Origin of the sequence: Bordetella genomosp. 9 (assembly GCF_002261425.1) — a bacterium.
Taxonomy (GTDB): domain Bacteria; phylum Pseudomonadota; class Gammaproteobacteria; order Burkholderiales; family Burkholderiaceae_B; genus Bordetella_C.
Window position 1 is genome coordinate 111,382 of the sequence record NZ_NEVJ01000002.1, and the last position, 112,221, is coordinate 223,602.

Sequence of the window (112,221 nt, forward strand, 5' to 3'; positions counted from 1 at the left end):
GCAACCATGCTTACAGCGGATCTCCCGTGTCAGGCGTGAGGCCGGCGGACTGCACCGCGGGGATCAGGCAGAGTTCGTCATTGTCGGAGGTATCCCCCGAAATGCCGATGGAGCCGACCACATGGCCCGCCGCGTCGCGGATCAGCGCGCCGCCCGCCACGGGCGCCAGGCGGCCTTCGGAAATCGCGTTCAGCGCGGCGAAGAACACCGGCGCGCCCTGGGACCGCCGGGCCAGTTCGCGGCCGCCCAGGCCCATGCCCAGCACGCCCCAGGCCTTGGCCATGGCCAGCTGGGGCCGCATGATTCCCGAATGGTCGGCGCGTTTCAGCACCACCAGGTGCCCGCCGGCATCCATGATGGCCACCGTCAAGGGCGCGAAGCCCCGTTCGCGGCCTTGCCTGAGCGCTTCGTCCGCGATGCGGTCGGCCTGTTCCAGCAGCACATTGCTCATTCTGCGATCTCCGATTGCCGGCATGCGTCAATCCACGCGTATGCCCTTGTCCTTGATGATTTTCGCGTACTTGTCGGTCTCGGCGCGGTTGAAGCGTACCAGTTCCGCGGGGCTGGTATGCATGGCATCCACGCCCAGGTCATAGTAGAGCTTGACCAGCTTGGGATCCGTCATGGCCTTGCCGAGGGCGCGCTGGTATTCCGCGACGACCGCGGGCGGCGTGTTCGCCGGCAGGTAGACGCCCCAGGAATTCAGCGCCACCATGCCGGGCAGGCCGCTTTCGGCCACCGTCGGTACGTCGGGCAGCTGCGCCGAACGCTGCGCGCTGGTGATCGCCAGCGGCCGCAGCTTGCCGGCCTTGATGTACTGCATGACCGCCTGCGTGTCGGCGAAGATCATGTCGATCTGGCCGCCCATCAGGTCGTTGACCGCCGCCACGCCGCCCTTGTAGGGCACGTGCTGCATCTTGATGCCGGCCGCTTCGTCCAGCATTTCGCCGCTCAGGTGCGCCAGGGTGCCGGAGCCGCCCGAGCCGAAATTCAGTCCGCCCGGCTTTGCCTTGGCGGCCTGGATGACGTCGTGCAGCGTCTTGAACGGCGACTTCGGATTGACCACCAGCACCACCGGGCCGGTGGCCACCAGCGATACGGGGATGAAGTCGCGCCCCATGTCGTAGGGCAGCTTGCTCAATAAGGGATTGACCAGCGTGGGTCCCATGTTTCCCATCATGAAGGTATAGCCGTCGGCGGGTTGGCGGGCCGCGTACTCCGTGCCCAGCGACCCGGCGGCGCCCGGCTTGTTGTCGACGATCACCGGCTGTTTCCAGACATCCGCCAGCTGCTGGCCCAGGATGCGCGCCATCAGGTCGGATGCGCCTCCTGGCGGGAAAGTGACAACGAGATGCACGGGACGATCGGGGAAGGCTGCCGCGGCGGCGCTCGCCCAAAGGGCGAACAGCACTGCCGCGACCACGCGGGTCGAGATTCGGCGGTACATTCGTTGTCTCCTGGTGGTATGTATGCGGCGCCGTTCTGTGCGGGGCCTTTGCGGCTATACTATCGATCGATAAATTAGAAAGCAATCGCTAAATCTCGCAGCGGGAATATTCATGGCAAATTTCAGCAGTCCCAGCCAGGCCGGCCGTGCCGACCAGACCCTGGCCCACAACATGAAACTGTTGGCTCAGCACGAGCTGGAAGGCTTTGGCGGACTGGGCGAAGGGATCGCCATGCAGCAGACCGACGACGGTCGCCGCATCCTGTGGATGGCGCACGAGTCGGCGCCCAAGAATTTCACCGCGGTGGACGTGACCGATCCCCGGCAGCCGAAGATGGTGGTGCAGACCGACCTGCCGCACATGAAGGTGCGCTCCAATTCGCTGGATGTGTGCGGCAACCTGATGGCGGTGGCCTATCAGGTCCAATCGCCCGGCATGAAACCCGCGGGCTTCGACCTGTTCGACATCAGCGTCCCCGAACAGCCCAGGCTGATCTCGCATTTCGATTGCTCGGGTCCGTACTCGCGCGGCGTGCACGCGCTGTGGTTCGTCGACGGCAAGACCGTGCACATGGCCTCGGGCGCGCCGGACTTCCAGCCGCACGATCCCAAGGACGACCAGATCTACCGCATCGTCGACGTCAGCGATCCCGCCAAGCCGGTCGAAGCCGGCCGCTGGTGGTACCCGGGCACGCGCGTGGGCGACACCGAACCGCGTCCGCAGCGCCTGCCGGAAAAATTCGATACGGGTTTCCGCGCGCACAACACCAATGTGTTCCCCCAACGTCCCGACCGTGCCTATGTCGGGTACATCGATGGCGGCGCCTTCGTGCTGGATATTTCCGACAAGTCCAATATCAAGGTCGTGTCGAGCTGGAACCACTCGCCGCCCAACAACGGTTTCACGCATACCGTGCTGCCCTTGTTCGAGCGCGACCTCTGGATCGTCAGCGACGAGTGCGTGCAGGACGACGGCGCCGACTGGCCCAAGCTGGTGTGGGTGGTGAACGCCAAATCGGAACGCCACCCGCTGCCCATCGGCACCTTCCCGATGCCGCCCGTGGAAGCCTTCGCCAAGCGCGGCGGCCGCTTCGGCGCGCACAACCTGCATGAAAACCTGCCGCTGCCCGTTTCCTTCCAGTCGGACACCCTGATCGTCGGCACCTTCTTCAATGGCGGCGTGCGGGTCTACGACACCACGGATCCCTACCATGTGGAAGAGGTCGCCTACTTCGTGCCGGGCGCGCCCAAGCTGTCGCCGGCCGGCGCGATCCAGCTCAACGACGTCTACGTGGACGACCGGCGCATCGTGTACACCATCGACCGTTTCGCCGGTGGTTTGTACATCCTGGAGCTGACGATCTGACGGGCGGTTGCGCATGGCTTATCAACGCGATCCGCTGGCGGGCAAGCTGCCCGTCACGCTCATCACCGGGTTTCTCGGCAGCGGCAAGACCACGCTGATCCGCCGCCTGCTGACGCACCCGGACATGAACCGCGTGGCGGTCGTGATCAACGAGGTCGGCGAGATCGGCATCGACAACGACCTGGTCGTGATGTCCTCGGAAAACGTCAGCCTGCTGGCGAACGGCTGCCTGTGCTGCACCGTGCGTACCGACCTGCAGGAAACGCTGCGCGAATTGTTCGGGCAGCGCCGCGCCGGGCAGATCGCCGATTTCGATCGCGTGGTGATCGAAACGACGGGGCTGGCCGATCCGGCGCCCGTCATCCAGACATTGGCCAGCGATACGATGCTGGGCGCGCAGTATCGCCTGGACGGCGTGGTGACGCTGGTCGACGCGGTCAACGGCCCGGATCAGCTGCGCACGCAGCCGGAAGCCGTCAAGCAGGCGGCGGTGGCCGACCTGCTGGTGATCACCAAGGAAGACCTGGCGCAGCCCGCCGGCGTGCAGGCCCTGACCGCGGCCCTGCGCGACATCAACGGCAATGCGGCCATCCGCCACACGAGCATGGGCCAGATCGAGCCAGCCGAATTGACCGGGCTGGGCCTGACCAGCGCGCGGTCGCGCGAAGGCGCCTTGCGCTTCCTGGGCACCGCCTTCGACGAAGCGGGCGCCACGGGCGAGCAGGGCGGTTATCTGGGCGAGCGCGTGCCGTCCCGGCATGCCGGCATCGAGACCCTGGCCCTGCGTTTCGACGCGCCTTTCACCTGGGACGTGTTCGCCGCGGCGATGGACATGCTGATCGGCATGCGCGGCGTGGACCTGTTGCGGGTCAAGGGCATCGTCAACGTGGAAGGCAAGCCGGTGGTGGTGCAGGCGGTGCAGCACATCATGCATCCGCCCGTGACGCTGGACGCCTGGCCGACGGACGACCAGGGCTCCCGGCTGGTCTTCATCACGCGGAACATCCAGGCCGCGGCGATACGCGGGCTGTTCGAGGCGGTCGGGGCGATACGGTCCTGAGGGCCTGGAGGGCGACCGGGCGCCGCGTCGATGCCGCGCCGAGCGGCGCGCGGCACCGGGCGGTGTCACGCATCGCTACCGTTTGAGCGCGGACATCTTTTCCAGCACGTCGTACACCGCCGCCGTATCCGACTCGCCATGCCCCATGCCCATGGCGGCGTTGTACACGGGGATGCAGGCGCTGAAGAGCGGGGCGGGCACATTGGCGTCCGCCAGCGCCGCCGCGATCAGCTTCATGTCCTTCTGCCAGATCGAGACTTTCATGGTGGCTTCGTCCCACGTGCCGGCCGCCATCGCCGGTCCGCGCACCTGCAGCATGCGCGAGCCGCCCGCGCCATCGGCCAGCACCTGGACCGCCAGGTCCATGTCGATGCCCATGCGCTGCCCCATCAGCAGGGCCTCGGCCGCGGAAATATTGTGGATGGCGACCAGCAGGTTCGCCATCAGCTTCATGCGCATGCCGTTGCCGAAGGCGCCGATGGGGTAGGTGACGCGCGCAAAGCCGTCGAACACGTCCTTCATCGCCTCGATCGCCGCCACGTCGCCGCTGGCATACACGGCCAGGTCGCGCGTGACCGCCTGCGCCCCGGTGCCCGAGAGCGGACAATCCAGCAAGGTAATGCCGCGGGCGGACAGCAGATCCGCCGCCTGCTGCTTGGCGGGTATGGGCAGGGTGCTGGTCTCCGCGACGATCAGTCCGTCCTGACCGGCCGCGGCGATCTGCCGCGAGACCCCGCACAGCGCGGCTTCGCTGGGCAGGCAGAGTATCAGGCGCCGGGCGCCGCGGATGGCATCTTCGGGCGTCGACACGGCCTGGCCGCCGGCGGATTCGAGCGCGGCGCGGGCCGCGGGCAGCGGGTCGTAGCCGACGACCGTGAACCCCGCCTTGACCAGGTTCGCGGCGATCGCCGACCCCATGATGCCGATGCCCAGCACCCCCACGGTGGCGGGGCGGCCGGACGATGCTGAGAGGGATGCGGAAGATGCGTTCACGGCGTGTCCTTGTGCGTGGCGGGCTGCCTGACCGACGACCTGCCAGTTGATCTATCGATAACTTGCCAAGTATAGCGCCGGCGGGGATGCCCACGGCGGCGGATCAACCGCCCGGAACGCCTTGCGTATTCACGTACAGCGAATAGATGGAGGTGCAGGACGCCATGAACAGGCGATTCCGGTGTTTGCCGCCGAAGCACAGGTTGGCGCAGCGCTCCGGCAGGTCGATGTGGCCGATGGGCTCGCCTTCCGGCGTGAACACGCGCACGCCGTCCAGTTCGGGCGTGCCCATGCCCCAGCCGCACCACAGGTTGCCGTGGATATCGACCCGGAAGCCGTCCGGCGTGCCGGGCCCGGCGTCCACCAGGACGCGGCTGTTCGACAGCCATGCCTGGCCGGCCCCGCCGGCGCCGGACGCGACGTCGAATACGCGGATGGTGCGGGGCCGGGCGCGGGATTCGATCACGTACAGCTTGGTCTCGTCGGGAGAAAACGCCAGGCCGTTGGGACCGTTGACGTCATCCGCCACGACGTCCAGCCGCCCGCTGTCCGGATCCAGCCGGTAGACGTTGGCCGGCAGCTCCTGCTCCGCCTTTTCGCCCTGGTAATAGCCGACGATGCCGAAGGGCGGGTCGGTGAACCAGATGGAGCCATCCGACTTGACCACGACGTCGTTGGGCGAATTCAGGCGCTTGCCGGCGTACGAGTCGGCCAGGACGGTGATCCTGCCGTCGTATTCCGTGCGGGTGACGCGCCGGCCGCCGTGTTCGCAGGTAATCAGCCGGCCCTGGCGATCGCGGGTGTTGCCGTTCGCGTTGTTGGACGGGCCGCGAAACACGCCGACCTGGCCGGTGGCTTCGTCCCAGCGCATGATGCGGTCGTTCGGAATATCGCTCCAGAGCAGGTAGCGGCCGTCGCCGAACCACACCGGGCCTTCGGCCCAGCGGCTGCCGGTGGCGATACGCTCCACCGCCGCCAGCGGCAGGTGCAGCGCGTGGAATGCCGGCGTCAGGCTGCGCACGGCGGGGTCGGGATAGCGTTGCGTGGGTTCCCACATGGCGATGATGCTCCAGCTGGAGGTGTCAGGCGTACAGGCGTGCCGGGTTGTCGGTCAGCAGCGCGCGCGCGGTGGCGGCGTCGCCGCAGGCGCGACGCGCCAGGTCCAGCAGCGCGGCATCGTCCGGCTGCGCGTACTTGATGTTCACATGGGGAAAGTCGGTGCCCCACAGCACGCGGTCCGGCGCGGCCGCGATCAGCGCGCGCATCTGTTCGATGGCCAGTTCCGGCTGGCCTTGAGTGACGCGGTCCGCGCCGGAAACCTTCACCCACACCTGCGGCGATTCCAGCCAGCGCAGCAGCGCCTGCCCGGCCTCGCTACGCAGGCCGCCGTCCGCGGGCAGCCGCGCCATATGGTCGACGACCACGGGCACGCCGCAACCGTCCAGCGCTTCCAGTACGGCGATGGTGTCTTCCGGGCCGGCGTGGACCAGCACATGCCAGCCATAACCGGCCACGCGTGCGATGGCGGCGCGCATGCGCCCGGCGTCGATGTTCGCCGCGCCGCCGCCCAGATGCGCCAGCACGTTGAAGCGGATGCCGCGCACGCCCGCACCATGCATGTCGCGCAGCGTGGTCTCCGGCACATCGGGGTCGATGATGACGATGCCCCGGTAGGCGCCCTGGCTGGCCGCCAGCGCGCCCAGCAGCGCCGAGTGGTCGCCGCCGTAGTTCGCCCCGTGGACGATGACGCCGCGCGTCACGCCCATCCGGGCATGCAGGGCGCGCGTCGCGTCGAAGGGCGCTTCCTCCGGGCGGTAGGAAGGATTCGGCGGCAGGGGATACCGGTCCCACGGGCCGAAGACATGGAAGTGCGTGTCCCAGATATCGTCGCCGCTGGCGGCGCCCTTTGCGCGGGCCGCCGCGCCCGCCTGGGTATCCGGTGTGCTGATTGGTTCTGCCATGGCCAGTCGCTTTTCGTCCGTCAGGGTCAATCGCAGCGCACGCTCATGCCACCGTCGACCACGATTTCGGTGCCGGTGACGAAGCGGGCTTCGTCGGAAGCCAGGAACAGCGCCGCATTGGCGGTGTCGCGTCCATCGCCCATGAAGTTCAGGGGAATGCGCGACTGGCGCTGCTGAAGCAGGGCATCGACGTTGCCGCCGGCGCGCTGCCCCGCCAGGCGCACTTCCACCATGGGCGTATGCATCTGCCCCGGAATGACGGTGTTCACGCGGATGTTCTTCTTGGCGTACTCCACCGCGACGACTTTGGAAAACTGGATCACCCCGGCCTTGGCGGACGCGTAGCCGACCTGGGCGGAGCCCGTCCAGCGTATGCCCGACGTGGACGCCGTGTTGACGATGGCGCCGCCGCCCTGCGCTTCCATGACGGGCAGCACGTGCTTGCAGGTCAGGAACACGCTCTTCAGGTTGAAGGCGATCTGCGCGTCCCAGGTCTCTTCCGACAGCGTGACGGGGCCGCCCTTGGCCGAGCCGCCGACATTGTTCACCAGGATGTCGACCCGGCCGTATTGTTTGCGGCAGGCGTCCACCATCGCCGCGACTTCGTCGTCCCTGGTGACGTCGCAGGTCCACGCGGTGACGTCGCCGCCGTCGGCGCGGATCAGGTCCAGCGTTTCGGTCATGGCGTCCGCGTTCTTGTCCACCGCGAAGATGCGCGCGCCTTCCTGCGCGAAGCGCACCGCGACCGCGCGGCCGTTACCCCAGCCCGGACCGACGCATCCCGCGCCGACCACGATCGCCACCTTGTCTTGCAGTCTTCCCGTCATGCCGAGTCTCCCGATGGTCAGCTTATTTGTCAGCAGGGTTCTTGTGCGAGCCCATTTCGATGGGCTCGCCTTCCGGCGGCATGATCTCGAACACGTTCAAGGTCATGGACACCAGCGAGTAATAGCCCGCGATGCCGACCAGGTCGATGATGCCGGCTTCGCCCAGCACCATGGTGGCCTTTTCATAGAGGGCGTCGGGAATATGGCGCTTTTCATGCAGCGCGGTCAGGAATTCGTGCACCAGTCTTTCGTCGTCATGGACGTAGGGAATGGGCTGGTCGTCGCGCAGCGCGTCGATCATGGTCTCTGCCAGGCCGGCCTTCAGGCCCATCTGCTTGTGGGCCCACCATTCGAATTCGGAGCGCCAGTGCCGGGCCAGGATCAGGATGGCCCATTCGGAAAGGCGGGGCGTCAGGCTGGTCTCGTAGCGGCAGTAGCGGCCCAGCGCCTGCGCGGGCTCGGCCAGCGCGGGGCGGTGCAGCCAGACGGCCAGCGGGCCGCGCACGCGGCCGCGCGGGCCGCTGGCGATCAGATCGTGGATGCGCTGTTGCTCGGCATTCATCTGGCCGGGTTGCAGCGGTTGTATGCGTGCCATGCGGGTCTCCGTTCGTTGTCTTGCCGTCGCCGGGCGACGTTATCGGGCTGGAATTCTGGGCGGCGGGGCCCGTGCGGTCCAATATATTTTTCGGAAGGCATTGATTCCCAAATGGAATCACCCGCCATCCGTGCCGTGTCCGCCTGCCAGCATACATCGCCGTGGATCAGCATGAAGCGGCCGCGCGGAGCGGTCGGGCGAAACGGTCGTACAAAGCTGTCGCGCGAAGCAGCCCGGTTTGAAACCGGCGCCGCCTGCTCTGCAGGGCGCCACCTTACGACGGCATGACGCTTGCGACGTCCGCGAAGTGCCCATCGCTGCGGGATGGCGCGTGGCTAACTATCACAGGTATCCAGGGAGACTGTCATGGCACTTATCGTGGCCGCACGGTTCACCACCTTCGAACAGGCCCAGGGCGCCGCAAGAGCATTGTTCGCCCAGGGCTTCGCCGAAGACGACGTGCATATTTTTTACGTGAATATGGCGGGTTCGCATGCCCGTTATCCGATAGGCGGGGATCGGGACGTCGATCCCGATATGGAAGGCACATCCTATGGCCTGCTCCTGGGCGGCGCCGGACTGGCGCTGGTCGGCGCGGTCGTTGGGGGCCTGATCGGCGGCGCGTTCCAACTTGCGCCGCTGGGTGTGCTGGCGGTGGCGGCGGTGGGCGCGTACATCGGCTCCCTGATGGGCGCGATGTGGGTGTCCGGGCGCCGCAAGCCCGGTGTTTCACGCAACCGCGGCGCGCCCGCCGATCACCCGGAAAACCGGCATGCGGGCGTGCTGCTGGCATTGCACACCGATATCTCGCGCGAAGCCGAGGCCTGCAAGCTCTTGCGGGATGCCGGCGGCGTGGACGTGGAGCGCGCGCAGGGCCGCTGGCAGGAAGGCCGATGGGTGGACTTCGATCCGCTGAAACCGCCGGAGCGCGAACCCGAACATATGCTGCGCGGGGCGGCCCCTGCCGTGCCTCCTGGCGGACAGGTCAATCCGCGTTAATGCCCGGCAGGGCGCCGGCTGAACATGGGAGAGGACAGGCCATGGCGAAATACCAGAACTTCGAGATCGAGATGACGGTCGTGCCGGATGCGGCTGGCCAGTACGAGGCCGCGTTCGAACTGCGGCGGGCGGGCGACGGCGATCGCGCCGGCAAGGCCGGCGACGCGGATCGCGGCCGCTACCAGTTTCCGCCGGTGGGTAGCTACATGACGCCCGATGATGCGCGCGAGCAGACGGAGGCCTGGGCGCATAAGTGGATAGACGCCAATTTCGGCAAGTAGCGCCGGTGCCCGGCCGGCGCTGATGCCGCACTCACTTACTCAGGCGGGCTCGACCGGTTCGGGCGGCTTCGCGTAGCCGTGCTGATAGTGGTGGCTGAAGGTCTTCAGCGCGTGCAGCGCCTTGACGGGATCATGCCCCGGCTTGACCACGAAGCTGTCGAAGCCGCAGCGCGCCTGGTAGTGGATCGTATCGATCAGCACGTCGCCCACGGCGCGGAGTTCGCCTTGCCAGCCGTGATGGGTGCGCAGGATCTGGGCGATGGAATAACCGCGGCCGTCCGTGTACAGCGGGAAGTTCACCGCGATATAGGCGATGCCGGTCGGGTCCAGGGTGCGTGCGCCGTCTTCCAGCAGATCCGCCGGTTCGGCGTCCGGTTCCAGCAGGATGGCGACCGGGTGGCGGCGCGCGCGCAGCGTGTCCCGTGCCTTCACCCAGGTGGAAAGCGGCACGATCCAATCCGGTTCGTCCGGCGGGGTGGAGGTGGCGTCGTCCGTCTCGCCGGGCTCGTACCGTTGCGAGGTATCCGCCTGCAGGCGGCCACTGCGGATCAGGTTGTCGGGGGAGGTCTGGTCAGGCATGGGTGGCCTCTCCGGTCGTCTGGCTCTTGGCGGCGCCGTAGACATCGGCCTTGAAGGGATCGATGCCCACGCGGCCGACCACGTCGACGAAGCGTTCTTCTTCGCTGTCGCGCAGGCGCAGGTAGGTGTGGATCAGGGTTTCGACCACGCCGGGTACTTCATCGCGGGCGAACGAGGGGCCGATGATGCGGCCGATGGCGGCGCCGCCGGCGCGCAGCGGATCGACGTCATTCAGGTTGTCGCCGGCGCCGTTCTGGCGCCCGCCTATCGTCACCTGGTACCACTCCTCGCCGGCCTTGTCGACGCCCAGGATGCCGATGTGCCCCACGTGGTGGTGCCCGCAGGCGTTGATGCAGCCCGAGATGTTCAGATCGAGTTCGCCGATTTCGAACAGGTAGTCCAGGTCGTCGAAGCGGCGCTGGATGGCGTCGGCCACGGGGATGGACACCGCGTTGGCCAGGGCGCAGAAGTCGCCCCCCGGACAGGCGATGATGTTGGTCAGCAGCCCGATGTTGGGCGTGGCCAGCTTCAGCGGCTTGAGCGCGTTCCACAGCTCGTACAGGCGGCTGCGGCGCACGTCGGCCAGGATCAGGTTCTGTTCGTGCGAAACGCGCATTTCACCGAACGAATAATCGTCGGCCAGCGCCGCGATGGCGTCCATCTGGTCGGCGGTCACGTCGCCGGGCGGCGTGCCGGTGGGCTTGAGCGACAGCGTCACCGACGCATAGCCGGCGACACGATGCGAGCGCACGTTCTTGCGCAGCCAGCGGCCGAAGGCCGGGTCCGCGGCCGCCAGCGTGTCGGTGGGATCGTGATCCTGCGCGGCCGCGGCGTCGTAGGCCGGCCAGGTGAAGCGGTCGGCGATCCTGTCCAGGTCGGCTTGCTTCAGCTTGTTGGGACCGTCCTTCAGATAGGCCCATTCCTGCTCGACCTGCTGGGCGAAGACTTCGGGCGTCAGGTCCTTGACCAGGATCTTGATGCGCGCCTTGTACTTGTTGTCGCGCCGGCCATGCAGGTTGTAGACGCGCAGGACGGCCTGCAGGTAGGTCAGCAGGTCGTACCAGGCGACGAAGGGGCTGATCTGCTTGCCGACGATGGGGGTGCGACCCATGCCGCCGCCCACCCAGACGCGGAAGCCGACCACGCCGTCCTGCTGCAACGCCTGCAGGCCGATATCGTGCACGCCCACGGCCGCGCGGTCTTCATGCGCGCCGCTGACGGCGATCTTGAATTTGCGCGGCAGGAAGGCGAATTCCGGGTGCAGCATCGACCATTGGCGGATGATCTCGCACCACACCAGCGGGTTGGTCACTTCATCCGGCGCGACGCCGGCGAAATGATCGGTGGTGGTGTTGCGGATGCAGTTGCCGCTGGTCTGGATGGCATGCATCTGCACCGTGGCCAGTTCGGCCAGGATGTCGGGCACGTCTTCCAGCTTGGGCCAGTTGAACTGCATGTTCTGCCGCGTGCTGAAATGCCCATAGCCGCGATCGTAGGTGCGGGCGATGTGGCCCAGCATGCGCAGCTGGCGGGAGGTCAGCATGCCGTAGGGGATCGCGACGCGCAGCATGGGCGCATGGCGCTGGATATACAGGCCATTCTGCAGCCGCAGCGTGCGGAAGTCGTCCTCCGACAGCTGGCCGGCCAGGAAGCGTTGCGTCTGGTCGCGGAACTGCGCGACGCGCTCTTCGACCAGTTGCTGGTCTATGGGGTCATACACGTACATGTCTGTGCGCCTCGGTACGCACGCCAAGCATGGGTGCGGCGGCCTGGGGAAATGGCCGGAAAACGCCATCGTAGCCCGGAAGCAGGGTACCTGTCCCCGCTATTGACCTGAGGTTATTTGCTTAGAAAATCCGCTCATTAAGAGGCTGTCGCGGCCCTTTATGCGTGGCCAAAGAAAAACCCGCCTTGCGGCGGGTTTTCGCATGCGACGCACCGCTTCGAAAGCACGCTACTTTTAATGCATGCTTTTAAAGCTGGCTTCCGAAGTGACCGCGGCCTGGGCCGCCGACTTCAGAACTGGCGCGGAATTACTGCGCGGCGTCTTTCAGCTTCTTCAGCGGGCGGACCTTCACCTTGACCGAAGCGGGCTTGGCGGCGAACCAGCGCTCTTCACCGGAGAACGGATCCTTGCCGAAACGCTTGGGCTTGGCGGGGACCTTTTGCACGGTGACCTTGAACAGGCCGGGCATCGTGAATTCGCCGGAGCCCTTCTTGTTCACGGAAGCCAGGACAGCGCCTTCCAGGCTGGCCAGCACGGCCTTGACCGATTTGGCTTCGACGCCGCTCTGTTCGACCACGTGGGCGACCAGTTGGCTTTTGTTCAGCGCGCTCTTCAGCGCGGCTACGGGCGCGGCGGCCTTTTTGGCCGGAGCGGACTTGGTCACAGCGGCCTTCTTGGCCACGGCTTTTTTGGCCGGGGCTTTCTTGGCAGCAGTCGTGGAGGCTTTCTTTGCAGGAGCTTTAGCTTTAGTGGCCATGGTCGAAAGAATGGTTGGGTTGAAATAGCAAGGCTCAAGCCGTACGCCTGGCGACGGCTGAACGCGATGATACGTTATGCGTAGGCGTTATGTACACGATTTGGCGTGTATTGCGCGCGAAAAAGCCCTGTAGAGGCGCTACAACAACGGTTATGCGCCTTCGGAGCCCTGAAAAAAGGGGGTTTTGTGGAGGTCGCGCGTGCCGGGCCCGTTGAAATCTCAGGCCGCCAGGGTCAGCGAGGCATGGCGTGGAGCGGATTCGATCAGCGCGACGGCCTGGCCGATGACGATCACGGCGGGGCTGGCCATGCCGGCTTCAGCGATGTCGGCCGCCATGCGATCCAGCCGTGTGACGAGATGGCGTTGCTCCGGACATGAAACGCGTTGCGCCACGGCGACCGGCATATCCGCCGCGAAACCGGCTTCGCGCAACTCCTGCGCCAGCGTGCCGGCGTCGCGCATGCCCATGTAGCAGACCAGCGTCAGGCCGCTGGCGGCCAGCGCGCGCCAGTCGGGACGGCTGTCGTCCATGGTGTGCGCGGTCACCAGCGCGACGCCGCGGCTGATGCCGCGGTGGGTCAACGGCAAGCCCAGCGCGGCGCCCACCGCGAGTCCCGCGGTGATGCCGCCCACCGCTTCGGCCGCGATGCCGCGCGCCGCCAGCCACTGCATTTCCTCGCCGCCGCGGCCGAAGATAAAGGGATCGCCGCCCTTGACGCGCGCCACCGTCCTGCCTTGGCGGGCGTGGCGCGCCATCAGGCGCAGGATGAAATCCTGTGGCGTCGAGCGGCAGCCGCCACGCTTGCCGACGTTGACGATACGCGCGCCAGGGGCGGCGAGCGCGCGGATGCCGGGGCCGACCAGATCGTCGACCAGCCAGACGTCGGCCTGCCGCAGGATGCGCGCGGCCTTGACGGTCAGCAGGTCGGGGTCGCCGGGGCCCGCGCCGACCAGCCAGACCTTGCCGCTGGATTTGCCGTTGGATTTGCCGTGGCATCCGCCTTCGGATTCGCTGCCGCATTCGCCGTGGCGTCCGCCATCAAGTGGGGCAGCGGGTTTGGAATCGGGTCGGCCAGTCAGGCGCGGCGTGCCGCCGAGGTCGTTCATCGTCAGGCTCCCAAAGCGACGTGCGCCCGCGCCACCATGCGGGCGACTTCCGGGCCGCAGGAGCCGCAGCCCGTCCCGCAGCGCAAGGTGCGGCGCAGGCCATCGGCATCGAGTCCGGCGGCGATGCCGGCATGGATGGCGCGATCCGTGACCCCATGGCAGACGCAGACCGTGCGCGCCCGCGCGACCGGGGCCGTGCGTCCCATCAGCAATTGCGCCGCGCTGGCGGGCGCCGCGCCGCCGTCCGCCCATGCCGATACGGTGTCGACGATGCGCGTGTCGCCGGCCAGCAGGAAGGCTGCCGGCCTGCCGTCGCGCAAGGCAATACGCCGCACGATGCCGCGATGCGGGTCGTCATAGCAGGCGTGCGGCTGCTCCAGCGCCAGGGCCGCGCACAGGGCGTCCAGCACGTCGATATCCGGTGCGTGCGCCGCGGCCAGCACGATGCGGACGCCGCCACCGCCCAGCGCGGTCGGCAGTATCGCGGCATAGGGGAAGCGCCGCAGCCACGGCGCCAGGTCCCGGCGCAGCGCCGCCGCATCGCCGCCTATCCATCCCGCCGCCTGCCAGGCAAGGTCCGCGGGCCGCACGGCGATGGCGCTATGTTTCAGTTCGGGCTGCCTGGACACGGGGTCGCGCGCGGGATTGCTCAGGGCGTTCACGCCGTCGCCGGCAATGAAGGCGCTGCCCCAATGCATGGGCATGAAGGCCTGGCCGGGCTGCAAGCCGTCGTCGGCGCGTACGGGCATGTGCAGCTGTCCGCGTCGGGAGGCGATATGCGCCAGGGCGCCTTCCGCGAGTCCGGCGGCGGCCATATCGGCCGGATGCATGGACAGCCAGGGTTCCTCCACATGCCGCGTCAGGGCCGGCGACAGCGCGGTGCGCGCCATCGTGTGCCAGTGGTCGCGCAAGCGGCCGGTGGTCAGCCGCAGCGGGAAATCCGGCGAGACGGGTTCGGCGACGGGGGTATGGGGCACATCGAGAAAGCGGGCGCGGCCGTTGGGCGTGGCGAAACGTCCGTCGACGTAGAGCCGTGCGCGCGCCGCGGCATCGCCGCCGGGCCGATCGGGCTGGTCGGGCGGGTAGGGCCATTGCTGCGGGCCGTCGCGCTCCAGTACCGCGTAGTCCAGGGCGCTGTAGTCCAGGTCCCTGCCCGCGGTCGTGCGCGCATGTTCCGCGAACACCTCGCTTTCGCCGGCATAGGAGAAAAGCCGCGCCTTGCCGGGTGCGATGCGGCGGGCCAGGCGCGTGGCGACGTCCGCGGCCAGGCGCCAATCGGGCCGGGCGTCGCCGGGCGGCGCGATCGCGGCGCGCACGCGGCTGATGCGCCGTTCGGAGTTGGTCGTCGTGCCGTCCTTCTCCGGCCAGGTGGCGGCGGGCAGCACCAGATCGGCATAGGCCAGCGTTTCGGTGCCGGCATAGGCATCCTGCACGATGACGAACTCGGCTTTCTCCAGCGCCGCGCGCACGCGTGCCTGGTCCGGCATCGATTGCGCGGGGTTGGTCGCGACGATCCACAAGGCCTTCACGCGGCCTTCCAGCACGGCGTCGAACATCTCCACGGCGGGCAGGCCGGGCGTCGCGGGCAGGCTGTCCACGCCCCACAGCGCCGCGACTTCCGCGCGATCGGCGGCGTTGCCGGGGTCGCGATGGCCGGGCAGCAGCGTCGCCATGCCGCCGGCCTCGCGGCCGCCCATGGCGTTGGGCTGGCCGGTCAGCGAAAACGGACCGGCGCCGGGCTTGCCGATCTGGCCGGTGGCCAGATGCAGATGGATCAGGGCGGCATTCTTGGCCGTGCCGCTGCTGGATTGGTTCAGGCCCATGGTGTACAGCGACAGCGTCGCGGGTGACCGCGCGAACCAGCGGGCGGCCTGCACGATGTCGGCGGCCGGCACGCCGCAGATGTCCTGCGCCGCCTCCGGCGTGAAGTCGGCGATCCGGCGTTCCAGGGCCGCATAGCCTTCCGTGTGCCGCTCGATATAGCCGCGGTCGATCAGCGATTCGGCCGTCATGACGCGCAGCATGGCATGGAACAGGGCGACATCCGTGCCCGGCAGGATGGGCAGGTGCAGATCGGCGGCGGCGGCGGTGTCGGTGCGGCGCGGATCGGCCACGATCACCCGCATGTGCGGACGCGCCTGGCGCGCCGCTTCCAGGCGGCGAAACAGAACGGGGTGCGCGTACGCCACGTTGGCGCCGGCGATGAACACGGTGTCGGCCAGCTCCAGGTCGTCGTAGCAGGCGGGCGGGGCATCGGCTCCCAGCGTCTGCTTGTAGCCGGCCACGGCGCTGGACATGCACAGCCGCGAATTCGTGTCCACGTTGTTGGTGCCGGCCAGGGCCCGCGCCAGCTTGTTGAAGACGCTGTAGTCCTCGGTCAGCAACTGGCCCGACAGGTAGAAGCCGATCGCATCCGGCCCGTCGCGGCGGATGATGTCGGCCAGCCGCCCGGCCGCGATATCCAAAGCCTGGTCCAGCGGAACGTCCACCCTGGCCGCGTTTTTGCCGGGCCGCCGTTGCGCCTTCAGGATCCGCGCGGCATCGCCGCGGACCGTGTCCGCCAGCTGCAGGCCCTTGCTGCACAGGCGGCCGCGATTGGACGGATGGGTCTCATCGCCATGGATGGCGATCACGCGGTCGCCCAGCGCGTCGACCCGCACCCCGCAACCGGTCCCGCAATAGCAGCAGACGGACGAGACGGTGCGCACGCCGTCCGCGGCGGCGCGGCGGGCGGTGGAATCATGCAGCGTGTGAGCGTCCATCTTCAGGGTGTCTCCGCCGCCCCGGTCTCGCCATGCATCAGGCGGTCGCGCAGTCCCGCCAGCGGGGTGGCCTCGCGGATCAGGCGCAGGTACCAGCCGCCGTCCGCGGTGTCGCCGTACAGGCAGGCGCCCACCAGCTTGTCGTCCTTGACGACCAGCTTCTTGTAGACGCCGCCCTGGGCATCCGACAGCGTGATGGCCTGCGTGCCGGCCCCGCCGATGAAGTCCCCGGCGGAGAAAACGTCGATGCCGGTCACCTTCAATTTGGTCGAAGTGATGCTGCCCGCGTAGCGGCCGGTACCGTGCAGGGCCAGGTGGTTGGCCGCGACGCGGGCCTGCTCGAACAGCGGCGCGACCAGCCCGTACGCGATGCCGCGATGGCTGACGCATTCGCCCACCGCGTAGATGCGCGGGTCGTAGGTCTGCATGGTGTCGCTGACGACGATGCCGCGATCGACGTGCAGGCCGGCCTGTGCGGCCAGCGCGGTGTGCGGCCGGATGCCCACCGCCATGACGACGAGGTCGGTGTCGATCTCGTGGCCGTCCGCGAAGCGCAGGCCGCGCACGCGACCGGTCGCGTCGCCCAGGATCGCGGCGGTCTGGCGCCCCATGAGAAAACTCAGGCCGCGCGCTTCCAGGCTGTCGCGCAGCAGCCGGGCCGCATGCGTGTCCAGCTGGCGGTCCAGCAGCGTCGCGCCCAGGTGCACGACGGAAACATCCATCCCGCGCGTGGCGAGTCCGTTGGCGGCTTCCAGGCCCAGCAGGCCGCCGCCGATGACCACCGCGCGCCGGTGCCGGGCGGCCGCTTCGATCATGCGGTTGACGTCCTGGATGTCGCGAAAGGTCAGTACCCCTTGCAGGTCGCGGCCCGGCACGGGCAGCACGACCGGCGTGGAGCCCGTGGCCAGCAGCAGCTTGTCATAGGGCGCGACGGTGCCGTCGTCGGCATGCACCTGCCGGCGCACGCGATCGATGCGTGTGACCGTGCGGTTCAGCAGCAGCCGTATGCCGTGCCGCGCATACCATTGTTCATCGTTCAGGACGATATCGCGCAAGGTCTGTTCGCCGGTCAGCACCGGCGACAGCATGATGCGGTTGTAGTTCGGATGCGGCTCGGCGCCGAATACGGTGATGTCGTACAGCCCGGCGTCCAGCGCGAGCAATTCCTCCAGGGTGCGGATGCCGGCCATGCCGTTGCCCACCACCACCAGCTTCTGCCTGCTCATGCCGCCGTCTCCTGTAGTCGTCGCTGTAGTCGCCGCTGTAGTCGCCGCTGTAGTCGCCGGCATCAGGCGGCGCTGCGCGCCTGTGCCGATTCGAGCGGGGACGCCGCGGCCGCCATGGCGGGTATCGCGGGCATGGCGGCCTGCGCGGCCGTGCCGGTGGCATGCGGGCGCGATTCCGCGGGATGCCCGTAGCGGCGATGCAGGAAGTCCACCACCGCCGCGCGGCAGGCCAGGTAGCGGGGGTCTTCCGCCAGCGCGACGCGGTCACGCGGGCGCGGCAGCGCGACTTCCTGGATCTGGCCGATGGTGGCCGCCGGTCCGTTGGTCAGCATGACCACCCGGTCGGAAAGCAGCACGGCTTCGTCGACGTCGTGCGTCACCATGATGGTCGTGGTGCGCGTCTTGGCGACGATCTTCAGCAGTTCGTCCTGGAGATGGGCGCGGGTCAACGCATCCAGCGCGCCGAAGGGCTCGTCCATCAGCAGCACCTTGGGCTCGATGGCCAGGGCGCGAGCAATGCCCACGCGCTGCTTCATGCCGCCGGAAATTTCACGCGGCAGCTTGCCCTGGGCGTGCGCCAGCCCGACCAGTTCGAGCGCGGCATGCGTGCGTTCGGCCAGCCGCGCCTTGCTTTCCTGGCGGCCGAAGACTCTTTCCACCGCCAGGTGGACGTTCTGGAAACAGCTCAGCCATGGCAGCAGGGAGTGGTTCTGGAACACGACGGCGCGGTCCGGACCGGGGCCGGCGATCTCTTTTTCCGCGCACAAGAGCACGCCGGCGGTGGGACGGGTCAGGCCGGCCACCAGGTTCAGCAGCGTCGACTTGCCGCAGCCGGAGTGGCCGATCAGCGTGATGAACTCGCCCTGTGCGACCGTCAGGTTGATGTCGCGCAAGGCGATGAACGGGCCTTTGCGCGTATCGAAGACCTGGCCGACGTTTTCGACCCGTACGAATTTTTCCATGGCCTTATTCCTCGTAGGTGTAGCGCCGGGCCAGCTGCATCAGCAACACGTCCAGCGTCAGGCCGACGATGCCGATCACGAAAATTGCGATGACGATGTGCTCGACCTTGAGGTTGTTCCATTCATCCCACAGCCAGAAGCCGATGCCGGTGCCCCCGGTCAGCATCTCGGCCGCGACGATGACCAGCCAGGCCGTGCCGATGGACAGGCGTACGCCCGTCAATACGTGCGGCAGGGCGGCCGGCAGCAGCACGCGCGTCAGGATTTTCCATTCCGACAGGTCCAGCACCCGCGCGACGTTCAGGTAATCCTGCGGCACGCGCTGCACGCCGGCCGCGGTGTTGAGGATCATCGGCCAGATGGAACAGATGAAGATGGTCCAGATGGCCGCCGGATTGGCCGCCTTGAACAGCAGCAGCCCCAGCGGCAGCCAGGCCAGCGGGGACACCGGACGCAGCAGGCTGATGATGGGCGAGGCCAGGGCGTTCAAGGCTTTGAAGCGGCCGATGGCGAAGCCCAGCGGGATGCCCACCAGCGCCGCCAGCCCGAAGCCGCCGGCCACGCGCAGCAGCGACGCCAGCACGTTCCAGCCGATGCCGCGATCGTTGGGACCGTTGTCGTAGAAAGGATGGGCGAACAATACGACGGCCGCTTCCCAGGTCTTGGCCGGCGTCGGAATGGCCGGCACCAGCAGGGCGATGGTCTGCCACACCAGCACGAAGATGGCGAAGCCGGCGACGGGTCCGACGACGGCTCGCAGGACACTCTCGACATGATCGCGCCACGGCCAGGCGGGGCGGGTGTCGGTCAGGGGAAGCGATCGATCCATGGCGTTCGTCCTCAGGTCTTGATCTTGAAGGCGTCCGCATACGCGGCCGGGTTGCTGCCGTCCCACACGATCCCGTCGATCAGCGTGGAAGACCGCATCTCCTGCGCGGGCAGCGAGACCCCCGCGGCCGTGGCGGCCTGCTTGTAGACGTCGATGCGGTTGATCTGCCGGGCGACGGCCAGGTAATCGGGATGGTCCTTCAACAGGCCCCAGCGCTTGTGCTGGGTCAGGAACCACATGCCGTCGCTCAGGTAGGGGAAGTTGACGGCGCCGTCGCCATAAAAACGCATCGCGTGCTTGTCGTCCCAGGTCTTGCCCAGGCCGTTGTCATAGCGGCCCAGCATGCGGTCGACGATCACCGCCGCGTCGGTGTTCACATAGGATTTGGCGGCGATCGTTTCCGCCGTCTTGCGGCGGTTTTCGGGGGAGGCGTCGATCCACTTGCCAGCCTCCAGGACGGCGGCGGTCACCGCGCGCGCGGTGTTGGGATAGCGGGAGACGAACTCAGCGGAGCCTCCCAGCACTTTTTCCGGATGGTCCTGCCAGATCTCCTGCGTCGTGACGGCCGTGAAGCCGACCTTGTCCAGGATGGCGCGCGCGTTCCAGGGTTCGCCCACGCAAAACCCGTCCATGTTGCCGATGCGCATATTGGCCACCATCTGGGGCGGCGGCACGGTGATGACCTTGGCGTCGCGCATGGGATTGATGCCGTTGGCGGCCATCCAGTAGTACAGCCACATGGCGTGCGTGCCGGTGGGAAAGGTCTGCGCGAAGGTGTATTCGCGCTTCTTTTCCGCCATGATGCGCGCCAGCGATGCGCCGTCGGTCACGCCGGCGTCCTTCAGCTGCTGCGACAGCGAGATGGCCTGGCCGTTCTGGTTGAGCCCCATCAGCACCGCCATCTCTTTCCTGGGCCCGCCTATGCCCAGGTGTACGCCGTACACCAGCCCGTACAGGACGTGCGCGACGTCCAGTTCACCGTTGATCAGCTTGTCGCGCACGCCGGCCCAGGAGGCTTCCTTGGACAGCACGAATTTCACGCCGTGCTTTTGATCCAGGCCCAGCACCGACGCCATGACGACGGACGCACAATCCGTCAGCGGGATGAAGCCGATCTTGACTTCGGTCTTCTCCGGCGCATCCGTGCCCGCGGCCCAGGCGCCGGCCCGCACGCGGGGATCGACCACGCCGAGGATGCTGGCGCCCGCCAGGGTGCGGGTGGCCCAACCCATCAGGCGCCGGCGCTGGAAATTGGCGGGCGGCGCCGCGAAGGTCGGAGGCTGCGGAGAGGTCTTTAGCTTCATTCGGAGTGTCCTTCGAGGGCAAAAAAAAACGTTCCGCGCGCCCAGGGCTCTCCCTGGGTGCGCGGAACGTCGTTGTTCCGGTCGCCGCGTTGGCGGCATATGACGGCCGCCGTTGGCCGTCGCTTCGTTAAAAGCAATCGCTATGCCAATTTGCCTTCAATCAGCGCCGCGCAGAGATTTCCGCCTGTGCGATCAAGGACTTGGCGGTGTTTCGCTAGTGTGGTGGGCGGCGGCGCGGCGCGCGGCGGCCGTCACGCATGCCGCGGTTTGGTGCGTTGCGATCAAGGGGCTGCGCCAATGCGGTGCGGGAAACAGGCGTCGATGGTGCGCGCAGCCCGCGAGCGGGGGTGGCATCGTCGCATCGCGGCCGGAGAAAACCGCGCCGTGATCGCGGGCGACGTCCGGCGGACTGTCGTTGCCGGCCAATGAAATGGCATGTATTTTGCATTGCACAAGGCGGGAGGAGAGGATAGACACATGCTCAGGGTAATGTTGATCAAGGATGGCGAAGGGCGCGTGGCCGAGTTGCGGAACACCCTGGAGCAGGGCGGCGTCCGGATCGTGGCCGAAGTGCTGCCGGACGCCGACCTGTCCGCCGCCGTCGCACGCCATGCGCCGGACGTCGTGCTGATCGACGCCGACGCGCCTTCACGCGATACGCTGGAGGGCGTTTGCGTCGCCAGCGCCCACAGCGACCGCCCGGTCGTCATGTTCACCGAAAGCAACGATCGCCAGACCATGCGGGCGGCGCTGCAGGCCGGGGTTGCCGCCTATGTCGTGGGCGAGGTGCCCGCATCGCGCATCCGCAGCCTGCTGGACGTCGCCATCGAACGTTATGCCGTGGATCGTGCACGCCGCGAGGAACTGACCGAAGCCAAGCTGCGGCTGGCCGAGCGCCAGGCCGTGGAAAAGGCCAAGGGACTGTTGATGTCCCTGCGCGGGGTGTCGGAAGAAGAGGCCTATCGCATGCTGCGCGAACACGCCATGAAGAGCCAGAAGCGTATCGGCGAAGTCGCGCAGGCCATGGTGGACGCGGCGGGCTGGATCAAAAGCTGATCGCCGATCAAAGATACGGCGTCGCCAGCCAGATCACCTTGTTGCGCAGCCGGACCAGGAAGGGCGCCGAATCCAACAGCTCCAGCGTCTGCGCCTTGGACGAGGCAATGGTCGCGTCGATCCGCTTGCCGATTTCCACGGCGACCTCGCGGTCGTAGATTTCCGTGTCCAGCTCGAAATTCAGCCGCAGGCTGCGCGGGTCCAGGTTGGACGATCCCGCGTACGACCAGGCATCATCGACCGTCATGAGCTTGGAATGATCGAACATGCCGGTCGTGCGCCATACCCGGCAGCCGCAGCGGATGACCTGGTCCAGCTGTGCCGTCATGGCGTAGTCCACCAGCCGCAGGTTGTTCCTGCCGGGAATGACGATATCCACGCGTACGCCACGCCGCGCCGCCGTGGCCAGCGCGCCGATCAGCGTCTGGTCCGGCAGGAAGTAGGGCGACTGGATGCGTACGTGCCGCTGCGCCACCGCCAGCGCACCCAGCAGCATGTTATGGGTGCTGCCGAGCGAGCGGTCGGGCCCGGACGGCACGCAACGCACCGCGGCGCTGCCCGGCGTCGGGTCGGCGGCATTGGCCGCGTAGTTGAACCACAGGCTGCCCGCCAGGGATTCGCCCGTCGTGAAATCCCAGTCGTGGGCGAAGACCGATAGCAGCTGGATCACCAGCGGGCCTTCGACGCGAAAATGCGTGTCGCGGTTGGTCTCCTCGCGGGACAGGGCGCTGACGAACGCGGCGCGGATGTTCATGCCGCCGGAAAAGCCGACGCGGCTGTCCACGACCAGGATCTTGCGGTGGCTGCGCAGATTGGCGTACGGCATGCGCAGGAAACCCAGCGGATTGGTCATGAAGCGCGCCGTCGGCACGCCGCCTTTCTTCAGCATCCGGATGATGGGCGGACGCGAATAATGCGCGCCCACGGCATCGATCAGGACGCGGACCTGTACGCCGCGCGCCTGCGCCTCGATCAGGGCCTGCGCGAATTCGCGGCCGATGGGATCGTTGTCGAAGATATAGCTTTGCAGCGCCACGGTATAGCGGGCCTGGCGGATGGCCTGGATCATGGCCGGATAGGCTTCATCGCCGCCGTCCAGCATCCGCACCGAATTGCCGCCCACCAGCTGGAAGTGGCTGACCTTGTCGGCCAGCCGTTTCAATGAGGCGAACTGCGGCGCGGACAACGGCACGACGTCCAGTTCCACCGCCGAAGGCTCGCGCGCGTAGGCCACCATGGCCTCGTCGCGCTGCTGCGAAACGCGCGTGATGCGTATGCGGTTGACGCCCGCCACGAAATAGGCCGCCGCGCCGAACAGCGGCGAAAACAGCGTGACGCCGACCCAGCCGATGGCCGCGCGCACGTCGTTCTTGGTCATGGCGGCATGTATCGCCGCGCCGGCGCCGGCGACCAGGCTGACCGTGAAAACGATATGCGGCCAATAGGTGAGAAGGATCTGATGCAGTTCGCGCATGTGGTTATTGGGTTTGTTGCCGGGCGAGTTGCAAGCATGCTGGCCGGCTCCCGAGGAGCCGCCTTGGTCGGGAGGATACCAAGCCCGCGCGTGAAACTGAGCCGACGGCGCCGTCAACGCCGCGCTTCAGGTGGCGGGGAGCAACACTTGAAATGAGGTCGGCAACTCGTGCTAGAATCTCGCTTCTTTGCTGCGGTGGCTGTAGCTCAGTTGGTAGAGTCCCGGATTGTGATTCCGGTTGTCGTGGGTTCGAGTCCCATCAGCCACCCCAAAATTACATTTGAAATCAGGCGCTTACGGTCATTCCGAAGCGCCTTTTTTCGTTTCGCGAGAGTTTGCTGGAGATGGCCGTAGGCCGCATATCGCTGCAACGCGAAGTAAGGTCGTGATCGGTGACCAGGTCTCCCTCGTCAACCGTTCCATCGTACGTCCGGGTCCGTGCGTTCATTGCGTCTTGCCACGATGAACTCCAACGCTCACTGCCTGACCCTGTCGCTGAAGCCGTGCTGACTGGCCAGGTCCAGGGTGTCACATGAGCCAATGAGCTGGCTAGCACTCACCGCGACGCACCTGCAGCGGTGGAAGCGTTCCCCAAATTTCCATCAATATCCAGTAAAATCAGAAAGCTAAGAGGTCCTATGCTTACTGCAAAGCAGATTGCTCAGCGGCAGCACGATGCGCGCAACGCGCTGGCCAGCCAACGTCTGGAAGGCCTGGAGCCCGATACTGAAGTGCTCGAAGCGATGCAACGGTATATCACCGGGGAAATCGAGCTGAGCGATGTTCTGAAGGACTTCGTTGGGCGAGTGGCTCGTGGCGAAGTACACGGCTAACGACGTTTACTCGGACCCTCAGAGTGGCGTCCTATACAACCGCTTGGGAATCACTGACGAGCCGACACTGGCGAAGATAGAGGCGACATTCGCCCATCTTCGCGCACTCGAACTTGTGGAGAGCCCCGTTCAGGGGACGTTCGATCTGGCCCACCTGCAGCAAATACACCGGCGATTGTTCGGCGATGTGTATGACTGGGCTGCCAGATTCGTACGGTTGATATTTCGAAGGGCGACACGCGGTTCGCCAATTTCGGCCAGATCGAAGGCTATGCGCCGCAGATCACACAGCCGCTTGCGCGTGACCGGTACCTGCGTGGTTTGAACGTCGAAGAATTCAGTCGAAAAGCAGGCCACTATCTGGGCGAGCTGAACGTGCTGCATCCATTTCGCGATGGGAACGGCCGCGCCATCCGTGAGTTCTTTCGGCAACTGGCCAGCGAGGCGGGTTATGCGATCCAGTGGTATGGCGTCGATCGTCGGCAATGGGTCCAAGCATCAATCCTGGCCTATGAGGGCGATTCGCGTCCGATGGCATCCCTGATTCGCGAGAACCTGATTGATCTCGACCAGGAGCACGCGGTTGACTTGGCCAAATCCATTGCGGGCGCCGACGCCCGCATCGCACATGCTATCCCGGGGAACGCGTATGAGGGAACGGTCCTCGGTGCGACCGAACGCTATGTCGTACAGCAGTTTCAAAGTGAGGGCCTGGACGTCGTTCTGCATGTGCGCGATCCGTTGGTGAATGCAGAGCAGCTCGTTCCAGGTCGCTCGTGCGAAATCCGATATCCGCATGGAAACGTTGGCCTGGTGCGCGCGATAGCGCAAGACACCGATCATGATATCCAGCAGGATCACCCGCGCGACCTGACGCGAAGCACGCGATTGGAGCGCTAGCTTTCCTCGTCCGTCAATGACTACTTCCGGCCATTTTCGGACGATCGATTTGGTAACATATTTTGGGGCGAGCGGCTCAGCTTTCACGTGCCGGATCGGCACATACGCGTACCGCTGTCTCGCTACTGGTTCTCAATTGAGACGGCAGATAGTAACCAAGATAAAGTGTTCACTGACAGGTAGTTCACTCAGGATGCTGCATAAGTTCAATAGTGTGTCCGTCAGGTCCTCGGGTATAGACTAAGATTGTTCCGCTAGGCGCGGTTTGCGGTTCGCCGGAAGCAGTCCAACCGTAGGGGCGCATGCGATTTAGCATTGCGCGCAGATCGGTCACAGCAAACGTCAAATGAGCCGAGCCAACATCACATGGACGTTGCTTCAAAATCAAGCGGTCTTCTGGTGAGTCGTACTCGAGCAGCTCAATTCTGTATCCATCGGGGCCCTCTAGGAGAGCATTTCTCAAATAAGCCCCCGGCACACCGACTACTTGTTCCATCGCGTGCCCACCGCCAAGTTCTTTGCGGTAAACGAGTTTAAAGCCGAGAACTTCAGTCCAGAAATCAAGTACACCATCTATCGACGCGACTGTCAGCCCAGTATGCTCGGTGCGTAATACGGTAGAGATTTGGTCGTTCATAAGTGCATCCTGCTATTACAGTCTAGGCCACAAATTCACGCGATAGCTAAAATTCGGCCTGGACTGTCTTAGTTGCTGTTAATAGGTGGCCATTCTGGGTCGTCATCGGCCGGTCGACAAGGACGGCTCTGGGCCAGAAGCGGGCGTTGGAGGTCGCGTGATAATCTCGCCCGTTTCTTAATCAGTGACTGTCAAGCATGTCTCGAGTTCATTTGATCGAGGGCCCGGTAGGGGCTGGAAAATCCACCTTCGGCGCGGCTCTGGCTGCAAGCAGCAACGGCGTGCACATCCCGCTCGACGAGTGGTTTGCGACGCTGTTCAGCCCAGACCGCCCGGGCGGCGATTTTGTGCCTTGGTATATTGAGCGAAAAGAACGGTTGCTGGGTCTAATATGGAACCACAGCCGCAGAGTACTGGCGTCGGGTCGAGACGTTGTGCTCGAACTTGGCCTGATCCAGCAGCAACCAAGAATCCAGTTCTGTCGAATGATCACGAACGAAGGATTTCCGCCTCACCTCCATGTCCTCGACGCACCCTTGGAAATCCGTCGTGCGCGTGTTCGACGCAGGAATGAAGAGCGAGGTCCCACGTTTTCCATGGTCGTACCGGATCATGTCTTCGAGATGGCGAGCAAGCTTTGGGAGTCGCCCGACGAACTCGAATGCGAAGAGTTCGAGATTAGCTTCGACACGGAGGGGGCGAACGCGTCGTTTGACGTCTGAGCAAGCCGGCCAGCACGCGTCTTGAAAGACTGCCATCGGGCCAAGCAAAGGTCGGCTCAGGGTCGGAACCGGACATCGACCAGAGGCCCCTTCCGGCCAGAAGCAGCCTTTTGATTAATCCCCGCAAACGACTGGGGCACAGTTTATTGATGTTGTGGCCAAGGTATCCAGGCGCCCCGCTGTGAGCGGCGATGGCCCCTTTCAGAAAGAGCTCAATACCCTGATGAGTTATATGAAGGACGACTCGGCTCGACGAGTACTGACATGAAAATCCTCCATTGAGCATCGCATGGCACAACGCCTCGCTTGCCTCCAAGTAGGCCGGTACCGAAGAGGCCGAACACGCAGCGTGACCGCCGCTAGCGATCGCCGCCAAGGAACAGCTTGTCGCAGTAGCCGCCTTGCAGGTAGGAGGACACGATGGTCTTCCGGGCGTCGGTGATGAAGGTCATGATGCACGTTTCGCCTTCTTGGGTGTAATAACCCGTTGGCGCGGTATTTTGCTGGTAGATCGGGGTCTGGGCTTGGCCGCCACCGGCAGGAAGCACTCCGACCAGCGTGCTGCCTGTCGACTCGGTTCCGGTCTGGACGAAGCGCTGGTGCTGGGTGGAGCCGTATCGGGTCCAGGCGTGCGAGTAGCGGGGGTTCTGTGGGGTGCCGATGTTGGGATAGGTGGCCGACCCGCCCTGGTGATCTTCGGGGCCGAACCGCGAGGTGACCTCGGTCAGGTTATGACCGACCATGCTTTTCGCGTAGCGGTCCATCTGGTTGGCGGGCGGGTGGTAGACGCAACCGCCCAGCAGGACGAAACCCAGGGTGACGGAACAGGCGAACAGGGTACGGCGGATCATGGAGTCGTTTTCGCGAAGTTCGAAAGCGTGAATTCTATTTCCGGGGCGGCCGGACAGAAATCCTCATCAGGGAAGAAAATGTAACCATGCCTACGAGGTGTCGCGCCTCATGCGCGCGATCGACCTGTCGCCTTGCCTAGGGAATCCACCGATGGCCGCCCGGCACGCGTCTGCCTAGACTTTATATGTATAAACATAAATATAAGTCTGGTCTATTGACCGCCGGAGGAGACATGCCCAAGCTTGCCCGTTCGATCGCGGTACTGGCCGCCATGTTCGCGTGCGTCGCCATGCAGGCCGCGCATGCGCAGAGCGTCGACGTCAAACAGCCCTTGACCATCGCCAGCCAGGGGAGTTTCTTCGTCGGCGGCCGGGAGGTGAAGTCCGAGACCTTGTCCACGCTGCCGCAGGTGGACCCGACGGGAACGGTGACGGTGGAGCAGATGTATGTGCAATACCAGGTGCCGGTCGACGCCAAGCCCGTGCAGGTGGTGTTCATCCACGGCTGCTGCCTGACGGGCGCCTCATGGGAGACGACGCCGGACGGCCGCATGGGGTGGTCGGAGTACTTCGTGCGCAAGGGCTATCCGACCTACGTCATCGACCAGGCGGCAAGAGGCCGTTCGGCGATGAACGCGGCGGCGATCTACGGCGTCAAGACCGGCAAGCTGCAGCCGGATACGCTGCCGGTCGGTTTCCAGGCAGGGCGCGAGGTCGCCTGGCCGTTGTTCCGCTTCGGCCCGCGCTATCCCGAATCCTATGCGGGCTCGCAATATCCGGTCGAGGCCCAGGAGGCGCTGTGGAAGCAGATGGTGCCGGACTGGGCCTATTCGATGTCCACGCCCAACCCGACGGTGCCCGCCTTGAACCTCCTGGCCCAGCGGCTTGGACGCGCGGTGCTGGTCAGCCATTCGCAATCCGGGATCTATCCCTTCCAGGCAGCGGTGCGCGGCCGCGCGGGCATTGCGGCCATCGTGTCGATCGAGCCCGCCGCATGTCCGGCGGCCGACAGCGACCTGACGCCTTATGCCGGCATACCCATCATGGTCCTGTTCGGCGATTACGTCGCGCAGTCCGCGGTGTGGGCGCCGCGGCTCGCGGCATGCGAGGCGTTTGCGCAGGCCGTGAATAAGGCCGGCGGGAAGGCCAAGGTCCTGCAATTGCCGCAGGCAGGCATGCACGGCAACACGCACATGCTGATGCAGGACCGCAATAATCTGCTCGTCGCCGACCTGCTGTCGGATTGGATCGATAACAGCGTGGGTCGATGACAGCGTGGGTCGATAATTGCGCGAGTCGATAAACGCGCGGATCGATGGCCGCGCGGATAGCCCGCGCTACGCCACGTTCAGCGACATCGAGTACTTCATCTTGTCGTGCGGAAAGGTCGTGATGGTGGCCAGCAGCAGCACGCCGCCGCCGCCGTAATAGCGCCGCGTGATCACGAAGCCCGCCGTCTGCGGCTCCACCTGCAATTGCCGCGCGATGGGCGCGGCGATGGGCGTGGCCGAGAACTCCTGGTTCACTTCGTGGATACGGTTGCCGAAGTGGTCTTCGATCAAGCGGAGCAGCGAAATCCGCGGCCGGATGTCGGCGCGCAGGTCGGCATGCGCCGGATTGGCGTAGATCACCGTGCACGCCACCGGCGTGTCCTGGTCGTCCAGCGTCTTGACCGAGTTGATGTGCAGCCATGATTGCCCGGGCTCGGCGCCCAGGTCCTCGGCCAGCCGCTTGCCGAGCTTGATCGTGCGCACGTCCCGCACCAGCAGCGCGGCGTTGCGCGCGTATTGCAGCAGGTCGGGGAACTGCGAGATGCGCTGCGTGAACCGGGTGCTGGCGTGGGCGGTTTCCACCCGCGTGCCCACGCCCGGGCGGCGCGACACCATTCCCGCCACCGTCAACATGCGGATGGCCTCGCGGATGGTGTGACGGCTGGCGCCGAATTGCTCGCACAGTTCATGTTCGGTGGGCAGCAGCGTCATGACCGGATAGCGGCCGCTGCCGATGTCGCGCGCCAGCTGCTGGTAAATACTTTTGTAGCGTGGGCTGCCAGCCTCGTCATCCAGCCCCGTGGCCTGGCCGCGTGCCTCGCGCGCGTCGGCGGGCGCGAGCACGCTTTCGGAGGATCGGGTCATTGGGTGGTTCCTTTGCGCTTTCTATCGGGGTTTGTCCGGACAATAACCGATTGACAAGGCCGTTACGGTGGATCCATTATTTGTCCGGACATTCATGTACGGACAAATTGTACGGCGGACATGGGCGTCGCGGGGCAAGCGGGTCCGCATTTTTTTCGCGGCGAGTTCACCCCGGATGCAGATGGCACAGGCGGTTCCCGCGGTTCTCTTCCAATAAACGGGGGTTTTCATGGGCAAGGTACTCGCAGTCCTGACGGCGGCCACGGTGGCCATCGGTATGTGCGCCACCGCGCAGGCGCAGCAGAAACTGGTGGTCGCCGGCTACGGCGGTTCGTTCGAAGACATCATGCGCTCCGACATCTTCCCGCCCTTCGCCAAGCAGCACGGCGTCGAGCTGGAATACGTGGCCGGCAACTCCACCAACACGGTGGCGCGCCTGCAGGCGCAGAAAAGCAACCAGCAGATCGACGTCGCCATCATCGACGACGGCCCCATGTACCAGGCCATCGCGCTGGGCTTCTGCGCGCCGATCAAGGGCCTGCCGGTCGATGACCTCTACGGCACCGCGCGCTACAAGGACGACAAGGCCGTGGCCATCGGCATCGTCGCCACCGGCATCATGTACAACAAGAAGGTCTTCGATGAGCGCAAGTGGGCCGCGCCCACCTCCTGGAAGGACCTGAAGGATCCCAAGTACAAGAAGCAGCTGGTGGTGCCCCCGCTGAACAACACCTACGGCCTGCACGCCCTGGTGGAATACGCCCGCGAAGGCGGCGGCGGCGAGAAGAAGATCGATCCCGGCTTCAAGACCTTCAAGGACGAAATCGGTCCCAACGTGCTGGTGTACGAGCCTTCGCCCGGCAAGATGACCGAGCTGTTCTCCAGTGGCCAGGCAACCATCGCGGTATGGGGCAGCGGCCGCGTCAAGGCCTTCGCCGATTCCGGCTTCCCGGTGGGCTTCGTCTATCCCCGGGAAGGGGCCTATGCCCTGCTGTCGTCGGTGTGTCCGGTGGCCAAGGCCAACGCCAATCCGCTGGCGCAGGCCTTCGTCAACTACCTGGTCAGCCCCAAGGTGCAGGAGCAACTGGCCAACGCCTATGGCTACGGCCCGGTCAACAAGCAGGCCAAGGTGGTCGACGATCCGCGCGTGCCGCTGCCGATCGGCAAGCGCGCCGCCGACCTGATCGTGATCGACTGGGACACCGTCAACCAGAACCGGGACGACTGGAACAAGCGCTGGACGCGTGAAATCGAGCGTTGAGGCAACGGCGGCGCGGGCGCGCCGCCAGCGGGAGCATCCATGAGCTATCTCGTACTGAACCGCCTGTCCAAGCGCTACGGCGACCTGACGGCGGTCGAGAACCTGAGCCTGTCGGTCGAACGCGGCGAGTTCATTTCGCTGCTGGGGCCGTCGGGCTGCGGCAAGACCACGACCCTGCAGATGATCGCCGGGTTCGTCGAGCCCAGCGGCGGCAGCATCGTGCTGGACGGCAAGGACGTCAGCCGCATCCCGGCCAACAAGCGCGGCCTGGGCATGGTGTTCCAGAACTATGCGCTGTTTCCGCACATGACCGCCGCTGAGAACGTGTCGTTCGGCCTGGAGATGCAGCGCATCGGCAAGGACGAGCGGCAGGCCAGGGTGGCCGAAGCGCTCCAGCTGGTGGGCCTGTCGCACCTGGCCGACCGCCATCCGGCGCGCATGTCGGGCGGCCAGCAGCAGCGCGTGGCGTTGGCGCGCGCGCTGGTCATCCGCCCCCGCGTGCTGTTGCTGGATGAACCGCTGTCGAACCTGGACGCCAAGCTGCGCGAGGAAATGCAGCTGGAGCTGCGCAGTATCCAGCGCACGGTCGGCACCACCACCATCCTGGTGACGCACGACCAGTCCGAAGCCCTGGCGCTGTCCGACCGTATCGTGGTGATGAACCAGGGTCGGGTCGAGCAGGTGGCCGAGCCCTTCGCGGCCTATGAAGCGCCGTCGAACCGCTTTGTCGGCGGCTTCCTGGGCAAGGCCAATGTATTCACCCCCACGGCGCAGCCCTACGAGGGTGAAACGCGGGCCCGTATCGGCGAGGCGCATATCGCCATGGAGGGCCATCCGGTGCCGCACGGCGCGGTGATCGTGCGGCCGGAAAAGATCCTGTTCACCGAAGCGAGCGCGTGCGCCTTGCCCGGACGCATGAAGACGCGCGTATTCCAGGGCAATCACTGGCTGTGCCAGGTCGACACGTCCGTGGGCGAGGTGCTGGTCATACGCCAGAACGACGGCGTGCCGGTGCCCGCGGAGGGCGAGACGGTGCATCTGCGCTGGCGCGCCCAGGACATGTGCGCGGTGGCCGGACAGGAGACCGCGCAATGAGCGCCCGCACCAACCCCTGGCTGCTGAGCGGGCCGGCCCTGGCGCTCTACGCCACCTTCCTGGTGGTGCCGATGGCGCTGGTTTTCCTGATCAGCTTCTACGACTTCCAGTTCTACGGCGGCATCCAGGCAACGTTTACCTGGAAGAACTACGTCGAGATCTTCGGCGACGGCTATTACTACGAGATCTATGCCCGTACGTTCGGCGTGGCGGCGTTGGTAACGATGGCCTGCCTGGTGCTCGGCACCGCGGAAGCCTATGTGCTGGCGCGCATGGCCAATCCGTGGAAGAGCCTGTTCCTGATGGTGGTGCTGGGGCCGCTGCTGATTTCGGTGGTGGTGCGCACGCTGGGCTGGGCGCTGCTGTTCGGTTCCACTGGCCTGATCAACAAGGCGCTGATGGGCATCGGCCTGGTCGGGACGCCGATCGACCTGATGTACAGCAACCTGGGCGTGGGCATCGCGCTGACGCATGTGCTGGTGCCGTTCATGGTGATGTCCGTGTGGGCGTCGCTGCAGCGGATCAATCCGTCGACGGAGGCCGCCGCGCTGTCGCTGGGGGCGAGCCAGTTCACCGTGATCCGGCGCGTGATCGTGCCGCAGGTCATGCCGGGCATCCTGTCGGGTTCGATCATGGTGTTCGCCTTGGCGTCCAGTTCGTTCGCCACGCCCGCCATCATCGGCGGGCGGCGCCTGAAGAACGTGGCGACGGCCGCCTACGACGAATTCCTGAACACGCTCAACTGGCCGCTCGGCGCCGCGCTCGCCGTGGTGCTGCTGGTGGCCACCGTGGTGGTGCTGCTGTCGGCCAACCGGCTGATCGAGCGCCGTTACGGCGCGGTCTTCAATCCGTCGGGGGCTTGAGATGAACTTCCGCAACGGCCCCATCGGCCTGGTGTTCCATACGCTCTTCGTGCTGTTCATCCTGGCGCCCATCGTGATGGTGTGCGCGGTGGCGTTCACGTCGGAAGGCTTCATCTCGCTGCCCACCAGCGGGCTGTCGCTGCGCTGGTTCCGCGCCATCCTCGACAACCCGCGCTTCATCGATGCGTTCTGGTTCAGCCTGGGACTGGGCACGCTGTCCGCCACCCTGGCGATCGGGCTGGCGGTGCCGGGCGCCCTGGCGCTGGCGCGCAACCGCTTCCGTGGCCGCGAAGCCCTGCTGGCCTTTTTCCTGTCGCCCCTGATGATCCCGCACGTGGTGCTGGGGCTGGCGTTCCTGAAGTTCTTCACCACCGTGGACCTGGCGGGCACCTATGTCGGGCTGGTCGTGGCGCACGTGATCCTGGTGATGCCCTATGCGCTGCGGCTGGTGCTGGCGTCGGCCACCGGCATCGACCCGGCGCTGGAGCGCGCGGCGCAGTCGCTGGGGGCGTCGAACTGGACCGCGTTCCGCCGGGTGGTGCTGCCGCTCTTGCTGCCGGGCGTGGTGAGCGGCTGGGTGATCGCCTTCATCACCAGCTTCGACGAGCTGACCATGTCGATCTTCATCGCCTCGCCGTCCACGACCACGCTGCCGGTGCGCATCTTCCTGCACATCGAGGACACCATCGATCCGCTGGTGACGGCGGTGTCGGCCGTGTTGATCTACGTGACCATCATCGCCATCTTCATCCTGGACCGCACGGTGGGCCTGGAAAAGCTGTTTGTCGGAAAGGGACGTTAACGATGCACGAAACAGAACAAACGGCGCCGCGCGCGCCGGCGCATCGCGGCATTTATGACGCCGTGGTGGTCGGCGGCGGCCTGGTCGGCTCGGCCATCGCCTACGGGCTGCGGCGTGAACTGGACCATGTCGCGGTGCTTGACGAGGGCGACGTGGCCTACCGCGCGTCGCGCGGCAACTTCGGCCTGATATGGGTGCAGAGCAAGGGCATGGGGCTGCCGCGCTACGGCGTGTGGACCATGGCCTCGGTCACCGCCTGGCCGCAGCTCGCGGCGGAGCTGATGGAGCAGACCGGCGTGGACGTGCGCCTGGAGCAGCGCGGCGGCCTGCACGTGCTCCTGAGCGACGAAGAACTGGAAGCGCGCGCCACCTTCATGCGCACGCTACTGGGTCAGCCCGGCATGGCGCAATACGACTGGAAGCTGCTGGATCGCCAGGAGCTGGCCGACATGGTGCCGGGCATCGGTCCCGAGGTGCGCGGCGCCACCTGGACGCCGGTGGACGGCATCGCCAATCCGCTCAAGCTGCTGCGCGCGCTGCACATGGCTTTCGCGCGACGAACCGTGGATTACATGCCGCGCCGTCCGGCGCAGGACATCCGCCAACGCGACGGCGTCTTCGAGGTCACCACGCCGACCGGCACGGTGCGCGGACGCAGGCTGGTGCTGGCGAGCGGCCTGTCGAACAAGGCGCTGGGCGAGAAGGTCGGCCTGGCGGTGCCGGTGCGCCCGCAGCGCGGCCAGATCGTGGTGCTGGAGCGCACCCGCCGACTGCTGGAAACGCCGCTTTCCACCTTGCGGCAGATGGACGAGGGCAGCTGGCTGATCGGCGATTCACAGGAAGAGGCCGGCTACGTGGACAACCAGGTGGGCCTGCCTATCCTGGGCACCCTGGCCGACCGCGCCGTGCGCACCATGCCCGCCCTGCGCGAGGTGCGGGTGGTGCGCAGCTGGGCCGCGCTGCGCGTGATGTCCAAGGACGGCTTCCCCGTCTACCAGCAATCCGAGACGTGCCCCGGCGCCTTCGTCGCCACCTGTCACAGCGGCGTGACGCTGGCCGCCGCGCATGCGCTCAAACTGGCGCCCATGATCGCCGCCGGCCGCCTGGCCGACGACATGACGCCCTTCTCGACCCGGAGGTTCCATGTTCAAGAGGCTTGACGAAGCGCAGCGGCAGACGCAGGGCGCGCCGGTGCGGGTGACGCTCAATGGCGCCGAGTTGCTGTGCCGTGCCGGCGACAGCGTGGCCGCGGCATTGTTCGCCGGCGGCGTGCAGGCCTGTCGCGATACCGCGGTGGGCGAGGTGCCGCGTGGACCCTATTGCATGATGGGCGTGTGCTACGACTGCCTGGTCACCATCGATGGCCAGGCCAACCAGCAGGGCTGCATGACGGCCGTGCGCGAGGGCATGAAGATCGAGCGCCAGCTGGGCGCGCGCAAGGTGCAGGCATGATCGAAACGACGCAATGTGATTTGCTGGTGGTGGGCGCCGGCCCCGCCGGGCTGGCCGCGGCCACCACGGCCGCGCGGCTGGGCGTGGATACCGTGCTGCTGGACGAACAGCCCGCGCCGGGCGGGCAGATCTACCGCGCCATCACCACCACGCCGGTCACCGATCGCGCCGTGCTGGGGCCGGACTACTGGCATGGCGCCACCTTGGTCGAGCCGTTCAAGCAATCGGGGGCGCGCTACGTGCCGGGCGCGACCGTGTGGGCGGTGGCCGAGCGGACCGCGCCGGAACCGGCGTTCGGCTTCGAGGTCGCCTATTCGGTGGCGGGCGAGGCGCGCATCGTCCATGCGCGGCGCCTGCTCCTGGCGACCGGCGCACAGGAGCGCCCGTTCCCGATCCCGGGCTGGACGCTGCCGGGCGTCATCACCGCCGGCGCGGCGCAGATCCTGCTGAAGTCGGCGGGCGTGGTGCCGGCCGACCGCACCGTGCTGGCCGGCTGCGGCCCGCTGCTGTACCTGGTGGCCTGGCAGTACCTGAACGCCGGGGTGAAGGTCGACGCCCTGCTCGAAACCACGCCACCCGGCCGCCTGCGCGAGGCCTTGCCCAAGGTGTGGGACTTCCTGCGTTCGCCCTACCTGGGCAAGGGACTGTCGCTCCTGCGCGCGGTGAAGGCGGCGATACCCATCGTCAAGGGCGTGACGGCGCTGGAGGCGCTGGGCCAGGACAAACTGGAAAGCGTGCGCTACACCACCGCGGCGGGTAAAACGCAGATCCTGCCCGCGCAGCAATTGATGCTGCACCAGGGCGTCGTGCCCAACGTCAACCTGTCGCGCGCCATCGGCGCCGAGCATCGCTGGAACGCCGCGCTGGATTGCTGGGAGCCGGACGTGGACGACTGGGGCCTGACCTCGGTGGACGGCGTGGGCATGGCGGGCGACGGCGCCGGCATCGCCGGCGCGCTGGCGGCCGAGCAGCGCGGCCGGCTGGCGGCCTTGCAGGCGGCGCACCTGCTGGGCCGCATCGACAAGGCGCGGCGCGATCGTGACGCCGCCGCGCCGCGGGCCGCGTTGGCGCGGGCGGTGCGCGGACGCGATTTCTTCGACGTCCTGTACAAGGCGCCGGAGACCTTCCGTCGGCCCACCGGCGACACCATCGTCTGCCGCTGCGAGGAAGTGACCGCGGCGCAGGTGCGCGAGACCGTCAAGCTCGGCTGCAGCGGTCCGAACCAGATGAAGGCATTCCTGCGCTGCGGCATGGGGCCGTGCCAGGGCCGCTTCTGCGGCCTGACGGTGTCGGAGATCATCGCGGCGGAACGCGGCGTGCCGGTGCCGGAAGTCGGCTATTACCGCCTGCGCTTCCCCACCAAGCCGCTGACGCTGGGCGAACTGGCCTCGCTCCCGCAGACCGACGAGTCCCGCCAGGCAGTGGTGCGCCTGAAGAAATAGGAGGCCGCCATGACCGACGCTTCCGGTTCGGCCGCCGTCATCATCATCGGCGGCGGCCTGCACGGCAGTTCGGCGGCGCTGCACCTGGCGCGCGCCGGCGTGCCGGCGCTGGTGATCGAGAAGAACTACGTCGGCCGCCATGCCTCGGGCGTGAACGCGGGCGGCGTGCGCACGCTGGCGCGGCATCTGGCCGAGGTGCCGCTGGCGTTGGCCTCGCGCGAGCTCTGGTATCGCATCGGCGAGCTGGTCGACGACGACTGCGGCTTCGAACAGCACGGGCAGGTGCGCGTGGCCGAGAACGACGCCGACGCGGCGACGCTGCGCGAACGCCTGGCGACGATGCAGGCGCACGGCTATACCCATGAACAATGGATCGCCCGCGATGAATTGCTGGCAATGATTCCCGCCCTGGCGCCCACGGTGCATGGCGGATTGATCGCGCGCGAGGATGCCGCCGCCGATCCCTACCGCACCACCATGGCGTTCCGCCGCAAGGCCGCCAGCCTGGGCGCGCGTTTCCTGGAGGGCGTGCGCGTGCTGCGCACCGCGCACGAGCAGGGACAGTGGCGGGTCGAGACGGACGCGGGCGCGTATACGGCGCCACAGGTGCTCAACTGCGCCGGCGCCTGGGCCGACCGCATCGCCGCCGAATGGGGCGAACCGGTGCCGCTGGTCCCCATCAGCCCGATGATGCTGGTGACGCTGCGCATGGACCATTTCCTGGATGCGGTGGTGCTGGGCACCGGCCGGCCGCTGTCGTTCAAGCAGCGCGCCAACGGCACCGTGCTGATCGGGGGCGGCCGCCGCGCCTGGGTCGACCGCGACGCGGAATGGACCGAACTGGATTTTCATTCGCTGGCCGAGGGCGCGCGCACGGTGTGCGACCTGTTCCCGCACATGCGCCAGGCGGTGGTGAATCGCGGCTGGGCCGGCATCGAGGCCGCCATGCCCGACGAGATCCCCGTGATCGGTCGCAGCGGCCGTTACGACAGCGCTTTCCATGCCTTCGGTTTTTCAGCGCACGGCTTCGAGCTGGGGCCGATCGTCGGCCGCATCATGGCCGACCTGATCACCACCGGCGCGACCGATCTGCCGATCGCGCCATTCGCCATCGATCGGTTCACCGGGGCGTCCGGTGCGCCGCTTTCCCTTTCCAAGGAGCGTCATCCATGACTGATATCGTGCGCAAGGATTCCAATCAACGCCTGAGCCGTATCGTGATCCACGGCGATACCGTATACCTGGCGGGCATGACTTCTTCCGCCCAGGGCGGCATCGCCGCCCAGACGCGCGACGTGCTGGCCAGGATCGACGACTGCCTGGCGCAGGCCGGTACGGACAAGACGCGGCTGCTGTCGGTACAGATCTGGCTCAAGGACATCGAGCGCGATTTCGCCGGCATGAACCAGGTATGGGCCGAATGGGCGCCGGCCGATGCGCTGCCGACGCGGGCGACCTGCGAGGCGAAATTGGCCTCGCCCGATCTGCTGGTGGAGATCATCGTCACGGCCGCCAGGCGCCCGGGCTGAACCGGCGAGCCTGGCCCTTTAAGCATCTTTGAACGCCCGCTTAGAAAACTTGAACTGGACGCGGGTGCCGACGCCTTCCTAGACTTGCCGTCATTCGACAATAACGACAGGCTGGAGACAAGGTGCTGAGTAAAGTGCTGGACAATGTCCGGGTGTTGGACCTGTCGCGGATCCTGGCGGGTCCGTGGTGCACCCAGAACCTGGCCGACCTGGGCGCGGAAGTGATCAAGGTCGAGCGGCCCGGGCAGGGCGACGACACGCGCAAGTGGGGGCCGCCGTACCTGCGCTCGACCGACGGCGCCGACACCTTCTCCGCCTACTTCACCTGCTGCAACCGCAACAAGCAGTCCATCTGCCTGGATTTCGCCGACCCCGGCGACCGCGACACGCTGCTCGCGCTGGTGCGCGACACCGACGTCCTGGTGGAAAACTACAAGGCAGGCACGCTGGCCCGCTACGGCCTGGACTACCCCACCCTGAAGTCGATCAAGCCCGACCTGATCTATCTGTCGATCACCGGTTACGGCCAGGATGGCCCGAAGGCCGCGCGGCCGGGCTACGACTATATCTTCCAGGGCATGGGCGGCCTGATGGGCTATACCGGCCGCGCCGATGACGAAGCCGGCGCCGGTCCCTTGCGCGCCGGCATGCCGGTGGTGGACGTGAGCACCGGCATGTACGCGACGTCGGCCGTGCTGGCGGCGCTGCTGCGACGCGCCCGCACCGGCGAAGGCGGCCACCTGGACATCGCGCTGCTGGACGTGGCGGTGGCCATCAATGCCAACCAGGGCGCCAATTACCTGGTGTCCGGCCGCAATCCCGCGCGCACCGGCAACGCCCATCCCAACCTGGCGCCGTACGAGGTGTTCCGCGCCAGCGACGGCCATTTCATACTCGCGGTCGGCAACGACGAACAATTCGCACGCCTGTGCACGCTGTGCGGGCGTCCGGAACTGGCGGCCGACCCGCGCTTCGTCCACAACACAAGCCGTGTGGAGAACCTGCCGGCCCTGCGCGCCATCCTGGCCGACGTCCTGATCCTGCGCGACCGCAGGCACTGGACCGACGGCCTGGAGGCCGCCGGCATCGCCTGGGGCCCGGTCAACAGCCTGGAAGAGGTGTTCGCGGACGAACAGGTACGCCATCGCGGCATGCTGCGCCACGCCGAACATCCGCGCTTCGGCACGATCCCGCTGGTGCGCAATCCCATGCTCGCCGGCGAGCCGGATGCGCCGCTGCGGCCGCCGCCGCTGATGGGCGAGCATACCGACGCCGTGCTGGGCCGGCTCGCGGCCCGCGACAAGAACCGATAGACCCACCATAACCTGGAGACAACCATGCATCGTTCCCTGCGTCGCGCCGCCTGCGCGCTGGCCGTCACCCTTGCCGCGTCCGCGCCGGCGCTCGCCGCCTATCCCGACCATACGGTGCAGTTGATCGTGCCGTACGCGCCGGGCGGAACCACCGACCTGATGGCGCGCATCGTCGCACCCAAGCTGAGCGAGGTACTCGGCCAGTCGGTGGTGGTGGTGAACAAGCCCGGTGCGGGCGGCGCGCTGGGCAGCGCTTTCGCGGCGCGCGAACCGGCCGACGGCTATACCCTGGTGATGGCGGTGGAAAGCTCGCACGCCGTGAACCCGAACGTTCACCAGAAGTCCAGCTACGACCCGGTGAAGGACTTCGCGCCCATCAGCAACCTGGCGAACGTGCTGGGCGTGCTGGACGTCAGCGGCAGCTCCGACATCAAGACCTTCCAGCAGTTGCTGGACACGCTGAAGGCCAAGCCCGGCCGGCTGGCCTTCGGTTCTTCCGGCAGCGGCGGCTACAGCCACCTGTTCGGCGAGCTCTTCCTGAGCAGCACGCAGACCAGGATGCTGCACGTTCCCTACAAGGGCCTGGGCCCGGCGCTGGTCGACCTGATGGCGGGCCAGGTACAGGTGGTGTTCGACAACCTGCCGTCGTCCGCCGGCTTCATCGCCTCGGGCAAATTGCGGGCGCTGGCGGTGGCGTCGCCGACGCGCGTCAAGAGCCTGCCCGACGTGCCCACCTATGCCGAACTCGGCTATCCGCAGCTGAACACGCCCAGCTGGTTCGGCCTGGCCGCGCCCAAAGGTACGCCCGAGCCGGTGCTCGATACGCTGAACGCCGCGATCAGGAAAGTGCTGGCCGAGCCGTCGGTGGTGCAGGCCATCGAACAGCAGGGCGCAGTGCCCGACTACACCACGCGCGCCCAGTTCGCCGCCATCATCGAGCGGTCGAACGCGGTGTGGCGCAAGGTGGTCAACGATATCGGCTTCGAGAAGATGTGACCATGGCATTCGAACATCCCCACGCCGCGATAGCGGTGGACTCACGTGGCGTCGCCACGCTGCAGATCCGCGACGCCGGCAAGCTGAACATCCTCAGCCGCCGTGTGGTCGACGGCCTGATCCTGGCGCTGGAACACCTGGCCGGGCGCGACGACGTCCGCATCGTGGTGCTGCGCGCCGAACAGGAAAAGGCTTTCGTGGCCGGCTCCGACATCACGGAGATGGCGGCCTTCGACCAGGCGGGCGCCATCGAATACATCGATCGCCTGCGCCTGCTGTGCGACGGGGTGCGTCTGCTGCCCATGCCGGTGATCGCGCGCATCCCGGGCTGGTGCCTGGGCGGCGGCATGGAACTGGCCCTGGCCTGCGACCTGCGTATCGCCTCCGACGCCGCCCGCATGGGCATGCCGGAAGTCAAGGTCGGGGTTCCGTCGATCATCCATGCGGCGCTGCTGCCGCGGTTGATCGGCAAGGCCCGCGCCAGCTGGATGCTGCTGACCGGCGAGGTGGCCGACGCGCAGGAAGCGCTCGCCTGGGGACTGCTGGACCGCGTGGTGCCGGCGGCGGCGCTGGACGGCGAGGTCGACCGGATTGCGGGTATGCTGGCCGACCTGGGCCCTCGCGTGCTGGCCCAGCAGAAGCGTTTGCTGCGCGAGTGGGAAGACGAGCCGCTGGAGTCGTCGATCCGTAATGGCGTGCTGGAGTTCGGCGCGGCCTTCGGTACCGGCGAGCCGGGGCGCTACATGCGCGGCTTCCTCGAAGAAAAAGCGCGCGCCAAGGGCGGATGACCGGCAGGGCCGGCGCTCGCCCGGCCATGGAATGTCGCCATGTCATACGAGCTGAAGGATCTGCGCCTGTTCAAGGCCATCGTCCAGGCGGGCAACCTGTCCGCCGGCGCCGCCGCCATGCACATGACGGCGCCCGCGGCCAGCTATCGCCTGAAGAATCTGGAATACGCGGCGGGCAGCTCGCTTTTCCTGCGCACCGCCAAGGGCATGACGCTGACGGCGGCCGGTGAAGCGCTGGCGCGTCACGCCGACATCCTGCTGACCGCGCTGCAGACGATGCAGGAAGAGGTCAGCGCCTACGCCCGCAACCTGAAAGGCCGCATCCGGCTGCTGGCCAACAGCAGTTCGCTCAACGGATTCATCATTCCCAGCCTGGCGCGTTTCCTGGCCGGGAATGCGCATATCGACGTCGACCTGCAGGAAGCCGATAGCGAGGCGATCGCGGGCGCGATCCGCCGCAACGAGGCCGATATCGGTATCTTCGCCGGGCACAACACCGAAACCGATCTGCGCTGCGCGCTGTATGCCATCGATCGGCTGATCTGCGTGGCGCCGCCCGACCACCCGCTGGCCGCGCGCGACCGCATCGCCTTCGCCGAAGCGCTGGAGCATGGCTTCGTCTGCATGGACCGCGCGAGCAGCAACTTCCATTTCCTGCAGGCGCAGGCCCAGCAGGCGGGACGCGCGCTGTCCGTGCGCGTGCACGCGCATGACTTCGCCTCGACCTTGTATCTGGTGCGCGCCGGCGTGGGACTGGCGCTGGTGCCGACCAGCGTGGCCGAGCCGGGATTGCGCGACGGCAGCCTGGCGGGAATCGCGCTCACCGATGCCTGGGCGCTACGGGCGCTGCACCTGGTGACCCGGGAAGACGCGCCGGCTGCCGGCCTGGCGCGGCAATTCGCCGAAGTCCTGCTGCACGATCCGCAAGTGGCGGCCACGCGCACGCGCGAGCCCAACGGCGCATGGCCGGAAGCCGGCGACTGAACGTCCGCGCATGACCACAGGTATGGTTACACGACATTACGGTGGCAGGGCCTCATAAACGCTCTCGCGAGCGGCGGCGTCTGGCACCATTCGCTCCGTTGGCCGCAGGGATCCATGGTGCGATTCCAGGAAGGCCGCTTCCGAACTGGAGTTCGCCATGGCATGGAACACAACGGACGCCGACGTCTTTATACGTATCCTGGTTGACGACCTGGTCGTCACCATGGGGCAGAGCACCGGAATTTATTTCATCGATAGTTCGAAGGCCTTTGTGTCCAGGGGCAGCATCATCTGCTGGAAAGTCGAGATGCTGAATCCCAAGTCGCCCGGCCTGTCGACGATCGTGGAGGTCGGCGACTGCTATGCCTGGGGCACGACAGGCACGCCGCAAATCGCCGCCGACATCAGCGATGGCACCGCTTACGTGGGCACGGCCGAAACCGCGGGAACGTTCAACTACATCGTTTCCATCGACGTAGTGGCCAGCACGGGCCAGGCCAACACGATAAAGATTACGCCGACGATCAACGTTTCCTGATCCGCTTGCCCGCGAATTCCATCACGTAGTGGAGCCTGACATGCCCAAAGAAATGCCGGTACAGCCAAAAATAGAAGTTTTGCCGCCGTCCGCGGATCTGGCGTCACGATCGAAGGCCGCGATTATTCCGTCGGAAGACTGGAGCCCCACCAATCCGCAGACCGTGGTCAGGATCCTGGTCGACACCGCCAGCGTGGCCGCCAGCGGAGGCGGCGCGATCGGCGCGGGCCAGGCATATATGATGGATAACCGCCTCGACAACGGCAGCGGTAGCGAAGCGACCCTCGAGCTGCTGACCGTGGCCCATCCCAGGGACTACATCGGCTTTTATATCGATGCCGTCAATCCCAATCTCGGCGATCAGCTCGCCATCATGGGATTCGCGATCACCAGCGGCGACGTGTTCGGCGGAAGTGCGGGCCATCCCGTGCAGAAGAGCTACAACTACTGGGTCGGACAGATCATCAACGCGTCGAACTCGACGTACCGGATCAGTTGCTCCCTGACGACGAATGGCATTAACCAGCAGCAGTTTTTTTTCTCCTGGGACCCGTACCTCTACGTGCGGTAGCGGGGTCGCGCGATCCATCCCGCGCCCGTCCATCACATCGGGGAACGGATCGCTGGTTCGCAGGGCCGATACACAGGCCAGTTTTCGGAGGTAGCCACCATGGCTATCGCATTCGCTATCGCGCCTACGGGCGCGGATGACACCATCCAGGTTTTCCTGAACGGTTTCATCGGCGGCGGCTTCCTGGAGAAGATGCCGGCCAAGGCGCGCTTCGACCCGAACGACGTCTCCATTTCGGAATGCCTGCGCATGTACTACCTGCGGGACGACGATCTGGGCTCGGCGCAACCCTTGGACCAGGCCCGGCCCGGCGGCTGGCGCTATCTGTTGTTCTCCGGCGGATCCGTCATCAACGATATCTGCGTGGACACGGACCCGGCGGGCAAACCGGTCGTGGTGTCGACCAGCATCGATGCGCCGATGACGGCGTCGACGGTTGCCGCGCTGCTGGCGGCCGAAGACGATCCGAGAACCGCCGCCCAGGATTACGAAGCCCGTGAACTTTATTGCGCCCGGGCCGAATACGTCGCCGCGTTATGGCTGCACGGCGCGTCCGGCGACCTGATCGTGCCGATGGCGCCCACCGTGGCGGCGGGCCCCATCGCGCACCACCAGGTGTACGACGCGGCGACTTTCCTGGCCTGGCTGAAGCGTTGAGGTGGAGCGACCCATGGATCCGAATACTCAATCGCGCCTGCCCGCCTGCCTGGCATTGAAACCGCTTTCCCTGGACAGCGGCGCACAGGGGAAAACGGGCGAATTCGTGGGGACGCCGGGCGGCGGCGCCACGACGGCCTTTCCCGGCTTTCTGGAAGGGCAGCAGCATACCCAGTGGTGCTGGGCCGCCGTGGCCACGGGCCTGGGCAACTACTATCAAAGCCAATCCGGTCAGAGCTACACGCAGCTGCAGATCTACTGCGCGGTTTTCGGGCTGACGCAGAATCAATGCTCGGGTACGTCGTACACGGACGCGCTGTGCAACAGGGTCTACGAGCTGGTGACTCCCTTGCAATTCGTGGGCGCAATGAGGAAGCTGGTGCTGGGCATGCCGTCGCGCCAGGTGCTTCGGACCGAACTGGTGAACGATCGCCCGTTCGCCGTCTATCTGTCGCGTGGCGAAGCCACGGCCGTGGGCCATTTCGTGGTCATCAGCGCCTACAACCCGCGGCAGGTCCCCGGCAGCTCGGATCCCGTGCCCATGTGGTACGTATGCGATCCCTGGGCCGGCGGCACGCAGCGATGGGTCGTGTGCGACACCTTCCCGGAACAATACCCCGGCGATCCCAACACGACCTGGGGCTACACCTATTACACCGCCAGGATGCAGCCCGGGTCCCTGTCGGGATAATGGCGACGCGGGCCGGCGTTATTTCTTCAAGGCCTGCCGCAGCTGGCCGACTTCCGTCCCGGACACGGGCGGCGCATCGTTGCCCCAGGAGCTGCGCACGTAGGTGAGCACCTGCGCGATCTGCGCGTCCGTCAGGATGGTGTCGAACGGCGGCATATGCTGCGACGGCGGCCCGTGCGCGGTGGCGGCGCTATGGCCGCCTTCCATCACGATGCGCATCAGCGATGTCCTGTCCCTGGCCAGCAGGGAGGGATTGCCCGCCAGCCGCGGGTACACCCCCGGAACGCCGCGGCCGTCCGCCTGGTGGCATTGCGCGCAGAAGGAGCTGTACACCGACGCGCCGACGGATAGCGTATCGAGCGTGCGATTGCCCTGGTCCGCGGTGGCCTCCTTGACGTCGGCGCGGTCGGGAATATAGCGGCCGGCGTCGGCGTTGGGCGGCAGGCTCTTCAGGTAGACCGCGATGGCGCGCAGGTCCTGGTCATTCAGGTGCTGCAGGCTGCTTTCTATGGTTTCCACCATGCTGCCGTAGGCCATGTTGCCGTTGGCATGGCCCGTCTTCATGAACTCGGCCAGTTCGTCGACGCTGATCCGTCCCAGGCCGGAGCCCATGCCGCTGTTCAGATTGGGCGCGAACCAGTGGTCGTTGACGCTGCCCGTCAGGAAATGCCGCGAGCTTTCGTCGTCGCCGCGTTCCTGGAAGGCCGGCCCGCGCGGCGTATGGCAGGCGCCGCAATGCCCCAGCGCCTGGACCAGATAGGCGCCGCGGTTCCATTGCTGGTCCTGCTCGGGCCGCGGCTGGTAGGTTGCGCTCGGGACGAAAAAGGCTTGCCAGCCGCGCAGCATCCAGCGCTGGTTGAAGGGGAAGGGTAACTTCGTGGGAGGCGGCGACTGGTCCACCGGCGGAATACCGTGCATGACGTAGGCGTACAGCGCGCGCATGTCGTCTTCGGTCATCCTGGCGAAGGACGCGTAGGGCATGGCCGGATACAAGGGCTTGTCGCCGCGCGCGATGCCTTTGCGCAGCACACGGGAGAATTCTTCATAGCTGTAGCCGCCTATGCCGTGGCTGGGATCAGGGGTGATGTTGGTGGCGATGATGGTGCCGAACGGCGACCAGAGTTCCCGGCCGCCGGCATAAGGCGCGCCGCCCTTGGGGTTGGTATGGCAGCCCATGCAATCGCCGGCGCTGGCCACGTACCTGCCGCGCGCGATCAGCAGGGCGTCGTCAGCGGATGGCGTTGAAGTGCCGTGGCTGCCTGGCGCGGCTTGCGAAGCTTGTGCGGCTTGCCCGGCCGGTGCGGCTGCGGTGGCCGTTTCGGCTGGCGCGGCGTTCGCGGCCGGTGCGGCGTCTGCCGCCGGTGCGGCCGGTGCGGCCTCGGGCTGCGCGGCGTCGGCGCGCGGCGCGCCGGCGATCGCCATGGCCGCCAGTGCGGCGCCGGCCGCGAGCAGCATGCCCCCCAGCACCGATACCACGGGCTGTTCCAGCCAGCGCCAGGCGACGTACAACCCGCCGATCAGATAGGCGAGTCCGCCCGGCACCCACATCACCAGCCCACCCAATTGCTGGTCGCGAAGCGGATCGATCCCCAGCGCCGCCGCCGGCTCGATATAGGCGGGGTACCACAAGCCCGGCGCCAGCGTGAGCAGCGCGCCCAGGGCCCCGGTGTGGACCATGGTGGTGAACAGCGCAAGCATCGCGTACCCGCCTGGCGCCGCGCGGCGCGGCATGCCGAAGATCGGCCACCAGAACAGCAGGGCGCTTGCCAGGAAGCTGGCATGCTGCCAGGCGTGGATGGTGGGGTCCGCCAGGGCCGCCTGGAAAAAACGCGGCACGTGCCACAGCCATAGCGCGGCGGCATGCAGCAGCCATGCGACCAGCGCACCCGTCAGCAGATGCCAGACGCTCAACAGCGGACGCCAGCGCCAGGCGTGCGCGACGGGCCGCCGCCAGGCGTGCGGGAAGGCCCACAGCCAGACCGCCAGCGGCCGTCCGATCACCAGCAGGGGCGCGGCCACGATCATCAGCATTTCATGCTGCACCATATGCGCGGAAAACATCAGGCTGCTCAAGGTATCCAGCGGCGATACCAGCGCAACGCAGAGCGCCAGCCATCCGCCGAGAAACGCCAGCAGCTGCCTGAAGCGGGCTTGGTCGCCTTCATTGGGCTCCGGATCATGCGCGCGGCGCGCGCGCAGCCGCAGGTAGCCCGCCAGGTACAGCAGCAGGCTCAGCAGGAGCAGCCCGACCACCCAGGGTTCGGGGGCGGTGTAGAGCGCCGGCTGTCCGTTGCCGTCGACGGTGGCGACGTGCGCGCTCGCCATCGCCGGCAACAGCGCCAAGAGTCCCGTCGGCGCCAGTCGCGTGGTTCCCGCCACTCGCGCCACTCGCGTCACTCGGGCGAGGAGCGGCACGAGCGCGAGGCGACGCGGAGCGCGCGGGGGGAGGGCGTTTTCCATCGCTACCCCTGCAGGCGCGGCGCCAGGTAGATGACCGCATAGATCGGTACCCAGCTGAACACGACGAAGTACCAGTACATCGCGTTTTCGCTGACATCGACATGGCGTCGCCCATCGAACGGTCCCGTGAACAGCAGCACGGTCAACACCGCGGTGTCCACCGTGTCGGTGATCAGATGGGTGGTATGCAGTCCCAGCAGGAACCAGACCACCGCGCCATAGGCGTTCTCGTTCCACAAGATGTTCAAGGTGGTGAATTCCAGGGCGCGCAAGACCAGGAAGGCCCCCGCCAGGACCAGGCACACCACCATCCACAACGCGGCGCGGCGCCGCTGCCGGGCTTCCGCCGCCCGCTTGGCCAGGTGGTTGGGCAGCAGGCTCAGCAGCAACAGCACGGTATTGGCGGTGCCCCAGCCCAGGCCGGGCGGATCGGCGCTGATCGGCCACCGCGGCGCCAGGCCGCGCAGGTAGAAGTAGCTCATGATGCCGATGGCGAAGACGGTGCCCTCGATGAGCATCAGGCCGATGGTGCCCCACCACATGAGGCTGCGATGGCCGAACCCGTAGGTAGGCAGCCGGGATACGTCGATCACCTCGCCTGGCGGCGCGGCAATGCCCGGCCGTGCGGCTTCCCCCATACGTTCAGCCTGGCTCATGGCCGCTGCTCCAGCCGTATCGCCTGCCGGGTGCCATGCCGCCGCGGCCAGAACCACAGGATGAGCGCGACGCCCACGGGCAACGACAGCCAGACCACCGCCCACGGCGTATAGACGGAGCCGATGAACAGGGCCGACGTCGCCACCGCGCTCAGGAACGGCCAGATGGACGGCGTGGGAAAGAGCACGCGCAGATCGGGGCGTGCATCGACCGCCGTGGTGGACAGCACTTCGCGGGCATCGGCGGCCAGGCCCGCCACGCTGCCGCGCGGGCCTTCCTTCCACAGCGGGTCGCTGGACGCCACTACCGGCAGGCTGTCGAAGTTATGCGGCGGCGGCGGGCTGTCGGTCAACCATTCCAGCGTCCCCGCGCCCCAGGGATTCGCGCCGGCCGGCGCCCCGTGCCGCCGGTTGCGCAGCACGTTGCAGATGAACAGCAGCACGCCCGCCGCCAGCATGCCGGCGCCGGCGGTCGCGCCCAGGTTCATTCCGTCCCAGCCCATCTCCGCCGGATACGTCCACACCCGCCGGGGCATCCCTTCCAGGCCCAGCAGGTGCATGGGAAAGAAGGTGACGTTGAAGCCGATGAAGAACAGCCAGAAATGCCAATATCCCAGCCTTTCGTTCAGCAGCCGCCCGGTGAACTTGGGAAACCAGTAATAGAAGGCGCCGAACAGGGGAAACACGGCGCCGCCGAACAGTACGTAGTGCAGGTGCGCGACGACGAAGTAAGTGTCGTGTACCTGCAGGTCCAGCGAGACGCTGCCCAGCATGATGCCAGTCATGCCGCCCATGACCAGGATGACGAAGAAGGCCAGCACGAAGCATAGCGGCACGCTCCAGCGCAGCCTGCCGGTGGCCAGGGTGACCAGCCAGCAGAAGATCTGGATCGCGGAAGGAATGGCGATCGACAGGCTGGACGCGGTGAAGAACCGCTTGCCCAGCTCGGGCATGCTGGTGGCGTACATATGATGGGCCCACAGTCCGAATGCCAGGAAGGCGACGGCGATCAGGGCGAGCACCATGGCCGGATAGCCGAAGATCGGCCGCCGCGAGAACGTGGGAATGATGGTGGAAATGAACCCCAGCGGCGGGATGAAGATCAGGTAGACCTCCGGGTGGCCGAAGAACCAGAACAGGTGCTGCCACAGCAGCACGTCGCCGCCGCGCGCTGGGTTGTAGAAGTGCGTGCCGACCAGCCGGTCCAGGATCAGCGCCGTGCTGCCGAACATGACCGAGGGCATGGCGAACAGCACCATGAACTGCGTCACCAGCGTCGCCCATACGAACAGCGGCATGCGATTCAGCGTCATGCCGGGCGCCCGCAGCTTGAAGATGGTGGTGATCAGGATGATGGCTTCCAGCAGCGCCGCCAGTTCGGTGAAGGTGATCATCTGCGCCCAGATGTCCACGCCCTTGCCGGTCGAGTAATCCGGCCCGGACAGCGGCACGTAGGCGAACCAGCCGGCGTCCGGGCCCGACCCCAGGAAAAAGCCGGCAAACAGGAACAGCCCGCCGAAGACGAAGATCCAGTAGGCGTAGGCGTTCAAGCGCGGAAAGGCCACGCTGCGCGTGCCTATCATTAGGGGGACCAGATAGCTCGCCACCGCCTGCATCACCGGCACCGCGAACAGGAACATCATCGTGGTGCCGTGCATCGTGAAGAGCTGGTTGTACAGCGTCGGGCCGATCAGGCGGTTGTCCGGCCGGATCAGCTGCAGCCGCATCGCCAGCGCCAGCAGGCCGCCCAGCAGGAAGAACACGAAGGTGGCCTGCATGAAGCGCAGGCTGATGGTCTTGTGGTTGATCGCGCACAGCACGCCGCGCCATCCAGGGGGATCGCGCCAGGTATCGGCGAGCGCGGCGCGAGCCTGGGCGGGTGCGTCGGGACCGTCCAGCAAAACGTCGGGCCGTGCAAGGGTATCGGACACGCCAGTCATTGCAGGGATCCCAGGTAGCGCACCAGCGCCTGCAGGTCTTCAGGCGGGAGCTGGGTAGGCGGCATCGTCGTCGCGGGTTTCATGGTGCCGGGCTGCGATATCCACCGCGCCAGGTTGTCGGGGTTGTTGGCGATGGTGCCGGCGGCCAGCAGTGGCCGGCTGGCCAGATGGGTCAGGTCCGGGCCCAGGGTGCCGGCGGCGGGCGTGCCGCGTATCGTGTGGCACTGCGCGCAGGAATCTCCCAGGAATATCCCCATGCCTCGGCGGGCCACGGTGTCCTCGGGGCGGATCGCATCCTGCCGTTCATGGTCCGCCCAGGCGGCGTAGTCCTGGGCCGGCACCGCCGAAACCGAGAACGCCATCAGGGCATGCTCGGCGCCGCAGAACTCGGCGCACTGGCCGCGATAGTCGCCGGCGCGGTCGGCACGCAGCATGATCTGCGCGTCGCGGCCGGGGATCATGTCGCGCTTGCCGTGCAGATTGGGCACCCAGAAGGTATGGATGACGTCGGAAGACTTCAGGGTGATCAGCACCGGGCGGCCCACCGGCAGGCGCAACTGGTTGGCGGTCACGAATGACGGGCGATCGCCGTCGGCCTGGTAGCGGGTTTCCCACCACCACTGGTGGCCTGTCATCTCGACGCGTACGGGGTCCGCCATCGGCAGGCGCGACACGGCGCGGTCGGTCAGGAAATCGGCCACGACCAGGCCGCACAGCAGGGCCACCGACAGGCAGGTGGCCGCCGCCACGATGCGCCGGGAGCGGCGTTCCGCGCCCGGGTCGGGTGTCTTCGCCACGGTATGCGGATCGTCGCCATGCGCGGCCCCGGCAGCCGTGCCGGAGGCGGCGCGCGCCGAACGCGTGGCACGCCGGATGGCCGCCAGCAGCGCCAGCAGTACCGCGACGAAAACCGCCGTGCATACCAGCAGCGTGATGTGCCACAACGTCAGTATGCGTTCGGCCTGGACGCCGGCGGGCGCCAGCACGCTCTGGTTGGGCGCGGCTGCCGCCGCGACGCTCCACAGCGCCGCCCAGCACGCACCGCCGCGCAAGGCCGGGCGCCAAGTTCCCAGCAGCGGTTTCATACGTGTTTCAGGCCTCCTTGCGCAGCGTGATGGGCACTGACTTCGCTGCCGGCACCTTGCTTTCCTTGGCGTGATGCCACAGCGGGATCAGCGGATTGCATTCCGGGTAGTACGACCACGCGCAGCCGGCCGGGATATTGAAGGGCCGCACGCGCAGCCCGCCCACTTCGCGCGTGAATCCGTCATGCGCGACCGTGCTGGCGGTCACGACGTCGTCTTCCCGCAGGCCCAGGCGTTCCATGTCGTCCGGGTTCAGCATGATCACCTGCCGCGTCCCGTGGACGCCGCGGAAGCGATCGTCCAGCGCATACACCGTGGTGTTGAACTGATTGTCGCCACGCGTGGTCATCAGCCGGATGACGTCGGGCCCGTGCGCCGGCATGTCGGGATCGCCGTCCAGCGTGTCGGGCACCACGAAATTGGCCTTGCCTGTTTCGGTGTCCCATTTGCGCTCGGCGGCGCCCAGGGGGCGGTGAAAGCCGCCCGGATTCCACATGCGGAAATTGAAGTCCTTGAAGATCTTCGGATAGGTCGCCTCGATGGCATCGCGCACCAGGGCGTAATCGTCCACCCACCGGTCCCAATCGACGTGCGGATTCGGCGCCAGCGTGGCCTTGGCGATGCCGGCGACGATGGCGGGTTCCGAAAGCAGCTTGTCGCCGGGCGGCTCGTGGATGCCGCGCGATCCGTGGAAGCAGCCGGTGCTGTCCTCCATCGAGACGGCCTGTTCGCCGGTTGCCTGCCGGTCGATCTCGATGCGGCTCAGGCAAGGCAGCAGGTAGGCCTGCCGGCCGTGCAGCAGATGACTGCGATTCAGCCGCGTGGTGATGCCCACCGTCAGATCCAGGCGGCGCCACGCCGGCTCCATGCGGTAATGATCCGGAATGGCCCGCGCGAAATTCCCGCCCAGCGCGACGAAGGCCGATACCCGGCCGTCCAGGATGCCTTCGCACGCTTCGACCGTGTTCATGCCTTTCTTCGTGGGCGGGTCGAAATGGTAGAGGTCGCGGAGCTTGTCGTTGGGCACATGGTCCGGCTTCTCGGTAATGCCGACGGTGCGCTGGCCCTGGACGTTGGAATGTCCGCGGATGGGGCAGACTCCCGCGCCCGGCTTGCCGATGTTCCCGCGCAGCAGCAACAGGTTGGTGACCATCTGCACGCTCTGCACCCCATTGCGGTGCTGCGTCAGCCCCATGCCGTATAGCAGCATGCAGGCCTTGGCCTGGGCGTAGGTCGCGGCCGCCTCGGCCAGCGCCGCGCGCGTCAGGCCGGATTCGCGCTCGACGTCTTCCCACGACAGCTGGCGCATGGCGCCGGCGAACGCCTCGAAGCCATGCGTGTGTTCGGCGATGAAAGCATGGTCCAGCACGGGCTCGCCGCCTTGCGCGCGCGCCCGGTCATCGGCTTCTATCAGCCATTTGCACAGCCCGCCGAGCGCCGCGGTATCGCCACCCAGCTTCAGCTGCAGGTATTGCGTGCTGATCGTCGTTTCCTTGCCGGTCAGCATTTCCACCGGCGACTGCGGATTGGTGAAGCTGACCAATCCGGGCTCGCGCAGCGGGTTGAAGGTGACGATGGGTACCCCACGCTGGCGTGCTTCCTGCAACTGGTGCAGCATGCGCGGCGCATTGGTGCCCGTGTTGTGGCCGAAGAAGAACATGCAGTCCGTATGCTCGAAGTCTTCGAGCGTGACCGTGCCGACCGGCACGCCTATGGTCTTGGGCAAGCCGACGGACGTGCTTTCATGGCACATGTTGGAGCTGTCGGGCAGATTGTTGGTGCCGTACATGCGCGCGAACAAGGCATACATGTAGGAGGTTTCCAGCGACGCCCGGCCCGACGTGTAGAACACCGTCGCGTCCGGTTCGCGCGCGCGCAGCAGCGCGCCGATTTCATCGAAGGCCTGTTGCCAGCCGATCTCCACGTACTTGTCCGTGGCGGCGTCCCAGCGCAACGGCACGGTGACCCGGCCAACGGCTTCCAGCTCATGGTCCGACCAGGATTCCAGCTCCGTGCAGGTATGTTCGGCGAAGAAGCTGGCCGACACGTGCTTGCTGGTGATGTCCCAGGCCGTGGCCTTGGCGCCGTTTTCGCAGAACTCGAAGGGGTGGGGATGGGCCGGCTTGGCCCAGGAACAGCTGACGCACATGAAGCCGTCGGGCTTGTTCTGCTGCATCAGCACCCGGGTGCCGTGCAACAGGCGGTGTTCCCTGACCAGGATGGACCCGACCGCGCGGGCCGAACCCCAACCGCCGGCGGGCTCGGTATGCGGCCCGGTTGAAGCGTGCTCTTTTGCCATTTGCTCTACCCTGTTGCCGGGCGATCCCAAGGCCTGAGCCGGGAAGGGCCGTCCGGTTCGACCGGACGAGCATCGGGCGCCCGTTTATCGTGTGTATGGAGCCGGGGCTTCCGTGGAGGCGCCCCGGCCGGGTGCGGCGGTTGCAGCAGTTTCCATGCCTGTTGGGCAGGTCGCCAGGCCCGCGCGCGATCGACCGCTATACTGTATGAAAATACAGTACTCAACCGCCCATGCCAGATCCCGTCCGCGCGCCCGATGCGGCCATTTCCACATCCGCATCCGCATCCGCATCGGTGTCCACTTGCGGGGGCTCGCCGACGCCGGCGCCCGCCGCGCCCGACACCTACGTCGTCGCCGTTCGCGCGCTATGCGAGTTCACCGCGCGGCGCGGCGACCTGGATCTGCGGTTCACGCCGGCGCCTTCCGCGCAGGAAGGCCAGGCGGGCCATCTGTTCGTGACGCAACGCCGTGGCGCGGGCTACGAGACCGAAGTGTCCCTGGCCGGCACGCATGGGCCCTTGCGGGTGCGTGGGCGCGCCGATGGCTACGACACCGCGCGCAACCGCCTGGAAGAAATCAAGACGCATCGCGGCAGCGTCGATCGCATACCCGACAACCATCGCGCCCTGCATTGGGCGCAGGCCAAGGTCTATGCCCATCTGCTGTGCGAGCAGCGCGGGCTGGACGCGATGGACGTCGCGCTGGTGTATTTCGATATCGGTACCCAGCAGGAAACGGTGCTGGTGGAGACGCATGACGCGGATGCGCTGCGTGCTTTCTTCACCGATCAGTGCGAACGCTTCATCGCCTGGGCGCGCCAGGAGATGGTCCATCGGCAGTCCCGCGACGCCGCGCTCGCCAGCCTGGCCTTTCCTCACGGCGAGTTCCGTGCGGGACAGCGCGATCTGGCCAAGGCGGTCTTCCGCGCGGGGCGCGATGCGCATTGCGTGCTGGCGCAGGCGCCGACCGGCATAGGCAAGACCATGGCGACGATTTTTCCCATGCTCAAGGCCTGCGTCGGCACGCTGGATAAAGTGTTCTTCCTTTGCGCCAAGACAGCCGGACGCCAGTCGGCGCTCGCGGCCTTGCAACGCCTGCGCGCGGCTGACGGCGGGCCGCCGTTGCGCGTCCTGGAAATGGTGGCACGCGAACAGGCCTGCGAACATCCTGCGTCCGGCGGCCGTGGGAATGCCTGCAATGGCGACGCATGCCGCCTGGCGCGCGGCTTCCACGACCGACTCCCGGCGGCGCGCGCCACGGCCTTGCAGGACTGCTTCATGGACCGCGCCGCGGTGCGGACGGCCGCGCTGGCGCACGACGTCTGCCCATACTTCCTGAGCCAGGAATTGGCGCGCTGGAGCGACGTGGTGGTGGGCGACTACAACTATTATTTCGACGGCAGCGCGATGCTCCATGCGATGACGGTGGCGTATCAGTGGCGGGTAGGGCTGCTGGTGGACGAAGCCCACAACATGGTGGAGCGCGCGCGGCGCATGTACACCGCCGAGCTGCGGCTGGACGATCTCGCCGCGGCGCGCCGGGCGGCGCCGGTGGCGCTGCGCAAGCCGCTGGATGCCTTGCGGCGCATCTTCCGGCAACTGTTGAAGGCGCAGACGCAGCCCTATACGGTGTATGACGACATGCCGCCGGCGCTGCTTGAGCAATTGCAGCAGACGGGCTCGGCGCTGTCCGCCCATTTCGCCGAGCAGGGCGGCGAAGCGCCCGAACCCTTGTTGCAGCTGTACTTCGCCATCCTGTCATTCGCCAGGCTGGCCGAAGACCTGGGGGACCACGCCCTGTTCGACATCACCCTGGCGCAGCCCGGCGAAACGGCCGCGACACGCGGGCAAGGGCAGGGGGGCACGCTGTGCGTGCGCAACGTGGTGCCGGGTCCCTATCTGTCGCCGCGCTTCAAGGCGGCCCACGGCGCGGTGTTGTTTTCGGCGACGCTGAATCCCATGGCGTTCTATCGTGACACCCTGGGCCTGCCGGGCGATTGCCGGACGATCGACGTGCCGGGGCCGTTTCGCGCCGAGCAGCTGGCGGTGCACCTGGTCGGCAACGTCTCGACCCGCTATCGCGATCGCGACGCGTCGATATCCGCGATCGTGGAGATCATGGCTCGGGCGTATCGGGAGCACCCAGGCAATTACATCTGTTTCGCCAGCAGCTTCGAGTACATGGACAGGCTCGCGTGCCGGTTGCGGTCGTGTGCGCCGGACCTGCCCTCGTGGCAGCAGGCCGCCGGGATGGACGCGGCCGGACGCGTGGCGTTTCTCGACCGCTTCGCGCCGGGCGGCGCCGGCCTGGGTTTCGCCGTCCTGGGCGGCGTGTTCGGAGAAGGCGTGGATCTGCCGGGGGACCGCTTGATCGGCGCCTTCATCGTGACCCTGGGCATGCCGCAGGTGAATCCTGTCAACGAGCAGATGATGCGGCGCATGGATGCCCGCTTCGGCTGCGGTTTCGAATACACCTATCTCTATCCAGGCCTGCAGAAGGTCGTGCAGGCGGCGGGCCGCGTGATCCGCACCGAGACGGACCGGGGTAGCGTCTACCTGATCGATGATCGGTTCCGGCGCGCAAATGTGCGGGCCTTGCTGCCGGCGTGGTGGCGCCCGCGGCGATTGGACCATCCCGCGCCTGAGCACCTTGCAGCGCAGCATGGCTAGCTCCCTCGTAAAGTCAGCTCATCCGTTTTGCTTTTGCTGAAGCAGGGCGGAGCGACGCCCGGGCGAATTCATGGAACGGTTCAGGTACGACTGTTGCGCAAGCAAGGTGCGGCGCATCGCTGCATCCAACTCATCGACCGGAGACACACCATGAGCCAGCAGAACCAACAAAGCGACCAGAACCGTCAGCAGAGCCAACAGAACGACCAGAATCGCCAACAGAACCAGCAAGGCGACCAGAATCGTCAGCAGAACCAACAGAACGATCAGAATCGTCAGCAGAACCAGCAGAACGATCAGAACCGTCAGCAGAACCAGCAGAACGATCAGAACCGCCAGCAAAATCAGCAGGACCGCAATCGCGGGTAAGCGCTGCGATAGCTAACAGGGCCGCCCTCGGGCGGCCCTGTTTTATTTCCGTTGCGCACTTGTTTCCGGTGAGCACGGCCTTGCCGTCGCTATATCTTCGCCTTCGCGTCCGGTATCTGCGCCAATTGCAGGAACCGCCGGGTCGTGGCGGCCATGTTGTGCTGCAGCCAATCCGCCATGGCCTGTTCCTCGGGCAGGATGCGCTCGCATACCGCCATGGTTTCCCGGTCGCCCACCATGCGCGCCGCTTCGATCAGATTGCGGTACGAGGCGATTTCGAAGTGCTCGAACGCGTAGCTCATCATGCCGCCCTTGACGATCTCGTCGCTGGCGAACATGCTCGTCGCGCCGTGCATGCCGGCCACCGCCTTGCCCGCCAGGTCTTTCAGCGTCGACGTATCGCCACCGCGGCGCTCGATGCACTTCGCAATGAGTTGCGCCTGGTTGCGCGTTTCCTCGATGTGCTGCTCGATGCGGCGTTTCAGGTCGGGGTAGTTCTCGATGCGCTTGGCCATGGCGGTCAACATGCTTTCGGCCTGCTCTTCCATGGCGTGAGCGTCGCGCAGCCAATCCATGAAGTGGGATTCCAGGACGTCCCTGTCCATCGTGATGCCTTCGTTTTCCATCGTCATCTCCTGTGGGATTACCGCGGGCGCCAGCGTCCGATCATGCTGGCGAGACCGCCCGCGCTGGGGCGGGCCGACATCGGTAGTCCGCAGGCGCCATACCCACGGCGCGCCTGTTCAGGATGCCGACCGCTCAATCCCTGGGATCGAAGCCCAGCGCTTTCATGGCTGGGGTGACCGCCTGGGGCTGGTAGTCCTTCCAGGGCGCGTTGCCGGCGTCCAGGCGGGTGTGCGCGGTGCTGATCGTCCACTGCGCGCCGCTCTTGATGTCAGGCAGCTCATCCCATGCGATCGGCACCGAAATGCCCAGGCCGGGCCGCGCGCGAGCCGACCACGCCGCGACGGTGGTGGCGCCAAAGCCGTTGCGCAGGTAGTCCGCGAAGATCTTGCCCACGCGATTTTTCGGCCCGCTCTTGGCCACGAAGACCTGGGGCAGGGTGCTGGCCAGGTGCCGCACGATCGCCTGCGAAAAATCCTTGACGGTGTCCCAGCCGTACTGCTTGCGCAAAGGCACCACCACATGCAGGCCCTTGCCGCCGCTGGTCTTCAGCCAGCAATCCAGTCCCAGCTCGTGCAGCAGGACCCGTACCAATCCGGCGGCCTGTTGCAGCGTCGCCCATTTCACGCCTTCGCCCGGGTCCAGGTCGAACAGCATGCGGTCGGGTTTGCCGATCGCCGTCTTGACGGCGTTCCAGGTGTGGAATTCCACCACGTTCATCTGGGCGGCCGACACGATGGCGACGTCGCTGGGCACTTCCAGCAGCGATGGATGGCCGGGGTCGAGCCGTTGCGGCAGCGGCTTGACGCCCGGGATGGCGGCCTCCAGGTGCTTCTGGAAGAACAGCGGCTCCTGGATGCCGCCGGGCGCCCGCACGAGCGACACAGGGCGGTTCTTCAGGTGTTCCAGCAGCAGCGGCGCCACCAGGCCGTAGTAGCGCGCCAGGTCCAGCTTGGTCAGGCCGGTCGACGGGTCGATGATGCGATCCGGGTTGGACAGGCGGCCCAGCCTGGCGTTGCCGGCGGGTCCGGCCTTGCGCGCGGCCGCGGGGGCGTCTTGGGCGGGATCCTTGGTGGCGTTCTTGGCGGCGTTCTTTCCGGGGGTCTTTTTCGGCGCGGCTTCCGGCGTGCCCGAAGCGTCAGGCGTGGCGGCGTCCTTGCCCACGGCTCGCGCGGCGACCGGCTTTTCCCGTGTGATGGCCCGCGCCGGCTTGTCGCCGCGCAAGCCCCGGAAGACGGAATGCCGGATGTGGCCGGACTGCGTCCATTCGCCGAAAGAAACCTCGGCGACGAGCTCCGGCTTGACCCAATGGGCCTTGCGCGGCAGCTCGGGCTGCTGGGGCAGGGGCCGCTCCGCGACCTCGATGGCTTGCAGCCGCTTCGCCATTTCCTGCAGGCCGCGCGTATCGAAACCGGTGCCGACCTTGCCGGCGTAGCGCAGCTCGCCCTTGTCGTCGTGCACGGCCACCAATAGCGCGCCCAGCCCCTTGCGGCTGCCCGCGGGATCCGTATAGCCGACGATGATGAATTCCTGCCGCTGCGCGCACTTCAGCTTGAGCCAGGCATCCGAGCGCCGTGAGACGTAGATGGAGTTCCTGCGCTTGGCGATGATGCCTTCCAATCCCATCTTGCAGGCCGAGGCCACCAGCTCGCCAGGTGGAGCATCGAAGGCCGCGCTGAAGCGTAGCGGGCCTTCGGAGGCGCCGCCCAGCAGCTGCTCCAGCAAGGCGCGGCGCACGGTGACGGGTTCTTCGCGAAGGTCGCGGCCGGCGACGAAAGGCAGGTCGAATGCGTAGTAGACGATGTCGCCGGTGCGCTCGCTTTCGAAGGCATTCTGCAAGGCCTGGAAGCTGGGCGCGCCGTGGTCGGCCAGCACGACGATTTCCCCGTCGATCCAGGTGTCCTGTACCTTCAGCGCGGACAGGGCCTTGACCAGATGCGGCATTTTCGCGCTCCAGTCGTGGCCGTTGCGGGTGTAGAGCCGCGCGCCGCCTTGGTCCAGCCGCGCGACGATGCGGTAGCCGTCGAACTTGACTTCGTAGATCCAGTCGGCCGGATTGGGCGGCACGCCGTCCACCAGCGTGGCGAGCTGCGGCTTGAGCGTGGCGGGCAGGGCGCGTGCCACGCCGGGCAGGCGGTGTTCGGCCTCGCCCGTTGCCGCCGGGCCGTCGCCCTCCGCGGTTGCGCCGGCCTTGGTTGCACGCTTCGTCGACGCGGCTTTGGCGGCCGATTTCTTCGAGGCGGCCTGTGCCGTGGCGACCTTCTTCGTGGCTGCTTTTTTCGCCGTCGTCTTCTTCTCAGCCTTGGCGGCCCCGCCGGAGTCGGCGCCTTCGCGGCCGCGTTCTTCCGCGGCCGGGCGCGCGGCGCGCGCCAGCGCCGTCTTGCGCTGCGCGCGCAGCGGCACCACGCTGTCGGGCATTTCATCGACCACGCTGAATTCCGCATCGGATCGCGCGAACTCATCGCGGTCCTTGATCAACAGCCACGGCGGCTGGCGTTCGTTCTCCTTGCCGTGCAGGCGCACCAGCGCCCAGCGTCCCTGCATCTTGGCGCCCATCAGATCGAATTTCAGGTGGCCTTCCCGATAACCCTTGCGCGGATCGCCCACCGGCTGCCAGGTGCCTTCATCCCAGATGATGACCTTGCCCGCGCCATACTGTCCTTTCGGGATCTCGCCCTCGAACTGGTTGTAGGCGATGGGATGGTCTTCCACCTGGACCGCCATGCGCTTGATCGACGGATCGTAGCTGGGCCCCTTGGGTACGGCCCAGCTCTTCATGGCGCCGTCCAGCTCCAGGCGGAAATCGTAGTGCAGGCGGCTGGCCCAATGCTTCTGGATGACGAAGGCGCGCGCCGTGGCGTTCGGCTTGCCGCCGCTCGCGGGCTCGGACGTAACGTCGAAGTTCCGCTTCTGGCGGTATTTGGCAAGGGTGTCCGCCATGGTCAAGCCGCCTTGCGTGTACGTCCGCCAGATTTCGATGCCGACTTGGCCGTCTTCGACGCGCTCTTGGCGCCGGTCTTCTTCGCCGCCTTCCTGGCGGGAGACTTGGCCGGCGCGTCGGCCTTGGCCGCGGACCGGCCCTTCAGGCTGCGTTGCAGCAGTTCGGTCAGGTCGATCACGTTGCCGCCGCCGACGTTGGGCGCTTCTTCCTGCGGCTCGATCACGGTTTCGGTCTTGCCGGCCTGCACCTTCTGTTCGACCAGGGCCATGATCGCGTGGCGGAATTCATCCTGGAAGTCGTCCGGATTCCAATCGCCGGACATGTCGTCGACCAGCATCTTGGCCATCTTCTGTTCCTGCGGGCTGGCGGCCATCGCCTTGGCGCCGACGGTGGGCAGGTCCAGGTCTTCCATGGACTTTATCTCGTCGCCCCAGCGCATCAGGTTCAACACCATGGCGTCGCCCGACGGTACCAGCGCGGCCAGGTGCTGCTTGGTCTGGATCACCACCTTGGCGATACCGATCTTGCCGGTCTTGGCCAATGTGTCGCGCAGCAGCGCATAGACCTTGTGCCCCTTGTTGATGGGCGCGATGTAGTAAGGCCGCTCCAGATAGACGAAGGAAAGCTGGTCGGCCGGCACGAAGCGCTGGATTTCGATCGTCTGCGTGGTGCGCGGGAAGGCCTCGGCGATTTCTTCCGGCGAAATGATGACGTACTTGCCGTCTTCGTACTCGACGCCCTTGACGATGTTGTCGCGGTCGATTTCGCGGCCGGTGCGCTTGTTGATGCGCTTGTAGCCCACCGGGTCCATGCTGCGCTTGTCCAGCCAGTCGAAGTCGACGCCCGACTCGACGGCGGCCGTATGCAGGCCCACCGGGATGTTCACCAGCCCGAATGAAATGGCACCTTTCCAGATCGTTCTTGACGAGGCCATGGCAGTTCCTTTGTTTGGCGGACGCGCGTACCCGCCGCGCGCTTTTTTGCCGCGTAGCAACTGTCATGCCAAGAATTCGGACGAATCCCCCTGGGGGAGGCTCAGAATGCCACGGCGTGGCTGCCTTTCAGGCCCAGCATGGCCCGCGCCTCGTCGGGACTGGCGATCTCCAGGGACAGCGCCTCCAGGATGCCGCGGATCTTCCGGACCTGTTCGGCGCAGGAGGCGGCCAGCTGGCCCCTGGACAGGTAAAGGCTGTCCTCCAGGCCCACGCGCACGTTGCCGCCCAGGATGGCGCCCATGGTGACCAGGGGCATCTGGTGCCGGCCGGCGCCGAGCACCGAAAACCGGTAGCCGTCGCGGCCGAACAGGCGGTCGGCGGTGGTCCGCATGGTGGCGACGTTTTCCGGATCCGGACCCAGGCCGCCCAGGATGCCGAAGATGGCCTGGATGAACAGCGGCCCCCGCACCAGGCCTTCGTCGACGAAGTGCGCCAGGTTGTACAGGTGGCCCATGTCGTAGCACTCGAACTCGAAGCGGGTGCCGCAGTCGTCGCCCAGTACCTTCAGGATGTGCCGGATATCGCGGAAGGTGTTGCGGAAGATCAGGTCTTCCATGCCTTCGATATAGGGTTTTTCCCAGTCGTAGCGCCACTCCGCGATGCGCCGCGCGGCCGGATGGATGGAGAAGTTCATCGACCCCATGTTCAGGGAGCACATCTCCGGCTTGGCGCGCAGCGGATAGGCCAGCCGCTCTTCCAGCGTCATGCGCGTGCTGCCGCCGGTGGTGATGTTGATCACCGCGTCGGTGGCGTCGCGGATGCGCGGCACGAACGCGTCGAACACCGCCGGATCGGCCGTGGGCCGGCCGTCGCGCGGATCGCGCGCATGCAGGTGCAGGATGGCCGCGCCGGCTTCCGCCGCTTCGATGGCCTGCGCGGCGATCTGGTCGGGCGTCAGGGGCAGGTGCGGCGACATCGCCGGCGTATGCACGGAGCCGGTGACCGCGCAGGAGATGATGACCTTGTCTTGGCGGGTTTTCATGGGGAGGATCTTCGATGTGGGTGGGCGCTATGTTCGTGGACGGGATGCAAGATTGCGTTCATGGATTGAACCCAGGCGCCGGCGCGGCGGGCTACACCGCCAGCCATTGCGAGACGATGTCGTCGTTGGCGCTCAGTTCGTCCGGCGTGCCTTCGAATACCACGCGGCCATGTCCCATCACGCAGACGCGTGTGGACACCTTCAGCGCGATGGTCAGCTTCTGTTCGACCAGCAGCACCGATACGCCTTTGCGATGCATGTCGCGGATGCATTCGCCCACTTGCGCGACGATCTTGGGCGCCAGGCCTTCCGTGGGTTCATCGACCAGGATGACCAGCGGGTTGCCCAGCAGCGAGCGGCAGATCGTCAGCATCTGCTGCTCGCCGCCCGACATGCTCCCGGCCTTGGCGTTACGCCGTTCCTTCAGCCGCGGGAAATAGTCGAACATCTGGTCGATCGTCCAGCGATGGGCCCCGGCCACCGGCGGCTGCTCGCCCATGCGCAGGTTTTCGTCCACCGTCAGGTTGGCGAAGACCTCGCGTTCTTCCGGCACGTAGGCGATGCCCGCCCGGCAGATGGCATACGGCCGCGCGCCCGCCAGCTCGCGGCCGCGCAGGCGGACATGGCCGGCAGTTGGCGCCACCAGGCCCATGATGGCTTTCATGGTGGTCGAACGCCCGGAGCCGTTGCGGCCCACCAGGCTGACCACCTCGTCCTGTCCGACCCGCAGGTCGACGCCTTGCAGGACATGGCTTTTGCCGTAGTGCGCGTGCAGGTCGCGCACGTCCAGCAGCGGCGTGGCGGTGTCGTTCATGCGATGGCCTCGTCGCCCAGGTAAGCCTCGCGCACGCCGGCATGCGCCCGGATCTCCGCGGGTGTGCCGGTGGCGATGATCTGGCCGTACACCAGCACGCTGATGCGGTCGCTCAGCGAAAACACCACGTCCATATCGTGTTCGACGATCACCAGCGTGCGGCCGGCGGCGGCCTCGCGGATCAACTGCGCGGTATAGGCGGTCTCTTCGTTGGACATGCCGGCCATCGGTTCATCCAGCAGGATCAGGCGCGGATCGGACGCCAGCGTCATGGCGATTTCCAGCGAACGTTGCTCGGAGTACGCCATCTCGCCCGCCACGGTATGGGCGCGCGGCGTCAGGCGCACCAGCTCCAGCAGGCGTTCGGTTTCCCTGCGGATGCGGCGGTCGCGGTCGATGAAGCGCCAGAAGGCGTACTGCGTGCCGTAGGCGCGCATCACCGCCAGCCGCACGTTCTCGAAGGTGCTCAGCCTGGGAAAGATGTTGGTGATCTGGAACGATCGCGCCAGGCCCTGCCGGTTGATGGCCTGCGGCGCCTGGCCGCCGATTTCGCGGCCCTGGAGCAGGATGCTGCCGGACGTGGGCGCGAGCTGCCCGGAGACCAGGTGGAACACCGTCGATTTGCCGGCGCCGTTCGGACCGATCAGCGCATGCCGTTCGCCCGCTTCGATGTCCAGGTCCACGCCGCGGATGATTTCCGTGATGCCGAAGGATTTGCGCAGGTCGCGGATGCGAAGGATAGGATCGCTCATGCCAGCTCCTTGCGGCCCTGTCCGTGCGTCGCGGGCGGGGCGGACGTGGCGGGCGAGGCCGGCGTGTCCGTCGGCGTGTCCGCCGGGGCCGGCCGCGCGCGCCGGACGAACAGCCCGGCCAGGCCGCGCGGCAGGAACATCATCACGATCACGAAGAGTATGCCCTGGTAGAGCAGCCACGACCGCGTCAGGTCCGACACCGCGTAGCCGAAGAAGGTCATCAGCGAGGCGCCGAAGGCGGGCCCCAGGAACACGCCGACGCCGCCGATATAGGTATTGAGGACGGCCGCCGCCGACAAGGCGGGGTCGAACACCACGTAGTTGGCGGATTCGTTGGACAGCACCTGCAGGCCGCCCGCCATGCCGGCGAACATCGCCGATATGGCGAATACCAGGGTGCTCAGGCCGTGCACGTTGTAGCCCAGGAATTTCAGCCGATGGCTGTTTTCCCGCAGCCCCAGCGTCAGGCGGCCCAGCGGCGTGCGCGTGTACAGGTACAGCAGCAGCATGGCCAGCAGCACCCAGGCCAGGGTCAGGTAATACACCTGCGTGGTGGAGCCGAAGTCCAGGCCCCAGGCGGGCATGCGCATCGTCGAAATGCCGGCCTCGCCGCCGAATGTCCCCTTCAGGTGCGGCGCCAGGGAATGCACCAGCTCGGCGATGGCCAGCGTGATCATGGCGAAGTAGGTGCCGCTGCGCTGCGTGGCGAACCAGCCGGCGATACCGCCGAAGACCAATCCGCCGAAGGCGCCGGCCAGTGGCATCAGGGGCGTGGGCAGCAGGCCGTCGCCGCCCAGCGCATTCATCGCATGCACGGTGGCGAAGGCGCCCACACCGAAATACGCCGCGTGCCCGAAGGACAGCATGCCCGCCTGCCCGCACAGCAGGTTGTAGGCGGTGGCGAACAGCGCGGCGATCAGCATCTGGATGGCGGCATTCAGCAGACCCTGCGACAGCAGGTAAGGCAGCGCGGCCAGCACGGCCACGCCCGCCAGGCAGGCCAGGACGGTTTTCTTCATCGCGTCATTCCTTGTCGCCCGTCATTCTTTATCCCCCATCAGGCCGCCGGGCCGCACCAGCAGGATCAGCAGCATCAGCGCGAAGGGCAGGGTGGCCGCCAGGCTGGACAGGCTCAGGGTCATCAGGCCGCCCACGCCGCGCGCCCAGTCGCCCAGGCCCACCAGCCCCAGCAGATCGGCCAGGCTGCCATCCACCGCCACGGCCAGGGAAGTGATGCTGCCGATCAGCAGCGACGCCAGCATCGCCCCGACCAGGGAACCCAGGCCGCCCACGACGACCACCACGAAGACCATCACGCCCAGCTCCAGCGCCATGTTCGGATTGGTGGTGTAGAAGGCGCCGGCCACGGCGCCGGCCAGGCCGGCCAGCGCGGCGCCCGCGCCGAACACGCCCATGAAGACCAGCGGAACGTTGTGCCCCAGGGCTTCCGCCATGCGCGGCCTGTGGATGGCCGAGCGCACCACGATGCCCACCCGCGTGCGCGTCAGCACCAGGTAGATGGCGGCGAACATCAGCAGCGCGATGCCGCCCATCAGTATCCGGTACGCCGGATATTGCGTGCCGCCGATACTGAAGGCGGAAAAGTCCAGCGCGGGCGGAACCCGATAGTCCACCGGGAAGTTGCCGTAGATCAGCTTGATCACTTCGGCGATGATGAAGGACAGGCCGAAGGTCAGCAGAAGTTCATGCGCGTGGCCATGGTGATGGACACGGCGCAGGAACCAGCGTTCGACCACCACGCCCACCAGCCCGACCAGCAGCGGCGAGACGATCACCGCCGGCCAGAAGCCGATCACGCCCTGCAGGGTATAGGCGAAGTACGCCCCCAGCATGTAGAAGGACGCATGGGCGAAGTTGAGCACGCCCATCATGCCGAAGATCAGCGTCAGCCCGGCCGACACCATGAACAGCAGCAATCCGTAGATGACGCCGTTCAGAAGGGAAAAGACGATCTGTTCCATGGGGTGGGCGCGCCGCGCTCAGCCGGGCCGCTTCATCTTGCAGCTGGCCTGGGCGGGCGTGGACGCTTCCTGCGCCGTCAGCAGCAGCACCGGCTTGAAGCCCATGTCCGTGTTGTCGACCTTGTACCTGGCGTCGCGCGCGACGGTGGATACCACCATCGGCAGCTGCGCCTGGTGGTCCGCGGCGCGCATGCTCATTTCGCCCATGGGCGTGGCGATGCGCGCGCTTTCCAGGTTCGCGGCGAAGGCGTTGACGTCCAGCGCGCCCTTGCCGGCCGGCGTGCGCTTGAGCGCATCGGCCACCATCATCATGCCGTAGTAGGTCTGCGGTTCGACGAAGACCGGGACATGGCCGGTCGTGGCCTTGTAGTCGTCGACGAATTTCGCGGCGTCCGCGCCGCCGGCTTCGGCGTTGAAGGTGTGCGCCACGAAACTACCCAGCGCCAGGTCGCCGGCGTTGGCCAGATTGCCGGGCTGGTCCAGGTAGACGGTGCCGTAGCGCGCCTTCAGGCCGGCCGCCTTCGACGCCTTCATGAGCAGCAGCAGGTCGTTGGACCAGTTGCCGGTGATGACGGTATCGGCGCCGGAAGCGGAAATCTTGGCGACGTAGGGCGCGAAGTCCTGGATCTTGTTGACGTCGTGCAGAGTCTTGTCGACCACCGTGTAGCCGCCCAGCTTCTGGTCGTCGACGATGGCCTGCTCCATGTCCTGGCCCCAGGAATAGTTCTGGTTGATGGCGTAGACCTTGGTGCCCAGCGCATTGGCCTTCTTCATGCCTTCGATCAGCGACTTGGTGCGGACCTGCGCGTTGCCGGCGAAGCGGAAATGGTAGAAGTTGCATTTCTCGCCGGTCAGCTCCAGTGCTTCGGCGCCCATGTTGACGTAGACCATCTCCTTGCCGGGATTGCGCATGTTGTACTTGCGCACGTCCTCGGTGATCTGCCCGCCGATCGCCGACGACGCGCCCTGTACGACGATCTGCACGCCGTCGGCCGCCGCGGCCTTCAGCTTGTCGGCCGCGCCGGCCGGGCCGCCCTGGTTGTCGTATTCCAGCAGCTGCACCGGTTCGCCGTTCCAGCCGCCGGCCGCATTGATCTGGTCGATGGCGTAGCGCACCGCCGCACGGTAGGTCTGGCCGGTGGAGGCCTGCGGTCCGGACAGCGTTTCGACCAGGCCGATCTTCACCGGCGCGGCCAGGGCCGGCGTGGCGACGCACAGGCCCAGCATCGCCGCCGCCGTGGCGGTGGACAGTGGGAACTTGATCATGGTTTGTCTCCTCGTTTTTTGGATGGTATGGGGCGACGGACGTGCCGGGATGCGTGTCAGAGATACTCCATGTTGCCGTCCACGCTGATGGCCTGGCCGCTGATGTTGCGCGCGGCCGGTGAACACAGGAAAAGCGCCATGGCCGCGACGTCGTCGGTCGTGACCATGCGGCGCAGCGAAATCTTGCCCAGGTACTCCTGCCGCATGTCGTCCAGCGATACGCCCGCCGCGGCGGCCCGCGCGCCCATCACGGCCGTCATGCGTTCGCCTTCCACCGTGCCGGGCAGGATCGCGTTGACCCGGACGCCGTGCGGACCCAGTTCTATGGCCAGGGACTTCATCATCCCCACGATGGCCCATTTGGTGGACGCGTAGGGCGTGCGCAGCGCGTAGCCCAGGCGGCCCGCCACCGAGCTCATGGCGATCAGGCAGGGATTGTGGGGGGATTCCTTCAGCAGGGGAACGGCGCGCGACGCGAAGTAGAAGTGGCTGTTCAGGTTGACGCCTATCGTCCGTTCCCAATCCGCGGTCCGCAGTTGTTCCACCGGACCGGTGGGACCGGCGATGCCGACGTTGTTGACCAGGACGTCCAGCCCGCCCAGCGCATTCCTGACGTCGTCGAAGACGGTGTCGACGTCCCCGGCCAGGGACGCGTCGGCCGTGCTGGTGGTGACGCCCGGCGCTTCGGCGGCCAGCCTGTCCAGGGCGCTCCGGTCGATGTCGCACACGTGGACGCGGGCTCCGGCTTCGCGGAAGGCACGGACCACCGCCGCGCCGATGCCGGACGCGCCCGCGCTGACCAGTACCCGCAGCCCCGGAACCGGGCGCAGGGAATCGAGGACGCTCGTACCCACCATTTGTCTCCTGCCATTCTTGGAATGGACCCAGTGTCCGGTAAAGCGTCCGAGGAATCCATGTGCGAATCCTGTATAAAAAATGGGATATTGATATGATGTTTGCACATTACTCGGGGCGCGCCGCCATGGACCATCGATCAGCGGGGAGCGGGCAGGAAGGGCAGGCGCCCACGCCGGGCGTGGACGCGGTGGCCGCCGAACTGGTCGGCCTGCTGCATGCCAATGCCCCGGGCGCCGTGTTCGCCGATCGGCTGGCGGCGCTGGAAGCCCTGCCCGACGCCATGCGCCAGAAAACCGGCCTGATCGAGCTGGTGCGGATGGCGATGGCGCTGCGCAACCGGCTCGACCTGCACGAGCAGCGCGAACGCGGGATGCTTGCCGTGACCGAATCGGCCCAGGACCTGGCCAGCCGGCTGCAGCTGTCCGAGCTGCTCAAGGCCGTCGCGGCGCGTGCCCGCGATCTCTTGCGGGCGCACCTGTGCTGGCTGTCCGTCTACGACGCCGAAAGCGGGGAATTCAAGGCCCTGGTGGCCGACGGCGCGATCACGCAGCGCACCGGCAGGATGACGGCCAGGCGCGAGCTGGGTATCGCCGGCGTGGTGCTGTCCACGCGGCTGCCTTTTTCCACGCCGGACTACCTGAACGACGACCGCTTCATTCATGACGCCGAGCTGGATGACATTTTCCGGGGCGAGGGCGTGGGGGCCGTGGTCGGTGCGCCGCTGATCTGGGACGACGAGGTGATCGGCCTGCTGTTCGTGGCGGATCGCTATCACCGCACCCACACCGCGCTGAACGTCTCCATCCTGTGCACACTGGCGACGCATGCGGCGGTGGCCATCAACAATGCCAAGGCTTTCGCCGATGCCCAGGCCGCTCTGGAAAAGGCCCGCCAGGCGCGCGCCGAGCTGGAGGAGCACGCGCGCGACGTGCAGGATGCGGTGGAAGCACACGAACGGCTGACCTCGCTGCTGGCCCGTGGCGCGTCGCTGGGCGAACTCTGCCAGGACGTCGCACAACTGCTGCAAGGCAGCGTCCTGGTGCTGGACGAGGCCCAGCACGTGATCGCCCGCGCCACGGCGCCCGGCTACGAGGGCAGGGCGGCCGACGCCTACGATCCCTACGGCCCTTACGGCGCGGCGATCGCCCAGGCCTTGCGGGACAGCCGCCGCGCCGGCCGCTCGGCCATCGCCTATGAAAGCGACGGCGAACTCTGCCACGCCGTCGCCGTGATCGGCGGCGACGGCATCGTGGGCGCCATGCTGCTGTTCCGGCGCGAGGACATGCGCGATATCTCCATCCGTACCTTCGAAAGAAGCTCCAGCGTCATCGGCATCGTGCTGCTGTCGCAGGAACGCCTGGAAGCCAACAAGAGCCGCGATGTGTCGCAGCTGCTGCAATCGCTGATATCGCCCCGCCAGGGCGAGCCCGCGCTGACGCGCGACCGCGCCGAGCGCTTCGGCCTGGATCTGGCGCGGCCCCTGACGCTGCTGCTGGTCGAGGCGGATGGACGGGACGCCATGTTCCTGGCGCGGCGGGCGCGCCAGAGCCTGGATATGCCAGGCGTGGTCATGGACGACGTCGACGGCATCCTGGTACTGGTGTGCGGCGTGGCGGACGTGGTGGCGGTGCGGCGCGCGTTCGCCGATTTCGCCCGTCGCGAACTGGGCGGTGCCTACCTGGGCGTGCTGTCCCGGCCGGTGGCCGGCGCCGCCGACATGCCGGCCGTCCATGCCGCATTGCGGCGCGCGCTTGCCGTGGCCGGACGCCTGGGCATGCGCGGGCGCATCCTCGCCCAGCACGAACTGGCGCTCTATTCCGCCTTGTTCGAAAGCCAGGATCGCGCCGGCCTGCGGGCTTTCCTGGACGCCGCCATCGGTCCCGTCATCGACCACGACCGCAAGCGCGGCACGGAGTTGGCGGCCACGCTGCTGGCGTTCTTCGATCACCACCAGAACGCGACGGCCACGGCCGGCGCCCTGGACCTGCATGTGAACACCGTGCGCCAGCGCCTGGCGAGCGTGGAAGCCCTGATCGAGGATTGGCGCGACCCCGCCCGCGCCCTGGAAATCCACGTGGCGCTGCGGCTGTGGCGCGTCGGCATGGATGACGACCGGGCGCTATCGCCGGCCCCCTAGCGCGGCATTCCCGGGGCGAGCACGCAAGGCGCGATCCGGCGCTCGCCCCGCCTTCCGCTATCGCAGCATTTCCAGCGTCCGCGCCAGATCGTCCACCGTGTAGGGCTTCAGCAGGTGCACGGCGTCTTCCAGTTGGCCATCGCCGGCTTCCGCGCCCGCGTCCAGGCCGGAGGCGAAGACCACGCGCAGGTCGGGCTGCCGCTGCCGTGCCTGCGCCGCCAGCTCGACACCCGATACGCCCGGCAGGCCGATGTCGGTCATCAGCACATCGATGCTGTCGCTGTTGAGCGCCGCCAGGGCGGCCGAGGCATGCTCGGTGGGCACGACGGTATGGCCCAGGGCTTCCAGCATTTCCGCCGTGCTGGAGCGGATCAGGCCATCGTCTTCCACCAACAGTACGCGCAGCGGCGCGGCCGCCGCGCCGTCGCGCCTGGCGGCCGGCAGCGGCAGGCTGCGCTGCCGCGCTTCGTTGATCACGTTGCGCTGCTGCTGATTGCGCAGCACGTGGCGCAGCTTGCGCGCCAGCGCCTCGCGCGTATAGGGTTTGCTGAGCAGGTCGATGCCTTCGTCCAGGCGGCCGCCGTGCACGATGGCGTTCTCGGTGTAGCCGGACGTGAACAGCACCGCCACATTGGGCAGGCGCTCGCGCGTCTTGCGGGCCAGTTCGGGGCTGCGCAGCGGGCCGGGCATCACCACGTCGGTGAACAGCAGGTCGATGGGCACGCCGCTCTCGACGATCGCCAGCGCGCTCTGCGCGTCCCTGGCCTTGAGCACGCTATAGCCCAGTTCCGACAGCATATCGACTACGGTGGTGCGGACTTCCTCGTCGTCTTCCACGGCCAGGATGGTCTCGTTGCCGCCGGCGATGGGACCGGTGTCCACCTCGGTCGCCAGGTCTTCCGGCTGTTTTTCGCGCGGCAGGTACAGCCGCACCGTCGTGCCCTGGCGCGGTTCGCTGTAGATCTTGATATGGCCGTTGGACTGCTTGATGAAGCCGTACACCATGCTCAGTCCCAGGCCGGTGCCGCGGCCTTCGGGCTTGGTGGTGAAGAAAGGCTCGAAGACGTGTTCGAGCACGTCGGGCGGCATGCCCTCGCCGGTGTCGGTCACGGCCACCATGACGTACTGGCCCGGCGTCACGTCCGCGTGGCGCATGGCATAGTCGTCGTCCAGCAGGGCGTTGCCGGCCTCGATAGTCAGCTTGCCGTGCCCCTGCATCGCGTCGCGCGCATTGATCGCCAGATTCAGCAGCGCGTTTTCCACCTGCGACGGATCGACCAGCGTATTCCACAGGCCGCCGGAGATAATGGTTTCGATCTCGATGCCGTCGCCCAGCGCGCGGCGCAGCATGTCGTCCATGCCGCGCACGAAGCGGCCCAGGTTCACCACCTTGGGCGCCAGCGGCTGCCGGCGTCCGAAGGCCAGCAGCTGCGACGCCAGCTTGGCGCCGCGCGACACGCTGGTCAAGGCGTTGCGCACACGCTTTTCGGCGCGTTCGTTGCCGACCGTGTCGATGGCCAGCAGTTGCAGGTTCCCACCGATGACCTGCAGCAGGTTGTTGAAGTCGTGCGCCACGCCGCCGGTCAACTTGCCCACGGCTTCCATCTTCTGGGCCATGCGCAGGGCTTCCTCGGTCTGGCGCAGGGTTTCGGCGGCTTCCTTGTCCGCCGTCACGTCGCGGCCGACGCCATGCACCGTGCCGTGCTCCGGATCCGGCGAAAGCGTCCAGGCGATCCAGCGCCACAGACCGGCTTCGGTGCGCATGCGGCATTCGAAGGTGACCGACCTGCCATCGGCGCGCAGCGCCTGCATCGCGCCGGCGGCCACGGGATAGTCGTCGGGATGCAGCAGGTCGCGGTAATGCCTGGACGCCAGCGCTTCGCGGCGGTGTCCCAGCACGCGCGTCCAGGAAGGACTGGTGCGCAACAGCTTGCCGTCGTAGTCGCCGATGGCCAGCAGGTCTTCGCTCAGCGCCCACAGGCGTTCCTGCTCGGCGACGGCCTCGGCGACCCGCAGTTCCAGGGTTTCGTTCAGTTGCCGCAGGGCCTGTTCGGCGCGGCTGCGTTGCGCGATCTCGTTCTGTGCCGCCTGGTACAGGCCGGCATTGTCGATGGCGATCGCGGCCTGGGCCGCGATGCCGACGGCCAGTCGTTCGGCGGCGGCATCGAACACGCCAGGCTCGGGATGGCCGAAGAACAGGCCGCCCAGCACTTCGCCATTGCGCGATTGCACCGGCACGGCCATATAGCTGCGCACCGGCAGATGTCCCACCGGCATGCCATGGTGGGGGACGTTGCCGCCGTACCGTGGATCCTGCGTGATGTCGTCGGAGCGGACGATGCCTTCACCGCGGAAGGTCGGGCCGAATACCGCGGTGTTGCGCGGCATCTCGAAGCCTTCGAACAGGTCTCTGGACGCGCCGGACAAGGTGTACAGCGTGTAGCGTTCTCCGGCGTCGTCCAGCAGGTTGTAGAAGAACGCGCCGTAGGCGGCGCCCGTCAGTTCCGTCGCGGCGTCGGTCACGACCTGCACCGCGCGGCCCAGGTCCAGTTCGGCGGCGATCGTGGTGCCGACGCGGTTCAGGACTTCCAGGATGCGCGCGTCTTCCTTGATCTGGCGCGCCGTGTCCTGGCGCAGCCGGTACATCTGGACGTTGCTGGCCACGCGCGCCAGCAGCTCGCGCGCGGAGAACGGCTTGGTCAGGTAGTCGTCGGCGCCCGCGCCCAGGCCTTCCACGCGCGCTTCTTCGCCGGCGCGCGCCGACATCAGCAGCACCGGGACGTCGCGCAGCTGAGGGTCGCCGCGCACCGCCGCCAAAAGGCCGAAGCCGTCCAGCCCCGGCATCATGATGTCGGAAAGAATCAGGCTGGGCGGCTGGCGGCGCGCCGCCGCCAGCGCGTCGTTCCCGTCCACCGAGACGTCGACCCGATAGCCGGCGGAGCTCAGCATGCGCCGCACGTAGTCGCGCAGGTCCGCATTGTCGTCGACCACCAGCACCCGCTCGCCGTTGCTGGTCTTGCTGAGGTCGGCGTCGAGCACGGTGGATAACGTGGGCCCCGCCTCGCCTTCCGGCACCCAGCGCAGGGCGTCGGCGACGTAGGCCTGGGCGTTGACGCTGGTGCCGCGCCCGGCCTCGATGCTGCCGGCGGCATCCGGCTGGACGCCGTCGGCGGCCCGCGCCGCGCCCAGCGGCACGCGGACGGTGAACTGCGTGCCTTCGCCCAGCTGGCTTTGCACGTCTATCGTGCCGCCGTGCATCCGTACCAGTTCCTGCACCAGCGCCAGGCCGATGCCGCTGCCTTCGATACTGCGGCCCACCGCGCCGCTGACGCGGTGGAAACGGTCGAAGATGTGCGGCAGCTCGTGCGTGGGGATCCCGATGCCGGTATCGCGCACGCGCATTTCCGCCGCCGTGCCATCGGCGGTCGCGCGCAGCTCGATGCGGATTTCGCCGTCGAAGGTGAACTTGAACGCGTTGGACAGCAGGTTCAGGACGATCTTTTCCCACATTTCGCGATCGACGTACACCGCCGCCGGCAGCGGCGGGCAGTCGACCACCAGCCGCAGTCCCGCGCGGTCGGTCGCGGAGCGGAACAGCGACGCCAGCTCGGCGGTCAGCGCCGCCAGGTCGGTGGGCTGGTACTTGGCCTGTACGCGTCCCGCTTCGATACGGGAGAAGTCCAGCAGGCTGTTGACCAGCTTGAGCAGGCGCAGGCCGTTGCGATAGGTCAGGTCCAGCAGCGGGCGCTGGCCGTCTTCCTGGTGCGTCCGCTGCAGCAATTCTTCCAGCGGGCCCAGCATCAGGGTCAGCGGTGTGCGGAACTCGTGGCTGATGTTGGAAAAGAACGTGGTTTTGGCGCGGTCGATCTCTTCCAGCGCCCGCGCGCGGCGGCGCTCTTCCTGGTAGGCATGGGCATAGGCGATGGCCGCGCTGATCTGCCCGGCCACCAGGTTGAGAAAGCCGCGATAGTCGTCGTCGAGCAGACGATAGGGATTCAGTCCCACGATCAGCACGCCGGCCCGGCCGCCATCGGCGGTGGGCGACACCGGCAGCAAGGCCGCCCTGGACGGCGTGTGCCGCCAGGGGCCGGACGGCAGGCTGTCGCCAAAGCGCTCGTCCAGGTCGTTCAGGACGACCAGGCCTTCGCGCCGCAGCGCGTCGTCGACCGGCCACAGCGCGTCGGGCACGGCCTGGATCGAGGCCGGCGCCGCGGGATGGCCGTCCTCGATGCCGCTGCTGCCGACCAGCGTGACCGTATCGCTGCCCGCCTCCGCGATGTAAAGCATGGCGAAGGGGATATCGTAGGGGTCCAGGCCCAGGGCGCGGGTGCCCAGCCGGCAGGCCTCGTCCCAGCTGTGGGCCTGGGTGGTTGCCGCGGCCAATTCGCGCAACAGGCGGATCTGCCGCGCCGTGATCACCCGGGCCGTGTCGTCGCTATTGGCGCAGATGATGCCGCCCGCCGTGCCGTCGTCGCGCGGGATGGGGCTGTACGAAAAGGTGTAATACGTTTCTTCCGGGTAGCCGTTACGCTCCATCAGAAGAAACTTTTCCTCGACATAGGTGCCTTCCATGCCACCCATGGCGGTGCGCAGCAGCGGCTCGATGTCGCCCCAGATTTCTTTCCAGACTTCGATGGTCGGAAGGCCCAGGGCGTCCGGATGCTTGCCGCCGATGATGTTCTTGTAGGGATCGTTGTAGAGGAAGATCAGTTCTTCCCCCAAGCCGATCCAGATGGGCTGGCGCGACGCCAGCATGATGCGTACGGCGGTACGCAGGCTTTGCGGCCATTGCGCGGGCTCGCCCAAGGGCGTGGCGGCCCAATCGTGAGCGCGAATCAAGGCGCCCATTTCGCCGCCACCCGCCAGGAACGATGGCATCGGGTCATTATGCGGGGAACGGGGGTCCAGGGGCTGCTCCATCTTGCTTTCCACTCCTAGCCGCTTTCGGAAATCGTTATGGCAGAGCAAGAGCCGACGCGCCTCTGCCGACAGCCACTGAATATACCAGCAGCCATCGCCCCGCATGGCAGGCGGTCAGGCCCGGGCGCAGCCTGCGAGCAAGCGCCGGACCGGGAAGCGGTCTGTGGGAATACGGGTTTTCCGCCGTCGGACGACGCGGAACGCGGCATTGCCTAACTCCACGTACACGGCCAGGGCGACACGCCCGCGCCTATATCTTACGGAGGAGGCCTCATTCATGTTGGAGCCAGGATCACTCGGACATCAACACATAGCCGTCCACGTCGTCGATCGAAACAGTCCTCCGCGTCCTCCCGAACGTATCAAGGATGAGCTGGATGGCCTGCTGACGGCCACGATGTTTCCCACTGCCAGGGAACATCGGCCGCGCATCGTCGACACGCTGCGGGTGATTCACGCCACCCAGACAGGCAGGGAACTGCTGCACGATTTCCGCACGCTGGGCGAACGCGGCAAGCATCCCACCATCGCGCTCGCCGACGGCGGCGACATCCCGCGCAAAGAGGCGGAAAAGCCGCACTGTCTGTATCTCGCGGCGGACAGCCTGACCGCCGGGGCCTCCCGGATCGGCGTGCCGCCGGAGGTCGAACAGGCGCCCTCGATGCTGCTGCGGCTGACGCAGGTCCGCAATGCCTTGGCGGGGCGCAGCCCGGAAAGCCGTTTCACGAAGTCGCCCACCGACGTCCTGGACGTGTGGCTGGATCCCGTTTCCACCGTCGTCAAGTTCCGCAAGGAACTGGAGGTGCACGAGCGCACGCCGTCGGCCTCCCTGGCCGCCGAAAACGGCCGGCATTCGCTGTCCACGCCGCTGATGCCCGACCAGGGGCCGGCCGACGGCGACCCGCCCCTTCCGCCAGGCCGGGCCAGGGCCTTTCTATGCATACCGCTGCGCAAGGATTCCAGGCCCGCGTACATGCCGGTGGTCGCGGTGGACGCTGCGGATGCCACGGAAGTCTCCCGCCCGGGCAAGGCGCGGATGGCGTTCAGGTGGGCGGCGCAACAGGTACAGAAGTTCGCCGGATTCATGGGTCGGCAGGATGCCGCCGACGACTGCCGGCCGCGCGGCGAACCGGCCGCGCTCAAGGAGGCCAGGCTTGGACACAGACGCACGTCGAGCACCAACGAGGTACCGCCGGCACCCACGCGCGACGGCGGTACCGGAAATTCCGCGAACGGCACTGCCCACAACGGCGAGTAAGGAGACCTCATGCTAGTAGGACAAAGGCAACCTTCCCATTCCGACTTGAATGGCTTGAACGATGGTCCGCCGGCACGCCCACCCAAGCCGGAACGCGATGACCTGGGGGGACGGCTGGACGTGTACCTCGCCCAATCCGTCAGGGATGCCGGCTGCAGGGAGCGATTGATCGATATCCTGGGCGTGATAGACGCGCTGCCCAGCGGGCACGACGTGCTGGAGTATTTCCGCGAGCGGGCCAGGCAGGGCCATCCGCTGGCGGTGAACCTGTTGCCGTCCGATGCTGCCGTGGCGCGCGACCTGGCATCGCACGATTTGTGGCTATCGCGGGATGCACTCACAGCGCCGGCGCCCGACATCGGCGTCACCCCGGAACGGCATTACGCGCCCGCCGTGTTCCAGGCGCTGCTGGCGGCCCGCAACGCCTGCATTGTGGAGCAATATGCCGACCAGACGGGACAAGACCTTGCCGAAACGCAGCGCAGGTTCGTGAACGAGCTGGCGGGGCAGGTCGAGACGCCAGCGATGCAGCAGCAACTTGCCGTTCGGCGCCAGACGCTGGCGAACGACGAGCACGCGGCCGCCCAGGCATTGGCCAAGCTCGCGATTCGTCCCGAAACGCCAGTGGCCACCGGGAATGATGGCGTGCTGCCGGAAAGCTCGGACTACCTGGAGACGGACACGCCGGCGCAGTCGGGCTCGCTTCGGCCCAAGAAACGCCGTTTCCGGACGCAGTTCGTTTCCAGGCAATTCGAGGCGTTCACCAGCGCCGTGGCTTCGTGGAAGAACCGATGGCGCAAGTCGCACAAGGCGGATGCGAACGTCGCACAACCGGATGCCAACCTGTATTTCGATCCGAGCGGTTCATCGAAGAGTTCGCCGAACAGTTCACCGCACAATTCACCGCACAATTCACCGCACAATTCACCGCACAATTCACCGCACAATTCACCGAACGGTTCCCGACACGGTTCGTTGTCCGCGGCGACGGCCAAAGGTGTTGATCAATAGTCCCACCATGACCAGCACGGCGCCGCCCACCTGCGGCGCCGTGGGCATTTCGCCCAGCAAGGCCGCCGCGGCCGCCAGCCCGATCACCGGGATCAGCAGCGAAAACGGCGCTACCTGGGCCGCCGGATAGCGAGACATCAGCCACGCCCACAGCCCGTAGCCCACGAGCGTGGCAACGAACGACAGATACACCACCGCGAACACCGACGAACCGTCTATCGATGCCAGCGCGGCGTGGATACGATCGGGACCTTCCAACCACCACGACAGCGCGAAGAACGGCAGCGGCGGCACCAGGCTGCCCCACACCACCAATCCCAGCATGTCGGCCTTGCCGGCTTTCTTGGTGGCGATATTCCCCAGGCCCCACATCAATGCCGCGCACAGGGTCAGCACGAAACCCAGGGTCGTCATGCCCGCGCCGCCTTCCGCGCCGATCAGTGCCAGGCCGGCCGCGGCGACCATCAATCCGACGGCGTTGTGGGCGCGGAAGGGTTCGCGCAGCAGCAGCGCGCCGAGCGCCACGGTAAAGAAGGCCTGGGCTTGCAGCACGACCGAGGCCAGCCCGGCGGGCATGCCCACCGCCATGGCGGTGAACAGGAAGGCAAACTGGCCCAGCGATATCGTGGCGCCGTAGGCCACCAGCCAGCGCAGCGGGATCGCCGGCCGCTTGACGAAGAAAATCGCCGGCACCGCCGCCAGCAGGAAGCGCATTCCGCCCAGCAGCATGGGGGGTATGCCATGCAGGCCCACCTTGATGACGACGAAATTCATACCCCAAACGAGGATGACAACCAGGGCCAGGGCCAGATCGCGCAAGGGCATCGCGGTTCCATGGTGGAAAAGGAACCTGATTGTGCTACATCGCGCGCCATGACGACGCGGCGGCCGGGCAGGCGCACGGGCCGCGGCCAGCGTCGCCGCCATTTCGATGGCACAGGGTTTGCGGAAAGGTCGGCAAACCACAAGGAGATCACCATGAACCCTATCGGTCCCATCGGCGCGCCCGCCCCCGTCGGCGGCGCGGGCGGCGCGAATCCCGTCAATCCGGTCGACCCGGTGCGCCCGGTCGAACCGGTCCGGCCGGTGAATCCCGGCATGCCCGAAAATCCGGACATTCCGCCCAAGGACCCGGTGCCCGGCCCGGGCCAGCCCCCCGTGGGGGCTCCCGTTCCGCCGGAACCGCCCAGGCCCGGCCAGGCGGATGCCCCCGTGACGCCGCGTCCCGCCGCGCCGGATGGGGGCTGGGTGGCTTGACGGCCGCGGGCAACCGGAAGGCTGCCCGTTTTCCTTATTTACCCAGCAGTTCGCCGATCGCCCCGCCCAATCCCTTCACCGCCGACCCCACCCCTTCGGCCACGCCTTCGACGCTGACGCCGATGGCCTTGGTGAAGCCGCCGACGATGCGCGTGGACACGTCGTCGGTCAGCGAGAATTTCGGGTCCTTCAGGCTGCCCTGCAGCGTGAATTCGAAATTGACCTCGCCCTTGCGGTCTTCCAGCGCCGCCATGACGGCCTTGCGCGGCAGGGAGCCCAGGCCGCCGCCGCTGAAGTCCAGGTCGCGCAGCTTGGCCTTGCCCTGCGCCGACAGTTGCTGGTCTTGTACGCGGGTCGTCATGTCCAGGTCCATCTGGCCCGCGGTCAATATCGAAGGCGCATGTTTCTGCAGGTAGGGCGCAAGCACGGCCACGTCGGCGCCGGTAGTGGTGGTGCGTATGTCGGCGTCGTGGCTGGGCAGCGCCAGCCACCCGTTCACGGTGACGGTGCCACGGCGCTGCTTACCTACCAACTGGCCCTGCATTTTTATCTCGGTGCGTGTGTCGTTGGCGGGTGAATGCAGCGGGCCGACCTCGGCATGCACGTTCTCGAATGGCACCCGGTAGGGCGTCTTGGCGATCCGCGCGTCGAAGAAGTCCAGCCGGCCCTTGTCCAGGATCAGCTGGCCGATCGAGGTTTCCCGCTTGGGGCGGCCCTGGTCGTCGGTGTCCGCGTCGCCACGGGCCTGGGCGCGTTCGCGCGCGCGCTGCCGCAGCGTCGGCAGGATCTGCAGGCTGCCGTCCTCCGAGCGCAGGATGGACACGTAATAGTCGCTGACGACCACGCGCCGTATGTCCAGCCGATCCGACAGCAGGGCGCGCCAATCCGGTTCCATGGTCACGCGGGCGGCGCGCAGCGTCTGACGGCTGGGCCAATCGGGCGGCGCGCCGATTTCCACGTCCTGCAGCACGATTTCCGTCCAGCCGACGTCGATATGGGCGGCATGGCCCTTGTCGCCCATCATGTCCTGGATGCGGCTGACCACCAATCTGGAAGCCACATGCAGGGCGCCCACGGCGGCGACGGCGATGAGCAGGACGACAACGATGAGGATCTTGACCGGTTTAGTCATGGGCGTTCGAGTCTTGGGTGTTGCCGGGCGGCCGCTCGCCAGGAGCGTTCCGCCTGACAGGCACATGAAGATGGTGTGCTCATATGGAAAAGACGGCAAGTCTATCCAGATGGTGGAGTCAGGGGGAAGCCCCTCGCACGCCGTCCAGCCGTCGGATCGGCCGTGCTAGGATGGCCCGCGACTTTACCAACAGCCGGCGCCCCGCGGCAGGCGCCGACGACAAGGACCAGCATGGATACCGACGAAAAACTTGCACTGATTGCGCAAACCATCGCGCATCAGGGTGGCCAGATCAGCGCCCTGACCGCCTCGCTGCTGTGCGTGCTGCACATCGCGCGCGACTCGCCGGGGCTGCGGGAGGCGGTCGAAACGCGCCTGGAGCAGAACTACGCGGCCTTGCTGGCCCGCTCCGAAAGCCAGCAGTACGTCGCCGGCTTCGAAGCGATGCGCGACGCGGTGATCGCGGCGCTGAAGGCCTGATCAAGCGCCTGATCGGGGCCGATCAGTGTTTTTCCTCGGCCTGCCGTGCGCCTTCGCCCGGCAGGACCGCGTCGACGATGGCGTCGCCGAAGCCTTCCCGCAGTCCCAGCGCGTCGCGGCCTTGCGGCGTGACCGTCAGGCCGTCGTCGGCCTGGGCGACCAGGCCCCGATCCAGCAGATCCCTGGCTTTCAGGCCGTCGATGCCGTGCTCACCGGCGTGGATTTGTTTAAGCAGTTGTAGTTGTTCCTGGGTCAACATGTTGCACCTCCGCATGTCGGGCGCCGGATATGTCCGGCGCTTCCCGCGTCCATGGTTGCGCAAACTTCGTACCCGCCCCGTTCCCTTTTTGTGGTTTTTCCGCCCGGCCGACCCCTCGCGCCGGGAAAACCCCGCTTAACTTTTTGTCATTTTGTGGTTACAAAATATTCCGCGACATGTCATGTGAGGCGGGTATGCTCGCCCCGGGACGAATCGTAAGAGGGGAACAACGCGTGCATCGAAACAACGACGTCTACAAGGGCTTTCGCCTGACCGCCAAGGTCGCCCGGGATCTCCCGGCGCCGGACGATGGCGGCACACCTGTGTTCCGCGCCGTGGTTTGCGTGGCACCGGCATCGCTGCAGCCCGCCGACGGCGACGAATATCCGATTCCGCGCTTCGTGGACGGCGGCTACGTCTACAGCCCCGCGGAAGCCGTGCATGCGGCTGTCGCGCATGGCCGCGAGATCGTGGACGCCCTGTCGGGAGTGCGCCTGGCGGTGTCATGACCGCGTTCGCGCAATCGACGCTGGGGCGCCTGCGTGCCCTGGTCGGGCCGCGGCCCTTGCTGTGTCCCTGCGTGCGCATCGTGCTGGAAGGCCCGGACGGAACCGTCCTGCTGCACGAACGGGCCGACTTCCGCGGCATGTGGGGATTGCCCGGCGGCCACATCGAACTGGGGGAGTCCGCCGAACAGGCGGCGCGGCGCGAAACCCGTGAAGAAACCGGCCTCGCCGCGCGCGTACTGCTGCCTTTCGGCCATGCGTCGAATCCCGCCGTGGAAACCGTCACGCTGCCGAATGGCGATGTCTGCCACTACCAGGCGGTGCTGTTCCATTGTTCGCAATTCGAGGGCGCCTTGCGCGGCGATCCCCAGGAAGCCGCGGTCCTGCGATGGGTATCCCTGGACGAAACGCAGCCCCCCATGATGCCGCATGTGCGCGCCACGCTGGAGGCATTCCGCCGCTACCGGCGGAATGGCGAGTTCCAGCTGATCTGACGCGCCGCCCGCGGCGCTAGGGCGATTGGGTGCTGAAGGTATCGCAGCGGCGCGGATCGCCGCTTTCCAGTCCCCGCTTGAACCAGCGTACCCGCTGCGCGGACGTGCCGTGCGTGAAGGCGTCGGGCACGACATAGCCCTGGCTCTGCTTCTGCAGCCGGTCGTCGCCGATGGCGCTGGCGGCGTTCAACGCTTCTTCCACGTCGCCGGCTTCCAGAATGTGCCGCGCGCTGTCGGCGCGCTTGGCCCACAGGCCGGCATAGCAGTCCGCCTGCAGTTCCAGCCGCACCGACAGGGCATTGGCCTGGCCCGGGTTTTCCTGCTGCAGCGAGGCGACGCGTTGCGATATGCCCAGCAGGTTCTGCACGTGATGGCCGACCTCGTGCGCGATCACGTAGGCCTGGGCGAAGTCGCCGGGCGCCTGGAAGCGCCGTTTCATGTCGTCGAAAAAGCTCAGGTCCAGGTAGACCTTGCTGTCGGCCGGGCAGTAGAACGGCCCCATGGCGGCGCGCCCGGTGCCGCAGGCGGTGCGGGTGGCGCCGTTGTACAGGACCAGGGTCGGCGGCACGTAGGCGCGTTTGGCATGCTCGCGGAAAATCGCCTGCCAGGTATCTTCCGTTTCGCCAAGGATCTTGGCGACGAAGCGCCGCTGCGGGTCGTTGGCCGGCGGCGCCGCGGTGCTGGCGGGCGCCTGTTGGCTGGCAGGCTCCTGCATCTCCTGCAGCACCACTGACGGATCGATGCCGAAGTACGCGGCGACCAGGGCCAGGACGATGGCGCCTATGCCCAGCTTGCCGCCGCCGATGGGCAGCCCCATGCCGCGCCGATCTTCCACATTTTCACTTTCACGCGAATCATCCAAGCGCATGAGATTCTCCTTCGTGCCCCGCGCGGACGCGCCGCCGGGGCGGATGCCTACTTGCAAGATGTTAGGATAGCCGCATGGCGCAATTCTTTACCGTACATCCCGCGAATCCACAGCCGCGTTTGTTGAAGCAGGCCGCGCAGCTGTTGCGTGACGGCGGGCTTGCGGCCGTGCCGACCGACTCCAGCTATGCCGTGATCGCCCGCCTGGACGACAAGGCGGCCGCCGACGGCTTGCGGCGCCTGCGCGGGCTGGACGATCGCCACCATCTGACGCTGATCTGCCGCGACCTCGCGCAGCTGGGTCATTTCGCCCGCGTCGACAACCGCCAATACCGCATGCTGAAGGCCGCCACGCCCGGCCCCTTCACCTTCATCCTCGAGGCCACGCGCGAAGTGCCGCGGCGCGTCTCGCATCCTTCCCGCAAGACCATCGGCCTGCGCGTGCCGGATCATCCCGTCACCCTGGGCCTGCTGGAACAGTTCGGCGAACCGCTGCTGTCCACCACCCTGATCCCCGCCGGTGAAACCGACGCGTTGAACGACGCCGAGGAAATCCGCGAGCGTTACGAGCACGTGCTGGCCGCGGTCGTCGATAGTGGCGCCTGCCCCAAGGAACCCACCACCGTCGTCGACCTGACCGGCGACGAAGCGCAACTCATCCGGGTGGGCCGCGGCGACCCCACCCAGCTCGGAATCGCCTGATCCATGGACGACATCATCCAGTCGATCGCGATCTACGCGATCCCCGTCATCTTCGCCATCACGCTGCATGAAGCGGCGCATGGCTATGTCGCCCGCATGTTCGGCGATCCGACCGCCTACCAGATGGGACGGGTCAGCCTGAATCCGGCCCGCCACATCGATCCGGTCGGCACGCTGCTGGTGCCGCTGGTCATCCTGCTGGCTTCCAAGCTGCTGGGCAGCCCGGGCATCCTGTTCGGCTGGGCCAAGCCGGTGCCGGTCGATTTCGGCCGCCTGCGCCGCCCCAAGCAGGACATGCTGTGGGTGGCCGCGGCGGGGCCGGCGTCCAACCTGGTCATGGCCATCCTGTGGGGCATCATGCTCAAGCTGGTCTACCAGAGCGGCGGCGCGGAAGGCTACTGGTTCGACATGGCCCAGGCCGGCGTGCAGATCAACCTGGTGCTGATGGCCCTGAACCTGCTGCCGCTGCTGCCGCTGGACGGGGGACGCATCCTTTACAGCCTGCTGCCCAACCGCCTGGCCTACCAGTATTCCCGCATCGAGCCCTACGGCATGATGATCGTCCTGCTGCTGCTGTTCAGCGGCGGACTGTGGATCTTCCTCAAGCCGATTTTTGCGCTGGGCAGCACGGTCGTCAGCTGGTTTCTATAGGTTTTTTCCTGGTATCCGGTAAACTCGCGGGATTTCCTGATTCAAGTCCCCGCCGGACAGCCCGGCGGGCACCGGAGCCCCTCTCGATATGGCATCTTCGGCATCCGCCGCTGGCGTTACTTTCCAGGGCAGCATGGTCGCCCTGGTCACCCCCATGCATCCCGACGGCACGCTGGACTACGCAGCCTACCGCTCGCTGATCGACTGGCACGTCGCCGAAGGCACGGATGCCCTCGTCGTGGTCGGAACCACCGGCGAATCGCCGACGGTGTCGATGGAAGAACATGCGGAGCTGATACGCGTGGCCGTGGAGCATGCCGCCGGCCGCGTGCCCGTGATCGCCGGCGTCGGCGCCAATTCCACCGACGAAGCCATCCACCTGGCGCGCCACGCGAAAGCCGTCGGCGCGCAGGCCGGCCTGTCGGTCGTTCCCTATTACAACAAGCCTTCCCAGGAAGGCCTGTACCAGCACTTCCGGCGCATCGCCGAAGCCGTCGACCTGCCCACCGTCCTGTACAACGTACCGGGCCGCACGGTGGCGGACATGTCGAACGAGACCGTGCTGCGGCTGGCCGAGGTGCCCGGCATCATCGGCATCAAGGATGCCACCGGCGATATCGGCCGGGGCGCCTTGCTGCTGCGCGAGGCACCGGCCGGCTTCCAGGTTTTCAGTGGCGACGACCCCACGGCCGCCGCGCTGATGCTGCTGGGCGGACGCGGCAATATTTCCGTGACCGCCAACGTCGCGCCCCGCCTCATGCACGACCTGTGCGCGGCGGCGCTGGCCATGGACGTGCCCAAGGTGCGTGAACTAAACGCCCGTCTCGCACGTCTGAACAAGGCCCTTTTCGTCGAGGCCAATCCGATTCCCGTCAAATGGGCCTTGTCGCGCATGGGGCGCATGCCCTTGGGCTATCGTCTGCCCCTGGTGGAACCGGGCAAGCAGCACCATGCCACGGTCGAAGCCGCATTGCGGGACGCAGGCCTGCTTTAAAAGCAATCAATGAGGATACGTATGAACACGCGCCATGCCGGTTACTCGGCATTGCTTACTCTGGTCATGCTGGCCGGCTGCAGCGACGTCAATCAGATACTGGGCAAAGAAGAACCCATCGACTACAAGAGCGCGAGCGGCCAGCAGGCACAGCCGCTCAGTATTCCGCCGGACCTGACCCAGGCCGCCGCGGATCCGCGCTACAAGGCGCCCCCGGGTGGGACGACCACTTTCTCGCAATACCAGGCGGAAGGCCAGCAGCAGGCGGCCAGCCAGGCCCAGGGCAAGGCTTCCAACGATGTATTGCCGCAGCGCACCGACATGCATGTCGAGCGCGACGGCGATATCCGCTGGCTGGTGGTCGATATGCCGCCCGACCAGATTTTCGGCAAGGTGATCGATTTCTGGACCAGCACGGGCTTCACGATCCAGACCAACGATCCTAAGGCCGGCCTGATCGAGACGAATTGGGCGGAAAACCGCGCGAAGATTCCTGAAAGCTGGCTGCGGCAGGCCCTGGGCTTCGTCCTGGAGCAGGCCTACGATAGCGGCGAGCGCGAAAAATTCCGCACTCGCATGGAACGCGTCAACGGCCACACGGAAATCTATATCAGCCACCAGCACATGGTGGAAAAGAACGTGGGCCAGCGCGATTCCGGCAACCTGCAATGGCAGCCCGGGCCGGAAGATCCGGGCCTGAATGCCGCGATGCTGGCGCGCCTGATGGTGTATCTCGGCACCAGCGTGGACCAGGCCAAGACCATGGTCGCACGCGCCGAAGCCGCGCCGGCGCAACCCAAGATCACGCGTGACGTGGTGGCGGACGGCGCGCGCCTGAACGTGCAGGAAACCTTCGATCGCGCCTGGCGCCGCGTCGGCGTCGCGCTGGATTCGGGTGGCTTCACGGTGGATGATCGCGACCGTTCGGCGGGTGATTTCTACGTGCGCTACCTGGACACCGATACGGGCGTGCAGCGTGACGAACCCGGGTTCTTCAGCCGCATGTTCGGTACGGCGCGGCCCAGCCAGGCACCGCAATACCGCATCCACGTCGTCGGCCAGGGCGCGACCACCCAGGTCACGGTGCTGGACACCAATGGCCAGGTCGACACCACGCCGACCGCCCAGCGCCTGCTGAGCGTGCTGGCGGACAAGATGTCCGCGGTGCAGTAAGCGTCGGGGGGAGCACAAAAAAAGGAACGCTTGCGCGTTCCTTTTTTTTGCCTGCTCTTGGGAAGCTGGCGGATCGATTACTGCGTGGTGCCGCCCGTCGTGCCGCCGCCGCTGCCGTTGCCCGGCGTGGTGGTGGCGCCGCCGCCGCCGGCAGCCGGCGCGGTGGTCGAGGGAGCCGGGGTGGACGACGACGGGGCCGTGGTGGAAGGCGTGCTGCTGGACGGGGCGGGCGCGTCTTCCTTCTTGTTGCACGCGCTCAGCGAAACGGCCAGGACACTAGCCAGAACCAGGGTTTTCATCATCATTCGAGATCTCCTTTGTGATGGAATCCGTGCGACCCGGAAAGCCTGCCCGCGCAGGTGCCTAACCGGGATGACGGATTCAGGCTACAGGACTTACCCGAACGATTGCGTGTGGAAATTAAAGCTTGCGAGTCCTAAAGGAAACAAGCCTTGCTCCCATGTATAGGGTTTTTCCGGATGTTTCGATTGCGGGGGAATCTGGGCTGAAGTGTGGTTTCTGGAAACCTTTGCAGGTTTCAGATGCCGGATTTGTCTGATCCGAACGGCTGCTGCGCTTTAGGACTAGCAGACGCCCGGGGGGCGCCTGGGTTTCATGTCAGGCGTCCTCACTGGGCCTCGTACAGCAGCCAGCCATCGTCCAGCCACTGGACCAGGCATTCCCGCTCTTGTTCGGTCAGTCTGCGGGCCATCGGGTCGCCGCAAGCCAGGCGCCTGGCGTCCGCCAACTGCCGCAGCGCGGGGCTGGCCGGCACCGGCGCGGTTTCCCCGTTGATGAATACCTGCCTGCCGCGATATAGCATGCGGGTGCGGCGATCCAGCCGCAACACGCCGCTGGCGGGCCATTCGGATGCCAGGTCCGGCCCATCCTGGGCGGGCACGTCGAACACCGCGGCGGCGCCGGGTTCCGTCAGCCAGCAGCCCAGGAAGCGGTGCGCCAGCGCCTCGTCGAAGCGCACGCGGCGCACCGCATCCAGCGCGGCGGCTGCCAGCCCCTCGGGTAGTTCGGCGGGGTGCCGGGTCGCCTGCAGGCCCGCATCCCGATACCGGGCCTGCAGGCGCGGTCCCGGCAGCGGAGGTTCGCCGTAGGGGCCGCTGGCTTGGCCGGCGCGCGCCAGCACTTGTTCCGCCGCGGCTTCGAGCATGCCGCGCGCCAGCGTGGCCTGGTCGGGCGCGCGAAAGCCTATCGAGATCGTCATGCAATCCCCTTGCGCGATGCCGTCGTGCGCCACCTGCGGCGGCAGATACAGCATGTCGCCCGGCTCCAGCACGTAGGTGGCCTCGGGTTCGAAGTGGCGCAGGATTTTCAGCGGCAGATCCGGTTGCAGGCTCAGGTCGCGTTGCTGGCCGATGCGCCATTCGCGCCGCCCGACCGCCTGCAGCAGGAACACGTCGTAGCTGTCGAAATGCGGTCCGACGCCGCCGCCATCGGTTGCGATGCTGATCATCACATCGTCCAGCCGCGCGTCGGGGATGAAGCGGAAACGATGCATCAGTTCGGCGGCGGCGTCGTGGTGCTGGTCCACGCTTTGCACCAGCAGCGTCCAATCCGGTTCGGATGCCTTGGGCAGGCGGGCGAACGGCCCGTGCTCCATCTGCCATTGCCCGTCCTCGCGCCAGATCAGGCGCGACGCGACGTCGTCGTTGCGCGCCATCCGCTTCAGTTCGGCGATGCCGACCGGCGGCTTGAAGCCTGGAATCGCCTGGCGGATCAGCAGCGGCTTGCGCTGCCAATACGATTTCATGAACTGCGCCGGCGTGCGGCCGCCCAGCAGGTCCAGGGGCTGGTCCGGCCGCGGGTTGATCGATGGGCTCATGTGAATATGCCTTGAACGTTGCGCGCGCGCTTATTGCAGGTGGGCTTTCAGTCGATACAGCGTGTCCAGCGCCTCGCGCGGGGTCAGGCTGTCCGGGTCGACGTCGGCCAGGGCCGCGTGCAGGGCGAGCAGGGTTTCGGTTTCGTGGGCGGCGGCCGACTGCGCCGCGGATTCGGCATCCGCCTGGGCCGCGGCGGCGAACAGGCCCAGTTGCGGCGTCGGCGCGCCTTGCGCCTCCAGCCGCTCCAGCTCGCGGGAAGCCTGGCGGATGACGGCCGCCGGCACCCCGGCGCGCTGCGCCACCTGGATGCCGTAGCTGCGGCTGGCCGGGCCGTCGCGGACTTCGTGCAGGAAGACGATGCCGCCGGCCGATTCCGCCGCCGCCAGGTGCACGTTGGCGGCGGTAGGCTGTTCGGCGGGCATCCGGGTGATCTCGAAATAATGCGTCGCGAACAGCGTCAGCGCACGGTTGTGCGTCAGCAGGCGCAGCGCGATGGCCCATGCCAGCGCCAGGCCGTCGTAGGTGGACGTGCCGCGGCCGATTTCATCCATCAGCACCAGGCTGGCCGGGGTGCTGGCCGCCAGGATGGCGGCTGCCTCCGTCATTTCCATCATGAACGTGGAGCGTCCGCCCGCCAGGTCGTCGGCCGCGCCGATGCGCGTGAAGATCCGGTCGAGCCGTCCGATCCGAGCCCGCGCGGCAGGGACGAAGCTGCCGGTACGCGCCAGCAGCGCGATCAACGCCACCTGCCTCATGTACGTGGACTTGCCGCCCATGTTGGGGCCGGTGATCAGCAGCATGCGCCGCGTGGCGTCCATCTTGCAGCTGTTCGGCGTGAAGCGTTCGATGGCGCGTTCCACCACCGGGTGGCGGCCGGCCTCGATGTCGATCTCCGCCTCTTCCGACAGTTCCGGCGCATTCCAGTCATGCCGGCGCGCATGCTCGGCCAGGGCGGCCAGCGTGTCGACTTCCGCCAGCGCCCAGGCGCAATCCGACAAGGCGCGCACGTGGCCGCCGAGCTGGTCCAGCATCTGTTCGTACAGCCATTTTTCACGCGCCAGGGAGCGGTCCTGCGCCGACAGCACGCGGTCTTCCCAGGTCTTGAGCTCGGGCGTGATGTAGCGTTCGACGTTCTTCAGGGTCTGGCGGCGGCGGTAGTCTTCCGGCACCTTGTCGGCCTGGCCGCGGCTGACCTCGATGTAGAAGCCATGCACGCGGTTGAACTCGACGCGCAGGTTGGAGATGCCGCTGCGCTCGCGTTCGCGGGCTTCGAGCTGGATCAGGAAGTCGCCGCCGTCGGTGGCGAGCGCGCGCAGTTCGTCCAGTTCGGCGTCATGGCCGGGGGCGATGACGCCGCCGTCGCGGATCGCCGCCGCGGGTTCGGCGGCGATGGTGGCGGCGAGCAGGGCGTGGATGGCCGGGTCGGGACACAGCTTGTCGGCCAGCGCGGCGAAACGGCCTTCCGTGGCCAGCGCGCGCACCTGTTCGCACAAGGCCGGCAGGTCGCCCAGCGCGTCGCGCAGGCTGGCCAGTTCGCGCGGCCGCGCGGAACGCAGGGCGACACGGGCGGCGATGCGCTCGATATCGGGAAAGCGCTTCAAGGTGTCGCGCAGGGTGTCCAGGGGCAGGGCGGCCGCCAGGCCCGCCGGGGTGTCCAGCCGGGCGGCCAGCAGCGCGGCGATGGCGCGCTGGCGCTCCAGCACGGGCGCGTTGTCGCGCAGCGGATGATGCAGCCAGCGCCGCAGCAGCCGGCTGCCCATGGGCGTGCGGCAGTTGTCCAGGATGGAAAACAGCGTGGGCGATTCTTCACCGCTGAGCGTCTGCGTCAGTTCGAGATTGCGGCGGGTGACGGGGTCCATCAGCACGTACTGCCCGGGACGGTCCACGCTGATGCCCTGGACGTGCGACAAGGCCTGCGATTGCGTGCGCGCGGCGTAGCGCAGCAGGGCACCGGCGGCGCGTACGCCGGCCGGCATGTCCTCGACGTCGAAGCCGGCCAGGGAATCGGTGCGGAAGTGCGCCAGCAGATGCGCGCGCGCGCCGTCGCTTTCGAAATGCCAGTCCGGGACGCGGGTCTGCGCGCCGTCTATCGAGATGCGCAGGTCCGCGCCTTCCGGATAGACGATTTCCGCCGGCGCGATCCGGTGCAATTCCGATTCGATCTGCGCCGGCGCGCATTCGGTGACACGAAAATCGCCGCTGGCCAGGTTCAGCCAGGCCAGCCCGGCGCGCGGCGACCGGCCGGCGCCCGGGAACACCGCCGCCAGGCAGCGGTCCGCCTTGGCGGGCAGCAGGGCGTCATCGGTGAGGGTGCCAGGGGTGACGATGCGCACGATGCGCCGCTCGACCGGCCCCTTGGACGCCGCGGGATCGCCGATCTGTTCGCAGATGGCGATGGATTCGCCCAGCGCGACCAGCCTGGCCAGGTACTGCTCCATGGCATGGACGGGCACGCCGGCCATGGGTATGGGGCTGCCGTTGGACGTGCCGCGCTTGGTCAGCGTCAGATTGAGCAGGCGCGCGCCCCGTTCGGCGTCTTCGTAGAACATCTCATAGAAGTCGCCCATACGGTAGAAGAGCAGCAGCGGGCCGGCTTCGGCCTTCAGCTTGAGGTACTGCTGCATCATCGGCGTGTGGCCGGTCAGATCGCTTTTTTCCATTGATACCAATAGAGCTGGTCCGCGTCGGGGGCGACGCAAAGCAGGGATTGTATCGAGACGGGGGCGGGACGCCGGCCGAGCGGGATTGTTGATCCCCGTTGAATTGGGATATTCGTTTTTCCGCATTTATCCGCGCGGGTGAAACGACAAGAATGGCGGCATGGACAGTTTTCGGGAGATATCCATGACCTACACCATCCTGGTCACCGGCGCTTCTTCGGGTTTCGGCGCGATGGCGGCCCGCGCGCTGGCGCGGGCGGGCCACGTCGTCCATGCATCGATGCGCGAAACGGCGGGCCGCAACGCGCCGCGCGTGCGGGAAATCGCCGAGTGGTCGGCGGCGCACGGCGCCGGAACGCGGGCGGATCTGCGGCCGCTCGAGCTGGACGTCCAGTCGGAACCGTCCATCGAGGCGGCGGTTGCGCGGGTGCTGGAGGAAAGCGGCCGGCTGGACGTGGTGGTGCATAACGCCGGGCATATGGCTTTCGGGCCGGCCGAGGCCTTCACGCCGGCACAGTTCGCCGAGCTTTACGACATCAACGTGCTGGGCACGCAGCGCGTCAATCGCGCGGTGCTGCCGGTGCTGCGCCGGCAAGGGCGCGGCCTGCTGCTGTGGGTCGGCAGCTCCAGCCACCGCGGCGGCACGCCGCCCTATCTCGCGCCGTACTTCGCCGCGAAGGCCGCGATGGATGCGCTGGCGGTCAGTTATGCGGGCGAAGTGGCGCGCTGGGGGATCGAAACCAGCATCGTCGTGCCGGGTGCGTTCACCCAGGGCACCAACCACTTCGCGCATGCCGGCTCGCCCGCCGACCAGGCGCGCCAGGCCGAATACGATGCCGGGCCCACGCGCGGACTGGCCGACGAAATCCTCACCAACCTGGCGGCCTGCGAGCCGCCGGATGCGGATCCGGCCAGCGTCGCGCGCGCCATCGTCGACGTCGTGGACGCGCCCTATGGCCGCCGGCCCTTCCGCGTGCACATCGATCCATCGGATGACGGCTGCGCGGTGGTCGGGCCGGTGGCCGACCGCATCCGCGCCGAGTTCCTGCGGCGCGTCAACCTGGGCGACCTGCTGTCGCCGCGCATCGATAAGGAGGCTGCTCATGGCCGGCAATAATCTGGGCAGGCACATGAAGGTCGTGCTGGGTGAATCGATCGTCGCCTCATCGGCCGCCACCGTCAGTACGCTGGCGCTGGAGCTGCCGGTGTGGGCGATGTTCGTCGGATGGATCGCGTACTTCACCCGCGGGCTGAACCTGCGCAGCGGGCTGGTGAACCTGGCCTGCGTGCTGATGGGCGTGGCCCTGGGCATGGGCGCGGCGCATGGGCTGGGCGCGCTGGCGCCGCTGCTGGGCGACTATGCGATCAGCGCCGTCGTGGTGGCGGTCACCGCCGTGGCCCTCTCGCTGGCGCGCTTGCCGGTATTCAACAACCTGCTGGGCTTCTTCCTGGGACTGGTGGCGTATTTCGCGTCGCACCTGCCGCCGACGCCGACGACCTTCGCCAGCCTGGGCCTGGCGGCTGCCCTGGGCGGTGTCGCGGCCTTCTGCGCGCATGCGTGGCAGCATCGCGTCAACGCGGCGGAGCGGCCGCGATCGTAGGGTGGCCAGCGGCGCCGCCGGGCGCCACGGTCAGAACTGCCGCGCCTGCACGCTGGCGGCCGGCGTTCCGCGTTCGGTCAGGCCCATCTTCGCGATCAGCATGTCGAAGACATAACGCGTCAGGGGATTGATCAGGTCGCTGCGCATCCACAGGAAGTAGTTGGCATCCGGAAGGGGCGGCAGGCCGTCTTTTTCACCCAGGACGCGCATGTCCGGCCCCAGGAATTCGATGCTGCGCGCGGTGACGCCCAGGCCGGCGCGCACGGCGGCGCGGATGCCGACCAGATTGGGCGCGACGTAATTGGTCTGCCAGGGTACCCGCGCCTGTTCCAGCGCATTCAAGGCCAGGCGCCGGAACAGGCTGGGCTCGTCCGCCAGCACCAGCGGAACGGGCGAGCCGGCATCGTGGACGTAGCCGGCCGAGGCGATCCAGGCCGTGGGAGAAGTCCGCAGGATGACGCCTTCGTAAGCGGGATCGAAGCGCGTGGAGATGCTCAGGTCCAGTTCCCCGGCGCGCAGCGCGTTCATCAGGAAGGGGCTGCGATCGACGCGTATTTCCAGCCTGACGCGCGGCGACCAGCGGGTGATGTGCGTCAGCACCGTCGGCAACAGGGTTTCGGCGACGTCATGCGGGGCGCCCAGGCGCAGCTCGCCTTCCAGCTGGCCGTCCTGCATCGCGCGCATCGCTTCGTCGTTGATGGCCAGCATGTGGCGCGCGTAGTCCACCAGCTTGCGTCCGTGCGGCGACAGCAGCTTGTTGCGGCCTTGCTTTTCGAACAGGGGCAGGCCGACGATGCTTTCCAGCCGCTGCATCTGCTGGGTGATCGCGGATTGGGTCCTGTGCAGCCGCTCGGCGGCCGCCGAGAAGGTCTGGGCCTGGTCTATGGCAGCCAGGGTACGCAGCAGGTCCAGGTCCAGATTGCGCATGCCGTCTCCGACATATTACGGGAGCTAATGAGTTATTAAATCAAATTAATTTGTCACACCGCAGGCAGGCCCGTAGAGTAACGCCAAAATCGCATTTCCAAAGGGGTTCCGCTTATGGCCGGCTTGCATCCACATAACAAAGATATTTCCGCGGCGATCGAAAACATAAAGGATACTGTACAAACGCAGGGCCTGAGCCGTGACAGCCTGGACGACGTCCTGCGCACGGTGATCGGCCTGGCCAGCCATGCCGACTGGTGGGGCGCCGACCGCTATCCCGCGCCCGAAGGCGACGAACGCCAGGCCCGCTACCTGATCAGCGAAACGCCCGACAAGACCTATGCGCTGTACCTGAACGTGATGCGGCCGGGCAAGAAGATCGTCCCGCACAACCACACCACCTGGGCCTGCATCGCGGCGGTGGAAGGCATCGAATACAACTATGTCTACGATCGCCTGGACGACGGCAAGCAGTCCGGCGTCGCCCGCCTGGAAAAGACCGATACCGTGGTGGTCGAGCCCGGCACCGGCATCGCCCTGATGCCCGACGACATCCACGCCGTGGAGATCCGCGGAGACGGCGTGATCCGCCATCTGCACATGTACGGACGCGCCCTGGAGACGCTATCCGAGCGCCTGTCCTTCGACCTGGACGCCGGCACCTGCAAGGTCATGCCCATCGGCGTGCAAACGCGCCGCTGAACGGAAACCCATCATGGATGAACAGTACAAGCCTGGCACGCGGCTGCTGCGTGCCGGGCGGCCGCATCGCGGCTGGGTCAACACGCCGGTCACCCGCGCCAGCACCTTTATCTACGACAACGTGCAGCAGTGGCGCGACACGCGCGCCCGCCGCGAGAAGGAACGCCTGCTGTCCTACGGCGCGCGCGGGACCGACAGCACGCATGCGCTGGAAGACGCGCTGGTCGAGCTGGAAGGCGGCTATCGCGCCAAGGCGTACCCGACCGGCCAGGCCGCCATCGCGGTGGTGCTGCTGGCCTACCTGAAGGCCGGCGACCACGTGCTGATCACCGATGCGGTGTACGAACCGGTCAGGCGCTTCTGCGCCGAACAACTGTCCCGCTGGGGCATCGCCTTCAGCTACTACCAGCCCGACGGCAGCGACCTGGCGGACCAGATCCGCCCCAATACCCGCATGATCTATGCGGAATGCCCGGGATCGCTGGTCTACGAAATGATGGACCTGCCGGCGGTCGCCGAGCTGGCGCGCCGCCACGATTGCTGGCTGGCGGTGGACAACACCTGGGGCTCGGGCCTGCTGTACAGGCCGCTGGCGCTGGGCGCGGATATCTCCGTCTGCGCGGCGACCAAGTACCTGGGCGGCCACGCCGACGTCATGATGGGTACGGTGGTCACCAACGAAAAGGCCTGGGCGCCGCTGGAGCGGGCCACCGTCGATATGGGCCAGACCGTGGGCGCCGACGATGCCTACCTGGTGCTGCGGGGGCTGCGCTCCATGCCGGCTCGGCTGGCCATGCACGAACGCCACGCGCTGCGCGTCGCGGAATGGCTGCAGGGCCGTCCGGAAGTGGTGCGGGTCCTTTGCCCCGCCTTGCCCGACCATCCCGGCCACGCGCTGTGGAAGCGGGATTGCACCGGCACCAACGGCCTGCTTTCGATCGAGTTCGCGCGCGGCATCCAGGACGCGGACGTCGAACGCATGATCGATGCCTTCCGCCTGTTCGGCCTGGGCGCATCGTGGGGCGGCTTCGAAAGCCTGTGCGTGCCGGCCTATATGACCCGTGCGCGCACCGTGGCGGACTGGTCGGGGCGCGGATCGGTATTGCGGCTGCATATCGGCCTGGAAGACCCCGAGGACCTGATCGCCGACCTGGATCAGGCCATGGCCGCGCTGAAATGCTGACACGGCGAACGCCTGACACCCTGAAACGCTGAACGCGGCGCACCCGCGCCGTTCCATACCCGATCATCCCGGCACGCCGCGTCCGCGCGGCGTGAGGGGACGCTTTTTCCTTGAATTCCGCAGGCCTACATGACCCAGCAACCTACCGACGACACGTCCATTCCGCGCATCGACGCCGCCACGCTGAAACGCTGGCTGCATGACGGCGCCGAAATCGGCTTGCTGGATGTGCGCGAGCACGGCCAGTATGGCGAAGGCCATCCCTTCCTGGCGGTGTCGCTGCCGTACAGCCGCCTGGAGATCGAAGCGCCGCGCCTGCTGCCGCGCAGGACGGCCCGGCTGGTCGCGTTCGACGACGGCGACGGCGTGGCGCCGCGCGCGGCGGCGGCGCTGCGCGGCCTGGGCTACACGGACGTCCACGTGCTGCAGGGCGGCGCGCCGGCCTGGCGGGCCGCGGGCTATACCCTGTTCGCCGGCGTCAACCTGCCCAGCAAAACCTTTGGCGAACTCGCCGAACATATCTGCCACACGCCGCGCATCAGCGCCACCGACCTGGCGGAGCGCCAGCGCAAGGGCGACAAGCTGGTCGTACTGGACGGCCGTCCGTTCACCGAGTACGCCAAGATGAACATCCCCGGCGGCGTCTGCTGCCCGAACGGCGAGCTGGCCCTGCGTATCCAGGACCTGGTTCCCGATGACGACACCACGATCGTGATCAACTGCGCGGGCCGCACGCGGAGCATCATCGGCGCGCAGACGCTGATCAACCTGGGCCTGCCGAATCCCATCCTGGCGCTGGAAAACGGCACCCAGGGCTGGTACCTGGCCGACCTGCCGCTGGAGCATGGCTCTCGCCGCAAGTTCTCCGACGCCATGCCGGCGCAGGCGCTGCCCGCGCTGCGCGCGCGGGCCGACGCGCTGGCGCGCCAGTACGGCGTCGATACCGTGGAAGCCGGACAGGTCCGCGCCTGGCTGGCGGATGCCGGCCGCACCACCTATCTGTGCGACGTGCGTACCGCCGAGGAATACGCCGCCGGCACCTTGGCCGGCGCGCAGCATACGCCGGGCGGCCAGTTGATCCAGGCCACCGACCAGTACGTCGGCGTGCGCAACGCGCGCATCGTGCTGCTGGATGGCGAAGGCGTGCGCGCGCCCGTGGTCGGCAGCTGGCTGAAGCAGATGGGATGGGATGCGCACGTGCTGCGCGACGGTGTCGAGGCGGACCTGCCGAAGCGCCGGTCGACGCCGTCCGGCGCATCGAGCGATGCAGGCGCGGCAGCGGCAGGGGCCGCGAGCGAAGGCGCGGCCGGCGCTTCGGCGCCGCAGCTGCCCGCCATCGCGACGGCCGCGCTGGCCGCGGCGCAGCGCGACGGCGCGGTCCTGCTGGACCTGCGCCCCGGCATGGCCTATCGCAAGGGCCACATCGCCGGCGCGCGCTGGTCCATACGTCCTCGGCTCCACACCTTGAACCTGCCGCGCGGCGCGCGGGTCGTCCTGCTGGCCGCCGAGCCCGCGGTGGCCGCGCTGGCCGCGCGCGACCTGGCGGCGCTGGGCATCGCGCAGGTACAGGCGAACTGCGACGGCGTGGACGCCTGGCGCGCGGCCGGGCTGGCCATCGAGGCCAGCGACGGCGTGCCGGCCGACAAGGATTGCATCGACTACCTGTTCTTCGTCCATGACCGCCACGACGGCAACAAGGCCGCGGCGCGCCAGTACCTGGCCTGGGAAACCGACCTGATCCACCAGATCGACGAACAGGAGCGATCGATATTCCGTTTTCCGGCCGGTTCCGCCGCCGGCTGACATCACCGCCGGGCGAACGGGCCCGGTGCGAGCCACGTGAAGCACATCAACCAGAGGGGATCAACGATGAGAAGCAAAGCCATCCTGTTTGCCGCCGCGGCCGCCGTCGCCACCATGAGCGCCGGCGTGGCCCATGCCGACGCGCTGGACACGATCAAGGCGCGTGGCAAGCTGATCTGCGGCACGCAGAGCGCCAGCGTGCCCTACGCCTACCAGGACACCGCCACCCGCAGCTTCGTCGGCTACGACGTGGATATGTGCGCGGCGCTGGCCAAAGGCCTGGGCGTGGCGCTGGAGCACAAGCCGCTGTCCACCGAGGCGCGCATCCCCGAACTGAAGATGGACCGCGTGGACGTGGTCGCCGGTTCCATGGCCTACCTGCCGGAGCGCGCGCAACAGGTGGACTACAGCCTGCAATACCTGCAGGGCAGCATCAAGGTGCTGGTGCGCCAGAATTCCGGCGTCGCGTCGCTGAAGGACCTGGCCGGCCGCAAGGTTTGCGCGTCCAAGGGGTCGAGTTCCGCGGCGATCGCCGCCCGCGTGCTGCCGAATTCGCAGGTCCTGTCCTTCCAGGACGTGGCGTCCTGCTACCTGGGCCTGCAGAATGAGAAGGTCGATGGCTTCACGGCGGGCGAACTGATCCTGAAGCGCTTCGAGCTGGATTCGCAGAAGACCGGCACGCCCGTGGTGCTGCTGCCCGAGCCGACCTATGTCGAACATATCGGCGTGGTGGTCAACAAGGGCAATCCCAAGCTGCTGGCCGCCGTCAACAAGGTGATCCAGGATATGGACAAGGACGGCACGCTGGACGCCATGTACACGAAGTGGCTGGGCGCGGATTCCATCTACAAGCTGACCCGTACCTTCAAGGTCGAGCCGGTGAACGCCGAGTAAGGCGGACGGGAAGCGTCATGCACTTCGATTTCGCTTTCCTGGCCGGCGGCAACTACGGCGCGATACTGCTGGCGGGCGCGCTGACCACCGTGCGCCTGTTCGCCGGGGCATGGATACTGGGTTTCGCCATCGCGCTGGTGTTGACGGTCCTGCGCACGATACCGTGGCGTCCCTTGCAGCTGCTGGTGGCGGCTTTCGTCGAGTACCACCGCAATGTGCCCACCGTGGTGCAGATCATGGTGTGGTACTTCGGCATGCCGCAGGTGCTGCCCGACGGCATGCGCCTGTGGATCAACCGGGGCGATACGGAGTTCCTGTTCGGCCTGATCGCGCTCAGCCTGAACGTCAGCGGCTTCATGTCGGAAGACATACGGGCCGGCCTGCGCGCCATACCCGGCACGCAGATCGAGGCCGCGCGTTCGGTGGGCCTGGGCGCCTGGGGCGCGCTGCGCCATGTGATGCTGCCGCAGGCGGTGCGGATCGCGGTGCCGCCGCTGATCAACCGTTCGCTGATCCTGTTCAAGGACACCAGCCTGGCGATGGTGATCGGCGTCGGCGAGCTGACCTACCAGGTCAAGGCGATCGAGAACCAGACCTTCCGTTCCTTCGAAGTGTTCGCCGTGTCGACCACCCTGTACCTGGCGGCCTCGCTCGCCTTGATGGGGTTGGGCGCGTGGTTCGGCCGGCGCTATCCGCCGGCTTACAGGAGATGAGCCATGTGGCAGATCCTGCATGACTATGGCCTGATGTTCCTGGTGGGCGCGTGGCCCCAGGGCCCGCTGGGCGGCATCGCCGCCACGCTGATCCTGGCCGGCGCGGGGTTGGGCATCTCGTTCCCGCTGGCCATCTGCCTGGGCCTGGCGCGCACCAGCGCGTATCGCGTCCTGCGGTGGCCGGCCACGGCCTGGGTGTATGCCTTTCGCGGCGTGCCCCTGATCATGATCATCTTCTGGGCGTATTTCGTCCTGCCGCTGCTGACCGGCGCCACGGTGCCGGCCTTCGCCACCGCGCTGTGCGCCATCGTGCTGTACGAATCGGCCTTCCTGGGCGAGATCGTGCGCGCGGGCCTGGAAGGCCTGCCACCCGGGCAGACGGAAGCGTCGCGCGCGCTCGGACTGAGCTATGCGCAGTCCATGCGGTACGTGATCCTGCCGCAGGCGCTGGCCAACATGATCCCGTCGCTGGTCAACCAGTTCGTATCCACCATCAAGGCGACGTCCATCGTCTACGTCATCGGCGTGCAGGAACTGACCTTCGCCGCCCAGCAGGTCAACAGCATGGAAACGTCCCGCGCCCTGCAGACCTTCCTGGTGCTGGCGGCCCTGTATTTCGTGCCCTGCTTCGCGCTGTCGCGGGTGGCGGCGCGCCTGGAGCGCGGCCTGGCGAGCAGGCGGCTGCGCGCCGCCTGAGCCCGGCCATAGGAGATTGCGTTGATAGAACTCGAGAACGTACAGAAATGGTATGGCAGCTACCACGCGCTGGACAGCATCCATGGGCGCGTGGAGCCGGGGCAGGTCGTGGTGGTGTGCGGGCCGTCCGGTTCGGGCAAGTCGACGATGATACGCACCATCAACCGGCTGGAGCCGATACAGGGCGGGGCCATCCGCGTCGCCGGCCAGGACATCCATGCGCCGGGCCGCGACATCAACGCGCTGCGCGCCGGCATCGGCTTCGTCTTCCAGCAGTTCAACCTGTTTCCGCACCTGTCGGTGGCGGACAACATCATGCTGTCGCCGCTGCGCGTGGCCGGCATGCCGCGCGAGCGGGCGGCCGCGCTGGCGCGCGACCTGCTGGCCAAGGTCGGCCTGGAGCACAAGTACGACGCCATGCCCGCCAGCCTGTCGGGCGGACAGCAGCAGCGCGTGGCGATCGCCCGCGCCCTGGCGCAGCACCCGCCGCTGATCCTGTTCGACGAGCCGACCAGCGCGCTCGACCCGGAAATGGTGGGAGAGGTATTGTCCGTCATGAAGCAGCTGGCCGCCGAAGGCATGACCATGGTGGTGGTCACCCACGAAATGGGCTTCGCGCGCGAAGTGGCGGATCGCATCTGGTTCATGGACCAGGGCCGTATCCTGGAAGACACCACGCCCGCGCGGTTCTTCACCAGCCCGGAACACCCGCGTGCGCGCAAGTTCCTGGCCGACATCCTGCACTGAGTTTTCATCGTCAGACCGTTTCATCAACCATGGCGGCGGCCGCGCAGCGGATCGCCGTCGACAAGGGGAAGTGCCATGCAGTTCAAATCGATCACCGCGCTCGGCGCGGCCGCGTTGTGCGCGGCGGCCATTTCGTCGGCCCAGGCCGCCTTTCCGGAGCCGGCCGTGCCGGTGCGCATCGTCGTCGGATTCCCGCCGGGCGGCGGCGCGGACGTGCTCGCGCGCGCCGCCGCGCTGGGCGTTTCCAAGGCGCTGAACACCAACGTGATGGTGGAAAACCGGCCCGGCGCCAGCGGCATCATCGCCACCGATTATGTGGCGCGGGCCAAGCCCGATGGCTATACGCTCTACATCGCCACGCCCGGCTCGCTGACCATCCTTCCCAGCCTGCAGAAAGTGCCGTACAACCCGGCCAAGGATTTCACGCCGATCTCGCTGCTGGTGACGATGCCGAACGTGCTGGTCACCAGCCCGAATTCGGGCATCAACAGCATCAAGGACCTGATCGCGCGGGCCAAGACCGGCAAGGACGTCACCTATGCGTCCGGCGGCAACGGCACGATCGGCCAGATGGCGGCGGAGCAGTTCAATATGATGGCCGGCATCCGCATGCGCCATATTCCCTACAAGGGCACGACGCCCGCGCTCACCGACGTCGCCAGCGGGCTGGTGGAAGTGACCTTCTCCGACCCGTCGGTGAAGACGCTGGTGCAGGGCGGCAAGCTCAAGGCCCTGGGCGTGACCACCACGTCGGCGTCCAGCGAGTTTCCCGGCGCGCCGCCCATCGGCGAGGCGGTGCCCGGCTACGAGCTGACGAACTGGTACGGCGTCATCGCGCCCGCGGGCGTGCCGGCCGACGTCGTCGACACGCTCAACAAGGCGTTCGCGCAGGCGATGGCGAATCCGGATATCGTCAAGCAGCTGGCCGCGTCGGGGATGACGGCGACGTCGGATACGCCCGCGCAGTTCGGCGAGCTGATGACCAAGGAGCGCGCCAAATGGGCGGATCTGGTCAAGAAGGCGGACATCCGGCTCGATTGACCCGGTCTGGATGGACCCGGTCTGGATTGACCCGGCCTCGATTGACCCAGGCGGCGGGCTGGCCCGCCGCGGGAGAAGCAGCATGACTTCCATTCCATCCGATGAGCGGCGCTATCCGCAGCTCGCGCATTGGGGCGCGTTCAACGCCGTGGTGCGCGACGGCCGGCTGGTTGCCTGCGAGCCGTTCGAGCAGGACCCCGCGCCTTCGCGCATGCTTGAAGCCATCGCACCCATGGTCTATTCGCCGCGCCGCATCGCCCGTCCGGCGGTACGCAAGTCCTGGCTTGCCACGCACGGCGCGGCGGGCGGCGAACTACGCGGCCGCGACGAGTTCGTCGAGGTCGATTGGGACGTGGCGCTGGACCTGGTGGCGGCGGAAATCGGGCGAACGCGCGAAGAGCAGGGCGCCGACGGCATATTCTGCGGTTCCTACGGCTGGTCTTCCGCCGGCCGCCTGCACCACGCCCGTTCGCTGATACGCCGCTTCTACTTCGCCGGCGGGGGCGGGGTCGACCAGGTCGGCAACTACAGCTGGGGCACGGCGCAATTCATCCTGCCCCACGTCATCGGGACGTACACGCCGCTGACCGGCCGCGTCACATCGTGGCCCAGCATCATCGCGCATACCGACGTGTTCCTCGCCTTCGGCGGACTGGCCCTGAAGAACGGCCAGGTGTCGTCCGGCGGCGCGGCGGAACATACGCAGGAATACTGGCTGCGGCAGCTGGCGGCCAAGGGTGCGCGCGTCGTCAACGTCAGCCCGACGCGCGGCGATTGCCCCGCCTTCCTGGATGCCGAGTGGATACCCATACGGCCGAATACCGACGTCGCGCTGATGCTGGCGCTGGCGCACGAACTGCGCCGCATGGAGGCCCACGACCCGGCCTTCCTGGCCAGCTATTGCGTCGGCTATCCCGCGCTGGAAGCCTACTTCATGGGGACCGCCGACGGTGTGCCGAAATCGCCGGAATGGGCGGCGCCCATCACCGGGATTCCCGCCGAACGCATCCGCGAGCTGGCGCGGGCATTGCGCGGCACGCGCAGCTATCTGACGTGTTCCTTCGCCGTGCAGCGCGCGCAACATGGCGAACAGCCGTACTGGATGGTGATCGCGCTGGCGGCGATGCTGGGGCAGATCGGTCTGCCGGGCGGCGGCTTCGGTTTCGGCCATGGCTCGATGAACGGCGTGGGCAATCCGCGCATCGCGACGTCCGGGCCGGAAATGCCCGTGGGGCGCAATCCCGCGGATCTGTCCATCCCGGTGGCGCGGCTGACGGAAATGCTGGAAAGGCCGGGCCAGCCATATCCCTTCCAGGGCCAGACGCACCGCTATCCGGATATCCACTTCATCCACTGGGCCGGCGGCAATCCCTTCCATCACCACCAGCAGTTGAATCGCCTGCTGCGGGCTTGGCGCGGCAAGCCGCGCACCATCGTCGTCAATGAAATCTGGTGGACGCCGGTGGCGCGCCATGCCGACATCGTCCTGCCGATCACCACGTCGCTGGAGCGCAACGATATCGGCGGTTCTTCACGCGACCGCTATGCGCTCGCCATGCATCGCGCCATCGATCCGGTCGGCCAGGCGCGCAACGACCTGGACGTCTTCGCCGACCTGGCGCAGCGCCTGGGTTATCGCGACCGCTATACCGAAGGCCGCGACGAAATGGCGTGGATCCGCCATATCTATGCGCAATTCGCCCGCACGCAGGAGCATGCCGGCATCACGATGCCCGACTTCGACGCCTTCTGGAATCTGGGGCACGTCAGGCTGCCGTCCCCCGCCAGGGATTTCATCCTGTTCGAGGACTTCCGCGACGACCCGGCGGCGCATCCGCTGCGCACGCCCAGCGGACGCATCGAACTCTACAGCCACACCCTGGCGTCGTACGGTTGCGAGGACTGCGGGCCGCATCCGCGCTGGATGCCGCCGGGCGAATGGCTGGGGGCTCCGGCGGCGCGCGATTATCCGCTGCACCTGCTGACGGTGCAGCCGGCCGACCGCCTGCACAGCCAGCTGGATCCGGCGCCGCTGGCGCAATCCGGCAAGGTGGCGGGGCGCGAGGCCGTCCGCATCCATCCCGCCGACGCGCGGGCGCGGGGTCTGCGCGATGGCGACGTCGTGCGCCTGTACAACGCGCGCGGCGCCTGCCTGGCCGGCGCACGGCTGGATGACGGACTGCTGCCTGGCACAGTGGTGATGGCCACGGGTGCCTGGTTCACGCCGCCGGCCGGCGGCGATGCGCCGGAAGACGCCGGTACCGCCAACGTCCTGACGCTGGACGTGGGCACTTCCACTTTGACGCAAGGACCGAACGCCATGAGCTGCCTGGTGCAGGCGGAGCGCTGGAGTGTCGGCCGCAACGAAACGAAAGGAGCATGACATCCATGGGCATCATCAAGGAATTTCTCTCGGGCCGCGATGGCGGCGCCCGCCGCGCGGGCGGCATCGCGGTCGGCTCGATGTCGTCGGGCATGGCGGTCGAACTGCCTTATGTCGCCGTGCGCGGCGCGCAACCCGGCAAGACGCTGTGGCTGCATGGGCAGGTGCATGGCGATGAAATCAACGGCATGGTGGCGGCGCTGCGCTTCGCCGCGCGGCTGGATCCGCAGGCCATGCGCGGCAACGTGGTCGTGACGCCGACGGGTAATCCGCACGCGCTGGATCTCCGGCGCAAACGCAATCCCTATGACGACCTGGACCTCGACCAGTGCTACCCGGGCAATGCGCGCGGTCTCATTTCCGAGCGGCTGGCCTATGCGTTGATGAACGAGATGCGCGGTACGGCCGACCTGGTCATCAACCTGCATACGATGAACCCGCTGTTCGATGCGAAGCCGTATGCGGTGTACAAGCTGAATCCCGATAGCGGGATCGGCGAGCGCGAGCTGCTGCGCGCCATCGCCTTGTTCGAGCCCAGCGTCGCCTGCCGTATGGATGTGGGTGGGAAGGGCGAGCTACCGGGCAATATCGCCGGCGCGCTGGACTATCAATGCCAGACGGCCGGCATTCCCGCGTTCATGCTCGAACTGGGCGGCGGCAGCCGTTATGAGGCCGCCAATGTGGCGCTGGCGGAACGCGGCTTCGAACGCCTGGCCGCGCAGATGGGCATACTGGACAGGCAGGCGGCCGCGCCGGCGTCGGTGCGCCGCGTGACGCGCCGCGGCTGGATCACCTTCGATCACGGTGGACTGTTCGTGCCGGAGGCGCAGGCCGGCGACGAAGTGCGCAAGGACGCCCTGTTGGGCACGGCGATGGATATATACGGCACGGTGCGCGAGCACATCCGCGTGCCCGCGGACGGCATCATCATCGGCCTGCGGCGCGATCCCGTCGTGCATACCGGGGAGCGCGCCGCATTCGTCGGCTACGAATGGGACAGCTACGCGCTGTGAACGGCGCGCGCGCCGATCCTTCATGGGAAGGCCTTGCGGCGCAGCATGTCCTGGAACGCCGCGAAGATCTTCCGCATATAGGGCGGCTTGTAGGGATAGAGGTCTTCCGGGTCCATCGCGTGGATGACGCCGCAGGTATCGCCCTCGAAAACCAGCAGGCGGCCATCCGGCGTTTCGGCGCAGTCCATCACCAGGTAGTCCAGCCCGACGCGGCGATGGATTTCCGCGAAGGCCTGCGCATGGCGGCCGCCGAAGCCGCCGTCGAAGTCGCGCATCTGCTCGGCTTCCTCGGCCCGGTTGCTGGCGTTTTCCGCCATGTCGGCATTCAGGTAATGCACCATCCAGCGCGGCGAGATGCCGAGATGGCCCAGGTAGGGTACGCCGTCGATCAGCACCACCCGATACTTGCGGTAGCGGCCGTCGGTGCTGCGGTACTCGACGAAGCGCGAGACGTAGAATTCGGCGGCGTCGCTGCCGGCCAGGTACTCGGCCAGGTCGGCGGCGCGGTCTATCTTCGCCAGGCCCTGTCCCGCATGCGAGTCGATCGGCCGTACGAGTATGGGGTAATCGATGCCGGGCAGCACGCTCGCCGGTGCGGCGGCGCCCTCGGCGATGGCGGCCAGCGCCGGGCGTCCGACGCGCGCGATCTCCGGCACCACGATGCCGGGCGCGTCCCGCAGGGCTTCCGCCAGGCCGTCGCGCGATGTCTTCAGGACGTGCTCGGGGCGATTCACCACGGGGGTATGCCACTGTCCCACCGGCTCGGCCAGTGCCTGCAGCAGCGGCCGGTTGGCCGCCGATTCGCCGATGGCCACGATCAGCGCATCGTGCGGCGGCAGCGCGGCGGGGGCGGGCACGCCGTCGCCCACGTACAGGATATCCAGCGACACGTCCGAATCCGCGACCAGGAACTCGAGCGGCGTATTGGCCAGGAAGTCGCCGCAGGACACCAGCGCCAGCAGGCGCACGCCGCCCGGCCTTGCCGCCGGCATGTGGTACAGCGGCCGGGTCTGCACCGCATGGCGTTGCAGCGCCAGCGCGGTGTCGCGCTGGCCCAGCAGCAGCAGCGTCATGGACAGGTCCAGCGCGGCATTGGCATCGTCGGGGTCCTGCTGGGCGCGGGCCAGCAACTGCTGGCGCAGCCCGTCCAGGTCGCCCTGCCGGAAGGCCAGGGTAATGAGCCGGGCCTTGCCGATCAGCGGCGGGCGTTCGGCGGCGATGGGGGATACGGTGTCGGTCATGGTATCGATTGGACTTCCGGTGCAAGCGCGCCCAGCTCGGCGCCGATGCGCAGCACCGCGTCGCAGAGCCGGTCGACGTCGGCGGACGTGGTGCGGTGGTTGACGATGGCGGCGCGGATGGCCAGCGTGCCGTTGATGCGCGTGGTGGATGGCGCGGCGATGCCGGATTCCTGTACGGCCTGCGCGATCGCCGTGTTCAGGCGATCGCTGGCGTGCGGCCCGTCCGCGGGGTAGCGGAAGCAGACGATGTTCAAGGCCACGGGCGCCAGCAGCTCCAGCCGGGGCTCGTCCGCGACCCGGCGCGCCAGATGGCGAGCGACGTCGCAGCTGCGGGCGATGGCCGCGCCGAGTTGATCCGCCCCGTAGACCGTCAGCGTGAACCAGGTCTTCAACGCGCGAAACCCGCGCGACAGGTCCGGGCCATAGTCGCAAGGCCATGGCGAATCCGCGGCCAGTCCGCGCGTCTCCCGGCTCAGGTAGGCCGCGCTGGCTTCGAACGCCGCGCGATGCGTCGCGCCATCGCGCACCAGGATGAAGCCGGCGTCGTAGGGCACCTGCCCCCACTTGTGGAAGTCGAAGGCGATGGAATCGGCGCGTTCGATGCCGGCCAGCAAAGGCGCCAGCGTGGGCGCGAGCATGGCCAGGGCCCCAAAGGCGCCATCCACATGGAACCACATGCCTTCATCGGCGGCGATGTCGGCCAGGACGTCCAGCGGATCGATGGCCCCGACGTCGACCGTGCCGGCCGTCCCCGCGATCAGGAAAGGCTGGAAGCCCGCCCGGCGGTCGGCGGCGATCGCGGCGCGCAAGGCGGCCGGATCCATGCGGAAATCGCGGTCGACGGGAATCCGCCGCAGGGCGTCGGCGCCCAGGCCCGTGATGTCCATCGCCTGGGCGATGCAGGTGTGCGCGCAGGCGGACGTGTATGCCACCAGCCGCACCGCTGGCTGTCCCGTCTGTCCGGCCACGCCCGCGCGCCTGACCGTCTGTCCCAGGGCGGCGGCGCGCGCCACCAGGACGCCGACCAGGTTGGCCATGGACGTGCCCGTCACGAACAGGCCGCTGGCGGCGTCCGGGAAACCGAACAGTTCGCGCATCCAGCGGGTGATCTGCCGTTCCACTTCGACCGGAATCTGGTTGCGGCCGCCCAGGTTGGCGTTCAGGCCGGCGGCCAGCGTTTCGGCCAGCATGCCCACGGCGGTGCCGCCGCCGTGCACCCAGCCCATGAAGCCGGGGTGCGCGTTGCCCACGGCATAGGGCAGGATGTCGCGCATGAAACGGTCATGCGCGGCCGCCAGGCTGGTCGGCTGGCGCGGCAAGGGTGTGCCGAAGCCGGCGCGGACGTCGGCCGGCGCGGGCTGCCAGACGGGGCGCTCGCGCAGGCCGGCCAGGTAGTCGAACATGTCGTCGAGCATCCTGTGGCCTTGCGCGCGCAGCTCCGCCCAGTCGGTAGGATCCAGCGAACCGCCGGACGGCGGCGCGGTGGGGGGAAGGGTCATGCGTATCTGCCGGAATGCGTGGCTGCCGGACGGCGGCAAGGGTCGCGCGGCGTCGCGGGCAGCCGCAGGCATGTTGCCACCGGGCCGGCCGGCGGGGATACCGGATCAGCGGCCGAGTCCCGGCCCAGTTTGGGCTTTTGCCCGACAGGCGGGGCGGGCGCCGGGGGGCACGTGCCGATACAATTCCGGACCGGCCGTCGTCCGCCCCGTCGTGGGCCCCGTCGCGGGCCCGCCATTTGCCCGCCATTTGCCCGTCTTGCGCCCGTGATGGGCCCGTCGGGTGCCCGTGATGATGTGCCCGGCGGTCCACGCCGCGGTACGCCTGGCCGTCCGAACATGGCGCCACTCGCGCGTCCCCTGGCGCGCTGGTTCAGCAGGAGCAATAGTGAGCATCGAGCAGCAGCAGGGACCGGCCGCCGTGGGCAGCGCCGGGCCGGCGCCCCAGGGTGGGGAACCGCCGGGACAGGAGCCCCAGCCGCCGTCCAACAGCGGCCGCGGCGTGGCCTGGCTGGTCGCCGGCGCGTTCTTCATGGAAATGCTGGACGCCACCGTCATCACCACCGCCTTGCCCGAAATGGCCCAGAGTTTCGGCGTCCGGCCGGCGGACATGTCCATCGGCATGAGCGCCTACCTGCTGGCGCTGGCCGTGTTCATTCCCGTCAGCGGCTGGGTCGCCGACCGCTACGGCCCGCGCCGGGTCTTCGGCGGCGCGCTCGCCCTGTTCACCGTGGCGTCCATCCTGTGCGGATTGTCGCAATCGCTGCCGCAATTCACCGCCGCCCGCATCCTGCAGGGCCTGGGCGGGGCGATGATGGTGCCGGTGGGCCGTCTCGCGGTCCTGCGCGTGACGCCCAAGCAGGATCTGGTCAAGGCCATCGCCATCATCACCTGGCCCGGCCTGGCCGCGCCGGTGATCGGTCCGCTGGTGGGCGGCATCGTCACCACCACCCTGAGCTGGCACTGGATCTTTTTCCTCAACGTTCCCCTGGGCCTGATCGCGCTGGCGGCCAACGCGCGGCTGGTGCGCGGCAGCGCCGGCGGCAGGCGGCCCTTCGATCTGCCCGGTTTCATCCTGACCGGCGTGGGCTGCAGCATGCTGATGTACGCCGTCGACCTGTGCGGCAAGCTGGACGTGGAAGCCGGCCTGGTGGCGGGGCTGATGGTGCTGGCCGTGGCCTCGCTGGCCCTGGCGGTGCGGCATCTGCGCCGCGCGCCGCATCCGCTGGTCGACCTGACGCCCATGCGCTACCGGACGTTCGCGGTCACCATGTACGGCGGCTCCCTGTTCCGTATCGCGATCGGCAGCGCGCCCTTCCTGTTGCCGCTGATGTTCCAGGTGGGGTTCGGCCTGTCGCCCGTGCAGGCGGGCTCGCTGATGCTGGCGCTGTTCGCCGGCAACCTGGCGATGAAGCCCGCCACCACCTGGGTGATGCGCAGGTTCGGTTTCCGTCACGTATTGGTGGGCAACGGGCTGCTCGTCGCCATCGGTTTCGGGCTCTGCGCCACGCTGACGGCGGGTACGCCGGCCTGGTGGACGTCCGCGCTGCTGTTCTTCTGCGGCATGAGCCGCTCGATGCAATACACGGCGCTGAATACGCTGGGTTTCGCCGATATTCCCAAGCCGGCCATGACCGGCGCGACCACGCTGTTCAGCGCCTGCCAGCAGCTGAATGCCGGCTTGGGCATCGCCTTCGGCGCGGTGGCCCTGCGCGCGGCGGAGTGGCTGACCGGCCATGGCCAGGCCGCGCCCCAGCCCCTGCAATTCCGCGTCGCCCTGCTGCTGTCGGCCTTGCTGGCGGCGGTGGCGGTGCTGGACAGCGCGCGGCTGCCCGCCAATGCCGGGGCGGACATCAGCGGGCACCGTAAACCCGCGCGGCGCGGCGCCGCGTGACCCTCAGTCGCGTGAACCTCAGTCGCGTGAACCTCAGTCGCCGTCCTCGCTGGCGGTGACGTGATCCTGGCCGGCTTCCAGGAAACGCTTGAGCCGCAGCAGGTCGTCGCGGGCCTGCGCCCCGGGGGTGTCGCCCCAGAGCTTGGCGACGATGCGGCCGAGTTCGCCGGCCGGCGGTTCGTAGGCGATCACCGCCTGGACTTCCGTGCCCAGGCCGACCACGTCGCTGAAGGTCAGCGAGCCCGTATGCCGCACCGGCGATTCCGGCGTCGATTCCCAGGCGATACGGCTGCCGGGCACGTCTTCCGTGATGACGGTATCCCACTCCAGCGCGCGTCCCAGGGGGGCCTCGATGGTCCAGTGGCTGCGCCGGTCGTCCATCACCTCCACGGTGCGGACGTGTTCCATGAACTGGGGAAGATTGCGGAATTCCCGGCAGAAGGCGTAGACCTCGGCGATCGGGCGCTGTACGACGATGCGCTGGGACGACGCCGCCGCGGTGTTCCAGCCGCGCTCGGCGGCGATGGCGCGTTCGTGCGGCGTCTTGGCCAGCCGCGCCTTGACGGCGCAGCGGCCGGACAGCCCGCGGCTCACCAGCGCGCCGCCCGCCAATGCGGCCAGTATCCCGACCAGGCCGCCCCGGCGCAGGCCGGCCAGCACCAGCGCCCCCCCGCCGACGCCGGACATCAAGCGCTCGGTATCGTTCAGGTTGGCCGGTCCCAGTTCCGGTTTGGCGGACAGGAACGCCAGCAATTGCGACACGTTCTTGGACGTTGTTGATGCCATAAGCGTTCTCCGCCGTCCTAGCGCGCCTGGGCCTGGCGGTTCGCCGCGCGGGTGCGGGCGGCCTTGCGCGCCGCGGCGGAACGGCCTGCCGCGCCCTTCGTCTGGGCGGCCTTGCGCGCGGCCGCCGACCTGTCGGTCGACGTGCGCTTGCTCGCCGCCGTCCTGGCCTGTCCCGACAGCGCGCGCTTGGACGCGCCCGCGGTGCTTTCGCGCTTCAGCGCGCGCGTGGTGGCCGCCGACCGCTTGGCGGACTTGGTCGCGCCGCGGCTGGCCTTGGCTTCATCCTGCTTGGCTTTTTTCTTGGTGGTCTTGGACGCGGTGGATTTGGTCGGCACCTTGACGCCGGACCGGCGCGCTTCGGACAAGCCGATCGCCACGGCCTGCTTGGCCGAGCGCACGCCGTGCTTGCCTTCGCGTACATGATCGATCTGTTCGCGCACGAATTCGCCGGCCTGGGTGGACGCCGACTTGCCTTGCTTCTTGTCGCGCTCCGCGCGAGCCAGGGTTTTGCGTTCGGGCATGATCAACTCCATCGAAGAACGAGCCCAGGATGGGCCCGATGGGTGTGCCGTACGGGCAGCAAACCCCATGCCGTGGTGGCCACGCGCCCGCGTCGCGCCGCGAAGGATGCGGGGCCAAGGGCGGGCGGCAGGGAGGACGGCAGGTTGAGCACGGCATTTGCGACGCATGGCATCGCGGCCGGCGAGGTGCGTGTCACTTCCGGCACGGACCCGCCGCGCGGTTTCATGGAGAATTCAAATGGCCAATCATGTTTACAAGCAGATCGAGCTGGTCGGCTCCTCGACCACGTCCAGCGACGACGCGGTTTCGCGCGCGATCGAACGCGCCTCGTCCACCTTGCGCAACATCGAGTGGTTCGAAGTGACCAGCGTGCGCGGGCACATCGAGCAGGGCAAGGTGGCCCACTGGCAGGTGGGCCTGAAGATCGGCATGCGAATCGAAGAAGCGGATTGACGCGCGTTCAGGCGGCCAGCTTTTCCACCCAGGCCACATAGCGGTCCACCCAGCCTTGCAGAAAAGCGCGGGTGTCGGCATTCGCGATGGCGCCGTCGGCATCGAAGAATCCGTCCTTCATCTGCAGGAAGACCTCCGGAAGGGTCAGCGACATCGACCCTTCCGCCGCCAGGATATTGCGCAGGTGCTGCTGCGCCATCGCCGTGCCCGCGTTGCTGGGCGAGATGCCGACGATGCCGCCGGGCTTGCCCGTCCAGACATTCTGCCCCGGCGGGCGGCTACCCCAGTCGATGGCGTTCTTGAGCGCGGCCGGGATGGACCGGTTGTGCTCCGGCGTCACGAACAGCACGCCCTGCGACTGCCGCACCAGGTCCTTGAGCGCCACCGCGCCCGCCGGCATGGACAGGTCCAGGTCCTGGTTGTAGAGCGGCAGATCCAGGTTGGCGTAGGTCGGTTTGAAATGGGCGGGCAATAGTTTCGCCAAGGCGTGCGCCAGTTGCAGGTTGAAGGAAGCCTTGCGCAGGCTACCCACGAGGACGGCGATCCGGTATTCCATGATCCGCTCCATAAGCGATTGAGGGCGTTCCAGTGTAGGGGAGCGCTCGTGCCGGCGTCGTAACGAAAATCATGCACCTGTATGGTGCAATCGATCAGGGTTTTCACTGATACGGTGAATTGTGCGGTGCGGGATAACCCCGCGTGTATCCGCAATGCCAGGGCGCCCCGGGGGATATTGCGCCGCAAAAAATTGGCACGCGTATTGCTCTTGGTTGATGGCCAGTGCTGCATCTGGCCTTCCCAGGAGTCGTTTGCCATGTCCGCCCCCGCCCCCGCGCTTGCCACGCCGGCCCCCGTCACCATGTTGGTCACCCGTCAGATCGCGCCCGAACGCTACAGCGATTTCCTGGCTTGGCAGCGCCAGGGCGAGATCCTGGCGGCGGGTTTCCCTGGTTTCCTGGGCTCGGGGGTATTGCAACCGCCGGAAGGCGGCGATCAATACCAGATCGTGCTGCGCTTCCACGACGAGGCCAGCCTGGCGCGCTGGGAAAACTCCCTGCCGCGCAGGATGTGGCTGGAGCGGGGCAGCAGCCTGGTGCGTGAAAGCCGCGTCCATCGCGCCACCGGCATGGACGCCTGGTTCGGCCCGCAGAAAAGCGCCCCGCCGCGCTGGAAGCAGGCTTTCTGTATCTGGGTGGTGTATTGCCCGTCGCTGCTGTTGTTCAACATCGCGTTCCAGGATCAACTGACCTCCCTGTCGCTGTTCTGGCGCGTGCTGGTGACGACGTCCACGATGAGCCCCATCCTGTCCTTCGTGCTGATTCCTTTCATCAGCCGGGTCCTGCACCGGTGGCTGCACCCGCGGCCCAGGCGCGCCGCGGCCTGACCAGGCCGCGACCACCAGGCCGCGAAAAGGCCTTTTGCTTCTGCTAAAGTCCGCCTGCTTTCCGGCCGGCGCGCCGGGGCGGCGCCCGCGCCGCCATGGACTTTCAGGAGTGACGCATGCAGCTCAATCTCGACGGCTTTGCCGCGATGGTCCCCACCATGGTCGATCTTGGCCTGAACCTGCTGTGGGGCGTGGTGATACTGGGGCTGGGTTGGTGGATCGCCGGCGTGCTGGGACGCTGGGTGCGCCGCCTGGCGCAAGGTTCGGACCGCATCGATCGCACCATCGTGCCGATGTTCAGCACGACCGTGATCTGGGCCGTCCGGATCTTCACGCTGATCGCCGTGCTGGCCCAGCTGGGCGTGCAAACCGCCAGCATCATCGCGGTGCTCGGCGCGGCCGGCCTGGCCGTGGGCCTGGCGTTGCAGGGAACGCTGCAGAACATCGCCGCCGGCATCATGCTGCTGATATTGCGGCCCATACGCGCGGGCGAATACATCGCCTTGAGCTCCGGCAGCGACGGTACCGTCGAGGAAGTCGGCCTGTTCCTGACACGCCTGGTGCAGGGCGACGGCATCCACGTGACGCTGCCCAACAGCACGATCTGGAACGCCACCATCACCAACTACAGCCGCAACGCCACCCGCCGCTTCGACATGGCCGTGGGCGTGCGTTATGGCGACGACCTGGACCTGGCGATGGCGACGCTGCGCGACCTGGTCAATGCGCACCCGCTGGCGCTGCAGACGCCCGCGCCGGACGTGCGCGTGTTCGAATACCGCGACAACGTGGTGATCGTCAACGTGCGGGTATGGGCGGAATCGGCGCGCTACTGGGAATTCCGCTGGGACCTGCTGCACAAGACCCGCCTGGCGCTGGATGCCGCCGGCCTGCGTCCGCCGGTGCCGGTGCGCGAACTGATCCAGGCGAACCGCGAAGAGGACGCCGCCCCCACCAGGCAGGCTTGAGAGGAGCGGCGGGCGCGATCAGTTCTGGTTCCGCAGGCGCGACAGCTCGGCCTGTATCCACCCGGCGATTTCGCGCTGCCGCTGCGCGGGCATGCGGTCGATGATGGCCGTGACGCTGATCGCCAGCACCGGCATGCCATGCGTATCGAGCAGCGCGCATCCCACCCCCAGCGCGCCGCGCACGGCGTGGTTGCCGACCACGGCATAGCCGCGGGCGCGTGTGTTCTCCACCAGGCGCAGCATTTCATGCGGCGTCATGCCGCCGTATTCGTCCAGTTGCGCGGCATTGCGTTCGACGATGCTGCGCGCTTCCTCGTCGGGCAGCGCCGACAGCAGGGCCATGCCGCCGGAGCCCACGCCCAACGGCTGGCG

At 67.3% G+C, this 112,221-nt stretch carries 104 protein-coding genes, 1 tRNA gene and 2 pseudogenes (2 of these 107 cut by a window edge); 55 read left to right on the forward strand and 52 right to left on the reverse strand.

Annotation, left to right across the window (positions count from 1 at the left end; translation table 11 throughout):
- The 3 genes in view from CAL26_RS06475 to CAL26_RS06485 are tightly spaced (at most 27 nt apart) and all read right to left on the reverse strand, a layout consistent with a single transcriptional unit that may run on beyond the window.
- A protein-coding gene (locus CAL26_RS06475; RefSeq protein WP_094846133.1) for a TetR/AcrR family transcriptional regulator crosses the window boundary here: on the reverse strand, positions 1–8 show its start. It extends 766 nt beyond the left edge of the window; only the first 8 of its 774 coding nucleotides appear in the window; it begins with the start codon at positions 6–8; its stop codon lies off the left edge, out of view.
- A 2-nt stretch (positions 9–10) separates the two neighbouring features.
- Positions 11–451: a GlcG/HbpS family heme-binding protein gene (locus CAL26_RS06480; protein ID WP_094846134.1), complete on the reverse strand. Its 441-nt coding sequence runs from the start codon at positions 449–451 to the stop codon at positions 11–13.
- Positions 452–478: 27 nt separating this feature from the next.
- Positions 479–1,447: a Bug family tripartite tricarboxylate transporter substrate binding protein gene (locus CAL26_RS06485; protein ID WP_094846135.1), complete on the reverse strand. Its 969-nt coding sequence runs from the start codon at positions 1,445–1,447 to the stop codon at positions 479–481.
- A 112-nt stretch (positions 1,448–1,559) separates the two neighbouring features.
- Between CAL26_RS06485 and CAL26_RS06490 the strand changes: the two genes are divergently transcribed.
- Together CAL26_RS06490 and CAL26_RS06495 are read left to right on the forward strand one after the other, a co-directional pair.
- The gene (locus CAL26_RS06490) at positions 1,560–2,813 is read left to right on the forward strand and encodes an LVIVD repeat-containing protein (protein WP_218831515.1); all 1,254 of its coding nucleotides are present in this window, start codon (positions 1,560–1,562) and stop codon (positions 2,811–2,813) included.
- Between the two features lie 13 nt (positions 2,814–2,826).
- Positions 2,827–3,873 carry a CobW family GTP-binding protein gene (locus CAL26_RS06495; RefSeq protein WP_094846136.1) on the forward strand — a complete coding sequence of 349 codons (1,047 nt, stop codon included), beginning with the start codon at positions 2,827–2,829 and terminating at the stop codon, positions 3,871–3,873.
- A gap of 75 nt (positions 3,874–3,948) precedes the next feature.
- Here the strand turns inward: CAL26_RS06495 and CAL26_RS06500 are convergent, their stop codons facing one another.
- The 5 genes from CAL26_RS06500 to CAL26_RS06520 form a co-directional block, all read right to left on the reverse strand.
- A complete protein-coding gene (locus tag CAL26_RS06500) occupies positions 3,949–4,866 on the reverse strand; it encodes an NAD(P)-dependent oxidoreductase (protein ID WP_143277363.1) in 918 nt (305 codons plus the stop codon).
- Positions 4,867–4,969: 103 nt separating this feature from the next.
- Positions 4,970–5,923, reverse strand: coding sequence for an SMP-30/gluconolactonase/LRE family protein (locus tag CAL26_RS06505; RefSeq protein ID WP_094846138.1), 954 nt, complete (start codon positions 5,921–5,923; stop codon positions 4,970–4,972).
- A 25-nt stretch (positions 5,924–5,948) separates the two neighbouring features.
- On the reverse strand, positions 5,949–6,827 hold the full coding sequence (locus tag CAL26_RS06510) for an amidohydrolase family protein (protein ID WP_143277364.1): 879 nt from the start codon (positions 6,825–6,827) through the stop codon (positions 5,949–5,951).
- Positions 6,828–6,853: 26 nt separating this feature from the next.
- Entirely contained in the window at positions 6,854–7,654 is an 801-nt protein-coding gene (locus tag CAL26_RS06515; RefSeq protein WP_094846140.1) for an SDR family NAD(P)-dependent oxidoreductase, read from the reverse strand.
- Positions 7,655–7,676: 22 nt separating this feature from the next.
- Positions 7,677–8,249, reverse strand: coding sequence for a carboxymuconolactone decarboxylase family protein (locus tag CAL26_RS06520; protein ID WP_094846141.1), 573 nt, complete (start codon positions 8,247–8,249; stop codon positions 7,677–7,679).
- A 366-nt stretch (positions 8,250–8,615) separates the two neighbouring features.
- On the opposite strand from CAL26_RS06520, the gene CAL26_RS06525 reads away from it, so the two are divergent.
- Together CAL26_RS06525 and CAL26_RS06530 are read left to right on the forward strand one after the other, a co-directional pair.
- A complete protein-coding gene (locus CAL26_RS06525; protein ID WP_094846142.1) occupies positions 8,616–9,248 on the forward strand; it encodes a hypothetical protein in 633 nt (210 codons plus the stop codon).
- A gap of 41 nt (positions 9,249–9,289) precedes the next feature.
- A complete protein-coding gene (locus CAL26_RS06530) occupies positions 9,290–9,529 on the forward strand; it encodes a hypothetical protein (RefSeq protein ID WP_094846143.1) in 240 nt (79 codons plus the stop codon).
- A gap of 39 nt (positions 9,530–9,568) precedes the next feature.
- On the opposite strand, the gene CAL26_RS06535 is transcribed toward CAL26_RS06530, so the two are convergent.
- The 9 genes and pseudogenes from CAL26_RS06535 to CAL26_RS06575 form a co-directional block, all read right to left on the reverse strand.
- Complete coding sequence (locus CAL26_RS06535; protein WP_094846144.1) at positions 9,569–10,108, reverse strand: DUF934 domain-containing protein; 540 nt, start codon at positions 10,106–10,108, stop codon at positions 9,569–9,571.
- The gene (locus tag CAL26_RS06540; RefSeq protein ID WP_094846145.1) at positions 10,101–11,834 is read right to left on the reverse strand and encodes a nitrite/sulfite reductase; all 1,734 of its coding nucleotides are present in this window, start codon (positions 11,832–11,834) and stop codon (positions 10,101–10,103) included. The genes CAL26_RS06535 and CAL26_RS06540 overlap by 8 nt, the downstream gene beginning before the upstream one ends.
- A gap of 307 nt (positions 11,835–12,141) precedes the next feature.
- Positions 12,142–12,591, reverse strand: a complete 450-nt coding sequence (locus CAL26_RS06545) for an HU family DNA-binding protein (RefSeq protein WP_086063832.1) — start codon at positions 12,589–12,591, stop codon at positions 12,142–12,144.
- A gap of 219 nt (positions 12,592–12,810) precedes the next feature.
- Positions 12,811–13,698 carry a uroporphyrinogen-III C-methyltransferase gene (gene cobA / locus CAL26_RS06550; protein WP_094846146.1) on the reverse strand — a complete coding sequence of 296 codons (888 nt, stop codon included), beginning with the start codon at positions 13,696–13,698 and terminating at the stop codon, positions 12,811–12,813.
- Positions 13,699–13,700: 2 nt separating this feature from the next.
- Positions 13,701–16,460: a nitrate reductase gene (locus tag CAL26_RS06555; protein ID WP_094846147.1), complete on the reverse strand. Its 2,760-nt coding sequence runs from the start codon at positions 16,458–16,460 to the stop codon at positions 13,701–13,703.
- A gap of 8 nt (positions 16,461–16,468) precedes the next feature.
- Positions 16,469–17,686: pseudogene (locus tag CAL26_RS06560) on the reverse strand (NAD(P)/FAD-dependent oxidoreductase); the annotation flags it as partial.
- Between the two features lie 62 nt (positions 17,687–17,748).
- Entirely contained in the window at positions 17,749–18,648 is a 900-nt protein-coding gene (locus CAL26_RS06565; RefSeq protein WP_094846149.1) for an ABC transporter ATP-binding protein, read from the reverse strand.
- Between the two features lie 4 nt (positions 18,649–18,652).
- Positions 18,653–19,477 (reverse strand): nitrate ABC transporter permease, encoded by an 825-nt coding sequence (gene ntrB / locus CAL26_RS06570; protein ID WP_094846150.1) that lies wholly within the window; start codon positions 19,475–19,477, stop codon positions 18,653–18,655.
- Positions 19,478–19,488: 11 nt separating this feature from the next.
- Complete coding sequence (locus tag CAL26_RS06575; RefSeq protein WP_094846151.1) at positions 19,489–20,781, reverse strand: CmpA/NrtA family ABC transporter substrate-binding protein; 1,293 nt, start codon at positions 20,779–20,781, stop codon at positions 19,489–19,491.
- A 477-nt stretch (positions 20,782–21,258) separates the two neighbouring features.
- Between CAL26_RS06575 and CAL26_RS06580 the strand changes: the two genes are divergently transcribed.
- Positions 21,259–21,837 (forward strand): ANTAR domain-containing response regulator, encoded by a 579-nt coding sequence (locus CAL26_RS06580; RefSeq protein ID WP_094846152.1) that lies wholly within the window; start codon positions 21,259–21,261, stop codon positions 21,835–21,837.
- 7 nt (positions 21,838–21,844) lie between these two features.
- Here the strand turns inward: CAL26_RS06580 and CAL26_RS06585 are convergent, their stop codons facing one another.
- Positions 21,845–23,311, reverse strand: coding sequence for a phospholipase D-like domain-containing protein (locus CAL26_RS06585; protein WP_094846153.1), 1,467 nt, complete (start codon positions 23,309–23,311; stop codon positions 21,845–21,847).
- A 195-nt stretch (positions 23,312–23,506) separates the two neighbouring features.
- On the opposite strand from CAL26_RS06585, the gene CAL26_RS06590 reads away from it, so the two are divergent.
- The 3 genes from CAL26_RS06590 to CAL26_RS06600 all read left to right on the forward strand — a co-directional run bounded on the left by CAL26_RS06590 (position 23,507) and on the right by CAL26_RS06600 (position 25,044).
- A tRNA-His gene (locus CAL26_RS06590) sits at positions 23,507–23,582 on the forward strand.
- Between the two features lie 367 nt (positions 23,583–23,949).
- Positions 23,950–24,144: an antitoxin VbhA family protein gene (locus tag CAL26_RS06595; protein ID WP_094846154.1), complete on the forward strand. Its 195-nt coding sequence runs from the start codon at positions 23,950–23,952 to the stop codon at positions 24,142–24,144.
- Between the two features lie 261 nt (positions 24,145–24,405).
- Positions 24,406–25,044, forward strand: coding sequence for a Fic/DOC family protein (locus CAL26_RS06600; protein WP_256988317.1), 639 nt, complete (start codon positions 24,406–24,408; stop codon positions 25,042–25,044).
- A gap of 184 nt (positions 25,045–25,228) precedes the next feature.
- Here CAL26_RS06600 and CAL26_RS06605 read toward each other — a convergent pair whose 3' ends face one another.
- Positions 25,229–25,681 (reverse strand): VOC family protein, encoded by a 453-nt coding sequence (locus CAL26_RS06605; RefSeq protein ID WP_094846155.1) that lies wholly within the window; start codon positions 25,679–25,681, stop codon positions 25,229–25,231.
- A 197-nt stretch (positions 25,682–25,878) separates the two neighbouring features.
- On the opposite strand from CAL26_RS06605, the gene CAL26_RS06610 reads away from it, so the two are divergent.
- Positions 25,879–26,403: an AAA family ATPase gene (locus tag CAL26_RS06610; protein WP_094846156.1), complete on the forward strand. Its 525-nt coding sequence runs from the start codon at positions 25,879–25,881 to the stop codon at positions 26,401–26,403.
- Between the two features lie 359 nt (positions 26,404–26,762).
- Here the strand turns inward: CAL26_RS06610 and CAL26_RS06615 are convergent, their stop codons facing one another.
- Positions 26,763–27,254, reverse strand: a complete 492-nt coding sequence (locus CAL26_RS06615) for a hypothetical protein (protein ID WP_094846157.1) — start codon at positions 27,252–27,254, stop codon at positions 26,763–26,765.
- 233 nt (positions 27,255–27,487) lie between these two features.
- Here CAL26_RS06615 and CAL26_RS06620 point away from each other — a divergent pair, with 233 nt between their 5' ends.
- On the forward strand, positions 27,488–28,525 hold the full coding sequence (locus CAL26_RS06620) for an esterase (protein ID WP_218831516.1): 1,038 nt from the start codon (positions 27,488–27,490) through the stop codon (positions 28,523–28,525).
- A gap of 66 nt (positions 28,526–28,591) precedes the next feature.
- Here CAL26_RS06620 and CAL26_RS06625 read toward each other — a convergent pair whose 3' ends face one another.
- Positions 28,592–29,389, reverse strand: coding sequence for a GntR family transcriptional regulator (locus CAL26_RS06625; RefSeq protein ID WP_094846158.1), 798 nt, complete (start codon positions 29,387–29,389; stop codon positions 28,592–28,594).
- A 229-nt stretch (positions 29,390–29,618) separates the two neighbouring features.
- Between CAL26_RS06625 and CAL26_RS06630 the strand changes: the two genes are divergently transcribed.
- From CAL26_RS06630 to CAL26_RS06710, 17 genes are all read left to right on the forward strand, one after another.
- Positions 29,619–30,650: an ABC transporter substrate-binding protein gene (locus tag CAL26_RS06630; RefSeq protein WP_094846159.1), complete on the forward strand. Its 1,032-nt coding sequence runs from the start codon at positions 29,619–29,621 to the stop codon at positions 30,648–30,650.
- Between the two features lie 39 nt (positions 30,651–30,689).
- Complete coding sequence (locus CAL26_RS06635; protein WP_094846160.1) at positions 30,690–31,745, forward strand: ABC transporter ATP-binding protein; 1,056 nt, start codon at positions 30,690–30,692, stop codon at positions 31,743–31,745.
- Positions 31,742–32,608, forward strand: coding sequence for an ABC transporter permease (locus tag CAL26_RS06640; protein WP_094846161.1), 867 nt, complete (start codon positions 31,742–31,744; stop codon positions 32,606–32,608). The genes CAL26_RS06635 and CAL26_RS06640 overlap by 4 nt, the downstream gene beginning before the upstream one ends.
- A gap of 1 nt (position 32,609) precedes the next feature.
- Complete coding sequence (locus CAL26_RS06645) at positions 32,610–33,410, forward strand: ABC transporter permease (RefSeq protein WP_094846162.1); 801 nt, start codon at positions 32,610–32,612, stop codon at positions 33,408–33,410.
- Positions 33,411–33,412: 2 nt separating this feature from the next.
- Positions 33,413–34,570, forward strand: a complete 1,158-nt coding sequence (locus CAL26_RS06650) for an NAD(P)/FAD-dependent oxidoreductase (RefSeq protein ID WP_094846163.1) — start codon at positions 33,413–33,415, stop codon at positions 34,568–34,570.
- Positions 34,554–34,862 carry a (2Fe-2S)-binding protein gene (locus tag CAL26_RS06655; protein WP_094846164.1) on the forward strand — a complete coding sequence of 103 codons (309 nt, stop codon included), beginning with the start codon at positions 34,554–34,556 and terminating at the stop codon, positions 34,860–34,862. The genes CAL26_RS06650 and CAL26_RS06655 overlap by 17 nt, the downstream gene beginning before the upstream one ends.
- Positions 34,859–36,304, forward strand: a complete 1,446-nt coding sequence (locus tag CAL26_RS06660; RefSeq protein WP_094846165.1) for an FAD/NAD(P)-dependent oxidoreductase — start codon at positions 34,859–34,861, stop codon at positions 36,302–36,304. Before CAL26_RS06655 ends, CAL26_RS06660 begins: the two co-directional genes overlap by 4 nt.
- Positions 36,305–36,313: 9 nt before the next feature.
- Entirely contained in the window at positions 36,314–37,477 is a 1,164-nt protein-coding gene (locus CAL26_RS06665) for an NAD(P)/FAD-dependent oxidoreductase (protein ID WP_094846166.1), read from the forward strand.
- Positions 37,474–37,833, forward strand: coding sequence for a RidA family protein (locus CAL26_RS06670; RefSeq protein WP_094846167.1), 360 nt, complete (start codon positions 37,474–37,476; stop codon positions 37,831–37,833). The genes CAL26_RS06665 and CAL26_RS06670 overlap by 4 nt, the downstream gene beginning before the upstream one ends.
- Positions 37,834–37,955: 122 nt before the next feature.
- Complete coding sequence (locus tag CAL26_RS06675; RefSeq protein ID WP_094846168.1) at positions 37,956–39,146, forward strand: CaiB/BaiF CoA transferase family protein; 1,191 nt, start codon at positions 37,956–37,958, stop codon at positions 39,144–39,146.
- 24 nt (positions 39,147–39,170) lie between these two features.
- Positions 39,171–40,142, forward strand: a complete 972-nt coding sequence (locus CAL26_RS06680; RefSeq protein ID WP_094846169.1) for a Bug family tripartite tricarboxylate transporter substrate binding protein — start codon at positions 39,171–39,173, stop codon at positions 40,140–40,142.
- Positions 40,143–40,144: 2 nt separating this feature from the next.
- Positions 40,145–40,930, forward strand: a complete 786-nt coding sequence (locus tag CAL26_RS06685) for an enoyl-CoA hydratase (protein ID WP_179283282.1) — start codon at positions 40,145–40,147, stop codon at positions 40,928–40,930.
- 39 nt (positions 40,931–40,969) lie between these two features.
- On the forward strand, positions 40,970–41,914 hold the full coding sequence (locus CAL26_RS06690) for a LysR family transcriptional regulator (protein ID WP_094846171.1): 945 nt from the start codon (positions 40,970–40,972) through the stop codon (positions 41,912–41,914).
- A 157-nt stretch (positions 41,915–42,071) separates the two neighbouring features.
- On the forward strand, positions 42,072–42,452 hold the full coding sequence (locus tag CAL26_RS06695; RefSeq protein ID WP_094846172.1) for a hypothetical protein: 381 nt from the start codon (positions 42,072–42,074) through the stop codon (positions 42,450–42,452).
- A gap of 40 nt (positions 42,453–42,492) precedes the next feature.
- Positions 42,493–43,023, forward strand: a complete 531-nt coding sequence (locus tag CAL26_RS06700) for a hypothetical protein (RefSeq protein WP_094846173.1) — start codon at positions 42,493–42,495, stop codon at positions 43,021–43,023.
- 99 nt (positions 43,024–43,122) lie between these two features.
- Positions 43,123–43,680 carry a hypothetical protein gene (locus CAL26_RS06705; protein ID WP_094846174.1) on the forward strand — a complete coding sequence of 186 codons (558 nt, stop codon included), beginning with the start codon at positions 43,123–43,125 and terminating at the stop codon, positions 43,678–43,680.
- A gap of 13 nt (positions 43,681–43,693) precedes the next feature.
- Positions 43,694–44,371 carry a papain-like cysteine protease family protein gene (locus tag CAL26_RS06710; protein WP_094846175.1) on the forward strand — a complete coding sequence of 226 codons (678 nt, stop codon included), beginning with the start codon at positions 43,694–43,696 and terminating at the stop codon, positions 44,369–44,371.
- A gap of 18 nt (positions 44,372–44,389) precedes the next feature.
- Here CAL26_RS06710 and CAL26_RS28795 read toward each other — a convergent pair whose 3' ends face one another.
- The 5 genes from CAL26_RS28795 to CAL26_RS06735 are packed head-to-tail and all read right to left on the reverse strand — an operon-like array spanning position 44,390 to position 52,811.
- On the reverse strand, positions 44,390–46,831 hold the full coding sequence (locus tag CAL26_RS28795; protein WP_094846176.1) for a cytochrome c oxidase assembly protein: 2,442 nt from the start codon (positions 46,829–46,831) through the stop codon (positions 44,390–44,392).
- A 2-nt stretch (positions 46,832–46,833) separates the two neighbouring features.
- Positions 46,834–47,469: a cytochrome c oxidase subunit 3 gene (locus CAL26_RS06720; protein WP_094846952.1), complete on the reverse strand. Its 636-nt coding sequence runs from the start codon at positions 47,467–47,469 to the stop codon at positions 46,834–46,836.
- 14 nt (positions 47,470–47,483) lie between these two features.
- Positions 47,484–49,418, reverse strand: a complete 1,935-nt coding sequence (gene ctaD / locus CAL26_RS06725) for a cytochrome c oxidase subunit I (protein ID WP_256988109.1) — start codon at positions 49,416–49,418, stop codon at positions 47,484–47,486.
- Positions 49,419–49,423: 5 nt separating this feature from the next.
- Positions 49,424–50,512, reverse strand: coding sequence for a cytochrome c oxidase subunit II (coxB, locus tag CAL26_RS06730; protein WP_094846178.1), 1,089 nt, complete (start codon positions 50,510–50,512; stop codon positions 49,424–49,426).
- A 7-nt stretch (positions 50,513–50,519) separates the two neighbouring features.
- Positions 50,520–52,811: an FdhF/YdeP family oxidoreductase gene (locus CAL26_RS06735; RefSeq protein WP_094846179.1), complete on the reverse strand. Its 2,292-nt coding sequence runs from the start codon at positions 52,809–52,811 to the stop codon at positions 50,520–50,522.
- A 230-nt stretch (positions 52,812–53,041) separates the two neighbouring features.
- On the opposite strand from CAL26_RS06735, the gene CAL26_RS06740 reads away from it, so the two are divergent.
- Entirely contained in the window at positions 53,042–55,480 is a 2,439-nt protein-coding gene (locus CAL26_RS06740; RefSeq protein ID WP_094846180.1) for a helicase C-terminal domain-containing protein, read from the forward strand.
- A gap of 18 nt (positions 55,481–55,498) precedes the next feature.
- Here the strand turns inward: CAL26_RS06740 and CAL26_RS28295 are convergent, their stop codons facing one another.
- The 11 genes and pseudogenes from CAL26_RS28295 to CAL26_RS06795 all read right to left on the reverse strand — a co-directional run bounded on the left by CAL26_RS28295 (position 55,499) and on the right by CAL26_RS06795 (position 67,062).
- Positions 55,499–55,822 carry a hypothetical protein gene (locus tag CAL26_RS28295; RefSeq protein ID WP_179283284.1) on the reverse strand — a complete coding sequence of 108 codons (324 nt, stop codon included), beginning with the start codon at positions 55,820–55,822 and terminating at the stop codon, positions 55,499–55,501.
- A 116-nt stretch (positions 55,823–55,938) separates the two neighbouring features.
- Positions 55,939–56,475 (reverse strand): ferritin-like domain-containing protein, encoded by a 537-nt coding sequence (locus CAL26_RS06750; RefSeq protein ID WP_256988111.1) that lies wholly within the window; start codon positions 56,473–56,475, stop codon positions 55,939–55,941.
- A 133-nt stretch (positions 56,476–56,608) separates the two neighbouring features.
- Entirely contained in the window at positions 56,609–59,413 is a 2,805-nt protein-coding gene (gene ligD / locus CAL26_RS06755; protein WP_094846182.1) for a DNA ligase D, read from the reverse strand.
- 2 nt (positions 59,414–59,415) lie between these two features.
- Positions 59,416–60,348, reverse strand: coding sequence for a non-homologous end joining protein Ku (gene ku / locus CAL26_RS06760; RefSeq protein WP_094846183.1), 933 nt, complete (start codon positions 60,346–60,348; stop codon positions 59,416–59,418).
- A 101-nt stretch (positions 60,349–60,449) separates the two neighbouring features.
- Positions 60,450–61,391 (reverse strand): 3-keto-5-aminohexanoate cleavage protein, encoded by a 942-nt coding sequence (locus CAL26_RS06765; protein ID WP_094846184.1) that lies wholly within the window; start codon positions 61,389–61,391, stop codon positions 60,450–60,452.
- 91 nt (positions 61,392–61,482) lie between these two features.
- Positions 61,483–62,205 (reverse strand): ABC transporter ATP-binding protein, encoded by a 723-nt coding sequence (locus CAL26_RS06770; RefSeq protein WP_094846185.1) that lies wholly within the window; start codon positions 62,203–62,205, stop codon positions 61,483–61,485.
- Entirely contained in the window at positions 62,202–62,957 is a 756-nt protein-coding gene (locus CAL26_RS06775; protein WP_094846186.1) for an ABC transporter ATP-binding protein, read from the reverse strand. The genes CAL26_RS06770 and CAL26_RS06775 overlap by 4 nt, the downstream gene beginning before the upstream one ends.
- A gap of 110 nt (positions 62,958–63,067) precedes the next feature.
- A pseudogene (locus tag CAL26_RS06780) lies at positions 63,068–63,976 on the reverse strand (branched-chain amino acid ABC transporter permease); the annotation flags it as partial.
- A gap of 21 nt (positions 63,977–63,997) precedes the next feature.
- Complete coding sequence (locus tag CAL26_RS06785) at positions 63,998–64,939, reverse strand: branched-chain amino acid ABC transporter permease (RefSeq protein ID WP_094846187.1); 942 nt, start codon at positions 64,937–64,939, stop codon at positions 63,998–64,000.
- An 18-nt stretch (positions 64,940–64,957) separates the two neighbouring features.
- Positions 64,958–66,205 (reverse strand): branched-chain amino acid ABC transporter substrate-binding protein, encoded by a 1,248-nt coding sequence (locus CAL26_RS06790; RefSeq protein WP_094846188.1) that lies wholly within the window; start codon positions 66,203–66,205, stop codon positions 64,958–64,960.
- A gap of 56 nt (positions 66,206–66,261) precedes the next feature.
- Positions 66,262–67,062, reverse strand: coding sequence for an SDR family oxidoreductase (locus tag CAL26_RS06795; RefSeq protein WP_094846189.1), 801 nt, complete (start codon positions 67,060–67,062; stop codon positions 66,262–66,264).
- 92 nt (positions 67,063–67,154) lie between these two features.
- Here CAL26_RS06795 and CAL26_RS06800 point away from each other — a divergent pair, with 92 nt between their 5' ends.
- A complete protein-coding gene (locus CAL26_RS06800) occupies positions 67,155–69,200 on the forward strand; it encodes a helix-turn-helix domain-containing protein (RefSeq protein WP_256988117.1) in 2,046 nt (681 codons plus the stop codon).
- 57 nt (positions 69,201–69,257) lie between these two features.
- Here the strand turns inward: CAL26_RS06800 and CAL26_RS06805 are convergent, their stop codons facing one another.
- The gene (locus CAL26_RS06805; protein ID WP_094846190.1) at positions 69,258–74,120 is read right to left on the reverse strand and encodes a response regulator; all 4,863 of its coding nucleotides are present in this window, start codon (positions 74,118–74,120) and stop codon (positions 69,258–69,260) included.
- Positions 74,121–74,397: 277 nt separating this feature from the next.
- Here CAL26_RS06805 and CAL26_RS06810 point away from each other — a divergent pair, with 277 nt between their 5' ends.
- Both CAL26_RS06810 and CAL26_RS06815 read left to right on the forward strand, forming a co-directional pair.
- Positions 74,398–75,378 (forward strand): hypothetical protein, encoded by a 981-nt coding sequence (locus CAL26_RS06810; RefSeq protein WP_143277365.1) that lies wholly within the window; start codon positions 74,398–74,400, stop codon positions 75,376–75,378.
- A 165-nt stretch (positions 75,379–75,543) separates the two neighbouring features.
- Positions 75,544–76,389 (forward strand): hypothetical protein, encoded by an 846-nt coding sequence (locus CAL26_RS06815; protein WP_143277366.1) that lies wholly within the window; start codon positions 75,544–75,546, stop codon positions 76,387–76,389.
- Here CAL26_RS06815 and CAL26_RS06820 read toward each other — a convergent pair.
- Positions 76,327–77,214, reverse strand: a complete 888-nt coding sequence (locus tag CAL26_RS06820) for an EamA family transporter (RefSeq protein WP_094846193.1) — start codon at positions 77,212–77,214, stop codon at positions 76,327–76,329. The two genes, CAL26_RS06815 and CAL26_RS06820, sit on opposite strands and share 63 nt — an antisense overlap.
- Before the next feature lie 153 nt (positions 77,215–77,367).
- Between CAL26_RS06820 and CAL26_RS06825 the strand changes: the two genes are divergently transcribed.
- Complete coding sequence (locus tag CAL26_RS06825) at positions 77,368–77,646, forward strand: hypothetical protein (RefSeq protein ID WP_143277367.1); 279 nt, start codon at positions 77,368–77,370, stop codon at positions 77,644–77,646.
- A gap of 34 nt (positions 77,647–77,680) precedes the next feature.
- Here CAL26_RS06825 and CAL26_RS06830 read toward each other — a convergent pair whose 3' ends face one another.
- Complete coding sequence (locus CAL26_RS06830) at positions 77,681–78,778, reverse strand: DUF748 domain-containing protein (RefSeq protein WP_179283285.1); 1,098 nt, start codon at positions 78,776–78,778, stop codon at positions 77,681–77,683.
- Positions 78,779–79,009: 231 nt separating this feature from the next.
- Between CAL26_RS06830 and CAL26_RS06835 the strand changes: the two genes are divergently transcribed.
- A complete protein-coding gene (locus CAL26_RS06835; RefSeq protein WP_094846196.1) occupies positions 79,010–79,258 on the forward strand; it encodes a hypothetical protein in 249 nt (82 codons plus the stop codon).
- 22 nt (positions 79,259–79,280) lie between these two features.
- Here the strand turns inward: CAL26_RS06835 and CAL26_RS06840 are convergent, their stop codons facing one another.
- The gene (locus CAL26_RS06840; RefSeq protein ID WP_086063898.1) at positions 79,281–79,517 is read right to left on the reverse strand and encodes a hypothetical protein; all 237 of its coding nucleotides are present in this window, start codon (positions 79,515–79,517) and stop codon (positions 79,281–79,283) included.
- 233 nt (positions 79,518–79,750) lie between these two features.
- Between CAL26_RS06840 and CAL26_RS06845 the strand changes: the two genes are divergently transcribed.
- Together CAL26_RS06845 and CAL26_RS06850 are read left to right on the forward strand one after the other, a co-directional pair.
- Positions 79,751–80,026, forward strand: a complete 276-nt coding sequence (locus CAL26_RS06845) for a hypothetical protein (RefSeq protein WP_094846197.1) — start codon at positions 79,751–79,753, stop codon at positions 80,024–80,026.
- The gene (locus CAL26_RS06850; RefSeq protein WP_094846198.1) at positions 80,023–80,517 is read left to right on the forward strand and encodes an NUDIX domain-containing protein; all 495 of its coding nucleotides are present in this window, start codon (positions 80,023–80,025) and stop codon (positions 80,515–80,517) included. The genes CAL26_RS06845 and CAL26_RS06850 overlap by 4 nt, the downstream gene beginning before the upstream one ends.
- A 16-nt stretch (positions 80,518–80,533) precedes the next feature.
- Here CAL26_RS06850 and ypfJ read toward each other — a convergent pair whose 3' ends face one another.
- Positions 80,534–81,385 (reverse strand): KPN_02809 family neutral zinc metallopeptidase, encoded by an 852-nt coding sequence (gene ypfJ, locus CAL26_RS06855; RefSeq protein WP_094846199.1) that lies wholly within the window; start codon positions 81,383–81,385, stop codon positions 80,534–80,536.
- Positions 81,386–81,459: 74 nt separating this feature from the next.
- Between ypfJ and CAL26_RS06860 the strand changes: the two genes are divergently transcribed.
- From CAL26_RS06860 to bamC, 4 genes are all read left to right on the forward strand, one after another.
- On the forward strand, positions 81,460–82,086 hold the full coding sequence (locus CAL26_RS06860) for an L-threonylcarbamoyladenylate synthase (protein ID WP_086063902.1): 627 nt from the start codon (positions 81,460–81,462) through the stop codon (positions 82,084–82,086).
- 3 nt (positions 82,087–82,089) lie between these two features.
- Positions 82,090–82,737: a site-2 protease family protein gene (locus CAL26_RS06865; RefSeq protein WP_094846200.1), complete on the forward strand. Its 648-nt coding sequence runs from the start codon at positions 82,090–82,092 to the stop codon at positions 82,735–82,737.
- Between the two features lie 88 nt (positions 82,738–82,825).
- Positions 82,826–83,731 carry a 4-hydroxy-tetrahydrodipicolinate synthase gene (gene dapA, locus CAL26_RS06870; protein ID WP_094846201.1) on the forward strand — a complete coding sequence of 302 codons (906 nt, stop codon included), beginning with the start codon at positions 82,826–82,828 and terminating at the stop codon, positions 83,729–83,731.
- Positions 83,732–83,752: 21 nt separating this feature from the next.
- On the forward strand, positions 83,753–84,904 hold the full coding sequence (gene bamC, locus CAL26_RS06875; protein WP_094846202.1) for an outer membrane protein assembly factor BamC: 1,152 nt from the start codon (positions 83,753–83,755) through the stop codon (positions 84,902–84,904).
- 77 nt (positions 84,905–84,981) lie between these two features.
- Here the strand turns inward: bamC and CAL26_RS06880 are convergent, their stop codons facing one another.
- The 3 genes from CAL26_RS06880 to mutS form a co-directional block, all read right to left on the reverse strand.
- On the reverse strand, positions 84,982–85,209 hold the full coding sequence (locus tag CAL26_RS06880) for an endopeptidase (protein ID WP_256988120.1): 228 nt from the start codon (positions 85,207–85,209) through the stop codon (positions 84,982–84,984).
- A gap of 323 nt (positions 85,210–85,532) precedes the next feature.
- The gene (locus tag CAL26_RS06885; RefSeq protein ID WP_094846203.1) at positions 85,533–86,741 is read right to left on the reverse strand and encodes a cupin domain-containing protein; all 1,209 of its coding nucleotides are present in this window, start codon (positions 86,739–86,741) and stop codon (positions 85,533–85,535) included.
- 30 nt (positions 86,742–86,771) lie between these two features.
- Positions 86,772–89,402 (reverse strand): DNA mismatch repair protein MutS, encoded by a 2,631-nt coding sequence (mutS, locus tag CAL26_RS06890; RefSeq protein WP_444876507.1) that lies wholly within the window; start codon positions 89,400–89,402, stop codon positions 86,772–86,774.
- Between the two features lie 184 nt (positions 89,403–89,586).
- On the opposite strand from mutS, the gene CAL26_RS06895 reads away from it, so the two are divergent.
- Both CAL26_RS06895 and CAL26_RS06900 read left to right on the forward strand, forming a co-directional pair.
- On the forward strand, positions 89,587–90,519 hold the full coding sequence (locus tag CAL26_RS06895) for an SDR family NAD(P)-dependent oxidoreductase (RefSeq protein WP_094846204.1): 933 nt from the start codon (positions 89,587–89,589) through the stop codon (positions 90,517–90,519).
- Positions 90,506–91,003 carry a DUF1097 domain-containing protein gene (locus CAL26_RS06900; RefSeq protein ID WP_094846205.1) on the forward strand — a complete coding sequence of 166 codons (498 nt, stop codon included), beginning with the start codon at positions 90,506–90,508 and terminating at the stop codon, positions 91,001–91,003. The genes CAL26_RS06895 and CAL26_RS06900 overlap by 14 nt, the downstream gene beginning before the upstream one ends.
- Before the next feature lie 30 nt (positions 91,004–91,033).
- Here CAL26_RS06900 and CAL26_RS06905 read toward each other — a convergent pair whose 3' ends face one another.
- Positions 91,034–91,930: a LysR substrate-binding domain-containing protein gene (locus CAL26_RS06905; protein WP_094846206.1), complete on the reverse strand. Its 897-nt coding sequence runs from the start codon at positions 91,928–91,930 to the stop codon at positions 91,034–91,036.
- 114 nt (positions 91,931–92,044) lie between these two features.
- On the opposite strand from CAL26_RS06905, the gene CAL26_RS06910 reads away from it, so the two are divergent.
- The 10 genes from CAL26_RS06910 to CAL26_RS06955 all read left to right on the forward strand — a co-directional run bounded on the left by CAL26_RS06910 (position 92,045) and on the right by CAL26_RS06955 (position 103,105).
- On the forward strand, positions 92,045–92,632 hold the full coding sequence (locus tag CAL26_RS06910) for a cysteine dioxygenase family protein (protein ID WP_094846207.1): 588 nt from the start codon (positions 92,045–92,047) through the stop codon (positions 92,630–92,632).
- Positions 92,633–92,645: 13 nt separating this feature from the next.
- Entirely contained in the window at positions 92,646–93,815 is a 1,170-nt protein-coding gene (gene metC, locus CAL26_RS06915; RefSeq protein ID WP_094846208.1) for a cystathionine beta-lyase, read from the forward strand.
- Positions 93,816–93,944: 129 nt separating this feature from the next.
- Positions 93,945–95,618 (forward strand): rhodanese-like domain-containing protein, encoded by a 1,674-nt coding sequence (locus tag CAL26_RS06920; protein ID WP_094846209.1) that lies wholly within the window; start codon positions 93,945–93,947, stop codon positions 95,616–95,618.
- A gap of 66 nt (positions 95,619–95,684) precedes the next feature.
- Complete coding sequence (locus CAL26_RS06925; protein WP_094846210.1) at positions 95,685–96,512, forward strand: ABC transporter substrate-binding protein; 828 nt, start codon at positions 95,685–95,687, stop codon at positions 96,510–96,512.
- Positions 96,513–96,529: 17 nt separating this feature from the next.
- Positions 96,530–97,225 carry an amino acid ABC transporter permease gene (locus CAL26_RS06930; RefSeq protein WP_086063920.1) on the forward strand — a complete coding sequence of 232 codons (696 nt, stop codon included), beginning with the start codon at positions 96,530–96,532 and terminating at the stop codon, positions 97,223–97,225.
- A gap of 3 nt (positions 97,226–97,228) precedes the next feature.
- Positions 97,229–97,921 (forward strand): amino acid ABC transporter permease, encoded by a 693-nt coding sequence (locus tag CAL26_RS06935; RefSeq protein WP_094846211.1) that lies wholly within the window; start codon positions 97,229–97,231, stop codon positions 97,919–97,921.
- A 21-nt stretch (positions 97,922–97,942) separates the two neighbouring features.
- Positions 97,943–98,668, forward strand: coding sequence for an amino acid ABC transporter ATP-binding protein (locus tag CAL26_RS06940; protein WP_094846212.1), 726 nt, complete (start codon positions 97,943–97,945; stop codon positions 98,666–98,668).
- Between the two features lie 75 nt (positions 98,669–98,743).
- The gene (locus CAL26_RS06945; protein WP_094846213.1) at positions 98,744–99,709 is read left to right on the forward strand and encodes a tripartite tricarboxylate transporter substrate binding protein; all 966 of its coding nucleotides are present in this window, start codon (positions 98,744–98,746) and stop codon (positions 99,707–99,709) included.
- Between the two features lie 82 nt (positions 99,710–99,791).
- Positions 99,792–102,092 carry a molybdopterin guanine dinucleotide-containing S/N-oxide reductase gene (locus tag CAL26_RS06950; RefSeq protein WP_094846214.1) on the forward strand — a complete coding sequence of 767 codons (2,301 nt, stop codon included), beginning with the start codon at positions 99,792–99,794 and terminating at the stop codon, positions 102,090–102,092.
- Entirely contained in the window at positions 102,089–103,105 is a 1,017-nt protein-coding gene (locus CAL26_RS06955) for a M14 family metallopeptidase (protein ID WP_256988123.1), read from the forward strand. Before CAL26_RS06950 ends, CAL26_RS06955 begins: the two co-directional genes overlap by 4 nt.
- Before the next feature lie 20 nt (positions 103,106–103,125).
- Here CAL26_RS06955 and CAL26_RS06960 read toward each other — a convergent pair whose 3' ends face one another.
- Both CAL26_RS06960 and CAL26_RS06965 read right to left on the reverse strand, forming a co-directional pair.
- Positions 103,126–104,346 (reverse strand): ATP-grasp domain-containing protein, encoded by a 1,221-nt coding sequence (locus tag CAL26_RS06960; RefSeq protein WP_094846215.1) that lies wholly within the window; start codon positions 104,344–104,346, stop codon positions 103,126–103,128.
- Positions 104,343–105,845, reverse strand: a complete 1,503-nt coding sequence (locus tag CAL26_RS06965; RefSeq protein WP_094846957.1) for a pyridoxal phosphate-dependent decarboxylase family protein — start codon at positions 105,843–105,845, stop codon at positions 104,343–104,345. The genes CAL26_RS06960 and CAL26_RS06965 overlap by 4 nt, the downstream gene beginning before the upstream one ends.
- A 385-nt stretch (positions 105,846–106,230) precedes the next feature.
- Here CAL26_RS06965 and CAL26_RS06970 point away from each other — a divergent pair, with 385 nt between their 5' ends.
- On the forward strand, positions 106,231–107,736 hold the full coding sequence (locus tag CAL26_RS06970) for an MFS transporter (protein WP_256988124.1): 1,506 nt from the start codon (positions 106,231–106,233) through the stop codon (positions 107,734–107,736).
- A gap of 33 nt (positions 107,737–107,769) precedes the next feature.
- Here the strand turns inward: CAL26_RS06970 and CAL26_RS06975 are convergent, their stop codons facing one another.
- Together CAL26_RS06975 and CAL26_RS06980 are read right to left on the reverse strand one after the other, a co-directional pair.
- Positions 107,770–108,522: an SRPBCC family protein gene (locus tag CAL26_RS06975; protein WP_094846216.1), complete on the reverse strand. Its 753-nt coding sequence runs from the start codon at positions 108,520–108,522 to the stop codon at positions 107,770–107,772.
- 17 nt (positions 108,523–108,539) lie between these two features.
- A complete protein-coding gene (locus tag CAL26_RS06980) occupies positions 108,540–109,043 on the reverse strand; it encodes a DUF6496 domain-containing protein (RefSeq protein WP_094846217.1) in 504 nt (167 codons plus the stop codon).
- A 238-nt stretch (positions 109,044–109,281) separates the two neighbouring features.
- Between CAL26_RS06980 and CAL26_RS06985 the strand changes: the two genes are divergently transcribed.
- Positions 109,282–109,497 (forward strand): dodecin, encoded by a 216-nt coding sequence (locus tag CAL26_RS06985; RefSeq protein WP_094846218.1) that lies wholly within the window; start codon positions 109,282–109,284, stop codon positions 109,495–109,497.
- 7 nt (positions 109,498–109,504) lie between these two features.
- Here the strand turns inward: CAL26_RS06985 and CAL26_RS06990 are convergent, their stop codons facing one another.
- Entirely contained in the window at positions 109,505–110,056 is a 552-nt protein-coding gene (locus CAL26_RS06990; protein ID WP_094846959.1) for an NADPH-dependent FMN reductase, read from the reverse strand.
- Positions 110,057–110,311: 255 nt separating this feature from the next.
- Between CAL26_RS06990 and CAL26_RS06995 the strand changes: the two genes are divergently transcribed.
- A complete protein-coding gene (locus tag CAL26_RS06995; protein ID WP_094846219.1) occupies positions 110,312–110,881 on the forward strand; it encodes an antibiotic biosynthesis monooxygenase in 570 nt (189 codons plus the stop codon).
- A 116-nt stretch (positions 110,882–110,997) separates the two neighbouring features.
- On the forward strand, positions 110,998–111,849 hold the full coding sequence (locus CAL26_RS07000) for a mechanosensitive ion channel family protein (protein WP_094846220.1): 852 nt from the start codon (positions 110,998–111,000) through the stop codon (positions 111,847–111,849).
- A gap of 18 nt (positions 111,850–111,867) precedes the next feature.
- Here the strand turns inward: CAL26_RS07000 and CAL26_RS07005 are convergent, their stop codons facing one another.
- On the reverse strand, positions 111,868–112,221 hold the 3' end of the coding sequence (locus CAL26_RS07005; RefSeq protein WP_094846221.1) for an IclR family transcriptional regulator. It continues 408 nt past the right edge of the window; only the last 354 of its 762 coding nucleotides appear in the window; its start codon lies off the right edge, out of view; it ends in the stop codon at positions 111,868–111,870.

What these genes read in the sequence shown, in the direction of transcription:
- ligD (WP_094846182.1), bottom strand. Translation starts at nt 59,413, where the DNA reads ATGGCGGACACCCTTGCCAAATACCGCCAGAAGCGGAACTTCGACGTT.
- CAL26_RS07000 (WP_094846220.1), top strand. Translation starts at nt 110,998, where the DNA reads ATGCAGCTCAATCTCGACGGCTTTGCCGCGATGGTCCCCACCATGGTC.
- CAL26_RS06710 (WP_094846175.1), top strand. Translation starts at nt 43,694, where the DNA reads ATGGATCCGAATACTCAATCGCGCCTGCCCGCCTGCCTGGCATTGAAA.
- CAL26_RS06885 (WP_094846203.1), bottom strand. Translation starts at nt 86,741, where the DNA reads ATGAGCCCATCGATCAACCCGCGGCCGGACCAGCCCCTGGACCTGCTG.
- CAL26_RS06775 (WP_094846186.1), bottom strand. Translation starts at nt 62,957, where the DNA reads ATGAGCGATCCTATCCTTCGCATCCGCGACCTGCGCAAATCCTTCGGC.
- coxB (WP_094846178.1), bottom strand. Translation starts at nt 50,512, where the DNA reads ATGAAACCGCTGCTGGGAACTTGGCGCCCGGCCTTGCGCGGCGGTGCG.
- CAL26_RS06625 (WP_094846158.1), bottom strand. Translation starts at nt 29,389, where the DNA reads ATGACCCGATCCTCCGAAAGCGTGCTCGCGCCCGCCGACGCGCGCGAG.
- CAL26_RS06655 (WP_094846164.1), top strand. Translation starts at nt 34,554, where the DNA reads ATGTTCAAGAGGCTTGACGAAGCGCAGCGGCAGACGCAGGGCGCGCCG.
- CAL26_RS06735 (WP_094846179.1), bottom strand. Translation starts at nt 52,811, where the DNA reads ATGGCAAAAGAGCACGCTTCAACCGGGCCGCATACCGAGCCCGCCGGC.
- CAL26_RS06965 (WP_094846957.1), bottom strand. Translation starts at nt 105,845, where the DNA reads ATGACCCTTCCCCCCACCGCGCCGCCGTCCGGCGGTTCGCTGGATCCT.
- CAL26_RS06800 (WP_256988117.1), top strand. Translation starts at nt 67,155, where the DNA reads ATGATGTTTGCACATTACTCGGGGCGCGCCGCCATGGACCATCGATCA.
- CAL26_RS06565 (WP_094846149.1), bottom strand. Translation starts at nt 18,648, where the DNA reads ATGGAAAAATTCGTACGGGTCGAAAACGTCGGCCAGGTCTTCGATACG.
- CAL26_RS06820 (WP_094846193.1), bottom strand. Translation starts at nt 77,214, where the DNA reads ATGCCCTTGCGCGATCTGGCCCTGGCCCTGGTTGTCATCCTCGTTTGG.
- CAL26_RS06665 (WP_094846166.1), top strand. Translation starts at nt 36,314, where the DNA reads ATGACCGACGCTTCCGGTTCGGCCGCCGTCATCATCATCGGCGGCGGC.
- CAL26_RS06620 (WP_218831516.1), top strand. Translation starts at nt 27,488, where the DNA reads ATGCCCAAGCTTGCCCGTTCGATCGCGGTACTGGCCGCCATGTTCGCG.
- CAL26_RS06840 (WP_086063898.1), bottom strand. Translation starts at nt 79,517, where the DNA reads ATGTTGACCCAGGAACAACTACAACTGCTTAAACAAATCCACGCCGGT.
- CAL26_RS06630 (WP_094846159.1), top strand. Translation starts at nt 29,619, where the DNA reads ATGGGCAAGGTACTCGCAGTCCTGACGGCGGCCACGGTGGCCATCGGT.
- CAL26_RS06525 (WP_094846142.1), top strand. Translation starts at nt 8,616, where the DNA reads ATGGCACTTATCGTGGCCGCACGGTTCACCACCTTCGAACAGGCCCAG.
- CAL26_RS06575 (WP_094846151.1), bottom strand. Translation starts at nt 20,781, where the DNA reads ATGAAGCTAAAGACCTCTCCGCAGCCTCCGACCTTCGCGGCGCCGCCC.
- ku (WP_094846183.1), bottom strand. Translation starts at nt 60,348, where the DNA reads ATGGCCTCGTCAAGAACGATCTGGAAAGGTGCCATTTCATTCGGGCTG.
- CAL26_RS06555 (WP_094846147.1), bottom strand. Translation starts at nt 16,460, where the DNA reads ATGGACGCTCACACGCTGCATGATTCCACCGCCCGCCGCGCCGCCGCG.
- CAL26_RS06785 (WP_094846187.1), bottom strand. Translation starts at nt 64,939, where the DNA reads ATGGAACAGATCGTCTTTTCCCTTCTGAACGGCGTCATCTACGGATTG.
- CAL26_RS06720 (WP_094846952.1), bottom strand. Translation starts at nt 47,469, where the DNA reads ATGGGGGAAGCCGCACGGCCGGGCATTGCCGCGCCGCCAGGCGAGGTG.
- CAL26_RS06995 (WP_094846219.1), top strand. Translation starts at nt 110,312, where the DNA reads ATGTCCGCCCCCGCCCCCGCGCTTGCCACGCCGGCCCCCGTCACCATG.
- cobA (WP_094846146.1), bottom strand. Translation starts at nt 13,698, where the DNA reads ATGAACGACCTCGGCGGCACGCCGCGCCTGACTGGCCGACCCGATTCC.
- CAL26_RS06510 (WP_143277364.1), bottom strand. Translation starts at nt 6,827, where the DNA reads ATGGCAGAACCAATCAGCACACCGGATACCCAGGCGGGCGCGGCGGCC.
- CAL26_RS06535 (WP_094846144.1), bottom strand. Translation starts at nt 10,108, where the DNA reads ATGCCTGACCAGACCTCCCCCGACAACCTGATCCGCAGTGGCCGCCTG.
- CAL26_RS06975 (WP_094846216.1), bottom strand. Translation starts at nt 108,522, where the DNA reads ATGGCATCAACAACGTCCAAGAACGTGTCGCAATTGCTGGCGTTCCTG.
- CAL26_RS06685 (WP_179283282.1), top strand. Translation starts at nt 40,145, where the DNA reads ATGGCATTCGAACATCCCCACGCCGCGATAGCGGTGGACTCACGTGGC.
- CAL26_RS06490 (WP_218831515.1), top strand. Translation starts at nt 1,560, where the DNA reads ATGGCAAATTTCAGCAGTCCCAGCCAGGCCGGCCGTGCCGACCAGACC.
- CAL26_RS06540 (WP_094846145.1), bottom strand. Translation starts at nt 11,834, where the DNA reads ATGTACGTGTATGACCCCATAGACCAGCAACTGGTCGAAGAGCGCGTC.
- dapA (WP_094846201.1), top strand. Translation starts at nt 82,826, where the DNA reads ATGGCATCTTCGGCATCCGCCGCTGGCGTTACTTTCCAGGGCAGCATG.
- CAL26_RS06660 (WP_094846165.1), top strand. Translation starts at nt 34,859, where the DNA reads ATGATCGAAACGACGCAATGTGATTTGCTGGTGGTGGGCGCCGGCCCC.
- CAL26_RS06505 (WP_094846138.1), bottom strand. Translation starts at nt 5,923, where the DNA reads ATGTGGGAACCCACGCAACGCTATCCCGACCCCGCCGTGCGCAGCCTG.
- CAL26_RS06495 (WP_094846136.1), top strand. Translation starts at nt 2,827, where the DNA reads ATGGCTTATCAACGCGATCCGCTGGCGGGCAAGCTGCCCGTCACGCTC.
- CAL26_RS06860 (WP_086063902.1), top strand. Translation starts at nt 81,460, where the DNA reads ATGGCGCAATTCTTTACCGTACATCCCGCGAATCCACAGCCGCGTTTG.
- CAL26_RS06610 (WP_094846156.1), top strand. Translation starts at nt 25,879, where the DNA reads ATGTCTCGAGTTCATTTGATCGAGGGCCCGGTAGGGGCTGGAAAATCC.
- CAL26_RS06920 (WP_094846209.1), top strand. Translation starts at nt 93,945, where the DNA reads ATGACCCAGCAACCTACCGACGACACGTCCATTCCGCGCATCGACGCC.
- CAL26_RS06670 (WP_094846167.1), top strand. Translation starts at nt 37,474, where the DNA reads ATGACTGATATCGTGCGCAAGGATTCCAATCAACGCCTGAGCCGTATC.
- CAL26_RS06955 (WP_256988123.1), top strand. Translation starts at nt 102,089, where the DNA reads ATGACATCCATGGGCATCATCAAGGAATTTCTCTCGGGCCGCGATGGC.
- CAL26_RS06650 (WP_094846163.1), top strand. Translation starts at nt 33,413, where the DNA reads ATGCACGAAACAGAACAAACGGCGCCGCGCGCGCCGGCGCATCGCGGC.
- CAL26_RS28795 (WP_094846176.1), bottom strand. Translation starts at nt 46,831, where the DNA reads ATGGAAAACGCCCTCCCCCCGCGCGCTCCGCGTCGCCTCGCGCTCGTG.
- CAL26_RS06935 (WP_094846211.1), top strand. Translation starts at nt 97,229, where the DNA reads ATGTGGCAGATCCTGCATGACTATGGCCTGATGTTCCTGGTGGGCGCG.
- CAL26_RS06695 (WP_094846172.1), top strand. Translation starts at nt 42,072, where the DNA reads ATGGCATGGAACACAACGGACGCCGACGTCTTTATACGTATCCTGGTT.
- CAL26_RS06580 (WP_094846152.1), top strand. Translation starts at nt 21,259, where the DNA reads ATGCTCAGGGTAATGTTGATCAAGGATGGCGAAGGGCGCGTGGCCGAG.
- CAL26_RS06515 (WP_094846140.1), bottom strand. Translation starts at nt 7,654, where the DNA reads ATGACGGGAAGACTGCAAGACAAGGTGGCGATCGTGGTCGGCGCGGGA.
- CAL26_RS06520 (WP_094846141.1), bottom strand. Translation starts at nt 8,249, where the DNA reads ATGGCACGCATACAACCGCTGCAACCCGGCCAGATGAATGCCGAGCAA.
- CAL26_RS06925 (WP_094846210.1), top strand. Translation starts at nt 95,685, where the DNA reads ATGAGAAGCAAAGCCATCCTGTTTGCCGCCGCGGCCGCCGTCGCCACC.
- CAL26_RS06680 (WP_094846169.1), top strand. Translation starts at nt 39,171, where the DNA reads ATGCATCGTTCCCTGCGTCGCGCCGCCTGCGCGCTGGCCGTCACCCTT.
- CAL26_RS06825 (WP_143277367.1), top strand. Translation starts at nt 77,368, where the DNA reads ATGAACCCTATCGGTCCCATCGGCGCGCCCGCCCCCGTCGGCGGCGCG.
- CAL26_RS06700 (WP_094846173.1), top strand. Translation starts at nt 42,493, where the DNA reads ATGCCCAAAGAAATGCCGGTACAGCCAAAAATAGAAGTTTTGCCGCCG.
- CAL26_RS06810 (WP_143277365.1), top strand. Translation starts at nt 74,398, where the DNA reads ATGTTGGAGCCAGGATCACTCGGACATCAACACATAGCCGTCCACGTC.
- CAL26_RS06750 (WP_256988111.1), bottom strand. Translation starts at nt 56,475, where the DNA reads ATGGAAAACGAAGGCATCACGATGGACAGGGACGTCCTGGAATCCCAC.
- bamC (WP_094846202.1), top strand. Translation starts at nt 83,753, where the DNA reads ATGAACACGCGCCATGCCGGTTACTCGGCATTGCTTACTCTGGTCATG.
- CAL26_RS06595 (WP_094846154.1), top strand. Translation starts at nt 23,950, where the DNA reads ATGCTTACTGCAAAGCAGATTGCTCAGCGGCAGCACGATGCGCGCAAC.
- CAL26_RS06865 (WP_094846200.1), top strand. Translation starts at nt 82,090, where the DNA reads ATGGACGACATCATCCAGTCGATCGCGATCTACGCGATCCCCGTCATC.
- CAL26_RS06585 (WP_094846153.1), bottom strand. Translation starts at nt 23,311, where the DNA reads ATGCGCGAACTGCATCAGATCCTTCTCACCTATTGGCCGCATATCGTT.
- CAL26_RS06705 (WP_094846174.1), top strand. Translation starts at nt 43,123, where the DNA reads ATGGCTATCGCATTCGCTATCGCGCCTACGGGCGCGGATGACACCATC.
- CAL26_RS06530 (WP_094846143.1), top strand. Translation starts at nt 9,290, where the DNA reads ATGGCGAAATACCAGAACTTCGAGATCGAGATGACGGTCGTGCCGGAT.
- CAL26_RS06690 (WP_094846171.1), top strand. Translation starts at nt 40,970, where the DNA reads ATGTCATACGAGCTGAAGGATCTGCGCCTGTTCAAGGCCATCGTCCAG.
- CAL26_RS06480 (WP_094846134.1), bottom strand. Translation starts at nt 451, where the DNA reads ATGAGCAATGTGCTGCTGGAACAGGCCGACCGCATCGCGGACGAAGCG.
- CAL26_RS06850 (WP_094846198.1), top strand. Translation starts at nt 80,023, where the DNA reads ATGACCGCGTTCGCGCAATCGACGCTGGGGCGCCTGCGTGCCCTGGTC.
- CAL26_RS06740 (WP_094846180.1), top strand. Translation starts at nt 53,042, where the DNA reads ATGCCAGATCCCGTCCGCGCGCCCGATGCGGCCATTTCCACATCCGCA.
- CAL26_RS06945 (WP_094846213.1), top strand. Translation starts at nt 98,744, where the DNA reads ATGCAGTTCAAATCGATCACCGCGCTCGGCGCGGCCGCGTTGTGCGCG.
- CAL26_RS06880 (WP_256988120.1), bottom strand. Translation starts at nt 85,209, where the DNA reads ATGATGATGAAAACCCTGGTTCTGGCTAGTGTCCTGGCCGTTTCGCTG.
- ypfJ (WP_094846199.1), bottom strand. Translation starts at nt 81,385, where the DNA reads ATGCGCTTGGATGATTCGCGTGAAAGTGAAAATGTGGAAGATCGGCGC.
- CAL26_RS06985 (WP_094846218.1), top strand. Translation starts at nt 109,282, where the DNA reads ATGGCCAATCATGTTTACAAGCAGATCGAGCTGGTCGGCTCCTCGACC.
- CAL26_RS06645 (WP_094846162.1), top strand. Translation starts at nt 32,610, where the DNA reads ATGAACTTCCGCAACGGCCCCATCGGCCTGGTGTTCCATACGCTCTTC.
- CAL26_RS06930 (WP_086063920.1), top strand. Translation starts at nt 96,530, where the DNA reads ATGCACTTCGATTTCGCTTTCCTGGCCGGCGGCAACTACGGCGCGATA.
- CAL26_RS06805 (WP_094846190.1), bottom strand. Translation starts at nt 74,120, where the DNA reads ATGGAGCAGCCCCTGGACCCCCGTTCCCCGCATAATGACCCGATGCCA.
- CAL26_RS06790 (WP_094846188.1), bottom strand. Translation starts at nt 66,205, where the DNA reads ATGATCAAGTTCCCACTGTCCACCGCCACGGCGGCGGCGATGCTGGGC.
- CAL26_RS06900 (WP_094846205.1), top strand. Translation starts at nt 90,506, where the DNA reads ATGGCCGGCAATAATCTGGGCAGGCACATGAAGGTCGTGCTGGGTGAA.
- CAL26_RS06950 (WP_094846214.1), top strand. Translation starts at nt 99,792, where the DNA reads ATGACTTCCATTCCATCCGATGAGCGGCGCTATCCGCAGCTCGCGCAT.
- CAL26_RS06895 (WP_094846204.1), top strand. Translation starts at nt 89,587, where the DNA reads ATGACCTACACCATCCTGGTCACCGGCGCTTCTTCGGGTTTCGGCGCG.
- CAL26_RS06905 (WP_094846206.1), bottom strand. Translation starts at nt 91,930, where the DNA reads ATGCGCAATCTGGACCTGGACCTGCTGCGTACCCTGGCTGCCATAGAC.
- CAL26_RS06605 (WP_094846155.1), bottom strand. Translation starts at nt 25,681, where the DNA reads ATGAACGACCAAATCTCTACCGTATTACGCACCGAGCATACTGGGCTG.
- CAL26_RS06615 (WP_094846157.1), bottom strand. Translation starts at nt 27,254, where the DNA reads ATGATCCGCCGTACCCTGTTCGCCTGTTCCGTCACCCTGGGTTTCGTC.
- ntrB (WP_094846150.1), bottom strand. Translation starts at nt 19,477, where the DNA reads ATGGATCGATCGCTTCCCCTGACCGACACCCGCCCCGCCTGGCCGTGG.
- CAL26_RS06960 (WP_094846215.1), bottom strand. Translation starts at nt 104,346, where the DNA reads ATGACCGACACCGTATCCCCCATCGCCGCCGAACGCCCGCCGCTGATC.
- CAL26_RS06835 (WP_094846196.1), top strand. Translation starts at nt 79,010, where the DNA reads ATGGATACCGACGAAAAACTTGCACTGATTGCGCAAACCATCGCGCAT.
- CAL26_RS06640 (WP_094846161.1), top strand. Translation starts at nt 31,742, where the DNA reads ATGAGCGCCCGCACCAACCCCTGGCTGCTGAGCGGGCCGGCCCTGGCG.
- CAL26_RS06635 (WP_094846160.1), top strand. Translation starts at nt 30,690, where the DNA reads ATGAGCTATCTCGTACTGAACCGCCTGTCCAAGCGCTACGGCGACCTG.
- CAL26_RS06765 (WP_094846184.1), bottom strand. Translation starts at nt 61,391, where the DNA reads ATGAAAACCCGCCAAGACAAGGTCATCATCTCCTGCGCGGTCACCGGC.
- CAL26_RS06980 (WP_094846217.1), bottom strand. Translation starts at nt 109,043, where the DNA reads ATGCCCGAACGCAAAACCCTGGCTCGCGCGGAGCGCGACAAGAAGCAA.
- CAL26_RS06485 (WP_094846135.1), bottom strand. Translation starts at nt 1,447, where the DNA reads ATGTACCGCCGAATCTCGACCCGCGTGGTCGCGGCAGTGCTGTTCGCC.
- CAL26_RS06770 (WP_094846185.1), bottom strand. Translation starts at nt 62,205, where the DNA reads ATGAACGACACCGCCACGCCGCTGCTGGACGTGCGCGACCTGCACGCG.
- CAL26_RS06910 (WP_094846207.1), top strand. Translation starts at nt 92,045, where the DNA reads ATGGCCGGCTTGCATCCACATAACAAAGATATTTCCGCGGCGATCGAA.
- CAL26_RS06830 (WP_179283285.1), bottom strand. Translation starts at nt 78,778, where the DNA reads ATGACTAAACCGGTCAAGATCCTCATCGTTGTCGTCCTGCTCATCGCC.
- CAL26_RS06795 (WP_094846189.1), bottom strand. Translation starts at nt 67,062, where the DNA reads ATGGTGGGTACGAGCGTCCTCGATTCCCTGCGCCCGGTTCCGGGGCTG.
- CAL26_RS06545 (WP_086063832.1), bottom strand. Translation starts at nt 12,591, where the DNA reads ATGGCCACTAAAGCTAAAGCTCCTGCAAAGAAAGCCTCCACGACTGCT.
- mutS (WP_444876507.1), bottom strand. Translation starts at nt 89,402, where the DNA reads ATGGAAAAAAGCGATCTGACCGGCCACACGCCGATGATGCAGCAGTAC.
- metC (WP_094846208.1), top strand. Translation starts at nt 92,646, where the DNA reads ATGGATGAACAGTACAAGCCTGGCACGCGGCTGCTGCGTGCCGGGCGG.